Annotated in this window: 103 protein-coding genes and 2 pseudogenes (1 of these 105 running past the window's edge); 43 read left to right on the top strand and 62 right to left on the bottom strand. The window is 72.8% G+C overall.

The features are described 5' to 3' along the window. Positions 1-341, bottom strand: the start of a protein-coding gene (locus ACWC94_RS01420) for an outer membrane protein assembly factor BamB family protein (RefSeq protein ID WP_450794290.1). It extends 2,017 nt beyond the left edge of the window; the window shows 341 of its 2,358 coding nt (coding positions 1-341); its start codon is at positions 339-341; the stop codon falls past the left edge of the window. A gap of 178 nt (positions 342-519) precedes the next feature. Continuing rightward, positions 520-1,272, bottom strand: coding sequence for a VOC family protein (locus tag ACWC94_RS01415; protein WP_450794289.1), 753 nt, complete (start codon positions 1,270-1,272; stop codon positions 520-522). Between the two features lie 134 nt (positions 1,273-1,406). On the opposite strand from ACWC94_RS01415, the gene ACWC94_RS01410 reads away from it, so the two are divergent. Next, a complete protein-coding gene (locus ACWC94_RS01410) occupies positions 1,407-2,042 on the top strand; it encodes a TetR family transcriptional regulator (RefSeq protein ID WP_450794597.1) in 636 nt (211 codons plus the stop codon). Between the two features lie 102 nt (positions 2,043-2,144). Here the strand turns inward: ACWC94_RS01410 and ACWC94_RS01405 are convergent, their stop codons facing one another. Then, positions 2,145-2,597: an Lrp/AsnC family transcriptional regulator gene (locus tag ACWC94_RS01405; protein ID WP_351206276.1), complete on the bottom strand. Its 453-nt coding sequence runs from the start codon at positions 2,595-2,597 to the stop codon at positions 2,145-2,147. Positions 2,598-2,679: 82 nt separating this feature from the next. Here ACWC94_RS01405 and ACWC94_RS01400 point away from each other — a divergent pair, with 82 nt between their 5' ends. Next, positions 2,680-3,297, top strand: a complete 618-nt coding sequence (locus ACWC94_RS01400; RefSeq protein WP_450794288.1) for a LysE family translocator — start codon at positions 2,680-2,682, stop codon at positions 3,295-3,297. A gap of 67 nt (positions 3,298-3,364) precedes the next feature. On the opposite strand, the gene ACWC94_RS01395 is transcribed toward ACWC94_RS01400, so the two are convergent. After that, positions 3,365-3,841, bottom strand: coding sequence for a nitroreductase family deazaflavin-dependent oxidoreductase (locus ACWC94_RS01395; protein WP_450794287.1), 477 nt, complete (start codon positions 3,839-3,841; stop codon positions 3,365-3,367). Further along, the gene (locus tag ACWC94_RS01390; RefSeq protein WP_450794286.1) at positions 3,841-5,025 is read right to left on the bottom strand and encodes an acyl-CoA dehydrogenase family protein; all 1,185 of its coding nucleotides are present in this window, start codon (positions 5,023-5,025) and stop codon (positions 3,841-3,843) included. The genes ACWC94_RS01395 and ACWC94_RS01390 overlap by 1 nt, the downstream gene beginning before the upstream one ends. A gap of 76 nt (positions 5,026-5,101) precedes the next feature. On the opposite strand from ACWC94_RS01390, the gene ACWC94_RS01385 reads away from it, so the two are divergent. Together ACWC94_RS01385 and ACWC94_RS01380 are read left to right on the top strand one after the other, a co-directional pair. Then, on the top strand, positions 5,102-6,274 hold the full coding sequence (locus tag ACWC94_RS01385; RefSeq protein ID WP_450794284.1) for a thiolase C-terminal domain-containing protein: 1,173 nt from the start codon (positions 5,102-5,104) through the stop codon (positions 6,272-6,274). 25 nt (positions 6,275-6,299) lie between these two features. Continuing rightward, positions 6,300-6,968: a pyridoxine/pyridoxamine 5'-phosphate oxidase gene (locus tag ACWC94_RS01380; protein ID WP_450794283.1), complete on the top strand. Its 669-nt coding sequence runs from the start codon at positions 6,300-6,302 to the stop codon at positions 6,966-6,968. 39 nt (positions 6,969-7,007) lie between these two features. On the opposite strand, the gene ACWC94_RS01375 is transcribed toward ACWC94_RS01380, so the two are convergent. The 4 genes from ACWC94_RS01375 to ACWC94_RS01360 all read right to left on the bottom strand — a co-directional run bounded on the left by ACWC94_RS01375 (position 7,008) and on the right by ACWC94_RS01360 (position 9,687). Then, positions 7,008-7,853, bottom strand: a complete 846-nt coding sequence (locus tag ACWC94_RS01375; RefSeq protein WP_450794282.1) for an SDR family oxidoreductase — start codon at positions 7,851-7,853, stop codon at positions 7,008-7,010. A 64-nt stretch (positions 7,854-7,917) separates the two neighbouring features. Beyond that, complete coding sequence (locus ACWC94_RS01370) at positions 7,918-8,787, bottom strand: GNAT family N-acetyltransferase (protein WP_450794281.1); 870 nt, start codon at positions 8,785-8,787, stop codon at positions 7,918-7,920. A 55-nt stretch (positions 8,788-8,842) separates the two neighbouring features. Then, positions 8,843-9,238: a Zn-ribbon domain-containing OB-fold protein gene (locus tag ACWC94_RS01365; protein ID WP_450794280.1), complete on the bottom strand. Its 396-nt coding sequence runs from the start codon at positions 9,236-9,238 to the stop codon at positions 8,843-8,845. Then, positions 9,235-9,687 (bottom strand): DoxX family membrane protein, encoded by a 453-nt coding sequence (locus tag ACWC94_RS01360; protein WP_450794279.1) that lies wholly within the window; start codon positions 9,685-9,687, stop codon positions 9,235-9,237. Before ACWC94_RS01360 ends, ACWC94_RS01365 begins: the two co-directional genes overlap by 4 nt. A 188-nt stretch (positions 9,688-9,875) precedes the next feature. Here ACWC94_RS01360 and ACWC94_RS01355 point away from each other — a divergent pair, with 188 nt between their 5' ends. The 3 genes from ACWC94_RS01355 to ACWC94_RS01345 all read left to right on the top strand — a co-directional run bounded on the left by ACWC94_RS01355 (position 9,876) and on the right by ACWC94_RS01345 (position 14,185). Then, entirely contained in the window at positions 9,876-11,072 is a 1,197-nt protein-coding gene (locus tag ACWC94_RS01355; RefSeq protein ID WP_450794278.1) for a flavin-containing monooxygenase, read from the top strand. A gap of 111 nt (positions 11,073-11,183) precedes the next feature. Then, the gene (locus ACWC94_RS01350) at positions 11,184-13,403 is read left to right on the top strand and encodes an acetate--CoA ligase family protein (protein WP_450794277.1); all 2,220 of its coding nucleotides are present in this window, start codon (positions 11,184-11,186) and stop codon (positions 13,401-13,403) included. Further along, the gene (locus ACWC94_RS01345) at positions 13,400-14,185 is read left to right on the top strand and encodes an enoyl-CoA hydratase/isomerase family protein (protein WP_450794276.1); all 786 of its coding nucleotides are present in this window, start codon (positions 13,400-13,402) and stop codon (positions 14,183-14,185) included. Before ACWC94_RS01350 ends, ACWC94_RS01345 begins: the two co-directional genes overlap by 4 nt. A 271-nt stretch (positions 14,186-14,456) precedes the next feature. On the opposite strand, the gene ACWC94_RS01340 is transcribed toward ACWC94_RS01345, so the two are convergent. Continuing rightward, complete coding sequence (locus ACWC94_RS01340) at positions 14,457-15,017, bottom strand: hypothetical protein (RefSeq protein WP_450794275.1); 561 nt, start codon at positions 15,015-15,017, stop codon at positions 14,457-14,459. An 81-nt stretch (positions 15,018-15,098) separates the two neighbouring features. Here ACWC94_RS01340 and ACWC94_RS01335 point away from each other — a divergent pair, with 81 nt between their 5' ends. Next, positions 15,099-15,701 (top strand): flavin reductase family protein, encoded by a 603-nt coding sequence (locus tag ACWC94_RS01335; RefSeq protein ID WP_450794596.1) that lies wholly within the window; start codon positions 15,099-15,101, stop codon positions 15,699-15,701. A gap of 20 nt (positions 15,702-15,721) precedes the next feature. Here the strand turns inward: ACWC94_RS01335 and ACWC94_RS01330 are convergent, their stop codons facing one another. Continuing rightward, on the bottom strand, positions 15,722-16,570 hold the full coding sequence (locus ACWC94_RS01330; RefSeq protein WP_450794274.1) for a helix-turn-helix domain-containing protein: 849 nt from the start codon (positions 16,568-16,570) through the stop codon (positions 15,722-15,724). Between the two features lie 18 nt (positions 16,571-16,588). After that, a complete protein-coding gene (locus ACWC94_RS01325) occupies positions 16,589-17,341 on the bottom strand; it encodes a DUF6879 family protein (RefSeq protein WP_450794273.1) in 753 nt (250 codons plus the stop codon). Positions 17,342-17,525: 184 nt separating this feature from the next. On the opposite strand from ACWC94_RS01325, the gene ACWC94_RS01320 reads away from it, so the two are divergent. Beyond that, positions 17,526-17,729, top strand: a complete 204-nt coding sequence (locus ACWC94_RS01320; protein ID WP_450794272.1) for a hypothetical protein — start codon at positions 17,526-17,528, stop codon at positions 17,727-17,729. A gap of 31 nt (positions 17,730-17,760) precedes the next feature. On the opposite strand, the gene ACWC94_RS01315 is transcribed toward ACWC94_RS01320, so the two are convergent. Beyond that, positions 17,761-18,891 carry a methyltransferase gene (locus tag ACWC94_RS01315; RefSeq protein ID WP_450794271.1) on the bottom strand — a complete coding sequence of 377 codons (1,131 nt, stop codon included), beginning with the start codon at positions 18,889-18,891 and terminating at the stop codon, positions 17,761-17,763. Positions 18,892-18,993: 102 nt separating this feature from the next. Next, positions 18,994-20,298 (bottom strand): MFS transporter, encoded by a 1,305-nt coding sequence (locus tag ACWC94_RS01310; RefSeq protein WP_450794270.1) that lies wholly within the window; start codon positions 20,296-20,298, stop codon positions 18,994-18,996. A 71-nt stretch (positions 20,299-20,369) separates the two neighbouring features. Here ACWC94_RS01310 and ACWC94_RS01305 point away from each other — a divergent pair, with 71 nt between their 5' ends. After that, positions 20,370-21,365 (top strand): GlxA family transcriptional regulator, encoded by a 996-nt coding sequence (locus tag ACWC94_RS01305; RefSeq protein WP_450794269.1) that lies wholly within the window; start codon positions 20,370-20,372, stop codon positions 21,363-21,365. Here the strand turns inward: ACWC94_RS01305 and ACWC94_RS01300 are convergent. The 3 genes from ACWC94_RS01300 to ACWC94_RS01290 all read right to left on the bottom strand — a co-directional run bounded on the left by ACWC94_RS01300 (position 21,355) and on the right by ACWC94_RS01290 (position 24,616). After that, complete coding sequence (locus ACWC94_RS01300; protein WP_450794268.1) at positions 21,355-22,404, bottom strand: Zn-dependent alcohol dehydrogenase; 1,050 nt, start codon at positions 22,402-22,404, stop codon at positions 21,355-21,357. The genes ACWC94_RS01305 and ACWC94_RS01300 overlap by 11 nt on opposite strands. Then, entirely contained in the window at positions 22,404-23,552 is a 1,149-nt protein-coding gene (locus ACWC94_RS01295; RefSeq protein WP_450794267.1) for an acyl-CoA dehydrogenase family protein, read from the bottom strand. The genes ACWC94_RS01300 and ACWC94_RS01295 overlap by 1 nt, the downstream gene beginning before the upstream one ends. A 149-nt stretch (positions 23,553-23,701) precedes the next feature. After that, complete coding sequence (locus ACWC94_RS01290; protein ID WP_450794266.1) at positions 23,702-24,616, bottom strand: SDR family NAD(P)-dependent oxidoreductase; 915 nt, start codon at positions 24,614-24,616, stop codon at positions 23,702-23,704. Positions 24,617-24,700: 84 nt separating this feature from the next. Between ACWC94_RS01290 and ACWC94_RS01285 the strand changes: the two genes are divergently transcribed. Next, on the top strand, positions 24,701-25,627 hold the full coding sequence (locus ACWC94_RS01285; protein ID WP_450794264.1) for a cyclase family protein: 927 nt from the start codon (positions 24,701-24,703) through the stop codon (positions 25,625-25,627). 261 nt (positions 25,628-25,888) lie between these two features. Here the strand turns inward: ACWC94_RS01285 and ACWC94_RS01280 are convergent, their stop codons facing one another. From ACWC94_RS01280 to ACWC94_RS01260, 5 genes and pseudogenes are all read right to left on the bottom strand, one after another. Further along, on the bottom strand, positions 25,889-26,338 hold the full coding sequence (locus tag ACWC94_RS01280; protein WP_450794595.1) for an ATP-binding protein: 450 nt from the start codon (positions 26,336-26,338) through the stop codon (positions 25,889-25,891). Further along, positions 26,318-26,524, bottom strand: a pseudogene (locus ACWC94_RS01275) (ATP-binding protein); the annotation flags it as partial. The gene ACWC94_RS01280 and the pseudogene ACWC94_RS01275, both read right to left, overlap by 21 nt. A 550-nt stretch (positions 26,525-27,074) precedes the next feature. Further along, the gene (locus ACWC94_RS01270; protein WP_450794594.1) at positions 27,075-27,998 is read right to left on the bottom strand and encodes an acyl-CoA dehydrogenase family protein; all 924 of its coding nucleotides are present in this window, start codon (positions 27,996-27,998) and stop codon (positions 27,075-27,077) included. A gap of 2 nt (positions 27,999-28,000) precedes the next feature. Next, complete coding sequence (locus ACWC94_RS01265; RefSeq protein WP_450794263.1) at positions 28,001-29,164, bottom strand: acyl-CoA dehydrogenase; 1,164 nt, start codon at positions 29,162-29,164, stop codon at positions 28,001-28,003. Further along, on the bottom strand, positions 29,164-30,357 hold the full coding sequence (locus ACWC94_RS01260; RefSeq protein WP_450794262.1) for an amidohydrolase family protein: 1,194 nt from the start codon (positions 30,355-30,357) through the stop codon (positions 29,164-29,166). Before ACWC94_RS01260 ends, ACWC94_RS01265 begins: the two co-directional genes overlap by 1 nt. A gap of 114 nt (positions 30,358-30,471) precedes the next feature. On the opposite strand from ACWC94_RS01260, the gene ACWC94_RS01255 reads away from it, so the two are divergent. After that, positions 30,472-32,007 (top strand): class I adenylate-forming enzyme family protein, encoded by a 1,536-nt coding sequence (locus ACWC94_RS01255; protein WP_450794261.1) that lies wholly within the window; start codon positions 30,472-30,474, stop codon positions 32,005-32,007. Positions 32,008-32,275: 268 nt separating this feature from the next. On the opposite strand, the gene ACWC94_RS01250 is transcribed toward ACWC94_RS01255, so the two are convergent. Together ACWC94_RS01250 and ACWC94_RS01245 are read right to left on the bottom strand one after the other, a co-directional pair. After that, the gene (locus ACWC94_RS01250; RefSeq protein WP_450794260.1) at positions 32,276-33,649 is read right to left on the bottom strand and encodes a zf-HC2 domain-containing protein; all 1,374 of its coding nucleotides are present in this window, start codon (positions 33,647-33,649) and stop codon (positions 32,276-32,278) included. Continuing rightward, positions 33,646-34,215 carry a sigma-70 family RNA polymerase sigma factor gene (locus ACWC94_RS01245; RefSeq protein ID WP_450794259.1) on the bottom strand — a complete coding sequence of 190 codons (570 nt, stop codon included), beginning with the start codon at positions 34,213-34,215 and terminating at the stop codon, positions 33,646-33,648. The genes ACWC94_RS01250 and ACWC94_RS01245 overlap by 4 nt, the downstream gene beginning before the upstream one ends. A 342-nt stretch (positions 34,216-34,557) precedes the next feature. On the opposite strand from ACWC94_RS01245, the gene ACWC94_RS01240 reads away from it, so the two are divergent. Both ACWC94_RS01240 and ACWC94_RS01235 read left to right on the top strand, forming a co-directional pair. Further along, positions 34,558-34,932, top strand: coding sequence for an STAS domain-containing protein (locus ACWC94_RS01240; protein WP_450794258.1), 375 nt, complete (start codon positions 34,558-34,560; stop codon positions 34,930-34,932). Between the two features lie 202 nt (positions 34,933-35,134). Beyond that, entirely contained in the window at positions 35,135-35,647 is a 513-nt protein-coding gene (locus ACWC94_RS01235) for an EF-hand domain-containing protein (protein WP_450794257.1), read from the top strand. Between the two features lie 114 nt (positions 35,648-35,761). On the opposite strand, the gene purU is transcribed toward ACWC94_RS01235, so the two are convergent. Next, a complete protein-coding gene (gene purU / locus ACWC94_RS01230) occupies positions 35,762-36,643 on the bottom strand; it encodes a formyltetrahydrofolate deformylase (RefSeq protein WP_450794256.1) in 882 nt (293 codons plus the stop codon). Between the two features lie 111 nt (positions 36,644-36,754). Then, a complete protein-coding gene (locus ACWC94_RS01225; protein WP_450794255.1) occupies positions 36,755-37,255 on the bottom strand; it encodes an SCO4402 family protein in 501 nt (166 codons plus the stop codon). A gap of 117 nt (positions 37,256-37,372) precedes the next feature. Between ACWC94_RS01225 and ACWC94_RS01220 the strand changes: the two genes are divergently transcribed. After that, positions 37,373-38,698, top strand: coding sequence for an ABC transporter substrate-binding protein (locus ACWC94_RS01220; RefSeq protein ID WP_450794254.1), 1,326 nt, complete (start codon positions 37,373-37,375; stop codon positions 38,696-38,698). Between the two features lie 52 nt (positions 38,699-38,750). Here ACWC94_RS01220 and ACWC94_RS01215 read toward each other — a convergent pair whose 3' ends face one another. Further along, positions 38,751-40,415: a hypothetical protein gene (locus tag ACWC94_RS01215; protein ID WP_450794253.1), complete on the bottom strand. Its 1,665-nt coding sequence runs from the start codon at positions 40,413-40,415 to the stop codon at positions 38,751-38,753. Between the two features lie 211 nt (positions 40,416-40,626). After that, positions 40,627-42,012, bottom strand: a complete 1,386-nt coding sequence (locus ACWC94_RS01210) for a transcriptional regulator (RefSeq protein ID WP_450794252.1) — start codon at positions 42,010-42,012, stop codon at positions 40,627-40,629. Positions 42,013-42,276: 264 nt separating this feature from the next. Between ACWC94_RS01210 and ACWC94_RS01205 the strand changes: the two genes are divergently transcribed. The 3 genes from ACWC94_RS01205 to ACWC94_RS01195 are packed head-to-tail and all read left to right on the top strand — an operon-like array spanning position 42,277 to position 45,356. Then, positions 42,277-42,942 (top strand): bifunctional DNA primase/polymerase, encoded by a 666-nt coding sequence (locus tag ACWC94_RS01205; RefSeq protein ID WP_450794251.1) that lies wholly within the window; start codon positions 42,277-42,279, stop codon positions 42,940-42,942. Positions 42,943-42,996: 54 nt separating this feature from the next. Then, a complete protein-coding gene (locus tag ACWC94_RS01200; protein ID WP_450794250.1) occupies positions 42,997-43,773 on the top strand; it encodes an ABC transporter ATP-binding protein in 777 nt (258 codons plus the stop codon). Next, complete coding sequence (locus ACWC94_RS01195) at positions 43,770-45,356, top strand: transporter (protein WP_450794249.1); 1,587 nt, start codon at positions 43,770-43,772, stop codon at positions 45,354-45,356. Before ACWC94_RS01200 ends, ACWC94_RS01195 begins: the two co-directional genes overlap by 4 nt. A 59-nt stretch (positions 45,357-45,415) precedes the next feature. Here ACWC94_RS01195 and ACWC94_RS01190 read toward each other — a convergent pair whose 3' ends face one another. Together ACWC94_RS01190 and ACWC94_RS01185 are read right to left on the bottom strand one after the other, a co-directional pair. After that, positions 45,416-46,312 carry an alpha/beta fold hydrolase gene (locus ACWC94_RS01190; RefSeq protein ID WP_450794248.1) on the bottom strand — a complete coding sequence of 299 codons (897 nt, stop codon included), beginning with the start codon at positions 46,310-46,312 and terminating at the stop codon, positions 45,416-45,418. 314 nt (positions 46,313-46,626) lie between these two features. After that, positions 46,627-47,319 carry a metal-dependent transcriptional regulator gene (locus ACWC94_RS01185; protein ID WP_031169316.1) on the bottom strand — a complete coding sequence of 231 codons (693 nt, stop codon included), beginning with the start codon at positions 47,317-47,319 and terminating at the stop codon, positions 46,627-46,629. A gap of 202 nt (positions 47,320-47,521) precedes the next feature. Between ACWC94_RS01185 and ACWC94_RS01180 the strand changes: the two genes are divergently transcribed. Next, a complete protein-coding gene (locus ACWC94_RS01180) occupies positions 47,522-48,277 on the top strand; it encodes an SIS domain-containing protein (protein ID WP_450794247.1) in 756 nt (251 codons plus the stop codon). A gap of 406 nt (positions 48,278-48,683) precedes the next feature. After that, positions 48,684-50,069, top strand: coding sequence for a PAS domain-containing protein (locus tag ACWC94_RS01175; protein ID WP_450794246.1), 1,386 nt, complete (start codon positions 48,684-48,686; stop codon positions 50,067-50,069). 18 nt (positions 50,070-50,087) lie between these two features. Here ACWC94_RS01175 and pdxH read toward each other — a convergent pair whose 3' ends face one another. Further along, positions 50,088-50,774 (bottom strand): pyridoxamine 5'-phosphate oxidase, encoded by a 687-nt coding sequence (gene pdxH, locus ACWC94_RS01170; protein ID WP_450794245.1) that lies wholly within the window; start codon positions 50,772-50,774, stop codon positions 50,088-50,090. A 193-nt stretch (positions 50,775-50,967) separates the two neighbouring features. Here pdxH and ACWC94_RS01165 point away from each other — a divergent pair, with 193 nt between their 5' ends. After that, a complete protein-coding gene (locus ACWC94_RS01165; RefSeq protein ID WP_450794244.1) occupies positions 50,968-52,068 on the top strand; it encodes a citrate synthase 2 in 1,101 nt (366 codons plus the stop codon). A gap of 120 nt (positions 52,069-52,188) precedes the next feature. Here ACWC94_RS01165 and ACWC94_RS01160 read toward each other — a convergent pair whose 3' ends face one another. The 15 genes and pseudogenes from ACWC94_RS01160 to ACWC94_RS01090 all read right to left on the bottom strand — a co-directional run bounded on the left by ACWC94_RS01160 (position 52,189) and on the right by ACWC94_RS01090 (position 71,901). Beyond that, positions 52,189-53,223 (bottom strand): isopenicillin N synthase family dioxygenase, encoded by a 1,035-nt coding sequence (locus tag ACWC94_RS01160; protein WP_450794243.1) that lies wholly within the window; start codon positions 53,221-53,223, stop codon positions 52,189-52,191. 245 nt (positions 53,224-53,468) lie between these two features. Next, positions 53,469-54,068: a TetR/AcrR family transcriptional regulator gene (locus ACWC94_RS01155; protein WP_450794242.1), complete on the bottom strand. Its 600-nt coding sequence runs from the start codon at positions 54,066-54,068 to the stop codon at positions 53,469-53,471. A gap of 4 nt (positions 54,069-54,072) precedes the next feature. Then, entirely contained in the window at positions 54,073-54,810 is a 738-nt protein-coding gene (locus ACWC94_RS01150; protein ID WP_450794241.1) for an enoyl-CoA hydratase family protein, read from the bottom strand. After that, entirely contained in the window at positions 54,807-56,375 is a 1,569-nt protein-coding gene (locus ACWC94_RS01145) for a 4-coumarate--CoA ligase family protein (RefSeq protein ID WP_450794240.1), read from the bottom strand. Before ACWC94_RS01145 ends, ACWC94_RS01150 begins: the two co-directional genes overlap by 4 nt. Positions 56,376-56,401: 26 nt before the next feature. After that, the gene (locus ACWC94_RS01140; protein WP_450794239.1) at positions 56,402-57,592 is read right to left on the bottom strand and encodes an acyl-CoA dehydrogenase family protein; all 1,191 of its coding nucleotides are present in this window, start codon (positions 57,590-57,592) and stop codon (positions 56,402-56,404) included. A 7-nt stretch (positions 57,593-57,599) separates the two neighbouring features. After that, positions 57,600-59,444, bottom strand: a complete 1,845-nt coding sequence (locus ACWC94_RS01135; protein ID WP_450794238.1) for an ATP-binding protein — start codon at positions 59,442-59,444, stop codon at positions 57,600-57,602. 5 nt (positions 59,445-59,449) lie between these two features. Further along, a complete protein-coding gene (locus tag ACWC94_RS01130; RefSeq protein WP_450794237.1) occupies positions 59,450-61,048 on the bottom strand; it encodes an acyl-CoA carboxylase subunit beta in 1,599 nt (532 codons plus the stop codon). Further along, positions 61,045-62,721, bottom strand: coding sequence for an acyclic terpene utilization AtuA family protein (locus tag ACWC94_RS01125; protein ID WP_450794236.1), 1,677 nt, complete (start codon positions 62,719-62,721; stop codon positions 61,045-61,047). The genes ACWC94_RS01130 and ACWC94_RS01125 overlap by 4 nt, the downstream gene beginning before the upstream one ends. Beyond that, positions 62,718-63,512: a TIGR03084 family metal-binding protein gene (locus ACWC94_RS01120; RefSeq protein WP_450794235.1), complete on the bottom strand. Its 795-nt coding sequence runs from the start codon at positions 63,510-63,512 to the stop codon at positions 62,718-62,720. The genes ACWC94_RS01125 and ACWC94_RS01120 overlap by 4 nt, the downstream gene beginning before the upstream one ends. Before the next feature lie 490 nt (positions 63,513-64,002). Beyond that, entirely contained in the window at positions 64,003-64,248 is a 246-nt protein-coding gene (locus tag ACWC94_RS01115; protein ID WP_450794234.1) for a hypothetical protein, read from the bottom strand. A 248-nt stretch (positions 64,249-64,496) separates the two neighbouring features. Beyond that, positions 64,497-65,486 (bottom strand): hypothetical protein, encoded by a 990-nt coding sequence (locus ACWC94_RS01110; RefSeq protein ID WP_450794233.1) that lies wholly within the window; start codon positions 65,484-65,486, stop codon positions 64,497-64,499. A 273-nt stretch (positions 65,487-65,759) separates the two neighbouring features. Continuing rightward, entirely contained in the window at positions 65,760-66,725 is a 966-nt protein-coding gene (locus ACWC94_RS01105) for an EamA family transporter (protein ID WP_450794232.1), read from the bottom strand. Positions 66,726-66,816: 91 nt separating this feature from the next. Then, positions 66,817-68,052: pseudogene (locus tag ACWC94_RS01100) on the bottom strand (ABC transporter ATP-binding protein); the annotation flags it as partial. 13 nt (positions 68,053-68,065) lie between these two features. Further along, positions 68,066-68,827 (bottom strand): metallophosphoesterase family protein, encoded by a 762-nt coding sequence (locus ACWC94_RS01095; protein ID WP_450794231.1) that lies wholly within the window; start codon positions 68,825-68,827, stop codon positions 68,066-68,068. Continuing rightward, positions 68,824-71,901: an FAD-binding and (Fe-S)-binding domain-containing protein gene (locus tag ACWC94_RS01090; protein WP_450794229.1), complete on the bottom strand. Its 3,078-nt coding sequence runs from the start codon at positions 71,899-71,901 to the stop codon at positions 68,824-68,826. The genes ACWC94_RS01095 and ACWC94_RS01090 overlap by 4 nt, the downstream gene beginning before the upstream one ends. Before the next feature lie 156 nt (positions 71,902-72,057). Here ACWC94_RS01090 and serC point away from each other — a divergent pair, with 156 nt between their 5' ends. Beyond that, entirely contained in the window at positions 72,058-73,176 is a 1,119-nt protein-coding gene (serC, locus tag ACWC94_RS01085; protein ID WP_450794228.1) for a phosphoserine transaminase, read from the top strand. Positions 73,177-73,240: 64 nt separating this feature from the next. On the opposite strand, the gene ACWC94_RS01080 is transcribed toward serC, so the two are convergent. Both ACWC94_RS01080 and ACWC94_RS01075 read right to left on the bottom strand, forming a co-directional pair. Beyond that, positions 73,241-74,209 (bottom strand): alpha/beta fold hydrolase, encoded by a 969-nt coding sequence (locus ACWC94_RS01080; RefSeq protein ID WP_450794227.1) that lies wholly within the window; start codon positions 74,207-74,209, stop codon positions 73,241-73,243. A gap of 100 nt (positions 74,210-74,309) precedes the next feature. Further along, the gene (locus ACWC94_RS01075; protein WP_450794226.1) at positions 74,310-75,308 is read right to left on the bottom strand and encodes a WD40 repeat domain-containing protein; all 999 of its coding nucleotides are present in this window, start codon (positions 75,306-75,308) and stop codon (positions 74,310-74,312) included. Positions 75,309-75,421: 113 nt separating this feature from the next. Between ACWC94_RS01075 and ACWC94_RS01070 the strand changes: the two genes are divergently transcribed. The 3 genes from ACWC94_RS01070 (at position 75,422) to ACWC94_RS01060 (ending at position 77,835) form a co-directional block, all read left to right on the top strand. Then, positions 75,422-76,105 carry a GDSL-type esterase/lipase family protein gene (locus tag ACWC94_RS01070; protein WP_450794225.1) on the top strand — a complete coding sequence of 228 codons (684 nt, stop codon included), beginning with the start codon at positions 75,422-75,424 and terminating at the stop codon, positions 76,103-76,105. A 115-nt stretch (positions 76,106-76,220) separates the two neighbouring features. Next, positions 76,221-76,778 carry a Uma2 family endonuclease gene (locus ACWC94_RS01065; RefSeq protein ID WP_450794224.1) on the top strand — a complete coding sequence of 186 codons (558 nt, stop codon included), beginning with the start codon at positions 76,221-76,223 and terminating at the stop codon, positions 76,776-76,778. A gap of 52 nt (positions 76,779-76,830) precedes the next feature. Beyond that, entirely contained in the window at positions 76,831-77,835 is a 1,005-nt protein-coding gene (locus ACWC94_RS01060) for an aldo/keto reductase (RefSeq protein ID WP_450794223.1), read from the top strand. 217 nt (positions 77,836-78,052) lie between these two features. Here the strand turns inward: ACWC94_RS01060 and thpR are convergent, their stop codons facing one another. Further along, positions 78,053-78,625, bottom strand: coding sequence for an RNA 2',3'-cyclic phosphodiesterase (gene thpR / locus ACWC94_RS01055; protein WP_450794222.1), 573 nt, complete (start codon positions 78,623-78,625; stop codon positions 78,053-78,055). Between the two features lie 39 nt (positions 78,626-78,664). Here thpR and ACWC94_RS01050 point away from each other — a divergent pair, with 39 nt between their 5' ends. Continuing rightward, a complete protein-coding gene (locus ACWC94_RS01050; protein ID WP_450794221.1) occupies positions 78,665-79,180 on the top strand; it encodes a GNAT family N-acetyltransferase in 516 nt (171 codons plus the stop codon). Positions 79,181-79,308: 128 nt separating this feature from the next. Here the strand turns inward: ACWC94_RS01050 and ACWC94_RS01045 are convergent, their stop codons facing one another. Beyond that, positions 79,309-80,580 carry an MFS transporter gene (locus ACWC94_RS01045; protein WP_450794220.1) on the bottom strand — a complete coding sequence of 424 codons (1,272 nt, stop codon included), beginning with the start codon at positions 80,578-80,580 and terminating at the stop codon, positions 79,309-79,311. A gap of 99 nt (positions 80,581-80,679) precedes the next feature. Further along, positions 80,680-81,117, bottom strand: coding sequence for a MarR family winged helix-turn-helix transcriptional regulator (locus ACWC94_RS01040; protein WP_076087155.1), 438 nt, complete (start codon positions 81,115-81,117; stop codon positions 80,680-80,682). A gap of 154 nt (positions 81,118-81,271) precedes the next feature. Between ACWC94_RS01040 and ACWC94_RS01035 the strand changes: the two genes are divergently transcribed. Beyond that, positions 81,272-81,454: a ribbon-helix-helix protein, CopG family gene (locus ACWC94_RS01035; protein WP_450794219.1), complete on the top strand. Its 183-nt coding sequence runs from the start codon at positions 81,272-81,274 to the stop codon at positions 81,452-81,454. Positions 81,455-81,473: 19 nt separating this feature from the next. Here ACWC94_RS01035 and ACWC94_RS01030 read toward each other — a convergent pair whose 3' ends face one another. Next, on the bottom strand, positions 81,474-82,925 hold the full coding sequence (locus ACWC94_RS01030) for an NCS2 family permease (RefSeq protein ID WP_450794218.1): 1,452 nt from the start codon (positions 82,923-82,925) through the stop codon (positions 81,474-81,476). Between the two features lie 171 nt (positions 82,926-83,096). Between ACWC94_RS01030 and ACWC94_RS01025 the strand changes: the two genes are divergently transcribed. After that, positions 83,097-83,363, top strand: a complete 267-nt coding sequence (locus tag ACWC94_RS01025; protein WP_450794217.1) for a DUF2530 domain-containing protein — start codon at positions 83,097-83,099, stop codon at positions 83,361-83,363. Between the two features lie 46 nt (positions 83,364-83,409). Beyond that, positions 83,410-85,806, top strand: a complete 2,397-nt coding sequence (locus ACWC94_RS01020) for a cation-translocating P-type ATPase (RefSeq protein WP_450794216.1) — start codon at positions 83,410-83,412, stop codon at positions 85,804-85,806. A gap of 3 nt (positions 85,807-85,809) precedes the next feature. Here the strand turns inward: ACWC94_RS01020 and ACWC94_RS01015 are convergent, their stop codons facing one another. From ACWC94_RS01015 to ACWC94_RS01000, 4 genes are all read right to left on the bottom strand, one after another. Next, positions 85,810-86,640, bottom strand: a complete 831-nt coding sequence (locus ACWC94_RS01015; RefSeq protein ID WP_450794215.1) for a hypothetical protein — start codon at positions 86,638-86,640, stop codon at positions 85,810-85,812. Positions 86,641-86,801: 161 nt separating this feature from the next. Next, positions 86,802-89,939, bottom strand: coding sequence for a sacsin N-terminal ATP-binding-like domain-containing protein (locus tag ACWC94_RS01010; RefSeq protein ID WP_450794213.1), 3,138 nt, complete (start codon positions 89,937-89,939; stop codon positions 86,802-86,804). A 70-nt stretch (positions 89,940-90,009) separates the two neighbouring features. Continuing rightward, entirely contained in the window at positions 90,010-91,011 is a 1,002-nt protein-coding gene (locus tag ACWC94_RS01005; RefSeq protein ID WP_450794212.1) for an esterase/lipase family protein, read from the bottom strand. Positions 91,012-91,161: 150 nt separating this feature from the next. Further along, entirely contained in the window at positions 91,162-92,088 is a 927-nt protein-coding gene (locus tag ACWC94_RS01000; RefSeq protein WP_450794211.1) for a DUF3027 domain-containing protein, read from the bottom strand. Positions 92,089-92,396: 308 nt separating this feature from the next. Here ACWC94_RS01000 and ACWC94_RS00995 point away from each other — a divergent pair, with 308 nt between their 5' ends. The 4 genes from ACWC94_RS00995 (at position 92,397) to ACWC94_RS00980 (ending at position 95,995) form a co-directional block, all read left to right on the top strand. Further along, positions 92,397-93,803, top strand: a complete 1,407-nt coding sequence (locus tag ACWC94_RS00995; protein ID WP_450794210.1) for an MFS transporter — start codon at positions 92,397-92,399, stop codon at positions 93,801-93,803. 143 nt (positions 93,804-93,946) lie between these two features. Then, positions 93,947-94,420, top strand: a complete 474-nt coding sequence (locus ACWC94_RS00990; RefSeq protein WP_450794209.1) for a DUF2771 domain-containing protein — start codon at positions 93,947-93,949, stop codon at positions 94,418-94,420. Next, complete coding sequence (locus tag ACWC94_RS00985) at positions 94,393-95,148, top strand: futalosine hydrolase (RefSeq protein ID WP_450794208.1); 756 nt, start codon at positions 94,393-94,395, stop codon at positions 95,146-95,148. The genes ACWC94_RS00990 and ACWC94_RS00985 overlap by 28 nt, the downstream gene beginning before the upstream one ends. Next, positions 95,129-95,995 (top strand): 1,4-dihydroxy-6-naphthoate synthase, encoded by an 867-nt coding sequence (locus tag ACWC94_RS00980; protein ID WP_450794207.1) that lies wholly within the window; start codon positions 95,129-95,131, stop codon positions 95,993-95,995. Before ACWC94_RS00985 ends, ACWC94_RS00980 begins: the two co-directional genes overlap by 20 nt. A 29-nt stretch (positions 95,996-96,024) precedes the next feature. Here ACWC94_RS00980 and ACWC94_RS00975 read toward each other — a convergent pair whose 3' ends face one another. Next, positions 96,025-96,408 carry a cold-shock protein gene (locus tag ACWC94_RS00975; protein ID WP_023549364.1) on the bottom strand — a complete coding sequence of 128 codons (384 nt, stop codon included), beginning with the start codon at positions 96,406-96,408 and terminating at the stop codon, positions 96,025-96,027. 171 nt (positions 96,409-96,579) lie between these two features. On the opposite strand from ACWC94_RS00975, the gene ACWC94_RS00970 reads away from it, so the two are divergent. Beyond that, positions 96,580-96,849 carry a hypothetical protein gene (locus tag ACWC94_RS00970; protein ID WP_450794206.1) on the top strand — a complete coding sequence of 90 codons (270 nt, stop codon included), beginning with the start codon at positions 96,580-96,582 and terminating at the stop codon, positions 96,847-96,849. Here the strand turns inward: ACWC94_RS00970 and ACWC94_RS00965 are convergent. Together ACWC94_RS00965 and ACWC94_RS00960 are read right to left on the bottom strand one after the other, a co-directional pair. After that, positions 96,807-97,442, bottom strand: a complete 636-nt coding sequence (locus tag ACWC94_RS00965; protein WP_450794205.1) for an HAD family hydrolase — start codon at positions 97,440-97,442, stop codon at positions 96,807-96,809. The two genes, ACWC94_RS00970 and ACWC94_RS00965, sit on opposite strands and share 43 nt — an antisense overlap. An 89-nt stretch (positions 97,443-97,531) precedes the next feature. Continuing rightward, a complete protein-coding gene (locus ACWC94_RS00960) occupies positions 97,532-98,599 on the bottom strand; it encodes a hypothetical protein (RefSeq protein ID WP_450794204.1) in 1,068 nt (355 codons plus the stop codon). 126 nt (positions 98,600-98,725) lie between these two features. Between ACWC94_RS00960 and ACWC94_RS00955 the strand changes: the two genes are divergently transcribed. Both ACWC94_RS00955 and ACWC94_RS00950 read left to right on the top strand, forming a co-directional pair. Beyond that, positions 98,726-101,452: a helicase-associated domain-containing protein gene (locus tag ACWC94_RS00955; protein WP_450794203.1), complete on the top strand. Its 2,727-nt coding sequence runs from the start codon at positions 98,726-98,728 to the stop codon at positions 101,450-101,452. Positions 101,453-101,514: 62 nt separating this feature from the next. Continuing rightward, positions 101,515-103,167 carry a DNA repair helicase XPB gene (locus ACWC94_RS00950; protein WP_450794202.1) on the top strand — a complete coding sequence of 551 codons (1,653 nt, stop codon included), beginning with the start codon at positions 101,515-101,517 and terminating at the stop codon, positions 103,165-103,167. Here the strand turns inward: ACWC94_RS00950 and ACWC94_RS00945 are convergent. Both ACWC94_RS00945 and ACWC94_RS00940 read right to left on the bottom strand, forming a co-directional pair. Next, on the bottom strand, positions 103,116-104,261 hold the full coding sequence (locus tag ACWC94_RS00945; RefSeq protein ID WP_450794201.1) for a glycosyltransferase 87 family protein: 1,146 nt from the start codon (positions 104,259-104,261) through the stop codon (positions 103,116-103,118). The genes ACWC94_RS00950 and ACWC94_RS00945 overlap by 52 nt on opposite strands. A gap of 45 nt (positions 104,262-104,306) precedes the next feature. Then, complete coding sequence (locus ACWC94_RS00940; protein ID WP_450794200.1) at positions 104,307-104,489, bottom strand: hypothetical protein; 183 nt, start codon at positions 104,487-104,489, stop codon at positions 104,307-104,309. A gap of 437 nt (positions 104,490-104,926) precedes the next feature. Between ACWC94_RS00940 and ACWC94_RS00935 the strand changes: the two genes are divergently transcribed. The 7 genes from ACWC94_RS00935 to ACWC94_RS00905 all read left to right on the top strand — a co-directional run bounded on the left by ACWC94_RS00935 (position 104,927) and on the right by ACWC94_RS00905 (position 112,304). Further along, positions 104,927-105,037 (top strand): keywimysin-related RiPP, encoded by a 111-nt coding sequence (locus ACWC94_RS00935; protein ID WP_184966700.1) that lies wholly within the window; start codon positions 104,927-104,929, stop codon positions 105,035-105,037. A gap of 35 nt (positions 105,038-105,072) precedes the next feature. Next, entirely contained in the window at positions 105,073-106,920 is a 1,848-nt protein-coding gene (locus ACWC94_RS00930) for a lasso peptide isopeptide bond-forming cyclase (protein ID WP_450794199.1), read from the top strand. Positions 106,921-106,951: 31 nt separating this feature from the next. After that, positions 106,952-107,206, top strand: a complete 255-nt coding sequence (locus ACWC94_RS00925) for a lasso peptide biosynthesis PqqD family chaperone (protein WP_450794198.1) — start codon at positions 106,952-106,954, stop codon at positions 107,204-107,206. Continuing rightward, on the top strand, positions 107,203-107,628 hold the full coding sequence (locus tag ACWC94_RS00920) for a lasso peptide biosynthesis B2 protein (RefSeq protein WP_450794197.1): 426 nt from the start codon (positions 107,203-107,205) through the stop codon (positions 107,626-107,628). The genes ACWC94_RS00925 and ACWC94_RS00920 overlap by 4 nt, the downstream gene beginning before the upstream one ends. After that, a complete protein-coding gene (locus ACWC94_RS00915; protein ID WP_450794196.1) occupies positions 107,625-109,436 on the top strand; it encodes an ABC transporter ATP-binding protein in 1,812 nt (603 codons plus the stop codon). The genes ACWC94_RS00920 and ACWC94_RS00915 overlap by 4 nt, the downstream gene beginning before the upstream one ends. 127 nt (positions 109,437-109,563) lie before the next feature. Further along, a complete protein-coding gene (locus ACWC94_RS00910) occupies positions 109,564-111,666 on the top strand; it encodes a HelD family protein (protein WP_450794195.1) in 2,103 nt (700 codons plus the stop codon). A 50-nt stretch (positions 111,667-111,716) separates the two neighbouring features. Further along, a complete protein-coding gene (locus ACWC94_RS00905; protein ID WP_450794194.1) occupies positions 111,717-112,304 on the top strand; it encodes a hypothetical protein in 588 nt (195 codons plus the stop codon). 11 nt (positions 112,305-112,315) lie between these two features. Here the strand turns inward: ACWC94_RS00905 and ACWC94_RS00900 are convergent, their stop codons facing one another. Further along, complete coding sequence (locus ACWC94_RS00900) at positions 112,316-113,014, bottom strand: copper homeostasis protein CutC (protein ID WP_450794193.1); 699 nt, start codon at positions 113,012-113,014, stop codon at positions 112,316-112,318. Positions 113,015-113,074 lie beyond the last annotated feature (60 nt).

The raw sequence follows: 113,074 nt of genomic DNA, 5'->3' as shown, positions 1-113,074 counted from the left end.
GCCTGGGCCGGGAGCGGCCCGCAGTCGTTCACTATCTCCTCGAGGGAGGGCGCGGGGACGTACGCGGTCGCGAGCCAGGGCACGGCGGCGCGCGGGTCGGCGTCGACCACGGCCGCCGTGTAGAAGCCGGAGACCGCGCGGGCCGCCTCCACCTCACGGGTGAAGCGGACCCGGAACAGCTGGTCCTCGGCCAGCTCGGTGCGCACCGTCTTGATCGCCACGCGCCGACCGGACGCCGAGCGCGCGAGATAGACCAGCCCCATGCCGCCGGCGCCCAGCCGCCCCAGCACCTCGAACGGCCCGATCCGCCGCGGATCGTGCTGCGTCAGCTGATCCACCACTTGCCTGCCACCTCCCCGTACGAGCCGCGCCACCCACATATGTACGCGACCGAAGTGCAGCGTCTCACCACCGCACCGCCGTGGCGGCACGCACCCCGATTCTTCCTGGCCGGGCCGCTGGTTGCGAACCCGGTGAGAATAGGGGTGTCTCCCCACCAATCCGACCAAAGCGGACGGATCAGCGCTGCAGCAGTGCGAAGGACGCCCCCTGATTGTCGGTGACGACGGCCACACGTCCGTACGACGTCTCGAAGGGTGGCGCCTGCACCCGGCCGCCCAGCCGCTGTACGGCCCCGAGCGCGTCGCCGAGGTCCGCGACCCGGAAGTGGGTCAGGAAGTGCGGGGGCATCTCGGCCGGGAAGACCTCGGTGACGTCGGCGCGGCCGAAGTCGGGCTCGGCCCCGGCGCCGAAGAGGGCCTCGCGGAACAGGCCGCCGTAGAAGACGTTGGCGGCGGCGGTGTCCCGGGTGTACAGCTCGGCCCAGACGAAGGTGCCGGGCTCGTGCCGCCGCCCGAAGCCGCGGTGGCGGCCCGGCTGCCACAGCCCGAACACCGCGCCCTCGGGGTCGGCGGCGAGGGCGGCGACCCCGAGGTCGCCCACCGGGAACGGGGCCATGACCACCTGCCCGCCGGCCTCGGTGATCCGCCGGCCGAGGGCCGCGGCGTCGGGGGTGGCGAAGGAGACCGTCCAGACGGTGGGCATACGGCCGTCGATCTTGGGGGCCAGCGAGGCGACGGGCTCCCCCTCCAGCCGGGCCCACACCGAGGTGCCGTAGGCGTCCCCGAAGGACCACCCGAAGAGCTCACCGTAGAACCGCTTGCCGGCCTCGACGTCCGCGAGCTGGGCGTCCACCCAGCAGGGCACGCCCTCCCCGTACACCACTCCCGCCTCTTCCGCCGCTTCATTCCCGGATGCCCTGTTTTCGGCCATGCCGTCAAAGTAACCGGGTCACGCGCACCCCGCAGACCAGGCACACCACCCTCAGCGCAGCCGTGCACCCCATTTGCAGTCGGCCGAATCGCGCTCCGATCACCCGTCGGTAAGCTGACGGCATGACAGGACAAGTGCGTACCGTCGACGGCCGCGTGGCCGGCCGGCGTGGGCAGGCGACCCGGCAGAAGCTGCTCGACTGCCTCAGCGAGATGCTCAGCTCCTCCCCCTACCGGGACGTCAAGGTCATCGATGTCGCCCGGAAGGCGGGTACTTCGCCCGCGACCTTCTATCAGTACTTCCCGGACGTCGAAGGCGCCGTCCTGGAGATCGCCGAGCAAATGGCGGCCGAGGGCGCCGGATTGACAGAACTGCTCGAGGGCCGGTCCTGGGCCGGGAAGTCGGGATGGCAGACGGCGCAGGAACTCGTGGACGGCTTCCTGGAGTTCTGGCGCAGGAACGACGCGATCCTGCGGGTGGTCGACCTCGGCGCGGCCGAAGGGGACAAACGGTTCTACAAGATCCGCATGAAGATCCTGAACTCGGTGAACAACTCCCTGTCCGACTCCATCGCCGAGCTGCAGTCCAAGGGCAGGGTCGACAAGGACGTGAACCCGGCGGCGGTGGCCGGTTCGCTGGTCGCGATGCTCGCGGCGGTGGCGGCGCACCAGAAGGGTTTCTCGTCGTGGGGGGTGAAGCAGGCCGAACTCAAGCCGAACCTGGCCCTGTTGATCCACCTGGGCGTGACCGGAAAGAAGCCGAGCAGGTAGGGACCCGCCTGTTTCCGGTACCTCTTTTCCGCTTCCCAAGTCCTGTCTGTCAGGCGGTGGTTCACCCGCGGTGCCCTCGCGGGTGAACCACCGCCTGCTCTGCTATGCGGGCAGCGGCCGGTCCCGCACGACGTGCTTCATCACCAGCGTCGAGGTCAGCCGCTGCACCCCGGGCAGGGTCGCGAGCCGCTCGTCGTACAGCCGCTGGAAGGCCGCGAGGTCGGCGGTGGCGACCCGGAGCAGATAGTCGGGCTCGCCGAACAGCCGCTGGGCGTCCAGCACGTGTTCCAGCTCGCCGACCGCCCGCTCGAACTCGGCGACCGTGTCCCGGTCCTCCTGCCGCATGGACACGAACACCAGCGCCTCGAAGTTCAGGCCGAGCGCCCCCGCGTCCACGACCGCCCGGTAGCCCTGGATGGCTCCGGAACGCTCCAGCTCACGCAGCCGGCGGTGGCAGGGCGAGACACTGAGCCGCACCCGCGCGGCCAGCTCGGTCACGGTCAGCCGCCCGTCCTGCTGCAGCTCGGCAAGGATTTTCCGGTCCACGTCGTCCATGAGGCAAATCTTCCCTCACAGTACGAGAGGACGGGCAAACTTCGGGAACACTTTCGGGCCATTCCCGCCTAATGTCCCCACCATGGACTCGGGACTCCTCTTCTCCTTCCTCGCCGTGGACCTGCTGCTGGTGTGCGTACCGGGCGCCGACTGGGCGTACGTCATCGCGACCGCCCTGCGCGGCCGGCCGGTGCCGCGCGCGGTCGCCGGCCTGGTCTGCGGCTATGCCCTGCACACGGCCCTGGCGACGGCGGGCCTCGCGGTCCTGGTGGCGGGCTCGCCCCAGCTGCTGACGGCCCTGACGGTGGCGGGCGCCGGATACCTGCTGTGGCTGGGCTGGGGCGTCCTGCGCCGGCCGGCGGTACCGGGCGCGGACGGAACCTCACCGGCCGACGGCAGGCTCTTCCTCAGGGGTGCCACGATCAGCGGGCTGAACCCCAAGGGGCTGCTGCTCTACCTCTCCGTCCTGCCCCAGTTCCTCACCCTCCGCGGCACCCACCTGCCGGTCCCGGTCCAGACGGCGGCCCTGGGCCTCCTCCACATGGCGTGCTGCGCGGTGGTCTACCTCACGGTCGGCCTCCTGTCCCGCGCGCTGCTGGCGGCACGGCCGGCGGCGGCCCGGGCGGTGACCCGTACGTCAGGGGCGGCGATGCTGGGGATCGGGGCGTTCCTGCTGGTGGAGCGGCTGGCGACGATCTAGGTCCGCCGCCGTTCGTCCGCGGGTCGGACGTGGTTGCCCCCGCAGTTCCCCGTGCCCGTGACGGGGGCTACCGGACCGTGAGCCGAAAGACCCTGATCTCCCGGTCCACCCGCGCCTGGTACGTCGCGTACGGCGGCCAGAACGTCAGCAGCGCCCGCCAGACGTCCGCTCGCTCCTTCCCCGTGAGCAGACGGGACGTCACCGGGATGTCCCGCCCCTTCCAGCTGATCGACGCCTCGGGGTGGGCCAGGAGATTGTGGGTCCAAGCCGGGTGGCCGGTGCGGCCGAAGTTGGAACCGGCCAGGACCCAGCTCCTGCCGCCCTCGACCGGCATACAGGCCAGCGGAGTCCTGCGGGGCAACCCGCTGCGGGCGCCGGTGGAGGTGAGGATCACCCCGGGCAGCATCCGGGTGCTCAGGAGGAACCGGCCGCCGGTGAGCCGGTGCACGGTCCGGTCGAGGGCCGGGACCACATGCGGGGCGGCCTTCGCGAAGGCGCGGGTGGAGGACACCCGCTGCACGAGGCGGACACCGAGGCCGGCCATCACAGGGCCGCCCCGCCGTCCGCGAAGAGACCGGCGACCTCGGCGGCCCGGTCCCGCAGCCGGTGGACCGGACCGAACAGCAGCTCGTCCCCGGCCGCCCGCTTGAAGTACAGCTGCGCGTCGTGCTCCCAGGTGAACCCGATCCCGCCGTGCAGCTGGACACCTTCCGCGGCCGCACACCGCAGCGCCTCCAGCGCCTGAGCGAGGGCCGGTCCACCCGCCTTCTCCCCCCGCGCCGTCGCCCAGGCGGCGTAGTACGCCGCCGACCGGGCCGCCTGCACCCCCACGTACACATCCGCCAGCCGGTGCTTCACCGCCTGGAAGGACCCGACGGGCCGGCCGAACTGCTCGCGCTGTCCGACGTACTCCACGGTCCGCTCCAGCACCCGGTCGGCCGCCCCGACGGCCTCGCAGGCGAGCACGGCCGCGGCCGAGTCCCCGAGCGCGGCGAGGGCGGGCAGCACGTCCGTCTCCTCCCGGCCGAGCAACTCGGCCCGTACGTCCCTCAGTTGGATCCGTCCCTGAGGCCGGGTGGCGTCGAGCGCGGTCTGCCGGGTCCGTACGACACCGGGCGCGTCCCCCGCCACCAGGAACAGCAGGGTCCGGGACCGGGCGAACCCCCCGGTGTGCGCGGCGACCAGCAGCAGCCCGGCGCTGTGCCCGTCCAGTACCTGGTCGACCTGCCCGTACAGCCGCCAGTCGCCGTCGGCGCGCCGGGCCTGGACCCCGCCGGCCCGCCCGCCGCCGGCGCAGAAGGTGCCGTTGTCGCCGGTCAGGGCGAGGGCGGCGGTGAGGGCGGGGCCGGGGACGGCGAGGGCGCCGGTGCGGGTGCCGGCGGCCAGGCGGGGCAGCAGCTCGGCGCGCTGAGCCCCGGTTCCGAGGGCGAGGACCAGCGGGGCGGTCAGGACGGAGGTGGCCAGCAGCGGGGAGGGGGCGATGCGGCGGCCGGTCTCCTCGCAGGCGAGGGCCAGTTCGGTGACCGAGCAGCCGACACCGCCGTACCGCTCGGGCAGCGCGAGCCCCGGCAGCCCGAGCTGGTCGGCGAGGGCGGACCACAGGAGGGGGTCGTGGCCGGCCGGGCTGTCGACGGCGGTCCGCAGCTCCGCCGGGCCGCACCGCTTGTGCAGCAGCTCGCGCAGGGTGCGGCGGATCTCGTCCTGTTCGGCGGTGAGGCGCGTGTCCATGGCTCTTCCCTCCGCATCTGACGGGCCGTCATATTAGGAGTCCGGAAACGATATGCACAGGGGAAGGTGGGCTCTGATGACTCCGGGAAGCCGGAAAGTCGCCGTGGTGGGCGTCTCGCTCTCCGACTGCGGACGCGTGGACGACGCCACCCCCTACACGCTGCACGCGCAGGCGGCCCGCCGCGCCCTGGCCGACGCGGGCCTCGGCCGTGAGGTGGTGGACGGTTTCGCCTCCGCCGGGCTCGGCACCCTGGCCCCCGTGGAGGTCGCCGAGTACCTGGGCCTGCGCCCCACCTGGGTGGACTCCACCTCGGTCGGCGGCTCGACCTGGGAGGTCATGGCGGCGCACGCGGCGGACGCGATAGCGGCGGGCCACGCGAACGCCGTCCTCCTCGTCTACGGCTCGACGGCACGGGCGGACATCAAGGCGGGCAGGAGGACCGGCGACCTCTCCTTCGGCGCCCGCGGCCCGCTGCAGTTCGAGGCCCCCTACGGCCACACCCTGATCGCCAAGTACGCGATGGCCGCCCGCCGCCACATGATCGAGTACGGCACGACCGTCGAGCAGCTGGCCCAGGTGGCGGTCCAGGCCCGGGCCAACGCGGCACTGAACCCGGAGGCGATGTTCCGCGACCCGGTCACGGTCGACGACGTCCTCGCCGGTCCGATGGTCGCCGACCCCTTCACCAGGCTGCACTGCTGCCTGCGCTCGGACGGTGGCGCGGCGGTCCTGCTGGCGGCCGGGGAGTACGTACGGGACTGCCGTACGGCACCGGTGTGGATCCTCGGCACCGGTGAGCACGTCTCGCACGCGACGATGTCCGAGTGGGCGGACTTCACGGTGTCCCCGGCGGCGGTGAGCGGCCGCCTCGCCTTCGAGCGGGCCGGGGTGCGCCCCGCCGAGATCGACTTCGCGGAGATCTACGACGCCTTCACCTACATGACCCTGGTGACCCTGGAGGACCTGGGCTTCTGCGCGAAGGGCGAGGGCGGGGCGTTCGTGGAGAAGGGCCGGCTGCTGGTGCGGGGCGGAGAGCTGCCGGTGAACACCGACGGGGGCGGGCTGTCCGCCCAGCATCCCGGGATGCGTGGGCTGTTCCTGCTGGTGGAGGCGGTACGCCAGCTGCGCGGCGAGGGCGGGGAGCGTCAAGTCCGCGCCGCGGACGGGGCGTTGCCGCGGCTCGCGGTCGCCTCCGGGACCGGCGGGTGGTTCTGCTCGTCGGGGACGGTGGTGCTGGGCCGGGACTGAGGGGGCGCCGGGCGATACTCGCCCCATGGCACAACACGATCTCCACGCACTGCTCCGCTCGCTGCGCGTGTGGTCCCCCGAGGCGACGGAGCTGCGCCCCTTCGACCCGGACACGGCCCCGCCGACCCCGCTGGCGCTGTTCACGAGCTGGTTCGCGGACGCGGTGGCGGCGGGGCAGCCGGAGCCGCACACGATGTCGCTGGCCACGGTGGACGGGGAGGGGAATCCGGACGTACGGATCGTGATGCTGCACGGCGCCGACGCGGACGGCTGGTCCTTCGCCACGCACCGCTCCAGCCGCAAGGGCCGGGCCCTCGGCACCCACCCGTACGCGGCGCTGGCCTTCTACTGGCCGGTGCTGGGCCGCCAGGTACGGGTGCGCGGGCCGGTGACGGCGGCACCGGCCCGGGAGAGCCAGGCGGATCTGCACGCCCGCTCGACGGGGGCGCTGGCCGCGGCGCTCACCGGCCGGCAGAGCGAGGAGCTGCCCTCGCTGGAGGAGCTGCGGCGGGCGTCGGAGACGGCCTGGGAGCGGGCCCGCCAGAACCCGGCCGAGGCGTCCCCGACCTGGACGCTGTACCGGCTGCACCCCGAGACGGTGGAGTTCTTCCAGGGCGACCCCGACCGGCGCCATGTACGCCTGGAGTACCGCAGCACGGAGTTCGGCTGGAGCAGGACACTGCTGTGGCCGTGAGGCCCCCCGCCGACGACGCGCCCGCCGGACGGACCGTCGTCATGCGAAGACGTGGCGGTTCCGGCGTACGAACTCGGCGAAGCCGAGGGCCGCGGTGCCGGTGAGATCGGCGACGGTCGACGTGACGGTCCCGGCGCCGCCGTCGCGGTAGGCGCGGGCGACGCCGATCACGGCGTCGGCGTGGAACTCCGGTATGCCACGGCCGAGCAGGACCGCGCGCGCCCGGTCGTCGGACAGACCGACGTAGCGCACCGGCCTGCCGAGGACGCCGGAGAACTCCTCCGCGGCCTCGGCGTAGGTCAGCGCCCGCGGTCCGGTGAGGTCGTAGACGCGGCCGTCATGGCCCTCGGTGGTGAGAACCCGCGCGGCGACCCGGGCGATGTCGCCGGTGTCGACGAAGCTGATGGGCGCGGTGATCAGCGGCAGGGAGAACTCCCCGGCCTCGCGGATGGACGGCTGGCTCAGGAAGTTCTGCAGATAGAAGTTGGGCCGCAGGACGGTCCAGGGCAGTCCGGAGACGGCCAGTGACCGTTCGACGGGCCGGTGCAGCCGGGCGATCGGTGAGAGCTCCTCGTCGGCCCGCCAGACCGACAGCTTGACCACCCGGGCACCCACCGCACGGGCGGCTTCGACCATGTTGAGTTCGTGCGTGGTCTGGGCGGGGCTCGTCGCGCCGAGCAGGAACACGGTCCCGATGCCGTCGAGTGCCGGTCCGAGCGTGTCCGGCCTGGCCAGATCGAGCGTCACCGCCCGGCCGCCCGCCTCGCTCACCCGGGCCGTGGTCCGCGGGTCGCGGTACGCCGCCCGCACGGCCGCCCCCTCGGCCCGCAGGCATGCGAGGAGGGCCCGTCCGACCCTTCCGCTCGCGCCGGTCACCAGGATCACCGTCGTGTCCCCCCGCCGGTCGTCTCAAGGCCGCCGCTGCCGGCCGACGTACGCCTCCCCCGCCTCATCCCTCCGCACCCCCGAACCGCCACACCGTGAAGTCCGCCACCGGCCGGTACCCGATGCGCTGGTACAGGCCGTTGCTCGTCGGGTTGGCGAGGTCGGTGAAGAGGAGGACCTCCGTCGCGCCCGCCTGCCGCGCGGCCCGGCTCACCTCGGCCGTGGCCGCGCCCGCGTAGCCGCGGCCGCGCAGGTCCGCGGGGGTGTAGACGGGGGCGATCCGGACCTGGCCGGCCGTTCGGGGGGTGGCTCCGGCCATGGCGAGCGGGGCGCCGTCGGGGGTTTCCCAGAAGGTGACGCCGCCGTAGGAGATGCGGGCGTCGGCCCAGTTGCCCGCGTTCTGGCCGACGCCGCCGGTGATCTCCTCGAACTCCTGGAACCAGCGGATCAGCAGGTCCCGGTCGGCCGGCCCGGCGATCCGTGCCCGCCCCCGCGGCCGGGGCTCCGGTGCGGTCAACTCGCCCAGCCGGTACAGCCGTTGCCGCTTGTCGACGGCGACCGCCGCGCCGGTGCGCCGCTGCCAGGCCGCCGCGAAGGCCTCCGCCGTCTCCTGCGGCCCGGAGACTCCGGGGAGCGGGCGGCCCAGCTCCGCGTACCGCACGGCCAGGGCGTCGGCCTCCTGCGGGGTGAGCGCGGTGACGTGGACGGGGAAGGGCGGGGTGTGCAGCAGGGCGGCCCGTACCGTGCCGTCGTCCGCCGCCAGCAGGCCGAAGAGGGGGGCCTGTTCGCCGTAGAGGTGCAGGCCGCGGCGGCGCAGCGCGTCCACCACCGTCAGCGGGACCGTGTGCAGGGCGGGACGGGAACGCAGGAAGTCGCCGGCGCGGGCGAGGAACTCGTCCAGGTCTTCGGTGAGACACCAGTTGTCGGGGCGCATACCGCCCATGATCGGCGCGAACCTCCCGGGCAGGACACCGGTTTTCCCCAGGAGCTCAGTCCTCCGGGCGGAACACCGGCCTGCCCTCCACGAACGTCGCACGCAGCGGCAGCCCGGCCCGCAGGTCCTCCCCGGCACAGTCGACCACCTGCGTCATCATCCGCGGGCCCTCCGCCAGGTCGACCACCGCGGCCACGTACGGCGTCCGGTCGCCGAAGGGCGGCAGGTCGTTGCGGTGGACCGTGGACCAGGTGTAGAGCGCGGCCCGGCCGCTCGCCTCCTCCCAGGTCACCTCCTCGCTCCAGCAGTGCGGGCAGAACTCGCGGGGGTAGTGGTGGGCCCGGCCGCAGGCCCCGCAGCGGCGGATCAGCAGCCGGCCCCGCCCGGCCGCCTCCCAGTAGGGGCGGGTGAAGGCGTCGGGCTCGGGAAGGTCGTGGCGCACCGCACTCACCGGAACCAGCCCAGCCACGCGTCCAGCGACCACGCCTGCCACGACATGCCGAAGAAGCCGACGAGGGAGATCAGCGCCATCATCGAGTTCTGGCCCTGCTCGGCCCAGTCGTGGATCATCAGCGCGAAGTAGACCGCGTTCAGCAGCAGGCCGCCGATCAGGGCCACCGGGGTCAGGAAGCCGAGGACCAGGCCGAGCCCGAGGGAGAGTTCGGCGTACGCGACGACGTACGCCATCAGCTTCGGATGCGGTTTCACCACCGTCTCGAAGCCGGTCCGCACCGCCGCCCAGCGGTGCTCCGCCGCCACGTCCGCCGCCCAGGCGATACCGCTGCCGCGCTCGAACCAGGCCTTCTTGTCCTTGTGCCGCCAGCTCTCCAGCCACCACAGACCGAGGCCGATCCGCAGCACCGCCAGCCACTGAGCGCCGTCGAGCCATATCGAGTCCATGACATCTGACGGTACGTCAGATCCGTCGTGATGCCCACCCGTGAGGGACGGGGGCGATCGCCGTACGGCCACAACCAGATGTCCTACGTCACCGGCCCCACCCACTTCTCCTACACCCGTGATCAATCCGCAACCAATTCCGGTCTTGACCGAGACCCATCAACGAGGTGGGTGATTACGCTCCGAGCATGGCCGACTCCCGTTCCGCTTCCGTTCCGCTCTCCGCCACACCCGCCGACCGCCCGGTCTACGTGATAGGCGCCGGTCCGGGCGGCCTGGCCGCCGCCCACGCGCTGCGGGCCCGGGGCATACGGGCCGTGGTCCTGGAGAAGGCCGACCGGGTGGGCGCCTCCTGGCGCGGCCACTACGACCGCCTGCGCCTGCACACCACCCGACGGCTGTCTGCGCTGCCCGGCCTGAAGATCCCCCGGAAGTTCGGGCGCTGGGTGTCCCGCGACAACGTGGTGCGCTACCTGGAGAAGTACACCGAGCACCACGGGCTGGAGATCGTCACCGGTGTGGAGGTCTTCCGCGTCGAGCGGACCGGGGACGGCACCGGCTGGCTGCTGCACGCCTCCGGCGGACGTGAGCTGACCGGCAGCGCGGTGGTCGTCGCCACCGGCTACAACCACACCCCGCGCATCCCCGACTGGCCGGGCCTCGCGGAGTACGGCGGTCAGTTCCTGCACGCCGGCGCCTACCGCAACGCCGAGCCGTACGCCGGCCGGGACGTCCTGGTCGTCGGCGTCGGCAACACCGGCGCCGAGATCGCCGTGGACCTGGTCGAGGGCGGGGCCGCTCGGGTGCGGCTGGCCGTGCGCACGGTCCCGCACATCGTGCGCCGTACGACGCTCGGCTGGCCCGCTCAGTACTCGGGCGTGCTGGTACGGCGGCTGCCGGTACGGCTGGTGGACCGGCTCGCCAGGTCGGCGGCCCGGCTCGGCGTACCGGACCTGTCGGCCCATGGCCTGCCCCGCCCGGACACCGGGATGTACAGCAGGGTGAAGGAGGGCGCCGTCCCGGTGCAGGACGTCGGCCTGATCGACGCCGTGCGCCGGGGGAAGGTGGAGGTCGTGGCCGCCGTCGAGTCCTTCGAGGGCGGGAACCCCGGAAAGGTCGTCCTCGCCGACGGCAGCCGGATCGAGCCGGACGCCGTGATCGCGGCGACCGGGTACACGCGGGCGCTGGAGGGCCTGGTCGGGCATCTCGGCGTGCTGGACGGGCGCGGCAAGCCGGTCGTGCAGGGCGGCCGTACGCCCGCGCAGGCGCCGGGTCTGTACTTCACCGGTTACACCAACCCGATCAGCGGAATGTTCCGGGAGATGGCGCTCGACGCCGGGAAGATCGCGAAGGCGGTGGCCGGGCAGCTGCGCGCCGGACGGTGACCCCACCCGGCGGTAACTTTGCGGGTCCGACCCGTTCCTGACATTGCGTCAGTTCAGTAATCTGACAGAGCGTCAGTTTACTTTGCTGTCTCACAGGAGCGGGGCGGACCGATGCTTGGATCAACCCACGGCACCCTCACCACCGACTCCCGCCGGGCCCGGGTCATCGCCTGCGGCGAGCAGCGGCCCGGCCCCGCCGTCCACGACCGGGCCTGTGACCTCGACGTCAGCGGACGCCCCCTGTACGCGGACGTACCCGACCTGACCCGCTTCTTCCGGCCCGAGTCGGTCGCCGTGATCGGCGCCTCGGACGCACAGGGGCGGCCGAACACCGGGATCACCCGGCAGCTGCTGGCCTGGGCCGAACGCGTCGGCGCGCGCGTGTTTCCGGTGCATCCGACCCGCCCGTCCGTCTTCGGCATCCCCTGCGCCGCCTCCGTCGCCGAGCTGCCCGACCGTGTCGACCTGGCGGTGCTGCTGGTGGCCGACCCGCTGCCGGTGATCGGGGAACTGGCCGAGGCCAAGGTGCGGTTCGCGGTCGCCTTCGCCTCCGGGTTCGCCGAGACCGGCGAGGCGGGCGCCGAGGCGCAGCGGCGGCTCACGGACGCCGTACGCCGCTCGGGTCTGCGTCTGCTCGGCCCCAACACCAACCTCAACGCCTTCGAGCGCTTCCGCGACGACCTGACCGGCCCGGCGATCGCGCTCATCACCCAGTCCGGACACCAGGGCCGCCCCGTCTTCGCCCTGCAGGAGCTGGGCATCCGGCTGTCCCACTGGGCGCCCACCGGCAACGAGGCCGACCTGGAGACCGCCGACTTCGTCTCCTGGTTCGCCGAGCAGCCCGAGGTCGGCGCCATCGCCTGTTACGTGGAGGGCCTGAAGGACGGCCGTGCCTTCCTGCTGGCCGCCGACCGCGCCGCCCGCCGCCGGGTGCCGGTGGTCGCGGTGAAGGTCGGCCGCACGGAAACCGGCGCGCGCACCGCCGCCTCGCACACCGGCAAGCTCACGGGCGCGGACGACGTGGTGGACGCGGCGATGCGCCAGTTCGGGGTCGTACGGGTCGACGGCCTCGACGAACTCCAGGACACCGCGACCCTGCTGGCGCGGGCCCGGGCCCCGCTGGCGGACGGGGTCGCGGTGTACTCGATCTCCGGCGGCACCGGCGCCCACGCCGCCGACCTGGCCGCGGCGGCCGGGCTGCGGCTCCCCCGACTGTCCGAGGCCAAGCAGGCCGAGCTGCACCAGTGGATACCGGAGTACCTGAGCGTGGCCAACCCGGTGGACAACGGCGGGCACCCGGTCGGCGACCACCGCGGCCGGAAGATCATCGACGCGCTCCTCGCCGACCCGTCGATCGGGGCACTGATCTGCCCGGTCACCGGACCGTTCCCGCCGCTGAGCGACAGGCTCGTGACGGACCTGGTCGAGGCGGCGGAGGAGACGGACAAGCTGGTGTGCGTGGTGTGGGGTTCGCCGGTCGGCACGGAGGCGGCGTACCGCGAGGTCCTGCTCGGCTCCTCCCGCGTGGCGACCTTCCGCACGGTGGGCAACTGCCTGACCGCCGTCCGCGCCTGGCTGGACCACCACGCCTTCGTCAGCGACTACCGCTCCCCCTTCGACGAGGCCCCGCGCACCCCCTCGCCGTCGTACCGCAAGGCGGAGGCGCTGATGCGCCCGGGCCAGCAGCTGAGCGAACACGCGGCCAAACAACTGCTGCGCGCCTACGGCATCCGGGTGCCGCGCGAGCAGCTGGTGACCAGCGCGGCCGCGGCCGTACGCGCCGCGGCCCAGGTCGGGTACCCGGTGGTGATGAAGGCGTCCGGCGCCCAGATCGCCCACAAGACCGAACTGGGCCTCGTGAAGATCGGGTTGACGTCCGCCAGCCAGGTCCGGGACGCCTACCGCGAGCTGACCGACATCGCCCGCTACGAGGGCGTCTCGCTCGACGGGGTCCTGGTGTGCCAGATGGTCGAGCAGGGCGTGGAGATGGTCGTCGGGGTGACCCACGACGACCTGTTCGGCCCGACCGTGACGGCCGGACTGGGCGGGGTGCTGGTGGAGGTCCTGCACGACACCGCCGTCCGCGTCCCCCCGTTCGGCGAGGACCAGGCCCGCGCCATGCTCGCCGAACTGCGCGGCCGGGCCCTGCTGGACGGTGTCCGGGGTCGCCCGCCGGCCGACCGGGACGCACTGGTGGAGGTGATCCTGCGGGTGCAGCGCATGGCCCTGGAACTCGGCGAGCACCTGGCGGAGTTGGACGTCAACCCGCTGATGGTGCTGCCCCGGGGGCAGGGCGCGGTGGCACTGGACGCGCTGGTGGTGTGCCGATGAGCGAGCTGGAGACCGAGCGCGTCGGCCAGGTGGCGTACGTGGCGTTGAACCGCCCCGACGCCCTCAACGCCCTGACCCCGCAGCTGCGGGACCGGTTGATCGACGTGCTCGCCAAGGCGTCGGCCGACCCGGACGTCCGGGCGGTGGTGCTGACCGGCACGGGCCGCGGTTTCTGCGCGGGCGCGGACCTGCGGGGCGGCGCGGGGGGCGGCGACCGGCTGCCGGGCGACGTGGCCCGCGTCCTGCGCCTGGGCGCGCAACGCCTGGTCGCGGCCGTCCTGGACTGCGAGAAACCGGTGATCGCCGCCGTGAACGGCACGGCGGCGGGCCTCGGCGCACACCTGGCGTTCGCGTGCGACCTGGTCCTGGCCGCCGAGTCGGCCCGCTTCATCGAGGTGTTCGTACGCCGGGGCCTGGTACCGGACGCCGGCGGCGCCTACCTGCTCCCCCGCCTGCTGGGCCCCCACCGGACGAAGGAGCTGATGTTCCTCGGCGACGCGGTGCCCGCGGCGGACGCGGCACGCCTGGGCCTGGTCAACCGGGTCGTCCCCGACGCCGACCTGGAGAAGACAGCCCGCGCGTGGGCTGCGCGCCTGGCCTCCGGCCCCACCCGTGCCCTGGCCCTGACCAAGCACCTGGTGAACACCTCCCTGGAGTCGGACCGCGCCACCGCCTTCGCGGCGGAGGCCTGGGCCCAGGAGCTCAACATGACGACCGAGGACGCCCGGGAGGGACTGCGGGCCTTCGTGGAACGGCGGGGGGCGGAGTTCCAGGGGCGGTGAGGATCCGTCCTCGGTGCGGTCCAGGGGGCGCGAGCTGCCGTCATCGGGGTCGCCGGTCGCCCAGGAGGACAAACAGCCGGAGGAGGTCCTCGGGCCGGGGCCCGCGCGGATCACGCAGTTCTGGTGGTGCGGGGCCGTCCGGTCGTTGCGCGGGGGGCCGGTGGGAGTCGGCGGGCCTCGACCCGGCTTCCGGGCGCGCGACGCAGCCCGACGCCGTTCTCGCCGCGCCGGACTCCACTGAGCCGCACGGGGTCGGCTCGGGCGGCTCGTACTACTGGATCACGCCGGCCGCGGAGGCCGCGAGCCCGGCGCCGAACACCAGGGCGAAGAGGCCGGCACAGGCGAGTGCCGACCGCCACCACAGCCCCCACCGCGACCAGGCGCGCGTGCGGACGTAGGCGATGCCGAGCGCGGGCAGCAGGCCGAGGGCCATGAGGACCGAGGCCGTGGTGGCGAACGGCCAGCGGAAGAGTGCCGTCGTCACTGCGGCCCAGACGACGGCCGTGGCCGCTGCGGCGACCGTGCGGGAGGCCCACTCCGGCCCGCCGAACCACCGGAGCACCGGCCGGGCGACCACGCTCGCGGGCAGCGTCAGCACGACGGAGACGACCAGGCCCAGCAACGGCAGCAGCAGCGGTGCGAAGACCAGCAGACAGAAGATCCCGAAGGCACCGTCGTAACCGGTGCCGTACCGGTCCTGGCTCGCGCTCCGGATCCACCACAGCAACCCGGCCGCCGGCAGCTGTGCCGCGTTCACCGGGATCGCGGCGGCCAGGTCGCTCCGCACGGACCGGGTGGCCCGGAACCCCTCGCGCACTTTCTCCCACCCCATGCCCGCACCCTACGAAGTGCCTGTACGGAGCCCTTCACCGCACTTCCCATCTGACGTTCCGTCAGCTTCAATGGGTGCGTGATGGGACACGCAGGGGCGGCGGCCGCCGCCGTCCGCTATCTGGGGCCGAGGCCCGTTCGGCCGTTGCCACGCCCGGAGTTGCGGTGCGTGCGGGAGGACGAGCGGGCACCGGTGGAGCCGGCCGAGTTCCGGCGGGTGCTGGGCAGCTTCGCGAGCGGGGTAACCGTGATCACGGCACCGGCGGCGGACCCCTCGGGGCCGCCCGCCGGCTTCGCCTGCCAGTCCTTCGCCTCCCTCTCCCTCGAACCGCCCCTGGTCTGCTTCATGGTCGGCCGTACGTCCACCACCTGGCCGCGCATCGCCCGCGCGGGCGTCTTCTGCGTCAACGTCCTCGGCGCCCGCCAGGCCGGACTGTGCCGCACCTTCGCGGTGAGCGGCGCGGACAAGTTCGCCGGGGTGGGGTACGACCCGGCGCCCGCCTCCGGCTCCCCGCGCCTGACCGGTGCCGCCGCCTGGATCGACTGCACCGTCCACGCCGTGCACACCGGGGGCGACCACCTGATCGTCGTGGGCCGGGTGGACGCCCTAGGCACCACGGAGGAACCGAGCGACCCGCTGCTCTTCCACCGGGGGCGGTTCGCCCGGCTTGATCCCCAGGCGTGAGGATCAACGCGCCCCTGCCCTCAGACCCTGATGCTCCGGCGGACACGGGCGATCACCTGCTGGGCGTCCGCGCCGAAGACGGCTGACTCCGCGAAGGTGTCCCAGACGCGGCGGTAGAGAGCGATCGTTTCGGCGTCGTCCAGCCAGAGTGCCGCATGCCAGTCCTCCACGGTGACCAGCCGGCCGTCCAGGATCCAGAACCCGTTCGCCGGCGGCAGACGCAGCGCGGCGTCCCAGGGCACGATCCCGAGACGGACGGTGTCCATCCCCACCACTCCCAGCAACCGGTCCAGTTGAGCTGCCAGCACCTCCGGCGGACACACCTGGGCCCGCAGCGCACCCTCCCACATGAGCGTCCTCAACTGCCTGCCAGGCTGGTACAGCCATTCCTGCCGCTTCATGCGGGCTCGCACCGCGTCCTCCGCGTCCCGTGGGGAGCGTCGGAACTCCGCGTAGCGCTCAAACAGGTTCCGGGCGTAGTCAGCGGTCTGAAGCATGCCGTTGACGGCGAAGTTGTCCCACGTGTGCAAGGTCCGGGACTCCCCGACGAGAGTGTTCCACTCCTCTTGCACCGGTGCGTGCCCTGCCGCCAACCGGCGCCGCCAGGAGCGAATATGGCTCTCGAAGCCATTCAGACGGGCGCGCAGTTCGGTGAAGGCCGCAGGCTGCCCCACGGCCTCGACCCACGCCCGGAGGTCGTCGTCCGTGGGTGTCTGCCTGCCGTTCTCCAGCTTGCTGACCTTCGACTGCGGCCACCCGAGCCGTTGGGCCAGTTCCGTACCGGTGAGACGGCCATCGGAGCTCTCGACACGCAGTTCCCTGAGCCTGCGGCCCAGTTCCGCACGCGCCCTCTGGTAGTCCGTGCTCACCGGTACCCGCTCTTGCTCCTACGCGTCGCTGTGCATCTCCGCCGTGAACTGCTTCCACGGTACGGCGTGATGCCAAGCAGCATCCCGCACCATGCAGCAACGCACCACCTCTGCGGGTTCGGTGATCAGGTCGACGTGCGTGAGCTGATCGTCGTCATCGAACCTCAGGAGCGCGATGAGGCGGCTGTCGAACAGCCAGAAGTCCTCGGCAGGGAGCCTGAGTCCTTCCGCGTCGGTACGCCACAGGTTGCGGATGTCCTCACCCATGCCGCTGTTCCGCTTGGCGTTGTCGAGGAGATAGAGCTGGCCCGTGGTGGGCGGTTGGTCCACGATGCGCACGCGCTCGACGCGCTTGCCCAGGGCGGTCTGCTCACTGATCGTCTTGCAGTACGGATGGTCGAACGTCCAGTTGACTTGGCCGGTCTCCACGAACTGACGGTAGGTGTCGGTCGCTTCGTCACTCGCGTACCGCTGCCGTGTCTCCAGACGCCATGCGGTGTGCTCGAACTTGTTGAACAGACCGCTGAACTCGTCCAGCCCGATCGTCCGCACCTTCCTCGTCCGCTCCTTCGGGGCCCAGTCCACAAGAAGGTCCCGTGGCACCACCACGGCGACCTCCCCCTCCGAACGGTGCTGAAGTTGTGCGATGTCCGCCGGGTCGGTGAGAGGAGGACCGTGTACGACCACCTCCCCACTGTCCAAGTCCTCATGTACGGATGGACATCCGTCCTCACCGCTGCCCGTCCCGTTGAACCGCAACCTGCGCGCCATGTACGACGACCTCCTGGGTCTCGTCGTTGTTGTGCGCCCAGCATCTCGGTGTCTCTGAGTGAATGTCCATGCATCCAGAGTGACCGCGCGAGAATAACGAAGAATATTCTGCTCCTTGGTTCCCTCCGCCCACCTACGGTCATCTCCCGAAGCCACACCAACTCCGGGAGAGACGGTGACAGCCATGGCCAAGGCGGAGCAGAAGCGCTCGGCGCAGGTGCCCAGTGGGTACGACGTCTGGCTGTTGGACTGCGTACCGGCCACCGGTTGTGAGGTGTGCGCCGCGAACTGGCGGCAGCTCGTCGCCTGCAAGCAGTCCGGTGACATCGCGCGGGCCGCGCGCCACGCCACCGAGATCCGCGACCACACCTCGGGCGTGCACGGATAACTGTGATCCGCGCACCCGCGCCCACCTCGGGTCAGCGCACGGCCAGCCGCCACAGCGACGTCACCTCGGCCGCACGTGCCGCGTGCAGGGGGTCGCCCGGGTCGGTCGCGCGCGGGTGGCGGGGGCGGGTGTCCATACGGGCCAGCACCTTCAGGCCCGTCCTCTCGATCGCTTCGAGCAGCTCGGCGCGGGTGCGCAGGCCCAGGTGTTCGGCCAGGTCGGACAGGATCAGCCAGCCCTCGCCGCCGGGTTCCAGGTGCGCGGGCAGGCCCGCCAGGAAGGCGTGCAGCATGGCGCCGCCGGGGTCGTACACGCCCTGGTCGAGCGTGGAGGCGGGGCGGCCCGGGAGCCAGGGCGGGTTGCAGACGACCAGCGCGGCCCGGCCGGGCGGGTACAGCTCCGGGCCGGTGACCGTGACCCGGTCCGCGAGGCCGAGGCGGCCGAGGTTGTCCCTGGCGCAGGCGCGGGCCCGGGGACTGAGGTCGGTCGCGGTGACACGCCGCATGCCGCGCCGCACCAGCACGGCCGCCAGCACACCGGTGCCGGTGCCGAGGTCGAAGGCGGTGCCGTGCCCCGGTCCGTCGTGGACCGCGGGCAGCGGCGCCTCGGCGACCAGGTCGACGTACTCGCCGCGTACGGGAGCGAAGACGCCGTAGTGCGGGTGGATGCGGGCGTCGGCCAGGGCCGGTACGGGCACGCCCCTCTCGCGCCACTGATCGGCACCGATGGCGCCCAGGAGTTCCCGGAGCGGGACGAGGGTCGGGCCGACCGGTGGGCCGTAGGCGTCGGCGCAGGCGCGGCGGACGTCCGGGGCGCGGCGCAGGGCGAGGGTGTGGTCCGGTTCGAGGAGGACCAGGAGGCGGCTCAGTAGGCGGGCGCGGTGGGCTCGGAAGCGGCGCCCGCGGTGGAACGTCTCGGCCGCCGACGGGGCCGGCCCGGGCGCCTTGCGGTCGATGCGGCGGGACAGTGCGGACAGCAGCCGGCGGGCGCCGTGGTAGTCGCCCCGCCAGAGCAGGGCGGTGCCCTCGGCCATCAGGCGATGGGCGGTGGCGGCGCGGACGCGGTCGTCGGCGACGATCAGCCGGCGGGGCGGCGGGAATCCGCTCTCAGAGTGCCAGCGGGCGGACAGGGGGGCGTTCTCGGTCCAGCGGACCAGGGACACGGCATGCTCCTCGGGAAGGTGTTCCTACGTGGGCGGGCACGAGGAACGCGTCGCCGAGGACCATGCCGAGTGTCATCAACTTCCCCTTCCGGAAACCTGGGTTCAGGGTATCGCCGGCGCGAGCACGGGCTGGGGGCGGCGGATCACCAGGGACATCAGGGCCGCCGCCGCGCACAGCGTGCCGGAGGCGTACCAGACGAGGTCGTAGGAGCCGAAGACGTCCCGGGCGAGGCCGCCGAGATAGGCGACGAGGGCCGCGCCGACCTGGTGGGAGGCGAGCACCCAGCCGAAGACGATGGCGCTGTCCTCGCCGTACTGCTCCCGGCACAGGGCCAGGGTCGGCGGGACGGTCGCCACCCAGTCCAGGCCGTAGAAGACGATGAAGAACAGCATCGGGGGGTGGACCGCCGGACCCAGCAGCATCGGGAGGAAGACGAGGGAGATGCCGCGCAGGGCGTAGTAGACCGCCAGCAGGCGGCGCGGTTCGAAGCGGTCGGTGAACCAGCCGGAGGCGACGGTGCCCACCACGTCGAACACCCCGACGACCGCGAGCAGCGAGGCCGCCGTCGTGACGGGCATGCCGTGGTCGTGCTCGGCGGGCACGAAGTGGGTCTGGATCAGACCGTTGGTGGAGGCGCCGCAGATCGCGAAGGTGCCGGCCAGCAGCCAGAAGGTGCCGGTGCCGACGGAGGTCGTCAGGACCTTCAGGGTGCGGCGGGCGGCGCCCGTCACCGGGGGCGGCTTCGGTACGAACTCCCGGGCGCCGTACGGGGACATGCGCACGTCCGCCGGGTGGTCGTGGAGAAGGAGCCAGACGAACGGGACGACGGCCAGGGCGGCGAGGGCGACCGTCACGGCGGCCGGGCGCCAGCCGTGGTGCTCGGTCAGCCAGGACAGCACCGGCAGGAAGATCAGCTGGCCGGAGGCGGACGCGGCCGTGAGGATGCCGCTGACCAGGCCGCGCCGCTCGGTGAACCAGCGGTTGGTGACCGTGGCGGCGAAGGCCAGGGCCATCGAGCCGCTGCCGAGGCCGACCAGCAGGCCCCAGCACAGCCACAGCTGCCAGGCCGCCGTCATCCACACGGTCAGGCCGGAGCCGGCCGCGATCACGGTCAGCGCGGCGGCGACCACCCGGCGGATGCCGAAGCGGTCCATCAGCGCGGCGGCGAACGGCGCGGTGAGGCCGTAGAGCGCGAGGTTGAGGGAGACGGCCGCCCCGATCGTGCCGCGCGACCAGCCGAACTCCCGGTTCAGCGGGTCGATGAGCAGGCCGGGCAGGGAACGGAAGGCGGCGGCGCCGATGATCGTGACGAAGGTGACGGCGGCGACGAACCAGGCGCGGTGCACACGGCGGCGCCGTCCGGGCGGGGCCTGGACGGGGGCTGCGGCGGGACTTGTCTGAGTCACGTCATAGAGCGTCCTGCCTCCATGAGCGCTCATCGAGTGGCCCGCAGGACAGCATTCGCTAGGATCGGGCCATGAGTGGTTCCGGGGAGTTCCGTCCGCACCGGGTCGTCGTCCTCGCCCTCGACGGCCTGCTGCCCTTCGAGCTGGGCATCCCGCACCGCATCTTCGGCCGCCCGAAGGACGGGCGGGGCCGGCCTCTGTACGAGGTGGTGACCTGCTCGGTACGGCCGCCCGGCCCGGTCGAGACGGACGCCGACTTCGCCATCCACGTCGCCCACGGACCGGAGGCGCTCGCCGAGGCCGACACGGTCATCGTCCCGGCGTCGTACGAGCTGGGCCCGGTCTTCGAGGAGGGCCGGCTCACCGACGAACTGGCCGCCGCCCTCGCCCGCATCCGCCCCGGCACCCGGCTCGCCTCCATCTGCACCGGCGTCTACGTCCTCGCCGCCGCCGGACACCTCGACGGCCGCCCGGCGACCACGCACTGGGCCGACGCCGAGCGTTTCCAGCGGCTCTTCCCGAGGATCAGGGTCGACGCGGACGTGCTGTTCATCGACGACGGTGATGTCCTGACCTCGGCGGGCGTGGCCGCCGGGATCGACCTGTGCCTGCACATGGTGCGCCGCGACTTCGGTGCGGCGGTCGCCAACGACGTCGCCCGGCGCACGGTCGTACCGCCGCACCGCGACGGCGGCCAGGCCCAGTACATCGAACGTCCGGTGCCCGACCCGCAGCTGGCCACGACCACGGCCGCCCGCGCCTGGGCGCTGGGCCGGCTGCACGAGCCGATCCAGCTGCGGGACATGGCCGAGCAGGAGGCCATGTCGGTGCGCACCTTCACCCGCCGGTTCCGTGAGGAGGCCGGGGTCAGTCCCGGCCAGTGGCTCACCCGGCAGCGCGTCGAGCGTGCCCGGCACCTGCTGGAGACCACCGACCTGTCCATCGACCAGGTGGCCCGCGAGGCGGGCTTCGGCACGGCCCAGTCGATGCGCCAGCACCTGCAGCACGCCCTCGGGGTGACACCGACCGCCTATCGCAGGACGTTCCGTACCGGCGTCAGAAGGTGAGCACCGCGCGGGCCACCCGCCCGGCCTCCGCGTCCGCGCGGGCCTTGTCGAAGTCCTCCACCGGGTAGAGGGCCGTCACCAGCTCGTCGAGCAGCAGGCGCCCCTGCCGGTACAGCTCGGCGTAGCGGGCGATGTCCCGCTGCGGGCGCGAGGAGCCGTAGCGGCAGCCGAGGACCGACTTGTCCAGGTAGAGGGAGGAGACGAGGAAGGACGCCTCGGCCGTCGCCGGGGGCACCCCCAGGAGGACCGCCTGCCCGTGCCGGTCGAGGAGGTCGATCGCCTGCCGGATCAGCTCCACCCGGCCGACGCACTCGAAGGCGTGGTCGGCGCCCGTGGGCAGGAGGTCCCGCACGCCCTGCGCCGAGGTCAGGAAGTCGGTGGCGCCGAACCGCCGGGCCATCCCCTCCTTGGCCGGATCGGCGTCCACGGCGACGATCCTGAGCGCTCCCGCGAGCCGCGCGCCCTGCAGCACGTTCAGCCCGATGCCGCCGGCCCCGATGACGACGACGCTGTCCCCGTGGTCCACCCGCGCCCGGTTCAGCACCGCCCCCACGCCCGTGAGCACCCCGCACCCGATCAGCGCGGCGGACTCCAGGGGGATGTCCTTCGGGATCCGTACCGCCTGCACGGCCTTGACGAGCGTGCGCTCGGCGAAGGCCGAGTTGGCGGCGAACTGGTGGACAGGCGAGTTCCCGCGGGTGAACGGCTTCCCGGGGCGCCCGATCGCCTGCCGGCACATCGTCGGCCGGCCCCGGTCGCACTCCGGGCAGGTGCCGCAGTTGGCGAGCGTGGACAGCGCCACGTGGTCGCCGGGCGCGACATGGGTGACGCCGGCACCGACCGCTTCCACGACTCCCGCGCCCTCGTGCCCCAGCACCACCGGCACCGGAAAGGGGATGGTGCCGTCCACCACGGACAGATCGCTGTGGCACAGCCCGGCCGCCGCGACCGCCACCAGCACCTCACCGGCCCCCGGCTCGCGCACCGCGAGGTCGTCGACCACCCGCACCCGCCTGCCGTCGAACACCACACCACGCATCACACGGCCCCCTTGGGCTCTCTGGGCAGACCGAGCACACGCTCGGCGATGATCGTGCGCTGGACCTGGTCCGAGCCGCCGTAGATCGTGTCGGCCCGGGAGAAGAGGAACAGGTGCTGGTCGGCGCCGAGTTCGTACGGCGCCGAGGGCGACCAGTCGGCGGGTCCGACGGCGGCGCGTGCCCCGCGCACCTGTACGGCGAGCTCACCCAGCCGCTGGTGCCAGCCGCCCCACAGCAGTTTGGCCACGCTGGGTGCGCCGGGACCGGCCGAACCGCCGAGGGTGCGCAGGGCGTGCCGGCGCATCGTCCCCAGCTCGGCCCACTGCCGTACCAGGCGCGCCCGTACGACGGGGTCACGGACCGCTCCGCTGTCCTCGGCCGCACGGACCACGGCCCCCAGCTCCTCGGCGAACCCGATCTGCTGGGCGAGCATGGAGACCCCCCGCTCGAAGCCCAGCAGGCTCATGGCCACCTCCCATCCGTGTCCCTCTCCCCCGACGACGTGCTCCACGCGCGCGTACGCCCCGTCGAAGAAGACCTCGTTGAAGTCGCCGGCGCCGGTCATCTGCCGGATGGGGCGGACCTCGATCCGGCCGGGCTGGTCCATGGGGACGAGCAGGAAACCGAGGCCGTGGTGGCGCCTGGACTCCGGGTCGGTGCGGGCCAGCACGAAGCACCAGTCGGCCTCGTGGGCGAGCGAGGTCCAGATCTTCTGCCCGCTGACCCGGTAACGGTCCCCGTCCCGTACGGCAGCCGTCCGCACTCCCGCCAGATCCGACCCGGCACCGGGCTCGCTGTACCCCTGGCACCACAGCTCCTCACCGGCCGCGACCGGGGGCAGGAAGCGGGACTTCTGTTCCTCGGTGCCGTGGGCGATGAGGGTGGGGGCGAGCAGGTTCTCACCGATGTGCCCGCAGCGGGGCGGTGCGGGTGACCGGGCGTATTCCTCGGCCCAGACGACCTGCTGGGTGAGGGTGGCGGTCCGGTTGCCGTGTCCCGACTCCGCCCAGCCGAGGCCGATCCAGCCGTCCGCGCCGAGGGTGCGTTCCCAGGTGCGGCGGTCTGTCGAGGGGATGGAGTTCGCCGCAAGCCAGGCGCGAGCCTCCACGCGGAACGTCTCGTCCTCTCGACTGAACCCGAAATCCATGAAGACCCCCTTGGGTGGAGTGCCGCAAAGGCGCGGGGCTGTACCGATGTGCGGCTCCGCCGCGTGGGCGCGAGCGACCACAGCGCAGCCGCAACCGCGACCGCAACCGCAACCGCGACCGCAACCGCCGAACCACAACGCGCCCCGGGCTACGAGGCGTTCGGCCGGGACCCACTCCGCGCCGCCTCTTCCATCGCCGCCAACCGCACCAGCATCGGCATCGGATCCACCCCCACCGCCCCGGGCAGGAGCTCGGCGATCCGCTCCGGCGTCCAGGACCCCTCCGCGTACACCGAACGGAGTTCACGCGGCTGGGCCCACACCGCGATCTTCGGCCCCGCGACGGTGTACACCTGCCCGGTGATGCCCTGCGCGGCGGCCCCGTCGGACAGCAGGTACACCACCAGCGCGGCCACGTCCTCCGGCTCGCCGATCTCCGTCAGCTCCATGGGGACGTTGGCGGACATGCGTGTACGAGCCACCGGCGCCACCGCGTTCGCGGTCACCCCGTACTTGTGCAGGCCGAGAGCCGCGCTGCGGACGAGCGAGATGATCCCGCCCTTGGCCGCGCTGTAGTTGGCCTGGGACACCGATCCCTGGTGGTTGCCGCTGGTGAAGCCGATCAGCGTGCCGGACCGCTGCTTGCGCATCACCGCGGACGCCGCCCGGAACACCGTGAACGTGCCCTTCAGATGGGTGGCGACCACGGGGTCCCACTCCTCCTCGGTCATGTTGAACAGCATGCGTTCGCGCAGGATCCCGGCCACGCACACGACCCCGTCCAGCCGGCCGTACGCCGCCGACGCGACGTCCACCACCCGCTGCCCGCCCGCCATCGTGGAGATGTCGTCGGCGACCGCGACCGCCTCGCCGCCCGCCGCCTCGATCTCCTTGACGACCGCCTCGGCGACCTCGCTCGTGGGCGAGGCCCCGTCCACGGAGACGCCGTAGTCGTTGACGACGACCTTCGCCCCCTCGGCGGCGGCGGCCAGCGCGACCGCCCGGCCGATCCCGCGTCCGGCGCCCGTCACGGCGACGACCTTCCCTGCCAAGAAGTTCCCCACGGCCGGCCCCTTCCCGCTGTTTCTGACGGACCGTTAGATTTTATGACCCGTCAGACAGTCGGAGACAAGCCCCGGGGAGGGCCGATGTCGCTGCCCGCCGAGTTCCATGAGATCGCCGAACGCGTGAACAACTGGGGGCGCTGGGGGGCGGATGACGAGATCGGGACCCTGAACCTGATCACGGACGAGGTGGTGCGGCGGGCCGCCGCCGGTATCCGCACCGGCCGCCGCGTCCCCCTCGCGCTCCCGCTCCAGCAGGACGGGGTGCAGACCGGCGTGATCCCGGGCCGTGTCAATCCGCTGCACGCGATGGTGCAGATCAACCAGGAGCTGTTCGGGCCGGGCACGGTGGCGTGCAGTGACGACACGGTGACCATGGGCCTGCAGGCGGGCACCCACTGGGACGCCCTCGCCCATGTCTCGTACTCCGGGAAGCTCTACAACGGCCGCCCGGCGCACACGGTCACCGCGCACGGCGGTGCCGAGTTCAGCGGGATCGACAAGGCGCGGCACGTCGTCTCGCGCGGGGTGCTGCTGGACGTGGCGCGCGCGCGGGGTGTGGAGCGACTGGAGGGGGGTCACGCGGTCACGCCGGAGGATCTGGAGGCGGCGGAGGAGTTCGGCGCGGTGCGCGTCCGGGCGGGGGACGTCGTACTCGTCCGCACCGGGCAGGTCCAGCTGTATCTGGCCGGGGACAAGCACGGGTACGGCTATCCGTCACCGGGCTTGTCCCTGCGCACGCCGGAGTGGTTCCACGCGCGCGATGTGGCGGCGGTCGCGAACGACACGCTCACTTTTGAGATATTTCCGCCCGAGACGGAGAATCTGTGGCTGCCCGTGCACGCCCTGGATCTGGTGGAGATGGGGATGCTCCAGGGCCAGAACTGGAATCTCGAAGAGTTGTCCACAGCCTGTGGAGAAGCGGGGCGGTACGCGTTCCTGCTGTCGGCGACGCCCGAGCCGTTCGTCGGCGCGACGGGGACACCGGTGGCACCCGTGGCCGTCCTCTGAGAAACCCGTGGCCCTGCCCGGACCGGCCGGCGGCGCGCCTCCCCCCACGGTCGCGCGCACGCGCCGCCCACCGGGTGCGACCCACACTCGACGAGGACCGCCGTCGCCCGGGCCCTCGCCGTCCCCTCGCGGCGAATCGTCGCCCACCAGCGTGATCAGGTCGTCACGGGTCGTCAACGCCGGTACGGGGATGTGTTGCGTAAGCCCTGTTCGCGGCACCCCGCGCACGGATGCATCCCCGGCGCACCACCGCGCCGGGTACTACACCGCCTCGAAGGCGAGACCCTCGTACGCGGACGCTCCGCCCTCGTACGCCATCGCTGCGCTCTCCGCAGACTGCGAACAGCGGTCCAGCTCGCACCAGATGCTCTTGCCGGCGCCTTCCGGGCTCCAGCCCCAGCGGTCGGCCAGGCAGTCCACGAGGGCCAGGCCACGGCCGCCGGTGGCGTCACCGCCGACGCAGCGCGGCACGGGGGCGCGGGAGGAACGGTCGGCCACCTCGACCCGCACCGTGGCCACCGCGGGCGGCTCGCCGGCGTCCGCGGCCCCGGCGGAACGCATCGCCCCGGCGGCGTCGGCGGCAACGGGCGGACCGGTCGCCACGGCGGGTTCGGCGGTCGCGGCGGGCTCAGGGGCCGCGACCGGACCGGGGGTCCCGTCGGGATCGGCGGTCACGGCCGGATCGGTCGTGCCGGCCGCCGTGCCGGGCAGGGAGAGCCGTAGTACGGCCGTGTGACCGGTGTGCACCACGGCGTTGGTCACCAGCTCGGAGACCAGCAGGATCAGGGTCTCGGCCAGCGGCTCGTCGGCAGCTATTCCCAGCCCCGCGAGCCGTGAGCGGGCCCATCTCCGCGCCCGTCCCACCTCCGTGGGGTCGGGCCGGATCTCCAGCTGCACTTGAAGCACCTGCACCGCTCACACCATCCGAACCGGCGGACACATGACCCCACGCCGACCGGCCGCCACGGCCGGGGCCGCGGCGACGATCACGAGGGCCACGATCGTAGCCATTTTCTGCATGGCCAGGACAACGGCCAGAGCAAGGGTCACGGAACGTGAGTCCCTTACGCGACAGCATGGTTGACGTACAGTCACCCCAACAAGCGCTTCGGGCATATTCCAGCGCGAAGGAGTACGCCTGCGGCATACTGTGCGACGCTCGTCCCGGGGAGTCGAACAGGCGGCGGCCGAAGCGGCAACCGCCCCGCGAGCAGCGGCGCGCACCGTGCGATACGGCATCGCCCCAGAGGCTTTGCCGGTCCGGCTCGTACTCACAGCCACTCGCATCCCACACAAGGTACCGGAGCGGACCCCCGACTCCGGGTCGTGACGAGTCCCATGAAGGACACAACCCGGTATCGACGCTCCGTGATATCGGCATGCCACGATCCGCGACATCTTGGGCCAAGGCTTTGGTGCGGGTGCAGTCCAGAGCGCTGCCAACCCTTCAGGCCGTCAGGCCGGCGGCGAGCAACTCCTCACTCTCCGTGCTCCCCCCGCCACGGCGGGCCCGGACCCAGGCCCGTTTCAGGTGCAGATGGACGTCCGCCTCCCAGGTGAACCCCATGCCGCCGTGCACCTGGAGGCAGTCGCGGGCGCCGCGTACGGCGGCCTCGTCGGCGAGCAGGCGGGCGGCGGCGACGTCCGCCGGGTCGGCGGTGACGGCGGCGGCGTAGACGGCGACGCGGGCGGTTTCGGTACGCACCAGGAGGTCCGCGCACAGGTGCTTGACGGCCTGGAAGGCGCCGATGGGGTGGCCGAACTGCTCGCGGGTGCGGGCGTGCTGGACGGCGAGCTCGGTCACGCGCGTGGCTGTGCCGAGTTGTTCCGCCGCGGTGAGGAGACCGGCTACGAGGTTGTGGGTGCCGGTGCCGGCGGACGTGCCGGTGCCGGCCGCGGGCCGGTTCGCTCGCCCGGGCCGGCGGCCCGCGGCCACGCGGTGCAGGGGCGTCAGCGGGTCCACCGAGCGCAGCGCGGTCGCCCCGGCCGCGTCGCCCCGCACCACGTCCGCCGTCTCCAGCCACTCCACCAGTTCCCCGTCCACGGCTGTCACGACCGTCTCGCCGGTGGCCGCGCCCGGGACGGTACCGGCCGCCAGGTGGGTGGCGACGAGGGGGCCGGGCAGGAGCGCCCGGCCCGCCTCCTCGAAGGCCAGTACCGCCTCCGGCAGGCCCAGTCCGACCCCGCCGTCCGCCTCGGGCAGCCGCAGGGCGAAGAACCCCGCGTCCCCGAGCGCCCGCCACAGCCGCCGGTCCAGCCGCCCCGGCGCGTCGACGGCCGCACGCAACGCCTCCCGCCCGAACCGCCGGTCCAGCAACTGGCGTACGCCGGCCTGCAACGCGCGCTGGTCACCGCTCAGTTGGAAACGCACGCTCATCTCCCCTCCGGACGGCCCGGGGACCCGCTCGGCCCCTTCGGCAGACCGAGGATCCGTTCCGCCACGATGGTGCGCTGGATCTGTGAGGTGCCGGCGGCGATCGTGTACGCCAGGGACGACAGGCGGTCGAGAGTCCAGGGGCGGTCCAGGTCGAGGCCGTCCGGGCCGAGTACGTCGGCCGCGGTGTCGTACAGCTCCTGGCGGGCGTGTGAGTAGCGGAGCTTGAAGACCGAGCCGCCGGCGCCCGGCACTCGGCCGCTCGCCTCCGCCTCGCTCACGTTCCACTGGGTCAGCCGCCACAACGCCCGGAACTCCGCCTCCAGCCGCCCGAGCCGGCGGCGCAGTACGGCGTCGTCCCAGCGGCCGTTGTCCCGTGCGGTCCGGGCGAGTTCGCGCAGGACCCGGCGGCAGGCGACGACCTCGCCGGCGAAGGCCGTGCCACGCTCGAAGGACAGGGTCACCATGGTCACGCGCCAGCCGTCGTTCTCCGCTCCCACCCGGTGGGCCACCGGCACCCGGACCTCGTCCAGGAACACCTCGGCGAACTCCGCCGACCCGGCCAGCGTGCGCAGCGGCCGTACGGTGATGCCCGGCGCGTCCATGGGCATCGCGAGCCAGGTGATCCCCTTGTGCCTGGGCGCGTCCGGATCGGTGCGGACCAGCAGTTCGCACCAGTCGGCGACCTCGGCGTGGGAGGTCCAGATCTTGGACCCGGTGACCACGTAGTCGTCGCCGTCGCGCCACGCGCGCGTGCGCAGCGCGGCGAGGTCGGAGCCGGCGTCCGGTTCGCTGAACCCCTGGCACCACACCTCCTCGCCGCGCAGGATCGGCGGCAGCCAGCGCGCCCGCTGCCCGGGAGTGCCCTCGGCGGCGATCGTCGGGCCGGCGTGCAGCAGTCCGACGAAACCGGCCCCCACATAGGGCGCGCCCGCCCTCTCGGTCTCCTCCAGGAAGATCAGCCGGGTGGTCGGCGAGGCGTCCCAGTGGACGTCGGCGTACCCGGCGTCGTACAGCATCCGCTGCCAGCCGAGGTCGTACGCCCTGCGCGCGGGCCAGTCGTCCGGGGACGGCTTGGCGGGGAGGGTGGGGAGCACCTTGGCGAGCCACTCCCGCAGCCGGCCCCGGAACTCCTCCTCCTCGGGCGTGTAGGAGAGGTCCACTAGCGGTCCAGGTCGAGGTCCAGCATGCGGATGGCGTTGCCCCGCATCAGCTTGTGGACCGTCTCGTCGTCAAGGCCCTTCACATGGTCGAGGGCGACCTCCTTGGTGTGCGGGAAGGTCGAGTCGACGTGCGGGTAGTCGGTCTCGAAGGTGGCGTTGTCCCTGCCGACCACATCCAGCGACGCGACCCCGTGCTTGTCGCGGAAGAAGCAGCAGAAGATCTGCCGGTAGTAGTACGTCGACGGCGGTTCCGGGATCAGGTCCCTGACCCCGCCCCAGGCACGGTGTTCCTCCCAGACGTCGTCGGCGCGTTCCAGGGCGTACGGGATCCAGCCCATCTGCCCCTCGGAGTAGGCGAGTTTGAGGGACGGGAACTTCACCAGGACCCCGCTGAAGAGGTAGTCCGTCATCGAGGCCATCGCGTTGTTGAAGCTGAGCGAGGCCTGGACGGCGGGCGGGGCGTCCGGGGAGGCGGCCGGCATCTGCGAGCTGCTGCCGATGTGCATGTTGACGACCGTGCCCGTCTCCTGGCAGGCCGCGAAGAACGGGTCCCAGTAGCCGGAGTGGATGGAGGGCAGCCCCAGGTGGGTGGGGATCTCGGAGAAGGTCACCGCCCGCACCCCGCGCGCGGCGTTGCGCCGGATCTCGGCGACGGCCAGCGTCACGTCCCACAGCGGGATCAGGCACAGCGGGATGAGCCGGCCGCCGCTGTCCCCGCACCACTCCTCCACCATCCAGTCGTTGTAGGCGCGCACGCAGGCGAGGGCGACCTCCTTGTCGTGCGCCTCGGCGAAGGTCTGTCCGCAGAAGCGGGGGAAGGTCGGGAAGCAGAGGCTGGCCTCGACGTGGTTGAGGTCCATGTCCGCGAGGCGGGCCTTCGGGTCCCAGCACCCGCGCCGCATCTGCTCCCTCGTGATCCCCTCCAGCGTCATCTCGTCCCGGTCGAAGCCGACGGCGGCGATGTTGCGCTTGTACGGGAACTTCAGGTCCTCGTAGATCCACCAGTCCGTCGGCTGGCCCGCCGGGTCCATGGTGATCCGGTAGGTGCCGCCGACGTAGGCCAGCTCCCCGATTCCGGCGGTCAGCGGTTTGGGCCCCCGGTCCCGGTACCTGGACGGCAGCCAGGTCTCGAAGAGGTGGGCGGGTTCGATCACATGGTCGTCGACGCTGATGATGCGGGGCAGTTCGGTCATGGTTCCCCTCGCGTTCCCCTCCGTCGGACAGCAGCCGGACGGCTACTTATCTGATGACCCGTCAGATAGCATGACAGCTGACGGTGCGTCAGCCAAGACAGTCAGGGGGCATCCGTGAACGAGACCCCGCACTCCCTGGGTTCCGCCCGCACTCTGTGGGACCTGGTCGTCCGCCGCGCGGCCCTCACCCCCGACCGCCCGGTGCTGCTCCAGGAGGACCGCTCCCTCACCTTCGGCGAGCTGCGCACGCGTGCCGAGCGGGTGGCGGCCGGCCTGTACGGCATGGGCGTGCGCCCCGGCACGGTGGTCGCCTGGCAGCTGCCCACCCGCATCGAGACCGCCCTGCTGTCCTTCGCGCTGGCCCGCCTGGGCGCCGTGCAGTCCCCCGTGATCCCCTTCTACCGGGACCGGGAGGTCGGTTTCGCGCTGAGGGAGTCGAAGGCGGAGTTCTTCGCGGTCCCGGGTGTGTGGCGGGGGCACGACCACACCGACGCGGCCCGCCGGCTGGGGGCGAGGGGGATCTTCGAGGCGTACGACACCCTCCCCGACGGCGACCCGTCCGTGCTGCCCGCCCCGCCCGCGGAGGGCACCTCGGTCCGCTGGATCTACTGGACCTCGGGCACCACCTCCGACCCCAAGGGCGTGCTGCACTGCGACCGCTCCCTGATCGCCGGGGGTTCCTGCCTCGCCCACGCCCTGCGCCTGAGGCCGGACGACGTCGGCTCGATGGCCTTCCCGTACGCCCACATAGCGGGCCCCGACTACACGGTGATGCTACTGCTGTACGGCTTCCCGGCGGTGATGTTCGAGCACTTCGCGCTGCCGGAGGCACTGGCGCAGTACCGGCGGCACCAGGTGACGGTGGCCGGCGGCTCCACGGCCTTCTACTCCATGTTCCTGGCCGAACAGCGCAAACAGCCGGGCGAGAAGCTCATCCCGTCCCTGCGCCTGCTCGCGGGCGGCGGCGCACCGAAGCCCCCCGAGGTCTACCACTGCGTGGTCCGCGAGATGGGCGTCCAGCTCACCCACGGCTACGGCATGACCGAGGTCCCGATGATCACCATGGGCGATCCGCGGGACACCCCGGAGAACCTGGCCACCACCGAGGGGCGTCCCCCGGCCGGCATGGAGATCCGGATCGTCGACGGCGAGGTCCGGCTGCGCGGCGAGGCCGTCTGCCAGGGCTATCTGGATCCCGCGCAGACGGCCGCCGCCTTCGACGCCGACGGCTTCCTGCGCACCGGGGACCTGGGCCGTGTCACGGACTCGGGCCATCTGGTCCTCACCGGCCGCCTCAAGGACGTGATCATCCGCAAGGGCGAGAACATCTCGGCCAAGGAGATCGAGGACCTGCTCGCCGCGCATCCGTCGGTGGCCGACGCGGCCGTGATCGGCCTGCCGGACGCGGAACGGGGGGAACTGGTCTGCGCGGTGGTGGAACAGCCGCCCGACGCCGACGGGTTGACCCTGCCGGACGTCGTCTCGTACCTGCGCTCGGCGGGCCTGTCCGTGCACAAGCTGCCCGAGCGGCTGGAGGTGGTCCAGGCGCTGCCGCGCAACGAGACCCTGCGCAAGGTGCTGAAGTACAAGCTGCGGGAGCGGTTTTCCCGGCCGCTCGCCCAAGGGGTGCCCGACGGCTCGCGGGACTGAGCCGCACGGGTTCCGTTCCGGCCGGTGCGGGCCCGGGTGATCCGTCCGACCGGAAGTGGACCCGGCTCGCACGGCACTTGCCGCGCAGCCTCCTCTCCCGCGCGCCGCCAGCCGGCCGCCCGCCCTACGGGACATGCCGGGTCATGCCCGACGGTTCGGGACGGCTCTTGCGCCCGGTCACACCGGGCGGCCGTGCCGGTCGTCCGCTGAACCGCCGGTGGTCGGTGGCAGGTCTGAGCCGCGGCCTCGCCTTCGGAGCGACCGGCCCCTACATCCGGCTCAGGTTCGCGGCGGCGAACAGCACATCCCTGATCGCCTCCCGGTCCCCGACCTGACCCGCCGCTGCCTCCTCCGGAGGAATGTGGCCCGCCGCCAGCCGGCAGAACTCCGTGCCGTCGAGCGCCACATGGGCCACCTCCAGGTCCGCGGAGCCCAGTGCCGCCGGTGAGTCCAGGGGGATCAGCCACTCGCCGCCGCCCGAGCCCTCGATCTCCAGGCGCAGGCTGCGGCCGGGTTCACCGGCGAGGCCCAGGTGCCGTCCCCGGGCGGGCGAGGCCAGCCCCTGCTGACGGCGTTCCGCGAGCGCGGCGGGCAGCATGCGGGCCGCGAGGTCGATCATCCTGTTCAGGTGACGGGGCGCGGGCGGCTCGTACGGGTAGTCCACCGCCTCCGCGATGTCCTCGGCGTGGATCCAGCACTCGAAGGCCCGGTCCAGCATCGCGTCGTGCAGCGGCAGTTCGAAGTCGCCGTACGACACCGCGAATCCGTCCGCGTGGCCGCCCGTGAAGGACACCGTCCGGACCAGGCCGTGGCTCTGCTCCCGCCAGGGCCCGCGCACCGAGCCGGTGGGCGGGAAGCGGGAGGTCCGCCAGTACGCCTCGGTACGCGCGACCGGGCCCGACGCGTGCCGTGCCGCCGCCCCGGCGGCCTCGGTCAGCGGGTCCTCCAGGCCGAGTGCGACGGCGATCAGCCCGTCCACGGACAGCAGGTGCGCGATCACCCCGGCCACGGTCGTACGACGGCTCTGCGCCGCGTCGGCCGCGAACCACCGCAGCCGTACCGGCGCGTGCCACTCCGCGTACCCGAAGTCCTGCAGCAGGGCGTCCAGCCGGGCGGTCTCGGCGTCGTACGGCGCCGCCCACTCCGGCAGAGGTATCCGCGGCGGGCGGCGCTCCAGGCAGCTCTCCAGAACGCGGGCGCGCAGCCCGGGGTCCAGGTCGAGGCTCTCCGGCTGGTGCAGCAGGCCGACCGCCTCGCGCAGCCGGCGGGCCTCGTCGGCGCAGCCGCCGCACGAGCCCAGGTGGTCCTCGACGGCCGCGGTCTCCGCTGCCGAGCAGGCGGCCAGCGCCCAGGCGCCGAGGAGCGATTTCAGGACGTCGTGCGGCAGGTCGAGCGGCACGGGGGCGGGGTCGGGCAGCGGCAGCCCGCTGTCCTCGACGGAGGCGCGGGGCGTCGGTATGCGCGCGGGCCGGTCCGGGTCGGGCCCGCCGGTGCCGTCCGGGTCCCGTCCCGAGCCACCGGTGCCGTCACCGGTGTGTCCCTTGTCACCCCGGCCGTCGGCGCCCTCGCACCCCTCGCGCGGCTTGTCCTCCCCCTGTCCGCCGTGCTCGTCGGGTGCCTCGAACCCTCCCGCTCCGCTCACACCGCACCTCCGTGTCCCGGCGGCGTCCCGGCGTCGTGGGCGGTGGAGAGCAGTTGCAGGCCGAGGCGGAGCCGGCGGCGGGCCTCGTCCTCGGTGACACCGAGGTCGGCGGCGGTCTGGCGGTAGTCGCGGCGCTGGAAGTAGGCCAGGTCGAGGGCGCGGCGCAGCGGGGCGGGCATGGAGTGGACGATGTAGTCGGCGCGGGCGGCGACCGAGGCGCGGCGCACCTTGCGCTCCAGCTCCGCCACGGAGCCGCCGTCCCGCGGCAGCGCCGCGGTCTCGCTGTCGCGCAGCCGCTGCACGGCGAGCCGGTGGGTCACCCCGGCGACCCAGGTGCGCAGCGGCCCCTTCCGGGGGTCGTAGGTCTCGGGGTGTTCCCACAGGTGCGCGAAGACCTCGCGGGTGAGGGTGTCGGCGGCCTTCTCGTCACCGAGGACGCGGTGGGCGAGGCCGTGCACGAGCGAGGCGAACCGGTCGTACATCTCACCCAGGGCGGCTGCCTCGCCGCGGGCGAGCCGCTGCTGCATCTTGCGGTCCCCGCGGGGCGGTACGTCCTTCGTGGCCATGCGGTCCCCTCCCCTCACCCGTGTCCGGCCCGTCCAGCCTGTCGGCACCGTCTTCCCGAATGTAGTCGGCACCTCTGACAGGGCACGCCCCTTTGTGTCAATGCGCGCCCCCCGAAGCGCCGCTGGTGATAGTGCCCTTTTCACACAACCTTCACACAAACCGTGTGCATGCCTGATCGAACAGGATCGGTAGTGACCGAAATAAGACCCTTGTTGATCGCGTCCGGTTTGCTGCTCGACGTTTCAGGGAACGGCCGCTGGGCAGCCGCGCGGAAGCAAGCGTAGGAACTGCTTCCGTTTCCGGGCGGTTCCGGGAGTTCCGGCGAGCGGAGGGGCAGGGACGTGGCATTCAACGTGACCGGCGTCGAACAGGGCGAGTGGGCCGTGCTCCGGGTGTCCGGGGAACTGGACCTGATGACCTCGCCGGTGCTGCGCCAACGGGTGCACGACGTCGTCGCTGAGGGGCATCACAGCCTGGTCGTGGACCTCTCCGACGTGTTCTTCTGCGACTCCAGCGGGGTCGGCGTCCTCATCGCCGCCCGCAGGCTCATCCGCTCCTGCCAAGGCAGCCTCAGGCTCATCCTGCCCGACCGGGGCGCCGACGACGGCTCGCACGTCAACCGGGTCCTCGGCGCACTCGGGGTCCGCCGCCTCTTCGACGTCCGGCCCGATCTGGAGGCCGCGACGACCGACGAGGCGGACCCGCTGTCCGCATGAGAGCCACCGGAGTCCTCGCGACAAGACCACACTGTTGTCGCGGAATTCCCCCGGTCTTGGCACAACCGCCGGATTCCCGCCGTCCGGCGGCCGTCTCCGTCATACGCTCCCGCCAGGTCCGTCACGCACCCGCGCGACGCACCCCTTGGACGACCCGTACGACGTATCCGTACGACGCACACGTAAGGCGGCCCGAACAGACATGGTCAGCACCGAGTACGAACGCAGGATCGCCGCCCGGTTCGCCACCTTCGACCAGGACGGCAACGGCTGGATCGACCGCGAGGACTTCAGTTCGGCGGCCAAGGCGCTGCTCGCCGAGTTCTCCGTCACCGCCCGCTCCGACAAGGGACAGGCGCTGTACGCCGGCGCGGAGGCGTTCTGGCAGGGCATGGCCGGGATCGCGGACCGGGACGGCGACCAGCGCATCACCCGCGAGGAGTTCGTCACCGGCGCGGTCAAGCGCCTGCGCGACAACCCCGAACGCTTCGCCGAGATCGCCCGCCCGTTCCTGCACGCGGCCCTGGCCGTCGCGGACACCGACGACGACGGCCGGGCCACGGTCGAGGAGACCGTACGCGTGCTGCGGGTCTTCCATGTGCCGCAGGAGATCGCCCGGACGGTCGCCGCCGCACTGGACACCGACGGCGACGGCCTGGTGGGCGAGCCGGAGATCGTCCCGGCGTTCGCCCACTACTTCACCGTCCCGGCATAGCCGTCACCGGGCGCCGTGGGCAACGGCGGTACGAAGGCGGCGGTTTCCGCGGCGCCGATCGGTCCTCCCGGACACGGCCGCGACGGACCCGCGCCACCCCGCGACCGAAACCCCCTAGGCGAACACCACCGTACGGCGCCCGTTCAGCAGGATCCTGCGCTCCGCGTGCCACTTCACGGCCCGCGCCAGCGCCTGGCACTCCACGTCCCGCCCGATCGCGACCAGCTGGTCCGGTGTGACGTCATGCCCCACCCGCTCGACCTCCTGCTCGATGATCGGCCCCTCGTCCAGGTCGGCGGTCACGTAGTGCGCGGTCGCCCCGATGAGCTTGACCCCCCTGGCGTGCGCCTGGTGGTACGGCTTCGCGCCCTTGAAGCTCGGCAGGAAGGAGTGGTGGATGTTGATGATCCGGCCGCTGAGCTGCTTGCACAGGTCGTCGGAGAGGACCTGCATGTAGCGGGCGAGGACGACCAGTTCGACACCCTGCTCGCGCACGATGCCCAGCAGCTTCGCCTCAGCCTCCGCCTTGGTGTCCTTGGTGACCGGAATGTGGTGGAAGGGAATGTTGTAAGACCCCACCAGCTCTTCGAAATCGGTGTGGTTGGAGACCACGCCCACGATCTCCACCGGCAGCGCACCGGTCCGGGCCCGGAACAGCAGGTCGTTCAGGCAGTGCCCGAACTTGCTGACCATCAGCAGGATGCGCGTCTTCGCGTCGGCCCGGTTGATCTGCCAGTCCATGTGGAAGGAGTCACCGATCGCCGCGAAGCTCGCCCGCAGCTTCTCCACCGTCACCGGCGCCTCCGCCGAGAAGTGGACACGCATGAAGAACAGACCCGTGTCACGGTCGCCGAACTGCTGGCTGTCCTCGATGTTGCAGCCGGTCATGAACAGATAGCTCGACACGGCGTGCACGATGCCCTGCTTGTCCGGGCAGGAGAGGGTGAGGACGTACTGGTCGGCCGGTGCGGCGACGGACGCGGACTGCTCGTTCATGCCCTACAGGTTCTCACGCCGGCCGCCCGCCGTGGGCAGTCGTCCCGCAGGACGGGACGGGCGGGCACAGCCCCCGGCGCCGGACGCCGGCCCGAGATGCTCGACCCCCGCCTAAGCGGTCCTCGTCATGATCCGCAGCACCTCGAGGCTCCGGGGAGGGGTGTCGGGATCGTCCCCGTCGCTCGCCGCGAGGCGCAGGTGCGCGTCCCGCGCCGCCCGCACCGCCTCCGGCCACCCCTGGTGGTCGAGATAGGCGGCGACCGGCGCGTCCGGCCCGACCTGGTGCATGATCCGCAGCACCCGCAGCACGGCGGTGTCGACGAGTGCCGCCTCCTGCGAGTCCCGGAATATCGTGCCGACGTATTTCTCCGCGGACCAGTTGTCCAGCCAGGTGTCCTCCACCAGTCGGTAGACGGCGTCGGTGACGTCGCCGTACCCGTCCACGCCGGCCAGCCAGACGTCGCGCTGGAACACCGGGTCGGAGAGCATGTGCAGCGCCGAGCGCACATTGCTGCGCCAGCGCCACCACGGCATGTCGCTTAGGGGCATGCCGCCCATGGTGGAGGAGCGACGGCCGCGACGGGAAGAGTTCTCCGAACCTTGCACGGTCATCGATCGTACGTTCCCCGTCACACCAGCCTCACCACCCCCCGCAATTCACCTGGGTGTCACCCTTCGTTGACCTGGGATCACTCTCCGGTTAGCGGTGTGAGGGAATCGTGCGTGTACATGACCGGCAGGCGACGCACCGCTAGTACGTTCCTCCACTCGACCCTCCGCCCCGGCAGAGCCACCGTGCTGTCCGCCGGCGCTGTGGCCCTGTGTGCGTCGCTCACCGCCGGGTGCGGGGTCGTCCCCGGCGTCACGGGGGGCGTCGGGGACGACCCGGTCAAGGTCATGACCTGGGCCCCGCAGGACACCGACGCCACGAACAAGCCGGGCATGCCCGCGATGGCCCTCGCCTACGCCCGGTGGATCAACGCGCACGGCGGCATCAACGGCCACAAACTGCAGGTCCTGACCTGCAACGACAACAACGACAGCGTCGGCGCCGCCAAGTGCGCCCGGCGCGCGGCCCACGAGAAGGTGGTCGCGGTCGTCGGCTCCTACAGCCAGTTCGGCGACTCCTACCTCGCCCCGCTGGAAGGCGCCGGCATCCCCTACATCGGCGGCTACGGCGTCACCAACGACGAGTTCACCGGCCAGATGTCGTACCCGGTCAACGGCGGCCAGCCCGCCCTGCTCGCCGGGCTCGGCAGGGCCCTCGCCGACACCTGCGGCAACGTCGCCCTGGTCCGCCCGGACAGCATCGCCGGCGACGAGCTGCCCGTACTGCTCGACTCCGGCCTGAAGGAGGGCAGACACGCGAACGCGGGCGACCACCTCGCCGCCGAGGACGCCACCGAGTACGGCGACCAGGCCGATCAGGCGCTGCGGTACGCCACCAAGGACGTACTGAGGAAGGGCTGCGTGGTGCCCGCGCTCGGCGACCGCACCGACACCTTCATGGACTCCTTCCGGCGGGCACGCGAGAACTACCCCGGGGTACGGCTCGGGACCGTGCTCGGCAGCGTCGACCAGACCGTGATCAACGCCACGGGGGGTGCGTCGGGGCCGTACGAGGGGGCGTACATCACCGGCTGGTATCCGCCGGCGTCCGACGCCCGGTGGGACCCGATGAAGAAGGTGATCAACGAGGAGGCCTTCGGCGACAACCGCATCGACCCCGCGGACGCCGGAGTGCAGACCACCTGGATCGCCTACACCGTGCTGAAGGCCGTACTGGACAAGATCGGGGACGGCGAGATGAGTTCCGACAGCGTGCGGCGCACCCTCAACGACGGCCTGCGGGTCTCCACCGGCGGTCTCACCCCGACCCTGAGCTGGCCCTACGAGGGAAAGCTCGCCTCGGTCGGCTTCCCGCGGCTGGTCAACGCCGACGTCACCCTCCAGGTGGTCCACAACGGCAGCCTGGTCGAGGCCCGCAAGGGCATCGGCGGCCGGGGCGGGACCACCGACATGACGCAGACGCTGGAGAACGCCGACGTGCAGTGACGCCCGCCGGCGCGTCCCTCGGGGCCGGGTCGCGGCCCGGCCCACGGCCCGGTCACAGCTGGGTGGGCTGGCGCTGGGTCAGGCCGTACTTCCGCGCGATCGCGTTCCACAGCGCCGCCGCCTTCACCTTCTGCGCGCTGGCGGTGCCGCTCTGCCGGTTGCCGGCCCGGGTCTCGTCCGTGACGCGGGCGTGGCCCTTGCGGCAGACCTTGCGCCCCTTGGCCTGACCGGCCCAGGCCGCGTAGTGGTTGTCGGCCGCGGCGGACGCCTGCCAGGCCTTGGTCAGCGCGGCCGTCAGGTCGCCGTTGGCCGGCAGCTTGTCGACGCTCAGCTTGCCGAGCCGGGTGACCAGTCCGCTGCGCTGCCCGGCCGCGGCGCGCAGGTCGGAGGCGGCCTGGTCGAGGTTGTCGCAGTTCTTCACGTCGGCCACCGCCCCGATCACCGAGGCGCGGCTGCTGCCGCTGTCGGCGAGCAGCTTGTCCAGCTCGACCGCCTGCTGGCGGGCCGGGTCGGCGGCGGGCGCGGAGGAGCCCTGGCCGGGGGCCGGGGAGGCGGCCGCGACCGTCTTGCCGTCGTTGCCCTGGTCCTTGCCGCCACCGCCGCTGAGCAGCACGCCGGCGCCCACACCGATGACGACGATGCCGACACCGACGGCGGCGATCAGCGGCACCCGCGAGCGGCCGCGGGGCCGGTCGTCGTCGTAGTCGCCCTCGTACGACGGCTGGGGGGCGCCGTACGAGGGCTGCTGCGAGCCGTACGACGGCTGCGCCGGGCCGGGGTGGGCGTCCGGCTGCTGGACGCGCGGAAGCTGCTGGGTGGCCCCGGCCGGGCCGTCACCGCCCGCCGGGCCGCCGCGGAAGAGGCTGTCGAACTCGGCCGGCGGCTGCCGGTCCACACCCTGCGCCTGCGCGGCGTACGGCGGGATGTACTGGGTGGCCTCCGCGTCGGACGGCACGGGCGCCGGCGCCTGCCGCGGCGGGACCTGGCCGAGATACCGCGTCTCCTCGCCGGCCGACTCGGGCGGCAGCGCTCCGGAGGCCACCGGCGGGATGTACTGGGTCGCACCCTCGTCCGCCGCGGCCGGAACCGGCGGCAGGTACTGGGTGGCACCCTCGGCGTGGGCCGCCGGTACGGGCGGTATGTACTGCGTCGCGCCCTCGTCGGCGGGAGCGGCCTGGACCGGCGGGATGTACTGGGTGGCGCCGTCGGCCGCCGGGGGCAGCGGGGCACCGGCGGCCGGATAGGCCCCCGGGACGGCCGGCGGAAGCGGCGCGGCGGCGGCAGGCGGCTGCGGGTGCTGCTGGTTCTGGTGCTGCTGCTGGTACGGCGCCGGGGTGCCGTACCCGGGCTGCTGGCCGGCGCCGTAGCCGCCGCCCTGGGCGCCGGGGTGGTCGTACGACGGCGTCGGGCCGCCGTACGACGGGGCCGGGGCGCCCTCCGGGGGGAGCGGGCCGGGGTTCCCGGCCGGGAGCTGCTGGTCCGGGGCGTCCTGGGTGTGCCACTGCTGGGCCGCCGCCGGGGGCCAGCCCTGCCCCTGCTGGGGCGCCTGCTGCCCGGGCCCCCAGGAGCCGCCCCAGGCCTGGCCGCCGGCCGGGGCGGCGGGGGCGGGCGCGCCGGTCATGCCGGGCAGCAAGGGCTCGCCTCCGTCGGAGGGCAGCACGATGCCTTCGCGCGCGGGCTGCGCCGAGGGCTCCTCGCCCCGTCCACTCTGCGTCACCGGGACTCCTACCAATGGGGGACCTTGTGAATCGGGCTCACGCTACCGGGTCCCCCGAGCCGGGTGCCACGCAGCTCAAGGCGCGATCTTCTTCCCTGTGACAGCGGTAACACATCCGCCCCGCGGCGCGCTGCACATGGCACGTCACGCGGCACCGCGTACGGCGCCGGATGCCGTTCGCCGTGCGTTCACGCCACCGCGGGGCCGGCGTTCACGCTGCCTGCTGGAGATCGAGGCGCGCCCCGAACTCCCGTACCACCGCCTCCTCCCGGAAGGGTTCCAGGCGCTGCTGCAGATCCTCCAGATACTCCGCGCCCCGGTTGGAACGCAGCGACTCCAGCAGCTCCACCGCCTTCAGGCCCGTGCTGCAGGCCTGTTCGATCTCGCGCTGCTGCACCTGGGCCGTGGCCAGTAGCACATGACCGATGGCACGCCGGCGGACCCGGGTCTCGGGGTGCCCGGCCAGCGACTGCTCGGCGTACCGGGCCGCCTGCTCGGCCTGCCCGAGGTCGCGGTGGCAGTGCGCCAGTTCGTCGGCCAGATACGCCTCGTCGAAGTGCCGGATCCACACCGGGTCGTCGTCACGCGAGTCGTCGGCCTGCTCCATGGCCGTCACCGCCCGCGCGATGGACGCCTGCGCCGCGCGGGCGTCACCGAGCAGGGCGTGCCCGCGCGCCTCGGCCGCGTGGAACATCGCCTCCACGCGCGGGGTCACGTGCCCCCGCGCCCCCTCCTGCGCGGCCCGCGCCAGCTGGGAGATCTCGCGCGGGTTCCCGAGCTGCGCGGCGAGGTGACTCATGGACGCGGCCAGGACGTAACCGCCGTACCCGCGGTCCCCGGCGGCCTGCGCGAGCCGCAGCGACTGGATGTAGTACCGCTGGGCCAGCCCCGGCTGCCCGGTGTCCACCGCCATGTAGCCCGCCAGCTCGGTCAGCCGGGACACGGCCGCGAACAGGTCCCGGCCGACCGTCTCCCGGTACGAGCCCGCGAGCAGCCCGGAGACGACGCTGTTGAGGTAGTGCACGACGACCGGGCGGACATGCCCGCTGCCGTACTGGTGGTCGAGGTCGGTCAGCGCCTGGGTCATGGACCGTACGGCCGCCACGTCGGCCTGCCCCACCCGCGGTCCGGCCTGCCGGGCCACCTGGGCGTCCGGCGCCGAGATCAGCCAGTCGCGGCTGGGCTCGACCAGCGCGGAGGCGGCGACGGAGGAGCCGGACAGGAAGTCCCGGCGCCCCACGTCGCTGCGCCACAGCTCGCAGACCTGCTCGATGGCCCCCAGTACCGTCGGCGAGAACTGGAGACCGACCCCCGAGGCGAGGTTCTTGCCGTTGGCCATGCCGATCTCGTCGATCGTGACCGTACGGCCGAGCTTGCGCCCGAGCGCCTCCGCGATGATCGCCGGGGCCCGGCCCCGCGGCTGCTGACCGCGCAGCCAGCGGGCCACGGACGTCTTGTCGTAGCGCAGGTCGAGGCCGTGCTCGGCACCGCACATGTTGACCCGCCGGGCCAGCCCGGCGTTCGAGCACCCCGCTTCCTGGATGAGCGCCTGCAGCCGTTCGTTCGGCTGCCTCGCCACGAGAGGCCTTGCGGCCATGTACTACCCCCTGCGTTGCGATCCCCTGGACGTGACCGGTTCCGGAAAGATCACTGCCCAGCTGACATACCGTCAATGCGCGACATGTGCGGTTTGCCGGGGTAACGACGGCCGCCAACCCCATCCCTGGCTACCCAGCCCACCCCGTGCTTCCTCCCGCGCGCCCCCACCCGTGCACCCATGCGCCCCGACTGCGGAACCGATGCTCCACCCCCGCGCGCACCGCAGCCGTAACTCCAGGTGGACGCGGGAGTTGAGAGGGGCGTGGAAGAGACGATCGCGGGCGCCCAGAACACTCAGATTGCCGGTCAGATTCCGCAGCAACGCGGGGAATCGCTGCTGGAGACCGCCGTACGCTACGCCGAGGAACGGCACTGGGACGTGTTCCCGGGCACCTGGCTGGAAGCGGTCGCCGGCCAGCAGCGCTGCTCGTGCAGCGACGCTTCCTGCCCTGCGCCGGGTGCGCACCCCGCGCGCCCCGACTGGGCGACCCAGGCGACCGGCAGCGCGACCGTCGCCCGCCGGATGTGGCAGCGGCAGCCGACGGCGTCGATCCTGCTGCCGACGGGGCGGACGTTCGACGCGTTGTCCGTCCCGGAGAGCGCGGGATTTCTGGCTCTCGCCCGGATGGAGCGGATGGAGCTGACCCTGGGACCGGTCACGCTGAGCCCGGACCGGCGGATGAACTTCTTCGTACTGCCCGGGGCGTCGGCGAAGGTCCCGGACCTGGTGCGGAAGTTGGGGTGGTCGCTTCCGTCCCTGGATCTGGTCGCCCTGGGCGAGGGGGCCTATGTGGCCGCGCCGCCCACCCGGTTCGGGTCCCGTGGGGCGGTGCAGTGGGCCTGCCGGCCCACCCCGGCGAACCGGTGGTTGCCGGACGCGGAGGAGTTGATCTCACCCCTCGCGTATGCGTGCGGCCGGGACCGGTGACGTGCGCGGTTCCCCGCGCCCCCGGGAACCCGCGGCCACCCGTACTGTGCATGCATGACCGAAGCCGCAGTACGCGTTCGAGGGCTCTGGAAGCAGTTCGGGCAGCAAGTCGCCGTCGGCGGGATCGATCTCGATCTGCCCGCAGGGAAGTTCATCGGGCTGGTCGGGCCCAACGGGGCCGGGAAGACCACGACGCTGTCCATGGTGACGGGGTTGCTGCGCCCCGATGCCGGGACCGTCGAGGTCGTCGGTCATGACGTGTGGCGGGATCCGGTGGCCGTCAAGGCGCGGATCGGGGTCCTCCCCGAGGGGCTGCGGCTGTTCGAGCGGCTGTCGGGGCGGGAGTTGCTCGGGTACGCGGGGCGGCTGCGCGGGATGCCGGGGGCCGAGGTCGACAAGCGGGCCACCCAGCTGCTGGACGTCCTCGACCTGGCCGGCGCCCAGCACAAGCTCGTCGTCGACTACTCGACCGGCATGCGCAAGAAGATCGGACTCGCCGCCGCCCTCCTGCACAATCCCGACGTGCTCTTCCTCGACGAGCCGTTCGAGGGCGTCGACCCGGTGTCCGCGCAGACCATCCGGGGCGTCCTCGAGCGGTACACGGCATCCGGAGCCACCGTCGTCTTCTCCTCCCACGTCATGGAGCTGGTCGAGTCGCTGTGCGACTGGGTGGCCGTGTTGGCGGCCGGGCGGATCCGCGCGACCGGCCCGCTGACCGAGGTGCGCGGCGCGCATCCCACGCTCCAGGGGGCGTTCCTGGAGCTGGTCGGGGCGAGCGGCCGGGACACCGGATCCGATCTGGACTGGCTGGGCGGCGGGGCGGCCCGATGACGGGCCTCACCTCCACCCTCGTCCGGCTGAAACTGTCGCTGCTGCGGGGCGGGCTGCGGCAGTCCGGGGGCCGGCGGGCCGCGTTCGTCGCCTCGGCGGTCGTCGCGGTCCTGTTCGCGCTGCTGCAACTGCTGGGACTGCTGGCGCTGCGCGGGCACCCGCACGCCGACGCCGTCGCCGTACCGGGAACAGCCGTACTGGCGCTGGGCTGGGCGGTGCTGCCGCTGTTCTTCCCGACCGGCGACGAGACGCTGGACCCGACCCGGCTGGTGATGCTTCCGCTGCGCCCCCGGCCGCTGGTCCGGGCGCTGCTCGCGGCCTCCCTGGTCGGCACCGGTCCGCTGTTCACCCTGCTGGTCCTCGCGGGCTGCGCGCTGTCCCTGGCGCACGGCGCGGCGGGCCTTCTCTGCGCCGTCGTCGCCGTCGGCCTCTCCCTGCTGGTCTGCGTGGCGCTGGCCCGGGCCGTCGCCACGGCCAACGTACGGCTGCTGACCAGCAGGAAGGGCCGCGATCTCGCCGTACTGAGCGGGCTGGTGATCGCGGTCGGGGCGCAGCTGGTCAACTTCGGCGCCCAGCACCTGGGTTCGGCCGGGCTGCGGCCTCTGCAGCCGGTCGCGGACGTGCTGTCCTGGGTGCCGCCCGCGTCGGCGGTGGCGGCGGTGCGCGCGGCGAGCGAGGGGTCGTACGGCATCGCGCTCGCCCAGCTCGCCGTCGCGGCGGCCGGGCTGGCGGCACTGATCACCGGGTGGGCACGGAGCCTCACCCGGCTGATGACCGCGCCCGACGCGTCCACGCTGCAGCCGGCCGATGCCGGGGGCAGCCGCCGCTCGGCCACCGGGCTCGCACGGCTGCTGCCGCGGGGCCGCACGGGTACGGTCATGGAACGCAGCCTGCGCTACCTCTGGCGGGATCCGAAGACCAAGGCCGCCTGGGTCACCGCGCTGGCGATCGGGCTGATCGTGCCGGTGTTCAACGCCGTGCAGGGCACCGGATCGGTCTACTTCGCGTGCTTCGCGGCCGGGATGCTGGGCATCCAGATGTACAACCAGTTCGGGCAGGACACCTCCGCTTTCTGGATGGTCGCCACGACCATCTCCTCACCCCGGGACGCCTACGCCGAGCTGCGCGGCCGTGCCCTCGCCCTGCTGCTGGTCACCCTGCCCTACGCGGCGCTCGTGACGGTCCTGACGACAGCGCTGCTGGGCGCCTGGGCGCGGCTGCCGGAGGTCCTGGGCCTGTCCTTCGCGCTGCTCGGGGCGATGCTCGCGACCGGCGCCTGGACCTCGGCCCGCTTCCCCTACTCCATCCCCCAGGAGGGCCACAAGAACGTCGCCCCGGGCCAGGCGGGCCTCGCCTGGATCTCCATCTTCGGCGGCATGGTCGCGGCGGCCCTGCTGTGCTCCCCCGTCATCGCCCTCACCATCTGGCTGAACGTGAGCGCGGACGGCAAGGGCTGGGTGTGGGTGCTCCTGCCCGTCGGGGCGGCGTACGGCGCGGGGGTGACCCTCATGGGCCTGCGCCTGGCAGCTCCGAGAACGGCAGCCCGCCTGCCGGAGATCCTGACGGCTGTCAGCAAGGGGTAGGGGGGCGAGAACCACCCACGGGGTCGCAGCCGCCGACGCGACACCGACCCGTCGGACTCTCACGCGCTCACGTTCCCGAGCATCCGGTCAAGAAACGGTTGGACGGCCGACCGCCAAGCCGACGGCAGTTCATAGTGCGCGAGGTGCCCGGCGTCGGAAACCTCCGCGTACTGCCCGGCCGGAAGCACCCGCACCATCTCCTGCGCCTCGGCCCGCCCCAGCTCCCCGTCCACCCCCCGCACCACCAGCGTCGGGCACCGCACCTGCGCCAGTTCCTCCCAGTGCGCGTCGTACACCCAGCTCTCCCGGGTGCGCAGCATCTGCTCCGGCTCGAACACGGGGCGCCAGCCGTCGGCGGACTCGTGCATGACCTCGGCGTAGAAGGCGCCGCGGGCAGGGCTCGGCCGCTCCACCCACGGATCGTCCGCACCGAACCACTTGCGTACGTCGGCGAGCGTGGCGAAGGGCACGGGCCAGGCCCTGAACCAGTCCGCCCACTCCCGCTGCGAGGCGGCCCCCAACGCGGAGGCCCGCATGTCGCAGATGATCAGACCCCGGACCAGATCCGGCCGCTTCGCGGCGAGCTGCCAGGCGGTCAGCGCGCCCATGGCGTGGCCGATGAGGAGGGCGGGGGCGAGACCGAGCTGTTCGATCGCGGCCTCGGCGTCCTCGACATAGGCCTCGCGGGTGTAGGCCGCCTGCGGGGGCTTCTCGCTCTGGCCGTGACCGCGCTGGTCGAGGGCGACGGCGCGGTGGCGGGCGGCGAGCCAGCGGGCGGTCGAGGCCCAGTGGGAGGCCCGGCCCATCAGGCCGTGAAGTAACAGCACGCCCGGACCGCCGGGCTCGGGGTCCGGCCGGCCGTCCGCCGCGTCGGGTCCCGTCTTGGGAGGGTCGGCGAACTCCCAGGCGGCCAGGCGCACACCGCCCGCTCCCGTCACGTCCATGCGCCGCGCCATGGGCCTGGCACCCCCCAGCTCCGCCTGCCTCGTACCGGTGTACTGCCGTACTCGTACTCGCTGCTGTCGCTGTCGAACTGCCGCCGCAGACTATCGAATGCTCATTCGAAAAATCTGTCTCTGCGGACAACACCCCTCATTCGAGTGACACCCCTCAAGGAATGATCGCCGCCGCCCAGGGGATCTTTTCTGGCGGGAGGCGGACCGCTCGGGGAAAAACGGTCCGAGGGGGATGACCCTGAGAGCTCGGGGCTCCGGGTCAGCACAGGGGAGGACAGGCCCCGGCGCCGCGAGGCGCCGGGGCCCTCCCCTGCTCAGCGCTTGGCGACGAACACATGCGAGGCCACGTCCGCCTCCAGCTCGGCCGCCTCGCCTCCACTGCCCACCAGCACACCGCCGGCCGACTCGGTCACGCTCACCACGGAGCCGGGCTGCACGCCCGCGCGCCGCAGCGTGTACATCAGCTGCGCGTCCGTCTGGATCGGCTCGCCGATACGGCGGACGACGACCGTCTTGCCGTCCGTGCCCGGATCCAGGTCGGCCAGCGAGACCATGCTCTCGTCCAGGAACGGGTCGGCGCCGTCCTTCTCGCCCAGCTCCTCCAGGCCCGGGATCGGGTTGCCGTACGGCGACTCGGTCGGGTGCCGCAGCAGCTCCAGCACCCGCCGCTCGACGGCCTCGCTCATCACGTGCTCCCAGCGGCAGGCCTCCGCGTGCACCTGCTCCCACTCCAGGCCGATCACGTCGACGAGGAGACACTCGGCCAGCCGGTGCTTGCGCATCACGCGCGTGGCGAGCCTTCTGCCCTCGTCGGTCAGCTCCAGATGACGGTCGCTGGCCACCGAGACCAGGCCGTCGCGCTCCATGCGCGCCACCGTCTGGCTCACCGTCGGCCCGCTCTGGTCGAGCCGCTCCGCGATGCGGGCGCGCATGGGGACGACGCCTTCCTCTTCGAGTTCGAGGATGGTGCGGAGATACATCTCCGTGGTGTCGATCAGTCCGGACATACGTGCCCCTCGATTACCTCTGCCGGCAGCCCGGCGCGTGCGCTGGCCCTGGCACCAATTCTGCCGGATCCCACTGACATCCGGGGGCCGCCGGGGAAACGGCCGGGGTTACCGTCCCGTCGGCCGCGCGGCGCCGTATTGACACCGCGCTGGTCCAGACCGCACGGTGATCCGCGACACAGACGCTGCGAAGGGGCACCGCATGAGCGACGGCACGCCTGCCGACCTGTTCTTCGACGCCGCCGTCACCCTGCTGCAACGGGTCCGCGAAGAGGAGGCCGAGTCGATCGCCGCGGCGGCCGCCCTCCTCGCCGACACCGTCGCCGCCGGCGGCCGCCTGTTCGCCTTCGGCGCCGGCCACTCCTCGCTGGCCGCCCAGGACGTCGTCTACCGCGCCGGCGGCCTCGCCCTGATGAACCTGCTCACCGTCCCCGGCGTCGTCGGCGTCGACGTCACCCCGGCCACCCTCGGCTCCGCCCTCGAACGCGTCGACGGCCTCGCGAGCGCCGTCCTCGACACCTCACCGCTCCGCTCCGGCGACGCCCTGGTGATCATCTCCCTCTCCGGGCGCAACGCCCTGCCCGTGGAGATGGCCACCGGCGCCCGCGCCCTCGGCGTGAAGGTGATCGGCGTCACCTCGGTCGCCTACGCCACGCAGACCACGTCCCGGCACGCCTCCGGCACCTTCCTCAAGGACCACTGCGATGTCGTCCTGGACTCGAAGATCGCGGTCGGCGACGCGGAACTCACCCTCGACACCATCCCGGCACCCTTCGCCCCCGCCTCCACGGTCGTCACCACCGCCCTGATACAGGCGGTCATGGCGACCACCGCCGCCACCCTCGCCGGCCGCGGCATCGAGCCCCCGCTCCTGCGCTCCGGCAACGTCGACGGCGGCCACGAGTGGAACGGCCGCGTGATGCGGGAGTACGGCGACCGGATCTTCTACCGGCGCTGAGACCGGCCCCGCGCACCGGTGGCGGGACCCGCGCAAACGCAGACGACCCGCGAGCTCGGGTCCTCCGCCTGTCGGCGGAGAAGCCGGCCGGACGTACCGGCGAGCTCGCGGGTCGGGTGGACTGCTTGGGATTGGGCCGGCTGCACGCCTGTCACGTGCTGGTCCGGCACCGCACTGGATGTGGTGGCGGACCGCTAGCCCGCAGCCACCTCACGCGTCCGGTTCTCATACATCTGCCGAACCACCTCCCTTCTCGTGTACCCCACACCCTAGGAAGCCGGCCGGAGACGCTCAACCCCTTTTTTGGCGCGCATTGACTCCCTCAATCTTGCGGGAACAGGATGTGGGCTGGGTCACGTTCCAGTTGAATGAAGGCCGGATGTAACGCAGCCTCCAGGGGGTCCAGGTGAGTGCTTCCCGGCGGAGTGGGACCACCGATGAGCTGGGGCCGGACGAGCCCGGTGAGTCCGGGGGCTCCGATCTGCTCGCCGCGCTGCTCGACGGCATGGACGCGGCACTGTGCGCCTTCGACGCGGACGGGGTCGTCACGCACTGGAACCGCGAGGCCGAGCGGATCCTCGGCTGGACGGCCGCCGAGGCGGTCGGGCGGCACGGGTTCGCCGGGTGGGCGGTGCGCCGTGCCGACGCCGAGGAGGTGCAGGCCCGGCTGATGTCGGCGATGCACGCGCCCGGGCGGCAGGTGCATGAGTTCGCGCTGGTGACGAAGGACGGCGGGCGGGTCCTCGTACGGACCCAGTCCGCCGCCGTGCGCGGGCCCGAGGGGAAGCCGGCCGGGGTGTACTGCGCGTTCAGCGAGGTGCACGCGCAGATCGATCTGGAGCGGTCGATCGCGCTGAGCGAGGCGCTGTTCGAGGACGCGGCGTGGGGGGTCGTACTGATCGACGCCGATCTGCGGCCGGCCGTCGTCAACGCGCACGCGGCCCGTGCCCTCGGGATCGGGCGTACGTCCGCGCTGGGCAGGCCGCTCGGCGAGCTGCTCGCGCAGGGCGTGGAGGAGCTGGAGGCCGCGCTCACCCATGTGCTGGCCGAGGGTGCGCCGCCCGCGCCCGCCGAGATGTGGGTGACCGTGCGCACCACGGAGGGCGAGCGGCGCTGCTGGCGGAACGGGTTCGTGCGGCTGGCCTCGCCGCTCGCGGAGGAACCGGTGCCCCTGGGTGTCGGCTGGCTGTTCCAGGACGTCACGGAGGCCAAGCAGGGTGAGCAGGAGGCGGCCCTGCTGCGGTTCCGTACGAACCAGTTGCACCGGGCCGCCCGCGCCGCCGCCGAGTGCGAGGACCCGGCCGAGGCGGCCGTCGTCCACCTGGACTTCGCCCTCGCCGGCTTCGCCGATCACGCGTTGATCGACCGTACGGCGCCCGCCCCGCACCCGGAGGGCGAGGAGCCGGCCGTACGGCTGGTGCGGCTCGCCGCGACACCCGCCGGAGCGCCGGGGCCGAGCGTGCTCACGGGCGCGGCCGGGCTGCCCGTGCGCTACGAGGCGGGTCATCCGGCGCTGCAGTGCGTGGAGCGGGCCGGGGCCGTGCGGGCGGACGCCGGGTCGGTCCCGGCGGAGCGGGCGCGGGAGTGGGCGCTGGCCCGGCAGTGGCCCGGGGACGCGGTGCACGCCCTGTGCGTGGTGCTGCGCAGCCGGGGGCGGACGCTGGGGGTGGTGACCTTCCTGCGCGGCTCGGGCCGCAGCCGCTTCGAGCGGTCCGACACGGCCTATGCGGAGGATGTGGCGGTCCGTATCGCGGCGGCGCTGGATCTGGCGGAGGCGCTGCGGGACACGTAGGCCTGCGGGTGGCTCGGGTCAGGGGCTGAGGCGTTCCACTGCCCAGTGGCCGTCGGCCTGAAGGACGTACCGCAGCCGGTCGTGGAGGCGGTTCTCGCGGCCCTGCCAGTACTCGAAGGTTTCCGGGGTGATGCGGTAGCCGCCCCAGTGCGGGGGGACGGGGACCTGTTCGCCTTCGGGGTAGCGGGCCTCCAGGTCGGCGTAGGCGGTGTCCAGTTCGGTGCGGGAGGCGATCACCGAGGACTGGGCACTGGCCCAGGCGCCCAGCTGGGAGCCGTGCGGGCGGCTGCGGAAGTAGGCGGCGGTCTCGTCGCGGCCGGTGCGGTGGGCGGTGCCGGTGACGATGACCTGGCGGGCGAGCGGGTGCCAGGGGAAGAGCAGGCAGATGTGCGGGTTCTCGGCGAGGTCGCGGGCCTTGCGGGAGTCGTAGTTGGTGTAGAAGACGAAGCCCTCGGTGTCGAACTGCTTCATCAGGACCGTGCGCGAGGTGGGGCGGCCCGCCGCGTCCGCCGTGGAGACGACCATCGCGTTGGGTTCGTAGACCGTGCCGTGCAGGGCCGCCCGGGCGGCGTCCTCGAACCAGCGGGCGAACTGGTCCATGGGGTGCGTGGCGAGGTCCTGTTCGGCGAGGCCCTCCGCCCGGTACTGCTTGCGCATGGCGGCGGGGTCGAGGACGGGGTCCAGGAGGGGTTCGCGGTCGGTCACGCGGTCATCTTGCCGTACGTGCGGTGCGTGCCGTCCAGACGTATCGGACGGGTCTGGCACTGAGTGTCGCGTGGGCTCCCCAAGTGTGACACTGGGGGTTATCGTGCTGGTTCCCTTGCGGTTTGGGTGACCACCGGCCGATCGGGGCATCACCGGGGTGACCGCCGCCGACCACATCACGAGGAGCCGCCTGATGTCCGATTTCGTACCCGGACTCGAGGGAGTCGTCGCGTTCGAGACGGAGATCGCCGAACCGGACAAGGAGGGCGGCGCCCTGCGCTACCGGGGCGTCGACATCGAGGACCTGGTGGGGCACGTCTCGTTCGGGAACGTGTGGGGGCTGCTGGTCGACGGCGCCTTCAACCCGGGTCTGCCGCCCGCCGAGCCGTTCCCGATCCCGGTGCACTCCGGGGACATCCGGGTGGACGTGCAGTCGGCGCTCGCCATGCTGGCGCCGGTGTGGGGACTGAAGCCGCTCCTCGACATCGACGAGCGGCAGGCGCGGGAGGACCTGGCCCGGGCCGCCGTCATGGCGCTGTCCTACGTCGCCCAGTCCGCGCGGGGGCAGACGCAGCCGATGGTGCCGCAGCGGGAGATCGACAAGGCGAAGTCGGTCGTGGAGCGGTTCATGATCCGCTGGCGGGGCGAGCCGGACCCCAAGCACGTCGCGGCCGTGGACGCGTACTGGACGTCCGCCGCGGAGCACGGCATGAACGCGTCCACGTTCACGGCGCGGGTGATCGCGTCGACGGGTGCCGATGTCGCCGCCGCGCTGTCGGGGGCGGTGGGCGCCATGTCCGGACCGCTGCACGGGGGTGCGCCGTCACGGGTGCTCGGGATGATCGAGGAGATCGAGCGGACCGGGGACGCGGAGGCGTACGTCAGGCAGGCCCTCGACCGGGGTGAGCGGCTGATGGGGTTCGGGCACCGGGTGTACCGGGCGGAGGACCCGCGGGCGCGGGTGCTGCGGCGTACGGCGCGGGAGCTGGGCGCACCGCGGTTCGAGGTCGCCGAGGCGTTGGAGAAGGCGGCGCTGGAGGAACTCCACAACCGGCGGCCGGACCGGGTGCTGGCCACCAACGTGGAGTTCTGGGCCGCGATCACGCTGGACTTCGCCGAGGTGCCGGCCCACATGTTCACGTCGATGTTCACGTGCGCGAGGACCGCCGGGTGGTCGGCGCACGTCCTGGAGCAGAAGCGGACGGGGAGGCTTGTGCGGCCGTCCGCGCGGTATGTGGGGCCCGGTCCGCGTCGGCCGGAGGACATCGAGGGGTACGGAGAGATCACCCGCTGAGAGGGGTGCCCGGGGCGCGGTGGCGGCTGCGGGCGCGTCGTGGATTCGCGCGCCCGCGCGGCGGAGTCGCAGGTCGATACGGCCCCGCGCCCCTGAGGACGGGCCCTGCGGGCCCGTCTTTCATACGGCGGTCAGCAACTGCGCGTGATGCCTCTCCGCCACCAGCGGGTGCGCCCTCAGTTTCCCTTTCAGCTCGTTGTAGCCGTACTCGGCGTACAGGGGGTTCGTCGGGTCCGTGGTGATGCCCGGGGCCTTCGACGCGTGCGGGAAGGGCAGGGGCTCGACCCTCGCGTCCAGGCGGGGGTTGTAGAAGAACGGGACCGAGAAGCGTTCCGTGGCTCCCGGTGGGCTCACCACGCGGTGGTTGGTGGCGAGGAGGTAGCCGTTGGTGGCGACCTCCAGGAGTTCGCCGAGGTTGACGACGAAGGCGCCGTCGATGGGCGGGACGTCGTGGAAACGGCCGTCCTCGCGCTGGACCTGGAGGCCGCCGACCGTGTCCTGCAGGAGCAGGGTCAGGAAGCCGTAGTCCTTGTGGGCGCCGACCCCCTGGTCGGTGCCGTCGCCCGCGCTGCCGGGGTAGCGGACGAGCTTGAGGTGCGGGTGGGCGTGGTCGCCGAAGACCGGGTCGTAGAAGTCGGCCGGGGCGCCGATGGCCGTGAGGAGTTCGTGCAGGAGGCGCTGGGCTACTGTGCTCAGCTTGTCGATCCAGGCCAGGGCCGCCGTGCGGAGTTCGGGCAGGGCCGCGGGCCACTGGTTGGGGCCCTGCAGCCACCAGTACGCGGGCTCCTGGGCGGCGGGGGCGCGGGCGGGGCGTTCGGCGCCTATGTCGAGCTGGTCGCGCCAGTCACGGGCGCCGGCGGTGCGTTCGTCGCCGGTGCGGGTGTAGCCGCGGAAATGGGGCGAGTTGATGTTGTCCAGGGCGAGGCGGTCGGCCTCGGGGAGGGCGAAGAAGGCGCGCATGGCGGTGAGCAGCGCGTCGGTCTCGGCCGGAGTCACGCCGTGTCCGACGAGTTGGAAGAAGCCGACGTCGTGCGCGGCGCTGTGCAGCTGGGCGTGGAGCAGTGCGCGGGCCTGGGGGCCGCGGTCGGCGGCCGACAGGTCGATCACGGGGAGCTGGTCGTACGACGAGGTCGTCGCCGGGGTGTGCGTCGTCATGGGTGCGTCCACAGGGGTGTGTGGGCCACGGGCAGGCCGCCGAGGGTAAGGGGCGGCGCCCAGGATGCCGTAAGAAGAGGAAGAAAAAAGGGGCTGAATCAGGCCGAATGGCGACAGCCCATGCTCGTGACGCGCACGTAGTCCACGTGGCGGCGTCGAACGAGCATCGGAAGCATGCGGCAAGGGTACTGCCCCCTGCCGGATACGGGTGTGGCCCACTTCACTGGCTCGGCACCGGCAGGGACTCAGCCCAGGGCCCGGTCCAGCAGGTCGGCCCACTGGGCGACGACGCGTTCCCGGCGGGCGGTGTCGTCGGTGAGGAGGTTGGCGAGGCCCAGGCCGCGGGCCATGTCGAGCAGGCCCTGGACGGTCTCGCGGACGCCGGGACGGGACTCGTCGGCGCCGAGGAGGTCGACGGCGATGCGGTGGGTCTCGCGGCCGACGCGGGCCTCCAGCTCGGTCACGCGCGTGCGCAGCTGGTCCTCGTCGGAGGCGGCGACCCACAGGTGAAGGGCGGCGCGGAAGAGGGGGCCGGTGTAGAGGTCGACCAGGGCCGAGACCACGGCACGGCGGTCGGCGGGGCCGGCCGGGAAGAGGGCCCGCAGGGCGGTGGAGCGCTCCTCGGCGACGTACTCGACGGCGGCCGTGAACAGGTCCTCGCGGGTCGGGAAGTGGTGCTGGGCGGCGCCGCGGGAGACGCCGGCGCGTTCGGCGACGACGGCCACGGTCGAGCCCGCCCAGCCGTAGTCGGCCAGGCAGGCCACGGCGGCCTCCAGGAGCCGCTGCCGGGTGGCCCGGCTGCGGTCCTGCTTGGGTACGCGGTCGCGTTCCACCGTCGTGCTCATGTGGTCACACCACCCATGCCGCATCCCGTCTTTCCAGGAAGGCCGTCATCCCCTCCTGGGCCTGCGCGGAGGAGAACAGCCGGGCCGAGAGCGCGGTCAGTTCCGCCGCGTCCCGGTCGAACGTTTCCAGCACCCTAGCCGTGAGCAGCCTTTTCGTCTCGGCCAGGGCCTCGGGGGAGGAGCGGCGCAGGCCGTCCAGGACGGGTGCGAGTGCCGCGTCGACGTCGTCGGCGGTCGTCGTGAGCAGGCCTGCGCGCACGGCCTCGACGGGGCCGAAGCGTTCGCCGGTGAGGTAGTAGCGCGCCAGGGCGCGGGGGTCGGCGCGGGGGACGACCGGCAGGGAGATCACCGCGGGAGCCACGCCGATGCGGACCTCGGTGAAGGCGAAGGTGGCCCGGGGCGAGGCGGCGGCGATGTCGCAGGCCGCCAGGAGGCCGAGGCCGCCGGCGCGGACGTGTCCGGTGACCCGGGCGACGACGGGTTTGGGCAGCTCGATGACCTGCCGCAGCAGGGCGACCAGCGCGTCCGGGTGGGGTGGGTCGCGCAGGTCGGCGCCGGCGCAGAAGGTGGTCCCGGTGTGCGTGAGGACGACGGCGCGGACGTCGGGGTCCTTGCCGCAGTCGGTGAGGGCGTTCGCGAGGCCGCCGACGAGTGCCGCGGAGAGCGCGTTACGGGTCTCGGTGGCGTCCAGGCTGAGGATTTCGACGGCACGCGCGCGCGTGCGGCCGATCGGTGCGCTCATGTGTGCTCCCTGAGCTGTCGGCGCAGGATCTTTCCGGAGGCGGCGCGGGGCACGGCGTGCAGGAAGGTGATCCGGCGCACGCGCTTGTACGGGGCGACGCGTTCGGCGACGTACAGCATGATCTCGTTCTCGGTCAGGTCCTCGGCGGCCTCGGCCCGGACGACGAAGGCGTGCGGGACCTCGTTGCCGTCGTCGTTGCGGGAGCCGATGACGGCGGCGTCGGCGATGCCGGGGTGGGTGAGCAGCAGGGCCTCCAGTTCGGCGGGGGCCACCTGGAAGCCCTTGTACTTGATGAGTTCCTTCACGCGGTCGACGACGAAGAGCCAGCCGTCCTCGTCCGCGTGGCCGACGTCGCCGGTGTGCAGCCAGCCGTCGGCGTCGATCATCTGGGCGGTGGCGTCGGGGCGGCCGAGGTAGCCCTTCATCACCTGGGGGCCGCGGATCAGGATCTCGCCGGCCTCGCCGGTGCCGAGGTCCTTGCCGGGGTCGTCGAGGGAGACGATCCGCATCTCGGTGCCGGCGATGAGCCTGCCGACGGTGCCCGCGGGGGCGTCGTGCAGCCGGTCGAGGGGGACGACGTGGGTGCCGGGGGACAGTTCCGTCATGCCGTAGGCCTGGCCGATCGGGGGCAGGCCGAGCCGCTGCGCGCAGGCGCGGGCGAGGGCGGCGTCCAGCGGGGCGGCGGCGCTCATGACGTACGTGAGGGAGGAGAGGTCGTAGCGGGTGACCGCGGGGTGCTTGGCGAGGGCGAGGACGATCGGCGGGGCGACGTACAGGCCGGTGATGCGGTGCTTCTCGATCGCGGCGAGGAAGGTCTCGAGGTCGAAGCGGGGCAGGACGACGACCGTGGCGCCCTTCCTCAGGGGCGCGTTCATCAGGGCGGTGAGGCCGTAGATGTGGAAGAGCGGCAGGACGGCGAGGATGCGCTCGTCCGGTCCGGTCGGGACGGCCGGCTCCAGCTGGGCGAGGTTGGTGGCGATCTGCCGGTGCGTGAGCATCACCCCCTTGGGGACGCCGGTGGTGCCGGAGGAGTACGGCAGCGCGGCGATGTCCTCGGCCGGGTCGATGGTGACGTGCGGTTCGGGGGCGGTGGTGGCGAGCATGTCGATCAGGGAGCGGTGCCCGGGCGCGCTGTCGCAGACGAAGATCTCCCGTACCCCGCCCGCGAGTTCGGCGGCGCGGCGGGCCGTCTCCAGCAGGGGTGAGACGGTGACGATCCAGCCGGCGCGGCTGTCGTGGAGCTGTTTGGCGAACTCCTCGGGCGTGGCGAGCGGGTGCACGGTGGTGACGGAGGCACCCGCGCGCGTGGCGGCGTAGAAGGCGGTCGGGAAGACGATGGTGTTGGGGCTGTGCAGGGCGAGGACGTCGCCCTTGCGGACGCCGGCGTCGGCGAGTGAGGCGGCGAGACGCCGGTGGAACCGGTCCACCTGCTCGTACGTGAGGGTGGTGCCGTCCGTGCCGTCGATGAGGGCGGGGCGGGCGCCGAAGCCGGCGGCGTGGCCCAGGACGGCGTCGTGGATGGGGAGCGCTACGGGCGGAACGTCTGCGTACTCGCTGCGGAACACGGTTCCTCCTCGTACGGCGGGGGAGATCAGTACGACTTGGGCAGGCCCAAGGTCTGATGGGAGACGTAGTTGAGAATCATCTCCCGGCTCACCGGAGCAATACGAGCCACGCGTGCGGCCGTTATCAACGAGGCGAGCCCGAATTCCCGTGTGAGCCCGTTGCCGCCGAGGGTGTGCACGGCCTGGTCGACGGCCTTCACACAGGCCTCCCCGGCCGCGTACTTGGCCATGTTGGCGGCCTCGCCCGCGCCGAGGTCGTCGCCGGTGTCGTAGAGGTGGGCCGCCTTCTGCATCATCAGCCGGGCCAGTTCCAGCTCGATGTGCGCCTGCGCCAGGGGGTGGGCGATCGCCTGGTGGGCGCCGATGGGCGTCTTCCAGACGGTGCGGTCGCGGGCGTACTCGACGGCCCTGGCGAGCGCGTACCGGCCCATTCCGACGGCGAAGGCCGCCGTCATGATGCGCTCGGGGTTGAGTCCGGCGAAGAGCTGCAGCAGCCCGGAGTCCTCTCCCCCGCTGCCGAAAGCGTGGGAGGTGTCCCCACCGACGAGCGCGTCCGCCGGCAGCCGTACGTCGTCCAGGACCAGCTCGAACTGCTTTTCCGCGGCGCCCAGTTCCATGTCGATCGGGCGTTTCTGGAAGCCCTCGGCGTCCGTGGGGACGATGAACAGGCAGGGTTTGAGGCGTCCGGTGCGGGCGTCTTCGGTGCGGCCGACGATGAGGACGGCGTCCGCCATGTCGACACCGGAGATGAAGACTTTGCGGCCGGTCAGGAGCCAGTCGGTGCCGTCGCGGCGGGCGGTGGTGGTGATGCGGTGGCTGTTGGAGCCGGCGTCGGGTTCGGTGATGCCGAAGGCCATGAGGCGGGTGCCGTCGGCGATCCCGGGGAGCCATGTCCGCTTCTGGGCCTGTGTGCCGAAGCGGGAGATGACCGTTCCGCAGATGGCCGGGGAGACGACGAGCATGAGGAGGGGGGAGCCCGCGGCACCCAGCTCCTCCAGGACTATGGCGAGTTCGGCGATGCCCGCTCCGCCGCCTCCGTATTCCACCGGGAGGTTGACGCCCAGGTAGCCGAGCTTTCCCGCCTCGGACCAGAGTGCGGCGGGGGGTTTGCCTTCGGCGACGGCCCGTACCAGGTAGGCCCGGCCATAGCGTTTGCCGAGGGCGGCCACCGCGGCGCGGAGGGCTTGGTGTTCTTCGGATTCGATGACGGACGTCATGGGGCTCCTAGGAAGAGAGTTCCTCGACTACGGCCAGCAGCGTTCCTGGCTCCACTTGCTGTCCGACGGCCACCGGCAGGGCCGTCAGCGTCCCCGTGACCGGTGCCGAGATCTGGTGCTGCATCTTCATCGCCTCCAGCCATATGAGGCCTTGGCCGGCCCGGACCGTTGCCCCTTGCGTCAGGCCCTCGGCGATGCGTACGACCGTGCCCGGCATGGGGGCCAGGAGAGAGCCGGGGGCGTGCTGGGCGGTGGGGTCGGGGAAGCGGGGCAGGACGGTCAGGCGGGTGGAGTTGACGTACACCTCGTCGCCGTACGCGGACACCTGGTACCGGCGCCGCACACCATCGGCTTCGAGGACGACCAGGTCCTTCCCGGTGTGCACGACCCGCACCCCGTCCGCCGCCGGACCCTGCCGGGTGTGCCGGTAGCGGACCTCGTGCTCCTGCCCCGCCATCCGGTACCGCTTGACCTGCGGCTGCGAGGGAACGTTGCGCCAGCCGCCGAAACGGGAGCGGCCGTGGGCGTCGGCGAGGGCGGCGGCCAGGGGGGCGTACGGGTCGGGGGCGGGCTCGGTGAGGTCGGCGAGGTGGCGGTCGTAGAAGCCGGTGTCCATCCGGCCACTCGTGAACTCCCGGTGGCGCAGCGAGCGCACCAGCAGGTCCCGGTTGGTGACCGGACCGTGGATCACCGCGCGCTCCAGGGCGCCCGCGAGTCTGCGGATGGCCTCCGCGCGCGTGGGGGCGTGTGCGACGGCCTTCGCGAGCAGGGGGTCGTAGTGGACGCCGATGTCGTCTCCGTCGCCGTAGCCGGTGTCGAGGCGGACGTCGGGGACCGTCAGGCGGTGCAGGGTGCCGGTCTGCGGGGCCCAGCCGTTCGCCGGGTCCTCGGCGTAGAGGCGGGCCTCGACGGCGTGGCCACGCGCGCGTGGAGGGTCGGTGGCGAGGGGGTGGCCCTCCGCGACGCGGATCTGTTCGGCGACCAGGTCGAGGCCGAACACGGCTTCCGTGACGGGGTGTTCGACCTGGAGGCGGGTGTTCATCTCCAGGAAGTGGGCCCTTCCGTCGGCCACCAGGAACTCCACCGTGCCCGCGCCGACGTACGCGACGGCGCGCGCGGCGCGTACGGCCAGCGCGCGCAGCTCCTCCTCGAGCTCCGCCGAGAGCCCGGGCGCCGGGGCCTCCTCGACGACCTTCTGGTGGCGGCGCTGGAGGGAGCAGTCGCGGGTGCCCAGCGCCCACACCGTGCCGTGCGCGTCGGCGAGCACCTGCACCTCGACGTGCCGGCCGTTCTCGACGTACGGCTCGACGAACACCTCGCCGTCGCCGAAGGCGCTCGCGGCCTCGGCGCGCGCGCCCTCCAGCGCGGCGCCCAGATCCTCCAGGCGGCGCACGACTCGCATCCCGCGCCCCCCGCCCCCGGCGGCCGCCTTCACCAGCACCGGCAGGTCGGACTCCCCCACCTCGGCCAGGGGCGCGAGCCCCATCAGCTTCTTCGCCCGCGTCTTGGACGCCATCGCCTCGATCGCCTCCGGGGGCGGGCCGATCCAGGTCAGACCGGCGTCGAGGACGGCGCGGGCGAAGTCGGGGTTCTCGGAGAGGAAGCCGTAGCCGGGGTGCACGGCGTCCGCGCCGGCGGCCAGGGCCGCCTTCACGACCAGGTCGCCGCGCAGATACGTCTCGGCGGGCGTCGCGCCCGGCAGCCGTACCGCGGTGTCGGCCACGCGCGCGTGGAGCGCGTTCTCGTCCGCGTCCGAGTGCACGGCGACCGTCCGGATCCCCCACTCACCACAGGTGCGGAAGATCCGGCAGGCGATCTCGCCGCGATTGGCGACCAACAGGGTCTGGATCATGGACCTCACATCCGGAAGACGCCGAAGCCGCCGCGCGCGCCCGCGTAGGGCGCGGTGTGGACGGCGGACAGGCACAGGCCGAGGACGGTGCGGGTGTCGCGCGGGTCGATGACGCCGTCGTCGTACAGCCGCCCGGACAGGAACATCGGCAGCGACTCGGACTCGATCTGCTGCTCCACCAGCGCGCGCAGGGCGGCGTCCGCGTCCTCGTCGTACGGCTGCCCCTTCGCCTCGGCCGACTGCCGGGCGACGATCGACAGCACGCCGGCGAGCTGCTGCGGGCCCATGACGGCGGACTTGGCGCTGGGCCAGGCGAACAGGAACCGGGGGTCGTAGGCGCGTCCGCACATGCCGTAGTGGCCGGCACCGTACGACGCCCCCATGAGGACGGACAGGTGCGGGACCCTGCTGTTGCTGACCGCGTTGATCATCATCGCGCCGTGCTTGATGATCCCGCCCTGCTCGTACTCCTTGCCGACCATGTAGCCGGTGGTGTTGTGCAGGAAGAGCAGCGGGATGTCGCGCTGGTTGGCGAGCTGGATGAACTGGGCGGCCTTCTGCGACTCCGCGCTGAACAGGACACCCTGCGCGTTGGCGAGGATCCCGACCGGGTAGCCGTGCAGGCTCGCCCAGCCGGTCACCAGACTGGTCCCGTACAGCGGCTTGAACTCGTCGAAGTCGGAGGCGTCGACGATCCGGGCGATGACCTCGCGCGGGTCGAAGGGGATCTTGAGGTCACCGGGGACGATGCCGAGGAGTTCGTCCGGGTCGTACCGGGGCGGCTCGGCCGGTCCGGGGTCCGGGTACGCCTTGCGGTGGTGGAGGCGGGCGACCACGCGCCGCGCCTGCCGCAGCGCGTCCGGCTCGTCCACGGCGAAGTAGTCGGCGAGGCCGGACACGCGCGCGTGCATCTCCGCGCCGCCCAGGGACTCGTCGTCGCTCTCCTCGCCGGTGGCCATCTTCACCAGCGGGGGCCCGCCGAGGAAGACCTTCGCCCGCTCCTTGACCATGATCACGTGGTCGGACATGCCGGGGATGTAGGCGCCCCCGGCGGTGGAGTTCCCGAAGACGACCGCGATCGTCGGGATCCCGGCCGCCGACAGCCGGGTGAGGTCGCGGAAGATCGCGCCGCCCGGGATGAAGATCTCCTTCTGCGACGGCAGGTCCGCCCCTCCGGACTCCACCAGGCTGATGCAGGGCAGCCGGTTGGCGAGGGCGATGTCGTTGGCGCGCAGGGCCTTCTTCAGGCTCCACGGATTGCTCGCGCCGCCGCGCACGGTGGGGTCGTTGGCGGTGATCAGGCACTCCACACCCTCGACCACGCCGATGCCGGTGACCAGCGAGGCGCCCACCGTGTAGTCGCTCCCCCAGGCGGCGAGCGGGGACAGTTCCAGGAACGGCGTGTCCGGGTCGAGCAGCAGCTCGATCCGCTCCCGTGCGAGCAACTTGCCGCGTGTGCGGTGCCTTTGCAGGTACTTCTCGCCGCCGCCCGCGAGCGCCTTGGCGTGTTCGGCGTCGAGTTCGGCGAGCTTGGCGAGCATGGCCTCGCGGTGGGCCCGGTGGTCGGGACCGCCCGGGTCCAGGGCCGAGGTCAGGGTGGTCACAGCAGGGCCTCCGGGATGTCCAGGTGGCGGGAGCGCAGCCATTCGCCGAGCGCCTTGGCCTGGGGGTCGAAGCGGTGCCGGGCGGCGACGCCCGCGCCGAGGATGCCCTCGACGACGAAGTTGACGGCGCGCAGGTGCGGCAGCACATGCCGGGTGACGGGCAGGTCCCGGCTCTCGGGGATCAGCTGCCGGAACCTTTCGGCGGTCAGCTCGTGCGCGAGCCACCGCCAGGCGTCCTCGGTACGGGCCCACACGCCGACGTTGGCGTTGCCGCCCTTGTCCCCGCTGCGGGCGCCGGCGACCAGCCCGAGCGGCGCGCGCCGGGTCGGACCGGCCGGCAGCGGCTCGGGCAGGGGCGGGGGCGGTACGTCGTCCAGGGCCTGCGTCTTGTGGGGCGGCGGCACGGGGACACGGCGGCCGTCGTGGAGAACAGCCCTATGGTCCACGGCACCATGGGGGACGTACGCATCCTCGAAGACCCCATAGGGGTCGCCCTTTCCGGGTGGGGACAGCACATGGAAGCCCGGGTAGCTGGCGAGCGCCAGCTCCACGGCGGCCCCGCTCAGCGCCCGCCCGACGACCCGCTCGTCCGGATCCCTTACGACGAGCCGCAGCAGGGCGCTCGCGGTCTCCTCGGTGTCGGCGTCGGCCCGGTCGGTGCGGACCAGGTCCCATCTCACCTCGGCCGGAGGCGACTCGGCGAGCGCGTCGGTGAGCTGCTCGCGCACCAGGTCCGCCTTCGCCTCGATGCCGAGCCCGGTGAGGACGAAGACGACCTCGTTGCGGAAGCCGCCGAGCCGGTTGAGGCCGACCTTGAGGGTCGGCGGCGGCGCCTCCCCGCGCACACCCTCGATCCGCACCCGGTCCCGGCCGACCTGGCTCAGCCGTACGGTGTCCAGCCGGGCGGTGACGTCCGGCCCGGCGTACCGGCCGCCACCGGTCTCGTACAGCAGCTGGGCGGTGACCGTGCCGACGTCGACCAGGCCCCCGGTGCCGGGGTGCTTGGTGATGACACTGCTGCCGTCGGCGTGGATCTCGGCGAGCGGGAAGCCGGGCCGGCGCATGTCGGCCTCCCGGAAGAACGCGTAGTTCCCGCCGGTGGCCTGCGTCCCGCACTCCAGTACGTGCCCGGCGACGACGGCGCCCGCGAGCCGGTCGTACTCCCCGGGCCGCCAGCCGAAGTGGGCGGCGGCGGGTCCGGTGACGAGGGCCGCGTCGGTCACGCGCCCGGTGACGACGATGTCCGCTCCGGCGCGCAGGCACTCGGCGATGCCGAAGCCGCCGAGGTAGGCGTGGGCGGCGAGGGCGCCGGGGTGGCGGGCGGTGAGGTCGTCCCCCTCGACATGCGCGACCCGGACGGGGATGCCGATCCGGTCGGCCGACTCCCGTACGGCGTCGGCGAGTCCGGCCGGGTTGAGTCCGCCCGCGTTGGTGACGATCTTCACGCCGCGCTCCCGGGCAAGGCCGAGGCAGTCCTCCAGCTGGCGCAGGAAGGTGCGGGCGTATCCGGCGGAGGGGTTTTTCAGACGGTCGCGGGCGAGGATCAGCATGGTGAGTTCGGCGAGGTAGTCGCCGGTGAGGACGTCCACCTCGCCACCGGTGAGCATCTCGCGCAGGGCGCCCGCCCGATCGCCGTAGAAGCCGGAGAAGTTGCCGATGCGCAGCACCGTCACGCCGGGGCCCCCTTCGGGGGGCGGCCGGTGCCGGGCGGGCCCGCGAAGGCCTGCGCGATGTCCAGCCAGCGGTCGGCTTCCGGGCCGACGGCGGTCAGGGCGAGGTCGGTGCGGTGGGCGCGCTGGGTGACGAGGAGGCAGAAGTCGAGGGCGGGGCCGGTGACGCGCTGCGGGGCGTCTTCCGGACCGTACGTCCAGACCTCTTGGGAGGGGGCGACGAGTTCGACGCGGAACGCGTCGGCCGGCGGGGTGAGCCCGTGGACGGTGTGGGCGAAGTCGCGGGTCCGCACCCCGAGCCGGGCCACATGCCTGAGCCGATCGGTGGGTGGGCGGACCACACCCAGCGCGTCGGCGATGTCCAGCCCATGGGCCCAGGTCTCCATAAGACGGGCCGTGGCCATTGAGGCGGCCGACATGGGAGGGCCGTACCAGGGGAAACGGGCGCCGGGTGGGGCGGCGCGCAGCGCCCGGTCGAGCGCGTCACGTCCTGCCCGCCACTCGGCCAGCAGCTCGGCGGGCGGGAGACGGGCGCCGTCCCGCGCACCCTGGTCCACGAACGAGTCGGGGGCGGTGAGCGCCTTCCCGACCAGCGCCCGGAAGGCGTCGGCGTCGGTGACGGCCAGCAGCGCCGAGCGGTCGGTCCAGGCGAGGTGGGCGATCTGGTGGGCGAGGGTCCAGCCCGGCGCGGGAGTGGGGAGCGTCCACTGTCCGGGGCTCAACCCGGCGGTGAGCCGGTCGAGTTCCTCGCTCTCCGCGCGCAGGTCGTCGATGACGGGCGTGGGGTCGGCCATGGGGGGAGCATGGCAGCGACCCCAGAAACAATCAAGCACGCTTGCATGAAAATGAGCGGCGGGGGTTCCGCCGCGGCGACGCTGTGCGGCGTACGTCGCAGAAGCCGGCGCCGGGGCGTTCCTCCGTGTCGGTGCGGGGTGGCGTCGCCGAGGAGCCGGCCCGGCACCGCGCAGGACGTCGTGCGCCCGGGACCGCCGCACGGCGGGTAGGTGCCCGGCATCACGTGCCCGCGGCCCGCGGCGTGCCGCCCCCCTCCTCCCTCGAGGTGCCCTGCGTTTCCCCGGCTCGCACGGGCGGTGGGCACACCGGTGCACGGAGTGCCGCCGCGTCGGGGCCGGATCCGGGGGCGAGCGGTTTTCGGTTGCGGTCGGCAGGGCGGTCAGGCAGAGGGATCCTGTCCCTGTTCCTGACCGCCCTGGGAATGGGTGGGTTGACTACTCTCATGTGCGGTTGTTCGGTTGGCGGAGGGGAACTACCGCCGGTTGTCGGTCAGTTGCAGAAGTTGAGCAGGTCGAGGAGGCCGTTGCCGCACTGGAAGTGCTCCCCGTCTCCGCCTCCGCCGCCGTGGCCGTAGGCTGGGGCGGCTTTCGTGGCGACGTGCGTGGCGGGCGTCGCGGCCACGGCGGATGTGGCGGTTGCCACCCCCGCCGCACAGGCGATGCCCACGGCGGCAGTCACCGCGAATACTCGCGGAATCCGGGAAACGACCTTCTTGGAGCGAGGTGTAGTGTTCATGAACTCACCATGCACACCCTCGCAACCAGTCGCTCGCCGAGCGCATCCGAGCGGGTGAGCCACCGTCAGGGACGGATCGGGCGCGTTTCCTGAGACCCGCCGGCCGCGCTACGCGGCACATCCCCCAGCGGGCCTCCTCCACCTTGTGCGCGCAGGGTGAGAGCTGGTCAGCGGAGTTGAACTGGCCGTGGCGGGACGTGGGTTGCCGTACGCCCCGCACCCGCGGCCCCGCACCAGGGACACCCCCGTCACTGGCCGACCAGCCGGACCGGGTGGTGCGGGTCACGCGGGCATACGGCGATGACCAGGCGGCCACGCCCCGGCGAGACCTCCGTGGGGCAGTACGCCCGTCCGGTGTCCGCGTCCCGTTGGTCCTCGTACGGGATCCAGCTCGTCGTGCCGGAGTCCCACTCATGGGACGCCACTGTGAGGAGCGGGAAGAGCTCCGTGCCACAAGCGGGGCAGTTCAGGGCCGCCGGGCCGGTGAGGTTCCAGGCGATGTGACCGCCGACCTTCCAGCCGGGGGCCGTGGAGAGGTCGCAGACATACCCCTCGCCTTCGTCCTCCGGTCCCGCCCACTCGGCGACACGGTCCTGCAGGGAGACGTCGAGGTCCTCGAACCAGGGAAGTTCGGTGATCTCCTCGGGGTGCAACACGCAGGGCGCCGGGACGAGTTCGGGACGGCCGACGACCTCGGGGACCGGCTGCCGGGCCGGAACCGCGCCGACGTCCTGCGAGTGGCGCCACCGCAGCTCCACATGGACCTCGTGGCGGCTGTCGCCGTGCCGTTCGTAGCCGCACCAGAACACCTGGAGCAGGTCTCCCAGCCCCAGGTCGGGCAGGCCGGGGACGTCCCGCCGGTACAGCTGGGCCACCGCGACCAGCGGGACGGGATCCGTGTCGGCGAGATGCGGGGCGTGCCGGCCGCGCTTGAACCCGGCCAGTTCCAGAGCTTCTTCGGGCGTGAACCCTGGTTCGTCACGCCGCTGGGCCCGCTCCTGGATCTCCCGCTCGCGCAGCACATCGGCGTACCGGTAGCCGCTGTGGCGCTGGTGCGCGACCGTGCACACCGGCCAGGGCTCGTCGGCGGGCCACAGCATCGGGCCGCCCGCCGAACTGTCGCCGGCCGTCGGGGTTCCGCGCCGGGGGTGCAGCCGTGTGGCCGGCCGCCGGGTCGCGGCGAGTTCGGGGAAGACCGCCTCGATGTCATGGGGGCGGGGCGGGGTGGTACGCGGCACGGTGGCGGTCCTCGTCAGCGGATGTCGTGGTCGGGGTGTTCCTCACGCCCGCAGGGGTGGAGGCCGGCGGGAGTGGGGGTTGGCTGTGCGGGGGTGACATGGAACTGCCTTCTCGTGGCGGCTGATCGTGCCGTCAAGGATCAAGCGTAGTCACCGATTGCGTGCCCCCGTGCGGGTGAGGGATCCGCGGGTGGCCGGCCCGCGGAGCCTCCCGGACCGACGCGCCCCGGTGGACCCGGCCGCCATTCGGCCGCGGGGTGCCGGGTCGGTGCGTCAGGCCTCCGGGGCCGGTTCCACTCTCGCCCCGCCCCGGCCCACCTGGGTGCGGACCGCTCCGATGCTCGCTGCGATGACCAGGGCGATGGCGCCCGCCTCCGCCAGGGACAGGGACTGGCCCAGGACGAGGAAGCCGGCCGTCGCCGCGAGAGCCGGTTCGAGGCTCATCAGGATCGCGAAGGTCGAGGCGGGCAGGCGGCGCAGGGCCAGGAGTTCGAGGGTGTAGGGGAGGACCGAGGAGAGCAGGGCCACCGCGGAGCCGAGGGCCAAGGTGGTGGGGTTCAGCAGGCGGGGGCCTGCCGCGGCCATGCCGATCGGGAGGAAGAGGAGGGCCGCGACCGCCATGGCCAGGGCCAGGCCGTCCGCCTGGGGGAAGCGGCGGCCCGTACGGGCGCTGAAGAGGATGTAGACCGCCCACATGGCTCCGGCGCCCAGGGCGAACGCGACACCGGTGGGGTCGAGGTTGCTGAAGCCTCCGCCGCCCAGCAGGAAGACGCCGAGCAGAGCCAGTCCCGCCCAGAGCGCGTTGATCGCGCGGCGGGAGGCCAGGACCGAGAGGGTCAGGGGGCCGAGGACCTCCAGGGTGACCGCCGGGCCCAGCGGGATACGGGCCACCGCCTCGTAGAAGAGGCCGTTCATCGCGCCCATGGCGACGCCGAACGCGATGACCGTGCCCCAGTCGGCGCGGGAGTGGCCGCGCAGCCGGGGGCGGCAGACCAGCAGGAGGACGACGGCCGCCGCGAGCAGGCGCAGGGTGACGACACCCGGTGCGCCGGCCCGGGGTATCAGCGTCACCGCGAGGGCGCCGCCGAACTGGACGGAGATACCGCCGGACAGGACCAGTCCGACCGGGCCGAGCGAGCCGAAGCGGCGCGGCCCTCGGACAGGGGTGACCGGGGTCTGCGTGGTGGTGCTGGAGGTGACGGTCACGGGCGGTCCTGGTGCTTGATCGGGTTCGTTCATCGCGATGTACTGCCAAGTCCAGGGTAGTGGACTTCGACAGGAGCGTGAACCCTTTACGGCACTGTCCCGGATGGTGGGACTCCAGCGGCTGTCAGATCCCGGGCCAGGGCTGCTCGTCGCGGAACAGGGGGCGGCCGTCGGGAAGGTGCGAGGGGGTGTTCCCGTGGTTCCCGTACTGCTCGTAGGCAGGGTGCGTCCAGTGACCCGCGGGGGCGTAGGTCACGTAGTCGTGGGCCGGCCGCGGCGCCTGCCCCTCCTCCCACAGCGGCATGCGCAGCTCACCGGTGTCCATCGTCGCGTTGTTCTGCGAGCGGTGCAGCCGTGCGTACGCCCCGCCCCGGGCGAGGAGTTCGTCATGGCGGCCGGCCTCCACGATCCGCCCCCGGTCGACGACGAGGATGCGGTCGGCGTCGGGGGCGAGGTTGAGATCGTGGGTGATCATGATCGTCGTACGGCCGGTCGTCAGGCGGCGCAGGGGCCTCACGACGCGGCGGGCGGCCATCGCGTCCAGGCCGGTCGTCGGCTCGTCCAGGACCAGGACGGGGGCGTCGCGCAGGATGGCGCGGGCGATGGCCAGACGCTGCAGCTGGCCGCCGGACAGACGGGCCGAGTGGGGGTCCACCTGCGTGTCGTAACCGTCGGGCAGCCGCACGATGAAGTCGTGGGCGTCCGCCGCCCGCGCCGCCTCCTCGATCGCCTGGTCGCTGGCGCCGGGCCGGCCGCAGGCTATGTTGGCGCGCACCGTGTCGTGCAGCACCAGGGTCTCCTGGGGGAGCAGTGTGACGTACTCACGCAGGCGTGCCAGGGGGAAGTCGCGGAGCGGTACGCCGTCGAGCAGGACGTCGCCCGCGTCCGGGTCGTAGAAGCGGAGCAGGAGCTTGGACACCGTGGACTTGCCCGCGCCGCTCGGGCCGGTGACGATCACCAGCTCGCCGGGGCGGACCGAGAAGGACAGCCCTTCGAGGGCGCTTGCTTCCGCACCCGGGTAGCGGAAGGTCACGTCCCGGACCTCGACGGTTCCGTCCGGGCGGCCCGTGTCCGAAGGGTGCCGCGGGTCGGCGACCGACGGACGGACGTCCAGGATCTCGATGAGCCGCTCGGCACCCGCCGTGGCTGCCGTGACGGTCAGACCCAGCTGGGCGAGGCCGCGTACCGGCGGATAGAGGTAGCCGAGGAAGGCGGCGAAGGCGAGGAGCCGGCCGAGGGTCATCCGGCCCGTGGAGATCTCCCAGGCGCCGATGCCGATCACGGCGAGCACGCACACCGTCTCGATGACCTGGACGAGCTGTTCGTAGGCCTCGTTCAGCCGGGTGGAACGCACCGACGAACCGAGTGCCGCCTTATGAACTCCCGGCCTTCGGCCCCCACGCGGCCAGCACCTCCGTGTCCGTCGCGCGGGCGTGGAGGAAGTAGTCGGCCCACTCGGCGATGTCCGGGTAGGCGCACTCCGCGGTGAGCCGGGCGACGGCCGCCGGTATGTCGTACGGCGTCACGCGCAGGTCGGCACCGGAGCCGAGGAGGCACCAGTGGGCGCCGGGACGGCCGTAGGGCATGCCGACGCTGCCGGGGTTGACCACCAGACGGCCGTGCGCGAGGCGGACGTAGGGCATGTGGGTGTGGCCGCAGACGACCGTGCCGACGTCCGGCGACAGGCCGGTGAAGACCTCCGACCAGCGGGCCGGCCGGGAGTCCACCAGGACCAGTTCCTCGTCGTCGCGCGGGGTGGCATGGCAGAACAGGACCGTGCCGAGGCCGCGGACGCGCAGGGTGAGGGTCTTGGGGAGGGCGGCGAGGAAATCGATCTGGTCCGCGCGGAGCGCCTGCGCGGCGAAGACACCTATGGGGTCCGGGATTTCGGTGCGTGCGCCACGGCGGTACTCCACCAGCTCCCGGTCGGCGTTCCCGGCCAGCCACAGCACCCGCTCGCCCTGTTCCCGCAGCAGGTCCAGCACCTCGGCCGGCTGCGGGCCCGCCGTGATGTCCCCGGTGAGGACGATGCGGTCGGCCGCGGCCACCTCGGGCTCGGCCAGGACGGCTTCCAGGGCGGGCAGTACCCCGTGGATGTCGGAGAGGACCGCCAACCTGCCGTACTCGTGCGTCACTTGTTCCTCCTCGTGTTCTCGTCCAGTGCCTGGGCCAGCACCTCCGCCAGATGCAGGCCCCGCACCCCGGCCAGCTGTTCCAGTTGGGTGCGGCAGGAGAAGCCGTCGGCCAGGATCACCGTCCGCTCGGGCGCTTCGCGGACAGAGGGCAGGAGTTGCTCCTCCGCGCAGGCTCTCGACACCTCGAAGTGGCCCTTCTCGAAGCCGAAGTCGCCCGCGAGGCCGCAGCAGCCGCCGCTGAGCTCGCCGGTGAGGCCCGCGGACTCGCGCAGCCGGCGGTCGGGGGCGTCGCCGAGCACCGCGTGCTGGTGGCAGTGGGTCTGGCCGGCGACCGGGCGGCCGACGGCGGGAGGGGTCCAGTGCCCGGCGTGCCGTTCCAGGGTCTCGGCGAACGTCTCGACGAGCGAGGCGAGTCGGGCCGCCCGGGGATCCTCGGACAGCAGCTCGGGCAGGTCGGTGCGCAGGGCGGCGGCGCAGCTCGGTTCCAGGACGACGACCGACACGCCGGCTCGCAGCACCGGTTCCATGAGGTCGAGCGTGCGGCGCAGCACCCTGCGGGCGTGGTCGAGTTGGCCGGTGGAGATGTAGGTGAGGCCGCAGCAGACCCGGGCCCGGCGGGCGGTGAGGAGTGCGGTGGCGGCCCGGGTGCGGCCGTCCCCGATCGCTCCCCGGCGGGGCCGGAGGGCGGGCGGGAGGGTCACGCGCAGGCCGGCGGCCTCCAGCACCCGGACGGCGGCCCGGCCGACGGACGGGGACAGATGCTCGGTGAAGGTGTCCGGCCAGAGGACGACCAGATCGCCCACACCGAAGCCACCGGCCCCCGCCCCAGAAGCGCCCGCCCCCGGCACAGCACCACCCGTCCCCGGCAGCGCACCACCCACACCCGGCACAGCACCACCCGACCCCGGCAGCGCACCACCCGTCCCCGGCGCCGAAACACCCGCCCCCGCCCCAGAAGCGCCCGCCCCCGGCACCGAACCACCCACACCCGGTACCGACCCCCGTGCCGGTTTCCTCCGGCGCCACCAGCCGGTGAATGTCTGCGTCGCCAGCCGGGGGATCTGCCGCTCGGCCGCGATCCCGGCCAGCCGCTTCCCGGCGCGGGCCAGCGGCCCCACCGAGGCCAGGGCGTTGAGCAGCGGGGCCGTGCGGGTGGCGGCCACCCAGCGCAGCCACTGCGGCAGGCGGCCCATGCTGAGGTGGGCCGCGGGGCGGCGGCGGCCGGCGTAGTGGTGGTGCAGGAACTCCGCCTTGTAGGTGGCCATGTCCACGCCGACCGGACAGTCGGAGCGGCAGCCCTTGCAGGACAGACACAGGTCCAGGGCGTCACGGACCTCCGTGGACCGCCAGCCGTCGCCGACCAGTTCACCCGCGAGCATCTCGTGCAGCAGCCGGGCCCGGCCGCGCGTGGAGTGCTCCTCCTCGCCGGTCGCCCGGAAGGACGGGCACATCACGGCGGGGCCGGCCGCCGTGGTCGTACGGCACTTGGCGACGCCGACGCAGCGGCGGACCGCCGCGCGGAAGTCGCCGCCGTCGGCCGGGTAGCCGAAGGCCACGTCGACCGGCCCTCGCGGCAGCACCGAGAAGCGGAGGTTGGTGTCGAGCGGGGCGGGGCGGACCAGCATGCCGGGGTTGAGCAGGTCGTCGGGGTCCCAGAGCGCCTTGGCCCGCTCGAAGAGCAGGACCGTCTCGGCGCCGTACATGCGCGGCAGCAGCTCCGCGCGGGCCTGCCCGTCCCCGTGCTCCCCGGACAGCGAGCCGCCGTGTTCCACCACCAGGTCGGCCAGTTCCTCGGAGAAGCGGCGGAAGCGGCGGATGCCGGCCTCGGTGAGCAGGTCGAAGTCGATACGGACGTGGATGCAGCCGTCACCGAAGTGGCCGTACGGCGTGCCGCGCAGGCCGTGCGCCGACAGCAGGGCGCGGAAGTCCCGCAGATAGGCGCCGAGCCGGGCGGGCGGCACCGCGCAGTCCTCCCAGCCGGGCCAGGCCTCCCCGCCGTCCGGCATCCGCGTGGCCGTGCCGCTCGCGTCCTCGCGGATGCGCCACAGGGCACCCTGGGCGGCCGGGTCGGTCACCACCAGGGAGTCGGTCACGTCGGCCGCGCGGACGACGGCCTGCGCACGCGCGCGTGCCTCGGCCGGTGACTCGCCGCCGGTCTCCACGAACAGCCAGGCGCCCCCCTCGGGCAGTCCGGCCGGTGAACGCACGAGGTCGGCCGCCATGCCCTCCACCGTCAGGGGGCCGAGCGGCAGCAGCCCGGCGGCGGCCTCGGCGGCGGCGCTCTCGTCGCCGTACGCCAGCACGGCCAGGGCACGCGCGCGTGGGGCCCGCACCAGGTGGACGACCGCTTCGGTGAGGATGCCGAGGGTGCCCTCCGAGCCGCAGAAGGAGCGGGCGACGTCCGCGCCCCTCTCGGGCAGCAGCGCGTCCAGCGCGTATCCGGAGATGCGGCGGGGCAGGTCGGGGAAGCCGGTGCGCAGCCGGGCCAGTTCGCCCTGGGCCAGCTCGCGCAGCCCTTCCGGTGCGCCCGCCCAGTCCCGTGCGAGCCGCAGCCGGCGTCCCCGCGCGGTGATGACGGACAGCTCGCGCACGCTGTCCGCGGTCGTCCCCCAGGCCACCGAGTGCGAGCCGCAGGAGTTGTTGCCGATCATTCCGCCGAGCGTGCAGCGGCTGTGTGTGGAGGGATCCGGGCCGAAGCGCAGGCCGTGCGGGGCGGCGGCCTCCTGGAGCCGGTCGAGGACGAGCCCCGGCTGTACGACGGCCGTGCGGGTGCCCGGGTCCAGCTCCAGCAGGCCGTTCATGTGCCGGGTGAAGTCCAGGACCACGCCGGTGCCGGTCGCCTGTCCGGCGATCGACGTGCCCCCGCCGCGTGCCACCACGGGCACCCCGCGCGCCCGGCAGACCTCCAGCACGGCGGCCACGTCGTCGGCGCCGGTGGGGGCTACCACGCCCAGCGGGACACGCCGGTAGTTGGAGGCGTCCATGGTGACCAGCGCCCGGGAGGTGGTGTCGAAACCGACCTCGCCCCGGACGGCGCCGCGCAGCTCCGCTTCGAGACCCGAGTGATCCGTCATGCGTCCAGGATGCATCCGCTCACGGACAGTCACCGAAGGTTTTCACAGCCCCGCGCAGATCGTCGTACTACTTCACAAGTCCACGGTTCGGTGATCTCGTCTCATCCGACGGACGCCGTTGCGCCCGGTTTCGCCCAGCGGGATACCCTCCGACTCGTGGCCGACATCCAGATCCCCGCTGACATCAAGCCCGCCGACGGACGTTTCGGCGCGGGCCCCTCCAAGGTGCGCACCGAGGCGCTGGACGCCCTCGCCGCCACCGGCACGTCCCTGCTGGGCACCTCCCACCGCCAGGCCCCCGTCAAGAACCTGGTGGGCCAGGTCCGTGAGGGCATCAGCTCCCTGTTCTCCCTCCCCGAGGGCTACGAGGTGGTCCTCGGCAACGGTGGCTCCACCGCCTTCTGGGACATCGCCACCCACGGTCTGATCGAGAACAAGTCCCAGCACCTGAGCTTCGGCGAGTTCTCCTCCAAGTTCGCGAAGGCCGCCAAGCTGGCGCCCTGGCTGGCCGAGCCGACCGTCGTCGCCGCCGACCCCGGCACCCACCCCGAGGCGCGGGCCGAGGCGGGCGTCGACGTCTACGCCTTCACTCACAACGAGACCTCGACCGGCGTCGCCATGCCGATCAAGCGGGTCGAAGGGGCCGACGAGGGCGCGCTCGTCCTCGTGGACGCGACGAGCGGCGCGGGCGGCCTCCCGGTCGACGTCGCCGAGACCGACGTCTACTACTTCGCCCCGCAGAAGTCCTTCGCCTCCGACGGCGGCCTGTGGATCGGCGTCTTCTCCCCGGCCGCGATCGAGCGCGCCGAGCGCGTCCACGCGTCCGGCCGGCACGTCCCGGAGTTCTTCTCGCTGCCGACCGCGATCGACAACTCCCGCAAGAACCAGACGTACAACACCCCGGCGCTGGCCACCCTCTTCCTGCTGAACCAGCAGCTGGAGTGGCTCAACGGCCAGGGTGGTCTGGCCTGGTCCACGGCCCGCACCAAGGACTCCTCCAGCCGCCTGTACTCCTGGGCGGAGGAGTCCAAGTACGCCACCCCGTTCGTCGCCGACCCGGCCAAGCGGTCGCAGGTCATCGGCACGATCGACTTCTCCGACGAGATCGACGCGGCCGCCGTCGCCAAGGTGCTGCGCGCCAACGGCATCGTGGACACCGAGCCGTACCGCAAGCTCGGCCGCAACCAGCTGCGCATCGCGATGTTCCCGGCGATCGACCCGGCGGACGTCGAGGCGCTGACGAAGTGCGTCGACTACGTGATCGAGAAGCTGTAGCGGCTACGACGGCGAAGGGCACCCGGTGCACACCGGGCGCCCTTCTCTCATGTCACGGGCGGCCTCAGCCCCGCAGCTCCGTCAGGAACCCGATCAGCGCGGCGTTCACTTCCCCGGGCCGCTCCTGCTGCGTCCAGTGGCCGCAGCCCGGCAGCACGACGGGCTCGCGGCGCAGGTCGGGCATCAGCCGGGGCAGCTCGGCGATGAGTTCCGGGGTGCCCGGGAACGCCGGGACGAGATCACGGTCGCCGTACAGGTACAGCGCGGGCGCGCTGACGACCGCGTCGTGCCAGGCCGCGGTCAGCTCCCAGTTGCGGTCCAGGTTGCGGTACCAGTTCAGGGCGCCGGTGAAGCCCCTGGCGTAGCTCTCGGTGAGCGCGTCCAGGTCCTGTTCGGTGAGCCAGTCCGGCAGCACCTCCGGATCGGTCATGTCCGCCAGCCAGCCCCGCTCCGGGTCGGCCACCAGGGCCTGGTCGGGGCGGCCGGCGCCGGGGGCGTCACCGGAGGCGGAGTAGAACAGCTTGCGCAGGGCGGTGCGGGTGTCCTTGGCGAACTCGGCGTCGGCGACCCCGGGCCGGTTGAAGTAGTTCCAGTAGAACCGCCCGCCGAACCGCTCCTGCATGGCGGCGAGCGGCGGCCGTTCCCCGCGGAACGGCGGCGGCACGCTCAGCCCCGCGACCCCGCGCACCACGTCGGGCCGCAGCAGCGCGGTGTGCCAGGCCACCGGCGCGCCCCAGTCGTGCCCGACGACGAACGCCTGCTTCTCCCCCAGGGCGTGGATCAGCCCGATCACGTCCCCGACGAGATGGAGGATGCTGTACGCGTCCACGTCCTGCGGGTGGTCGCTGCGACCGTATCCGCGCTGGTCGGGGGCGACCACCCGGAACCCGGCGGCGGCCAGGGGGCCGAACTGGTGGCGCCAGGAGTGCCAGGACTCGGGGAAGCCGTGCAGCAGCACGACGAGCGGGCCCTCGCCCTCCTCCGCGATGTGCAGCCGGATGCCGTTCACGTCGATCATGCGGTGCTGAACCATGGCGCGAGCATACGCCTGCACCGTACACGCATTTATTGACGCAACGCGGTACGGGGCTGCGGCTCCCGATGTGACGTCCCGGGCGTCTTCGCCCGGGGCCTCACCGGCGCCGCCGCAGCCCCCGCATTCCGATGAGGACGAGCGCTCCGACCGCGACGACGACGGCACCGACCTTCAGACTCCCGGCGCCGCCGGTCCCGAACCCGGTGCCGATCCCGGTCCCGCCCCCGGCCGTGGTGGAGCCGCCGCTCGCGGAAGGCGACTTGGCGGCGGAGCGGCCCGGCGCGCCCTTCGCGACGACCTCACTGCCCGCGCCCTCGCTGCTGTACAGCAGCCTGGCCCCGTCGACGGAGTACGTGACGCCCTCCCCCTGTCCCTGCAGGGGCACGTCGAGTTGGCCGGCGCGCTTGATGCGACCGCCGTTCCAGTCGTAGTAGACCCCGCCGAAGTACCCGCGCACGGCGAGCTGTCGCCCGTCCGGCGAGAAGGCCGCGTCCGTGGCCCAGAGGTCGACGGGGGCGATCGGCCTGAAGATGTTCGCGCCGGAGGTGGAGAGGGCGGACGGGCCCTCGTACAGGTGCCCGCCGTCCTCCTTCTTGTCGATGATGTAGACCCGCCCGGTCTTCGGGTGGACGATCAGCGACTCGGCGTCCCGCGGCCCGTTCGCGTACTTCACGACGTACTGCGTCGCGGTGACCGTCTGGTCCTTCAGCTGCTTCGGCTCGGGCAGCCGGTAGATCCACACGTACGGCCACTTGCCGCCGAGGTTGTCACCGATGTCGCCCAGGTAGATCTCGTTGTGCGGCCCGATGGAGACGGCCTCGACGTCCCGCGGGGAGCCGATGCCGCGCAGGGTGACCCGGGCGACGGTCTTCCCGGTCCGGCTGTCCACGGCGTAGAGGTACGGTCCGTCGTCGCTGTCGTTGTGCGTCCAGTAGACGCCGGGGTGCAGGTGCGAGGCGGCGAGCCCGCTGGACTCGGTGATCCGCGGGTCCTTGAGGGTGAAGCCCTGGTCCCCGCCCCCGTCGGCGGCGGAGGCGGGCAGCGCGCAGGCGCCGGCGAGCAGCACCCCGGCGAGAACGGCGAACGATCGACGCATGCCCCAAGCGTGCCATTCCCCCCGGGGGTTCACCGGGCGGGTCCCCGCGGGGGTCCGTCGTACGTGGTGGGCCTCACACCCCATCGGTGCGCGTGATCGTCCATCATGAGCGGATGCTCAGGTTCATGCCCGTAGGTGACTCCATGACGATCGGGAGCGCCGGCGAGCACACATGGCGTTACCGCCTGTGGCGCCATCTGCGCGACGCGTACGACGGCCCGTTCACCTTCGTCGGCCCGCGCGAGGAGCTGTACGACAAGTCGGCCGACGCCCCCACCTCGTACGCCTACGCCGACCCCGGCTTCCCGCGCCACCACCTGGCGGGCTGGGGCGAGGGCTGGCTGCACATGGCTCCGCTGATCGGCGAGGCGGTGCGGGCCCACCGGGCGGACGTGCTGCTGGTCTCCCTCGGCCTGATCGACCTGGGCTTCTACACGAACGCCGAGCAGACGGCCCAGAACGTGCGCGCCTTCGTCACCGGCGCCCGCGCGGCCGACCCGCGTATCCGCATGGTCCTGCTCCCGGTCATCCCGAACATCCGGGCCGAGGCGGACGCCCCCTTCGCCGCGCAGGTGGACCTCTTCAACGTCCTGCTCGCGAAGACGGTCGCCGACCTGGACGAGCCCCGCTCACCGATCCTGCTGGCCTCACCGCCCGAGGCGTACGACATCCACACCGACACCTACGACGGGACGCATCCCAACGCGAGCGGGGAACACCGGATCGCGGCGGCCTTCGCGGGGGCGATGTGGGAGGCGTGGGGAGTCGGACAGGCGTACGCGGCTGGAACAGGTTGACCTGATTCCGGCGTGCCCCGGTCACCGTGCGTATCGTTGAACCGCGCGGTTGCACTCGTGCGTGGGGCAGCCGGGGAGGAGCGCCACGATAACCGTCCTTGAAGACAGGATCGAGATGGCCGAGGAGAGCGGCGAGCTGACTCTGGACGACCTGTTCGAGTCGCTCGAGCGGACCACCCCCGAGGGATACAAGGTCGACATCGTCGAGGGGGCCATCTTCATGTCGCCGCAGCGGGACACCCACTGGGAGATCATCGCCAACATCTACGACCAGTTGCGCACCAAGTACCCGCGCAGGCGCGTCAAGTCGGACGTCCGGATCGACTACCCGGGCCACCTCAACGGCTTCTGCTCCGACGTCACGCTCGTGACCGATGGTGCCGAGAGGACACCCAACGGCCTGTGGCAGTGCAAGGACGTCGAGTTCGTCGCGGAGGTCATCTCGAAGGGCACGGGACACAACGACTACGGCCCCAAGAAGACGGCCTACGCCACCGCCGAGGTGGCCGTCTACCTCGTCGCCGATCCCTACCAGGGCAAGTGCCACCTCTACAGCCAGCCGAAGGGCGGCGAGTACCTCAGCGAACTGACGGTCGCCTTCGGAGCGGACGTCGACATGACCACGACCCCCCTCGGCCTCACCCTCAAAACCGACGAGTTCCCCCGCGACTGACCGCCGGTGGGCCCTTGCTTCGAGCGCACTTCAAGCCGTTGGCTGGAGGACCATGGAGTACACGCAGCTAGGACGCACGGGACTCAAGGTCAGCCGACTGGTCCTCGGAACCATGAACTTCGGCCCGCAGACCGACGAGGCCGACAGCCACGCCATCATGGACGCGGCGTTGGACGCGGGCATCAACTTCTTCGACACCGCCAACGTGTACGGGTGGGGGGAGAACAAGGGCCGGACCGAGACCATCATCGGCAACTGGTTCGCCAAGGGCGGCGACCGCCGCGACAAGGTCGTCCTCGCCACCAAGGTCTACGGCAACATGGCCCCCGACGCCCAGCCCGGTCAGCCCGCCTGGCCCAACCACGACAAGCTCTCCGCGCTGAACATCCGCCGGGCCGTTGACGCCAGCCTCAAGCGGCTGCAGACCGACCGCATCGACCTCTACCAGTTCCACCACATCGACCGGAACACGCCGTTCGAGGAGATCTGGCAGGCGATCGACACCCTGGTCCAGCAGGGCAAGATCCTCTACGCCGGCTCCTCCAACTTCCCCGGCTACAAGATCGCCCAGGCCAACGAGACCGCCGCCCGGCGCGGCGGCACCATCGGGCTGGTCAGCGAGCAGTGCCTGTACAACCTCGCCGAGCGGCGCGCCGAGATGGAGGTCATCCCGGCCGCGCGGGAGTACGGCCTCGGGGTCATCCCGTGGTCGCCGCTGCACGGCGGACTGCTCGGCGGGGTCATCAAGAAGGAGGTCGAGGGCGGTCGCCGTGCTTCCGGCCGGGCCGCCGACACCCTCAAGAACCCCGCCGCCCGCGCCCAGGTCCAGGCGTACGAGGACCTGGTCGACAAGCACGGCCTGGAGCCCGGCGAGGTGGCCCTGGCCTGGCTGCTGACCCGCCCCGGCGTCACCGGCCCGATCGTCGGCCCGCGCACCGCGGAGCAGCTGGAGTCGGCGGTCAGGGCCTCGGAGCTGGAGCTGGGCCAGGACCTGCTGGCCGGCCTGGACGAGGTCTTCCCGGGCCCGGGTCCCTCCCCGGAGGCCTTCGCCTGGTGATGCGGTTCACAGCTCCGTGAGGGCAGCGCCCCGAAAGGGGTGCGGGGAAACTGCGACCGGCCGCGACGGGCCCGCACCCGGCGAACCGGCCGCAGTTCCCGCCGCTCCACCGGCGCACGGCTACTTGACGGCCGCCGCCACGGCGACCACCACGAACATCAGCACAAGCACACCGGCCATGATCCGGTTCCGGGTTTTCGGGTCCACGTGACCGAGCCTAACCGGCCCCGCCGAGCTGCCAGCGGGCAACCGCCTCATACCGCGGCTGCTCCCCCGCCACCCCGGACGTCGGCAGGTTGCTGCGGACCAGGACCAGCTGGTCCACCGTCCAGGTACGGCTGCCGAAGGCACGCAGCGCCTCCACGTACGGCCGCACGTCCACCGAGTCCCGGCCCCGCGCCACCGTCAGGTGGGCCTTGTACCGCCGGTGCTCCCCCATCGGCACGCCCGCCTTCCGCGCCGCCGCCTCCGCCCGGTCGGCCAGCAGCCGCAGCGCCTCCACCTCGCCGGCGGCACCCGTCCACAGGGCCTTGCCGTGCCCGAACTGGCCGCCGCCGGAGAGTGCCAGGGCGAAGGGGGCGGTGCGGTGGGCCGCGCGGGCCAGGCGGTCCGAGAGATCCGGTACGAGGTCGTCGGCGACCTCGCCGTAGAAGGCGAGGGTGAAGTGCCAGCCGGGGCGGCCCGTCCAGCGCAGCCGTTCCGCGCCGGGCAGCCTCTTCAACTGGTCGACTTCGACGGCGAGTTCATGGACGACGTGCTCCGGAGGGAGCACCGCGGCGAAGAGTCTCATTCCTTCACCTTCGCAGACGCGGATCGGCATGATGAGCCCATGACGATCACCCTGCGCACAGGCGGCCCCCACGACGCGCCCCTGATCCTCGGCATGCTCGACAGTGCCGTGGAGTGGCTGGTCTCACAGGGCCGTACCGGCCAGTGGGGCACCGAGCCCTGGTCGACGAACGAGCGGGCCGTGGAACTGGTGCACCGGATCACCGCCGCGGGCACGCCGTACATAGCCGAGGTGGACGGCGTCCCGGCGGCCACGCTCACCCTCAGCAAGGGCCCCGGCCCGTACCTGGAGCCCGCCGACGAGCCCGAGCGGTACATCCACCTCTTCGCCACCGACCACCGGTTCAAGGGCCTCGGCGCCGGTGCCGCGCTGCTCGCGCACGCGGCCGAGGAGACACGGCGGGCCGGGATCTCGCTGCTGCGGGTGGACTGCTACGCGGGCGACGACGGCAAGCTGGTCGCGTACTACGAGAGCCAGGGGTTCACCCGGGTCGAGCCCTTCACCGTCGGCGAGGACAAGTGGCCGGGGATGCTGCTGGCCCGAAGGGTGCTGTAGCGCCCCGGCGGGGCGCGGGGCCGCATCGGTGTGCGGCCCCGCCGCGTGGGCGCGAGCACCACCCCGGACGCGCACCCGGCGCACAGCGGTCGCCCCTGCGGCGCTGACCCGAACGGCCCCCGGCCGTCCTACGCCGCCGTCGCCAGCTCCTCCCGCTCCCGTGGCACGAAACGGACCCGTGGGTGGCCGCGGTGCCAGCCCACCGCGAGCCGCAGGCCGCCGACGCGGGCCAGGACCAGGCCGATCACCCCGGCCGCGGTGGCCGATACGACGCCGCCGGCGACGAAGCCGACCCGCGCGCCGTAGGTGTCGGTGATCCAGCCGACGACCGGCGCGCCCAGCGGCGTGCCGCCCATGAACACCATCATGAACAGGGCCATCACCCGGCCGCGCATGGCCGGGTCGGTGGCCATCTGGACCGCGGTGTTGGCGGTGACGTTGACCGTGAGCCCGAAGACGCCGATCGGGACCATCAGCAGCGCGAACAGCCAGTACGACGGTGCCAGCGCGGCCACCACCTCCAGCGTGCCGAAGGCCAGCGCTGCGGCGATCAGGACGCGCAGGCGGGCCGTGCCGCGCCGGGCGGCCAGCAGGGCGCCGACCAGGGAGCCGACGGCCATCAGGGTGTTGAAGAGGCTGTAGGAGCCGGCACCGGACTGGAAGACGTCGTCCGCGTAGGCGGACAGCCACACCGGGAAGTTGAAGCCGAAGGTGCCGATGAAGCCGACCAGGACGATCGGCCAGATCAGCTCCGGCCGCTTGGCCACGTACCGCAGGCCCTCGCGCAGCTGGCCACTGCCCCGCGGCGCGCGCTCGACGACGTGCAGGTCACGGGCGCGCATCAGCAGCAGTGCGGTGACGGGCGCGGCGAAGGACAGGCCGTTGGCGAGGAACGCCCAGCCGGTGCCCACCCCGGTGATCATGAGGCCGGCGACGGCGGGGCCGACCAGGCGGGCGGACTGGAAGTTCGCGGAGTTCAGGCTGACCGCGTTCTGCAGCTGCTCGGGGCCGACCATCTCGGAGACGAAGGACTGCCGGGCCGGGTTGTCGACGACCGTGGCGAGACCGACGGCGAAGGCGGCGACGTAGACGTGCCAGACCTGGACGTGGCCGGAGAGGGTGAGGAAGGCCAGCGCGAGACCCGTGACGGCCATCGAGGCCTGCGTGACCAGCAGCGTGGGGCGCTTGGGGAGGCGGTCCACGAGGACACCGCCGTACAGGCCGAACAGGAGCATCGGCAGGAACTGGAGGGCCGTCGTGATGCCCACGGCCGCGGAGGATCCGGTGAGGCCGAGGACGAGCCAGTCCTGGGCGATGCGCTGCATCCAGGTGCCGGTGTTCGAGACGACCTGGCCGACGAAGAAGAGGCGGTAGTTCCTGATCTTCAGCGAGCTGAACATCGAGGACGTGCGGGGGGTGGGGGTAGGAGTGGTCGGTGCGGGGGCGGAATCTTTTCCGGATCCCGTACTCAAAGGGGTTCGCCTCCTTGCGTTACGTCCTTACAGATGGGCGAGCTTCTCCAGCACGGGGGCGGCGGCGCGCAGGGCGGCCCACTCGTCCTCGTCGAGGCCCTCGACCAGGCCGGCCAGGAACGCGTTGCGCTTGCGGCGGCTCTCCTCGAGCATCGCCTCGGCCTGCTCGGTCTGGGTGACGACCTTCTGGCGCCGGTCCTCGGGGTGCGGCTCCAGCCGGACCAGCCCCTTGGCCTCGAGCAGCGCGACGATGCGGGTCATCGACGGCGGCTGGACGTGCTCCTTGCGGGCCAGCTCGCCCGGCGTGGCCGAGCCGCAGCGGAAGAGGGTGCCGAGCACCGACATCTCGGTGGGGCTCAGCGACTCGTCGACCCGCTGGTGCTTGAGCCGACGGGACAGCCGCATCACGGCGGAGCGGAGGGAGTTCACGGCGGCCGCGTCGTCGCCATGGGTGAGGTCCGGCATGTTCTTTAGAGTAACTCATTACTCTCGCTAAAGACCACCACGACACACCCGATACCGCGTGATACCCGCCACTGACGCCGACGATCACCCATATGAGTGAGTCGGTTCAGGAAAGTGACGCGCCGGATGGCCGGATGTGGCGACCCTCGTACGCATGGGGACCAGTGTGCTCAGCCTGCGGTTGGACGGGGAGCTGCTCGAACGGCTCCGGCAACACGCGGCGAAAAGAGGAATGAGCGTGCAGGACTATGTGGTCCGCACGCTCATCCGGGGTGACTTCGACGAGCGGTTCCAGGCCGCCGTCGAGGAGACGGAGAGGTTCTACGGCGTCACCTGACGCCGTAGAGGGCCATGGCTCAGGTCAGGCCCAGGGCCGGCATCAGGTAGTAGAAGGCGAACACCGCCGAGACCACGTACATCGCGACCGGGATGTCCCGGAACCGGCCGGCGGCCAGGCGCAGGACGGTGAAGGTGATGAAGCCCATGCCGATGCCGTTGGTGATCGAGTAGGTGAACGGCATCATCAGCATCGTCACGAACGCCGGGATCGCGATGGTGTAGTCCGCCCAGTCGATCTCCTTGATCGAGTTCGACAGGATCAGGAAGCCGACCGCGACCAGCGCCGGGGTGGCCGCCTGGGACGGGACCATCGTGGCGATCGGGGTGAGGAACAGCGCCACGGCGAACAGGCCGCCGGTGACGACGTTCGCCAGGCCCGTGCGGGCGCCCTCGCCGACCCCGGCCGTGGACTCCACGAACGCCGTGGTGGCCGACGAGGAGCTGGCGCCGCCCGCCGCGACCGCGAGGCCGTCGACGAAGAGGACCTTGTTGATGCCCGGCATGTAGCCCTCGGCGTCGGTCAGCTTGGCCTCGTCGCTGACCCCCATGATCGTGCCCATCGCGTCGAAGAAGCACGACAGCAGGACCGTGAAGACGAACAGGACGCCGGTCAGCACGCCGACCTTGGAGAAGCCGCCGAACAGGCTGACCTGGCCGACCAGGCCGAAGTCGGGGGTGGAGACCGGGTTGCCCGGCCACTTCGGGACCGTCAGGCCCCAGGACGGGATCGTGGTGACCGCGTTGAGGATCACCGCGAGGACGGTCATGCCGACGATCGAGATCAGGATCGCGCCCGGCGTCTTGCGGACGATCAGCGCGAAGGTGAGCAGCGCGCCCAGGATGAAGACCAGCACCGGCCAGCCGTGCAGGTGGCCGCCCACACCGAGCTGCAACGGGACGGTGGTCTGGGCGGCGTCCGGCATACGGGTGACGAAGCCGGAGTCGACCAGGCCGATGAGCATGATGAACAGGCCGATACCGATCGAGATCGCCTTGCGCAGACCGAACGGCACGGCGTTCATCACGCGCTCGCGCAGTCCCGTGGCGACCAGCAGCATGACCACGATCCCCGCGAGGACGACCATGCCCATGGCGTCCGGCCAGGACATGCGGGGCGCGAGCTGGAGGGCGACGACCGAGTTCACCCCGAGGCCGGCGGCGAGCGCGATCGGCACGTTGCCGACGACGCCCATCAGCAGGGTGGTGAACGCGGCCGTGAGCGCGGTCGCCGTCACCAGCTGGCCGTTGTCCAGGTGATGCCCGTACATGTCCTTCGCGCTGCCGAGGATGATCGGGTTCAGCACGATGATGTACGCCATCGCGAAGAAGGTGGCGAAACCGCCGCGGATCTCGCGGGCGACGGAGCTGCCGCGCTCGGAGATCCTGAAGTAGCGGTCGAGGGCTCCGAAGGCGGGCGCGCCGCCCGGCTTCTCGGGGGTGGGCGCCTTGGCGGGTGCCGAGGTGGACATGCGAGACCTCATCTCCGACCGGGTTCCCCCGAGCCCTGTTGGAGTTTCATACGAACGGAAGTGGTCAAAGGCAAACGGTTTCAGTATGAACGTATGACCGGGTTATCGCTATCTCCGCGCGTAGACCAGCGGGGCAGGGGGTGGTGGAGGGGCGGCGCTTAAGCTGTGCGCATGGCCAAGTGGACCCCCAAGCACGAGGCGCCGGAGCCCCTGGAGGGGCCCGTGGTCGCCACCATCACCGGCGGCACGATCGTGTGGTTCGTGCTCTTCCTGGTCCAGCTGCCCTTCTACGGCTGGATCGACGACCACGGGCACCTGTGGTGGCTGTGGACCTGCCTGGCCGGGGGCGGCCTGGGGCTGATCGGCATCTGGTACGTCCGCAAGCGGGACGCGGCGATCAAGAGGACGGCCGGCACGCGGGCGACGCCGGTCGAGTGACCCGTAAAGCGGGCAAGGGGGCAAATCCGCACGTACCGTCGATGGCATGAGCCACATAGACGCGGGCGCCGAACTCGACCCTGTGCACCCCGTGGCCCCGCCGGAGAGACCCTCGGACGGGCTGACCGGCGCCGAGGTCGCGGACCGCGTCCACCGCGGCCTCGTCAACGACGTGCCGGTGCGCAGCAGCCGGTCACTCGGGGAGATCGTCCGGGCCAACGTCTTCACCCGGTTCAACGCGATCATCGGCGTGCTCTGGCTGATCATGCTGTTCGTCGCACCGATCCAGGACAGCCTGTTCGGCTTCGTGATCCTCGCCAACACCGGCATCGGCATCGTCCAGGAGTGGCGGGCCAAGCAGACGCTCGACTCGCTCGCGGTGATCGGGGAGGCCCGGCCGACCGTACGCCGGGACGGCAGAGCCACCGAGGTCGCCACCGACGAGATCGTGCTGGACGATCTGATCGAGATCGGGCCCGGCGACAAGGCCGTGGTCGACGGGGTGTGCGCGGAGGCCGACGGGCTGGAGATCGACGAGTCGCTGCTCACCGGCGAGGCCGACCCCGTCGTCAAACGCCCCGGCGACCCCGTCCTGTCCGGCAGCTTCGTGGTCGCGGGCGGCGGCGCCTTCCGGGCGACCAGGGTGGGCCGCGAAGCCTACGCGGCCCGGCTCGGCGAGGAGGCCTCCCGCTTCACCCTGGTCCACTCCGAGCTGCGCACCGGCATCTCCACCATCCTCAAGTACGTCACCTGGATGATGGTCCCGGCGGCGATCGGACTCATCGTCACCCAGCTCGTCGTCAAGAGCACCGGCTTGAAGGACTCCGTCGCCCGCACCGTCGGCGGCATCGTCCCGATGGTCCCGGAGGGGCTGGTGCTGCTCACCTCCGTCGCCTTCGCGATCGGCGTCATCCGGCTCGGGCGCAGGCAGTGCCTGGTGCAGGAGCTGCCGGCGATCGAGGGCCTGGCCCGCGTCGACACCGTCTGCCTGGACAAGACCGGCACCCTCACCGAGGGCGGCATGGACGTCTCCGAGCTGCGGCCGCTCGACGGGGCCGACGAGGGGTACGTACGCAGGGTGCTCGGCGCGCTCGGCGAGTCCGACCCGCGCCCCAACGCCTCCCTGCAGGCGATCATCGACACCTACCCGGACAGCGAGGACTGGCGGTGCGTGGAGTCGCTGCCCTTCTCCTCGGCCCGCAAGTACAGCGGGGCCGCGTTCAGCGAGGCCGACGGCGAGACCAGCACCTGGTTGCTCGGCGCGCCGGACGTCCTGCTCTCCGACGGCGACCCGGCACTGGCCGCCACCGAGCGCCTGAACGAGCAGGGGCTGCGGGTGCTGCTGCTGGCCCGCGCGAGCCGTGACCTGGACGACCCCGAGCCGGCCCACGGCGCCCGCCCCACCGCCCTGGTCGTCCTGGAACAGCGGCTGCGGCCCGACGCGGCCGACACCCTGCGCTACTTCGCGGACCAGGACGTCCGCGCCAAGGTCATCTCCGGCGACAACGCGGTGTCGGTCGGCGCGGTCGCCACCAAGCTGGGCCTGGCGGGTACGACGGTGGACGCGCGGCAGCTGCCGGCCGACCGGCCCGGTATGGCCGCGGCGCTGGACGAGGGGACCGTCTTCGGGCGGGTCACCCCGCGGCAGAAGCGGGACATGGTCGGTGCGCTCCAGGCGCACGGGCACACCGTCGCGATGACCGGCGACGGCGTGAACGACGTGCTGGCCCTGAAGGACGCCGACATCGGGGTCGCCATGGGCTCCGGCTCGGAGGCGACGCGGGCGGTGGCGCAGATCGTGCTGCTGGACAACAGCTTCGCGAGCCTGCCGTCGGTGGTGGGCGAGGGCCGCCGGGTGATCGGCAACATCACCCGCGTGGCGACGCTGTTCCTGGTGAAGACCGTCTACTCGGTGCTGCTGGCGGTTCTGGTGGTGTGCTGGCAGGTGGAGTATCCGTTCCTGCCCCGGCATCTGACCCTGCTCTCCACCCTCACCATCGGTGTCCCGGCGTTCTTCCTGGCCCTGGCGCCCAACAAGGAGCGCGCGAAACCGCATTTCGTACGGCGGGTGATGCGGTACTCGGTCCCGGGCGGGGTGGTGGCCGGGGTGGCGACCTTCGCGACGTACCTGATCGCCCGTTCCTCCTACACCGGGCCGGGCCGGCTGGACGCGCAGACCAGCGCGGCCACCCTGACGCTGTTCCTCGTCTCCCTGTGGATCCTGGCGATCATCGCCCGCCCCTACACCTGGTGGCGGGTGACCCTGGTGGCCGCGATGGGTGTGGCGTTCCTGCTGGTCCTGGCCGTGCCGGGGCTGCAGGACTTCTTCGCGCTGAAGCTGGTCGGCCTGGCGATGCCGTGGACCGCCGTCGGTATCGCCGTGGTCGCGGCGGTCGCCCTGGAGTTCCTGTGGAAGTGGGTCGACCGCCGCTTTCCCGACTGAGGGTTACTTCACGCCGACGTACACACCCGTGGCGCTGACCGCCGGGGTCGTCGAGGTGCCGGCGAAGCTGTAGCGCCAGTAGCCGCTGTAGTTCGCGGTCGCGGACGTCTTCAGGTTGCCGTAGGAGTCGGTGTACACCGTCTTGACCGTGGTGTACGTGCTCGTGCCCGACTTGCGGAACTGGAGCTTGACCGGCTGGTTGGCGTAGCCGTGGTACAGGTTGTCGTCCCAGTCGGCGCGGGAGAGCTTGCCGGACGCCGTGAAGGTCGTGCCCTTGGAGACGGACGTCGAGCTGACGGTGGTCGTCAGCTTCGAGTAGCGCTGGACCAGGGTGGTGCCCAGGCCGCTCTGGTCCTTGTAGCCGACCTTGCTCATGTCGGGGTTGTTCTGGTCCTGGCCGTTGAAGGCGACGGCCTCGGCGGCCACGTTCCAGGTACCGGCGTCGGCGATCTTCGGGTCGGCGTCGGTCGGGTAGATGTCGACCGTGCCCGTGCAGGTGGCGGTGGTGGACGAGGTGGCGGTGCAGGTCGCCGGGTTGTCGCCGTACAGCTCCGGGGCCGTGTCGCTGTAGGTCCCGTGGTACAGGAAGGCGTCCGTGTAGAAGTCGCTCGCGGTGATGTCCACGTCCGAGCCGTGGGTCAGCGTGTACGAGTACGTCGTACTGACCTTGTTGGTGCTGCCGACCTTGATCGCCTTGGCGATCGTGACGTTCGAGAAACTGACGTTCAGGGTGTACGGCGTGCCCGAGTCGGTGACGGCCTGCGCGGCCGGGACTGCGAGGGCGGTGAGGGCCAGGGCGCCGGTGACGGCGGCCACGGTGGCACGTATGCGCATGTGCGTTCCCCTGGAGGGAGAAGTGATCGTGGAGTCGGTCGACTCGCACGATCAGATCCGTGACCCCGGGGACGGGTTGTACGGCAACAGCGCAATCCAGCCAGATTTTATGGCCGGATTGCGCTTCCATGACGGGATGTTTACTCCAGCGAACTGCGTGGTCAGTCGAACCAGCGGTCCCTGGCCAGTTCCTCCGTCCGGGACGGGTCCTCCAGCAGGGCCGCCACCTCGAAGCGCCGCGGCCACTGCCCCGCCGCCCAGGCCAGGCCCGCCGCGACGCCCTCCAGCGTGGCCGCGTGCAGCACCCCGTCGTCGGTGAGCCGCCAGTCGATCTCCACGCCGTCCACGACCAGCTCCCCGTGCTCGACGTACGTCCGCGGCGTACGCGTCCCGAGCAGCAGCCGCACCGGCTCCGGCACCTCGTGCTCGGTGCCCTCGGAGTGCACCTCGCCGGTGACGGACTCGCTCAGCCGCCGCACCTGGAACAGCTCCGCCAGCTCCGCGGCCCGGACCGGCCGGACGGGCAGCAGCGGCACCCCCGAGGTGAAGGGCAGCAGGTCGGGCGAGTCGACCACGACGGCCTCGGTGGCGTCCACGACCTCCACGCGTCCGTCGGTCACGGCCCGCAGCTCGTCCGGCAGGGTCACCTGATCCGGATCCAGCTCCGCCAACGCCCCGTACAGGCCGTGCAGTTGGGCCGGCGTGACCGGCCGCCGCGGGTCGGCCAGCCGGTCCAGCAGCTCGGCGGCGCCGCCGGGCTCGTCCAGCAGGGCCGCGACGGACGTGCGCACACCCAGCGCCCGCAGCACCTGCTCGTCCTCGAACCCGGTGGCGTCGGCCTCGTCGTACAGCCCGTGCAGCAGCGGGTCCCCGCCGGCCGCGAGCAGACCGGCCGGGCGACGGCCGTCCAGCACGGGATGACCGCGCAGCCACCACGCGGTGTACGGCCGTACGATCTCGTGCGTGCCGTCGTGCAGCAGGATGCGGACCGGCTGGGTGAGGGCGTCCCGCAGCGGCGGCTGGGCCAGCAGCGCGAGGGCCTCGGGCCAGTGCTCGTCGTCCACCAGGTCCAGATCGCGTACGGCGACCAGCTCGGTGGCGACCGGGGGCACCGGGCTGTCCGGGAAGCGGTCGAGGATGTCCTCGCACCACACGTCGACGGCGTCCAGCAGCCCGGCGTCGTCGGGCTCGGCGAAGTCGCTCTCGCGGGGCTCCAGTTCGTCCGGGTCGAGGACGACGTCGGCGGCGCGGACCAGCGCGAAGTTCGCGAGCACCCCACAGGCGGCCAGCGGCTGTTCGCCCCACTTCCCGGCCAGGTCGTGGTCCACGGCGGCCAGTTCCCCTTCGCGGATCACCCGGGCGAACGGACTGCCGGGCAGGACGAGTTCACCGGCGGGGGCGAGCTCCCCGTCCTCGTCGGGCAGCGCGAGGGCACCCAGCCAGGGCTCGTCCCCGGGCTCCAGGCCCGCGTCGCGCACCAGCCCGAGCACGGTGTCGGCCAGCTCCTCGGCATCCGGAGCGTTCTCCTCCCAGCCCCCGGCCCCGCCCTCCTCGTCCAGCGAGGCGGCGACGGCGGCCCGCACCTGAGGGGTGGTGAGCACCGCGCGCGCGGTGGCGGGCAGCGCGCCCAGCTTCTCCAGCAGCGGGTGCACGGCGTCCTCGTGGGCGACCTTCAGACCGAGCCGTCCGAGGACGTCCGCGTCGATCCGGGCGCCGTCCGGGGTGGGCAGCAGCACCTGCCGGGGCCCGATCGTCGTCCGCCTGTCCGCCAACGGCACGGGCAGTCCGGACAGCCGGTCGGGGTCGACCCCGGCGAGGCTGTCGTAGAGCCGCCACCACCAGCCCGGGTCCTTCTCCAGCCCGGCGAGCCGGTCGACGGCGTCGGCGAGCGGCAGCCGGGCGACGCCGAGGGTGCGCAGCTCGACCCGGCGTTCCAGACCGGCGGGCAGCAGCGTGGGCAGCACCTCGGCGAGCACCCGCACGGTGTCCGCCCCGGCGCCCTCCACGACCTCCGCGTCACGGGGCCGCAGCGCCTCGGGAAGCTCGTCGCCCTCCTCCTTCGCCGTGACGGCGGGCGGCAGAAAGGCGGTGCGCGGCAGCCGCTCCAGGACGGCCTGCCGGAGCGCCCCGTCCAGCGCGCCCTTGCCGAGCGGCCCGGGCACGAGGTCGATGATCCCGTCCGTCACCGGCCGCCAGTGGGCGAGGAGTTCGGCGTAGACGTCGGCCGCGCGCTGCACCAGGAAGTCGGTGAGCGGGCCGGGCGCGGGGTGCCGGCGGGTGGTGTCGAGGGGGAAGGAGGCGATGAGGAGGGCGGGGACGCCGAGGGGTTCGTCGCTGGGGGTGGGCGCGTGCACGACGGGGGTCGTCCGGGGGCGCACCGGACGCCCGGCCTCGTCCTCGGGCACGGCCCAGGTCACCGACCAGTGGGGCCGCAGCCGCTCCTCCACGGGCCGGTCGGCGAGCAGGTCGGGGGTGAGCGGGCCGTGGGCGGCGGCGGTACGCCACCGCGTGGTCCCCTCCCGGGAGTCCTCCACGACGGTGACGGTGCCCTCGGTGCGCCGGCGCAGGACGCGCGGTGCCTGGTCGCCGGCCTCCACGACGACCTCCTCCAGGCCCGGCAGGGCGAGGAGCAGGGCATCGTCGACGGCGTTCAGCAGCCGCTCGGCGAGATCGGCGGCGGCCGCGTCGCGCAGGGGCAGGATCACGGCGGTGTCGTACGGCTCCGGAGCGGTGCCCTCGGCGGCGAAGGGCAGCCGCAGCAGCGGTACGTGTCCGTCACGGCGCCGGACCTCGTCCCCGAGCCCCGGACTGTGCCGGGCGATGTCGGCGGCCAGTCCCCGCGCCTCGGCCAGGGACCACCGGACCCCGCCGTGCCGTCCGACGATCGCGGGCTCGTCGGTCACCGACAGCACGGCGGCGAACCCGACCCCGAACCGGCCGACGGCACCGTGGGTGACCTCGGCGTCCCGCTTCGCCGAGGCGCGCAGCGTGGACAGCGACTCGACACCGGCCGCGTCCAGCGGGGCACCGGTGTTGGCGGCGACGAGAACCCCGTCCCGGAGCGTGAGCCGCAGCCGGCCGGACGTGCGCGCACGGGCGGCGGCGTCGGCCGCGTTCTGCGCCAGCTCGACCACGAGGCGGTCCCGGTAGCCGCCCAGGACCAGGTCCTCCTCGGCGTTGGCGTCCTCGCGGAACCGGGCGGGGCTGGTGGCCCAGGCGTCGAGAACACCGCGGCGCAGCCGGGCCGTCCCGAACGGATCGGCCCCCTCGGCCGCCGGCCGCACGTACTTGCTGCTCACGTTCACCCTCTCCTCGTCTACGTGAGCACGAAGGTACAGCGCGCCCGGGGCGGCCGGGTCCCGGGTGCGGTCAGCCGCCGAGCACGGGCAGGGAGAGGCCGCAGCCGACGGACTGGGCGTGGGCGGGGTCGAGGGCGTTGCGCACGAGTTGCGCGGCGTTGGAGTCGTACACGATCGAGACGTGCTCGGAGAGGTCCCGGGGGCAGATGTCCTGGATCGTGATGTTCTTGACGGTCGCGCCCGGTCCGGCGGTCAGGAACTGCTGCGTGTAGGGGGTGACGACCTCGTCGTGCCTGGTGGCGATGACGGTGTAGTCGACCCCTGGCCGGGTGTCCCCGCCCCGGTCCAGCTCCGTGTTCACCTCGGAGCCGACCATCTGGTCCGCGTACGCCTGCCCGACGACGGCGGACACGGTCGGGTCGAGTCCCAGCCTGGTGGTCAGGGTGCCGAGGCCGGAGGCGGTCGTGCCGTGGTTGGACGGCGCCAGGCCGATGAGGCTGTGCACCTTGTTCCGTTCCGGGTGCGCGGAATCCGTGCCGCCGTCGAACCGCAGATACCAGCGGGGGGTCACACCGCCGCCCTGGGAGTGCCCCACCAGGTCGACCTGGTGGGCACCGGTGGCCTCCAGTACGCGGTCGACATAGCCGGCGATCTCCCGGGCGGAGTCCGGGACGTGAGCGGTGCCCTTGATCGCGGAGCCGGGCGGCGCGCCGTAGTTTGCCGCGAAGACGCAGTAGCCCAGCTGCTTCAGGTACGGGGACATCAGGCCCCAGTCGTCATGGGCGTTCGCGAAGGTCCCGTGCAGCAGGACGACCGGACGCGGATGCTCGCGCGAGGGCTTGCAGCTCCAGTCGTCGGCACCGGCCGGCGGCGCGTCCGGGTGCACGAGTCCCCCGGCCATCGCCACCGGGGCGGAGAGGATCTTCCCCCGCGGTACCGGAGGCGCGGGGCTGCCCGCCGCGGCCGCCGCGCCCTGCCCCACACCCAGCGCGAGGGCGAGGCCCGCACACACCGCGGCCCACCCGCCACGCCGCCGGTTCCACCGCGTCCGGGACACACGCCGATCCGCCATCGGACCACTCCTCGCCTCGGTGCCGGCCGTGCGCCGACCCCGGCGATGTTCAAGGAGTGGGGTCCCTGCGGGGCTGAACGACCGCGCGGGGCGCCTCCTATGGAGCAGCCCGGTTCACCCGACCAGCCCGTGCGGCGCCCGGCCGCCCGGCTACGAGTGACCCAGTTCCGCCGTCTCCTCGTCGCCCGTCTCCGGGACGGAACCCGAGTCGCGGGCGGGGCGCAGGGGGAAGGGGTCGACCCTCGTCTCGTCGATGACCGGCGGAGCCGGCTGCGGGGGCTTGGGCATGACCGCGGCCTCCGAGTGGCCGCCGCAGCCGTAGGCGAAGGAGACCACGCGGCCGTCGGCCGGGGAGAACTCGTTGGCGCAGACACCGAAGGCCTGGCCGAGCAAGCCGCCGATGGGGGTCAGGAAGCCGCAGCTCATACACGTGGCCGGGGCCGCCTGGGCCATCGCGGTCTTCGGGCCGTAGGACTCCTCCCAGCGGTCGGCCGCGACGTGCAGGCCGTAGCGCGACAGGACGCGGGCCCGGCGCATGCCCAGTTCCTCGGCGACCGCGGCGATCGAGCCCCGCGAGGGTGCCGTCGGCTGGACGGCGGGCGCGCCCGGCGTCACGTCGGCGTCCTCGGCCTCCGCCAGCTCCGCCATCTCCTCGGACACCGCCGCGCTCGGCAGCGGCTCGTCCTCGCCCGTGTAGCCCGGTTCCAGGCGCAGGTCGTCCTGGTCGGTGGGGAGCAGGTCGCCGGGGCCGAGGTCGCCGGGGCGCAGACGCTCGCTCCACGGGACCCACTCGGGGGCGAGGAGGGCGTCGGGGCCGGGGAGGAGGACCACCTCGTCGAGGGTGACGACCTTGGCGCGGGAGGCGCGGGCCACGGTCACGGCCCAGCGCCAGCCGCGGTAGCCCAGCTCCTTGCACTCGAAGAAGTGCGTGACCACACGGTCACCCTCGGACAGCAGGCCGGCGTGCTCGCCGACCACGCCGGGCGCGGCGGCCTCCTCGGCGGCACCGCGGGCGAGGTCGACGGCCTCGGCGCACAAGCGGTCGGGGGTGCGGCTTCGCGTGGTCGCTGCGCTCACAGGTATCGCTTCTCTCCTACGCCGTCTCGTCGAGTGCGGCTGCCTCCGGCGGGCCTGCCGACGGAGCGGACCGGGGGACCGCATCGACGTCTGCATCCGCGCGCTCGGGCGCACCTCTGCCATCCATTCTGCGTTATGGCTGAGATACGCACGCTACACCGAACAGGATTGGTCGCCGCCACGCGGCAGGATTTCCGACCCGCTCACCCGCCCCGCTCGTGCCGTTGCGCCCGGAAGTCTCCGGATCAGCGGCACGGTTGGCCGCCGTGCGCGCCGTACCGCACTATCCGTCGCCTTCTCGGGGCACTATGAAGCACGTGGCGACCGCGGACAGGCGTGGTGTTCGGGGTGGCGGCGCGAGCCGGGTCGGTGGCGCCGTCCGTTCTGTCGGGCGTGCCCTGCACTTCCCGGTCACCGGCGCCGCGCGGGGCATCCGCAAGGCCACGCACGCGCACGGCGCGGGCGAGTCGGGGCTGGGGAAGCTGATCGAGCTGCACGCGGTGAACGGCGCCGGCGATGTCATGATCACCGTGGCGCTCGCCTCCACGGTGTTCTTCTCCGTGCCGACCGCCGAGGCGCGGGGGCGGGTCGCGCTGTACCTCGCCATCACGATGGCGCCCTTCACCGTCCTCGCCCCGGTCATCGGACCCCTCCTCGACCGGCTGCCGCACGGGCGGCGCGCCGCGATGGCCGGGGCCATGCTGGCCCGTGCGCTGCTCGCGCTGGTCATCTCGGGGGCGGTGGCGAGCGGGAGCCTGCAGCTGTATCCCGCGGCGCTGGGTGTGCTGGTCGCGTCCAAGGCCTACGGAGTGGTGCGCAGTGCGGTCGTACCGCGGCTGCTGCCGCCGCGGTTCTCGCTGGTGAAGGCCAATTCGCGGGTCACCCTCGCCGGGCTGCTGGCCACCGGTGTCGCCGCCCCGGTCGCGGCGGGGCTGCACAGGGCCGGGGATCCCTGGCCCCTCTACGGCGCCTTCGCCATCTTCGTCGGGGGAACGTTCCTGTCGTTCTCACTGCCGCCCAAGGTGGACTCGGCCAAGGGCGAGGACGTGGCCCTGCTCGCGGCCGACGAGCAGCATCTGCACGGGCCGCAGCACAGGAGGGACCAGGTGAAACGGCCGGGGCTGCGGACCGTGGGCCCCGCCGTCACGCACGCGCTCGGCGCCAACGCCGCCCTGCGCTGCCTGTCCGGCTTCCTGATCTTCTTCCTCGCCTTCCTGCTGCGCGAGCATCCGCTGACCGGTGAGAGCGCGGCGGTCTCGCTGGGGATAGTCGGGGTGGCCGCCGGTGCGGGCAACGCGCTGGGCACGGCCGTCGGGGCCTGGCTGAAGTCACGTGCGCCGGAGGTCATCATCGTGACCGTCGTCGCGGTGGTGCTGGGCACGGCGATCGTGGCCGGCCTGTTCTTCGGGGCGTTCCTGGTGGCCTGCCTCGCCGCCGTCGCCGGGTTCGCCCAGGCACTGGCCAAGCTGGCCCTGGACGCGCTGATCCAGCGGGACGTGCCGGAGCTGGTGCGCACCTCGGCGTTCGCCCGCTCGGAGACGCTGCTGCAGATGGCGTGGGTGTTCGGCGGCGCCGTCGGTATCGTGCTGCCGCTCGACGGGACCGTCGGCCTGCTGATCGGCGCGGCGTTCGTCGCGGTCGGCTGGCTGGCCACCCTGAAGGGGCTGCTCGCCTCGGCCCGGCACGGCGGCCGGCCCCGGCCCCGCGTGGCCTGACCTCCCGCGGCCCGCGTTCCGGGCCGCTTCCGGCATAACGAACCGGACACGGTGTCCGACCCGCAGGACCGGCTGGCGTAACGAACCGGGCACGCCGCACCCCGCGTGGGCGGAGGGCTCGGGGCGCCCGATAGCCTTCGGGCATGACCACGCTGCAATCCGCTGTGCGACGCCGCCGCGCCGTCGCTGTCGCCGGCGCCGTTTCCGCCGGACTGCTCGCCCTGTCGGCCTGCGACAAGCCGTCTCCCGTCTCGACGGTCACCGTCGGCAAGGACTCGGTCAACTCCGAGGCCACCTGCTACAACGACGGCAAGGCGCTGGACGCCAAGTCGCTGGCGCAGTGCGTCAAGAACGTCGACAAGGCCGAGTCGATCAAGGTCGACCAGGACGAGACCGTCCGCTTCGGCGTCGACCCGAAGATCGCGGACGCCGGCTGGATCATCCTGGTCAACGGCCAGCAGTTCACCGACGTCAGCAAGAAGACCTACCGCGCCATCCCGGGCAGCGCGTTCTTCAACCAGCAGTACGGCACCCAGGGCGACACCAACACGGTCACGATCCGGATGGGCGACAAGTCCAACCTCGGCATGTGGTCGTTCAAGCTGAAGAAGGCCTGATCACGGCCTCCGTAAGGGTTCTCGTCGCCACCGCGGTCCCGGTCGAGCGGGACGCGGTGGCACGGGCGTTCCCCGGGGCCGTGACCGAGGTGCGGCTCCCCGGCGCGCTCCTGTGCCGTACCGCCGCCGGCTGGGATCTGCTCGCCGCCGGGGTCGGTCCGGCCCTCGCCGCCGCGTCCACCGCCGCCGCCCTGACCGCGGCCGCCCTCGAAGGCACCCCGTACGACCTGGTCGTCTCGGCCGGGATCGGCGGCGGCTTCCCGCCCGGGGCGCCCGTCGGCTCGCTCGTCGTCGCCGACGCGATCACCGTGGCCGACCTGGGCGCGGAGACCGCCGACGGCTTCCTTCCGGTCACCGAGCTGGGCTTCGGGACCATCACCCACCGCCCGCCGCACTCCGCCGTCCGTGCCGTGTCCGAGGCCACCGGCGCCCGCCCCGGCACGATCCTCACCGTCTCCACCGTCACCGGCACCGCCGCCCGCGCCGCCGCCCTGCACGGGAGGCACCCCGGCGCGCTCGCCGAGGGCATGGAGGGCTTCGGGGTGGCGGAGGCCGCCGCCGCGCACGGGGTGCCGGTGCTGGAGATCCGCGCGGTCTCCAACCCGGTCGGCCCGCGCGACCGCGCCGCCTGGCGCATCGGCGACGCCCTCGCCGCGCTCACCGAGGCGTTCGGGAAGTGCGCACCCGCACTGGAGAGTTGGACAGCACATGAGCCCACTGAGCCCTGACAGCCGAGCGCTGCAGATCGCGTACTCCCCCTGCCCCAACGACACCTTCGTCTTCGACGCCCTCGCCCACGGCCGCGTCCCGGGCGCCCCCGCCCTGGACGTGACCTTCGCCGACATCGACATCACCAACGGCATGGCCGAGCGCGGCGAGTTCGACGTACTGAAGGTGTCGTACGCCGTCCTGCCGTACGTCCTCGGCGCGTACGCGCTGCTGCCGTGCGGCGGCGCGCTGGGGCGGGGCTGCGGGCCGCTGGTGCTCACGCGGGAGCAAGACGTCGATCTGACGGGCCGTACGGTCGCGGTGCCCAGCGAGAAGTCGACGGCGTATCTGCTGTTCCGCCTGTGGGCGGCGGACACACTGCCCACGGGCGGGGTCGGCGAGATCGTCGTCCTGCCGTTCCACGAGATCATGCCGGCCGTGCGGGACGGCAAGGTGGACGCCGGTCTGGTCATCCACGAGGCCCGGTTCACCTACCGGGACTACGGGCTGCACAAGCTCGCCGACATGGGCGAGCACTGGGAGCGGACCACCGGGCTGCCGATCCCGCTCGGCGCGATCATCGCCAAGCGCTCACTGGGCGCCGACGCGCTGTCCCGGCTCGCCGACTCCATCCGCGCCTCCGTGCGGGCCGCCTGGGACGACCCCGAGGCGTCCCGGCCGTACGTCATGGCACACGCCCAGGAGATGGACCCGGCCGTGGCGGACCAGCACATCGGGCTGTACGTCAACGAGTTCACCGCCGGCCTCGGCGAGGACGGCTACGCCGCGATCCGTGGCCTGCTCACACGCGCGGCGGCCGAGGGGCTGGTGCCGCCCCTCGGCCCGGATGCGCTCGCGTTCCCGTAAGGGAAGACGGGTTCTTCTTCTGCGCCGGCTCAGACGTCCAGCTGGTCGGCGACCGCCCGCAGCAGGCCGGCGATCTTCTTGCCGGACGCCTTGTCCGGGTAGCGGCCCTTCTCGAGCATCGGCGTGATGTTCTCGAGGAGGGTCGTCAAATCCTGCACGATCGAGGCGAGCTCGTCGGGCTTCTTGCGCTGGGCGGCGGCGACGGACGGCGCCGGCTCCAGCACGGTCACCGACAGCGCCTGGTCACCGCGCTGACCGGCGACGACGCCGAACTCCACGCGCTGTCCCGGCTTGAGTGCATCGACTCCGGCGGGGAGAACCGAGGAATGGACGAAGACGTCACCGCCGTCGTCGCGGGAGAGAAAGCCGAAGCCCTTCTCGCTGTTGAACCATTTGACACGCCCGGTCGGCACCGTCTGTCCTCGTCCTCGTACTCGTTGGGAAAACTGCCACTGCTGCGAAAGTGCTCTTGATAGCAGTAGAGCGGGTCGACCTTGACCCGCCGCTCACAAGGCTAATGGTCTTGGGGCGGGTGACAAGACGTCCCCCGGTTGTTCTCTCGCGCTGGGAACTACCCTGGTCCGGTGCGTGACAAAACCCAAACGAATTCCGCCGCGCCCGGTGACGGGCTGATCCGCGCCGGGGCGATCGTCTTCTTCATCGGTGCCGTGGCCACTCTGGTCACGGTGGCGCCGCTGTTCCTCGGCGCAAAACCTTTCCCGACCTACATGTTCGGTCTGAGCATGCTCATGGCGGTCGGTTTCCTGGTCGCCGGTGCGGGCGTCCTGCGGTCCGTCACCGCCGCCCGGCGTCAGACGCGCGGCGCCTCCCACTCCGGATCCGCGCTGCGGTAGCCCGTCAGCCACGCGGGGAAGACGGACAGGTCGTCGAGGACGACGTCCGCGCCGGCGGCGAGCAGCTCGTCGGCGGAACAGGGCCCGGTCGCCACGCCGACCGCCACCGCCTTCGCCGTACGGGCCCCGCGCACGTCCCCGACGTGATCGCCGACGTACACGCCCGCGCCGTACGCGCGCAGCGCCTCCGCCTTCTGCTCGGCCCACAGGTCGCCCACGACCACGTCCGGCTCGATGCCGAGGTGGGACAGGTGCAGCTTGGCGTTGGGCTCGTACTTCGCCGTGACCACGAGTGTCCGGCCACCGGCCGCGCGCACCCGGTCCACGGCCTCCGCGGCGCCCTCCATGGCGGGCGTCGCGGCGATGGCGATCGACGGGTACATCTCCCGGTACAGGTCGGCCATGGCGCCGATCCGCTCCTCGGGGAACCAGTTGGCCAGTTCCTCCACGAGCGGCGGGCCGAGCCGGGTCACCGCCAGATCGGCGTCGATGTACGTCCCGGTCCGCTCCGCCAGGGCCACGTAGCACGCACGGATGCCCGGCCGGGAGTCGATGAGGGTCATGTCGAGGTCGAAGCCGACGGTGAAGGTCATATGGGCCATTGTGTCAGCGGCGTTGGGGCGCCCGGGGTCCGCCGGGTGCGGAGGCGGGTGCGGGTGAGCGGCGGGCCGGTCGTCCCCGCTCAGCCCCGGGTGCGTTGGGAGCGCCAGACCAGGTACAGCGCCGACGCCACCGCCGCGCCACGCACCACCCAGGGCCACGTCCCGGCGATCGCGGCGTTCATGTGGCCCTGTGCGATCGGCTCGCCCCAGCGCCCGCTGTCCCTGCCCCACAGCCACGCCAACCCCGCCGCGACCGCCGCACCCGGCAGGACCATCACGGCCCACCTGGTCTCCGCGGGGGTCAGCCGCCGGGAGCCGTAGGCGATCGCCCATCCCAGGATCAGGGCGAACCAGTTCCCGAGCACCGCACCGGCGACCAGCGCGGCGGCGGCCAGCAGCAGGAGGGGGTTGGTCCAGCCGGCCGCGGGGCGGGGGAGCAGACGGCGGCGCGGGGCGGGCTCGGCCCCGGTGGCCTCCGGTGCCGCCGCCACGGTGTCCGGGGCCGCCGTTTCCGGCGTCTCCTCCGCCGGCTTCGGCGGCCGTTTGAGCAGCTCCGGGATCTCCACACCGCCGACGAACCCCGGCACCGAGTCGGTCTCGGCGGCCGGCCGGCCGGCGCCGCCGGGGCCGCCGAAGGGACTGCCGCCCACCCGCCACCAGTCGGGCCGCACGGCGCTGTCGCCGAGTTCGTGCGCGGGGGCCAGGTGCGGTGGTGACGGCGCGTCGGGCGGGGTGGAGGGCCCGGGTTCGGCCGGCCGCGGCCGGGGGACGACCCGGCGCAGGCCCCTGCGCCGTTCCCCGTCCGCCGGCTCCGGCTTCCGCGCGCCCGGCGCGGGCTGTACCGGCACGGCGGCGGGCGGCTGCGCGACCCGCCCGGCACCGAATCCACCGGACCCACTCGGCCCACCGGACGCGCCGGCCGTGCCCCCCGCCGCCTCGACGACCTCGTCCGGGGTGCCCAGACGGTCCAGGATGCGGCGGACCGCGGCGGGGCTGTCGACGGTCGCCCTGGCCCGGTCCCGGTCGATCTCGTTGCGCAGCTCCGACACCAGCCGCATCCGCGTGGCCGACGGCAGCTGCCGCTGCTGAGCGATGTCTCCGACACGGCTCAGGTACTCGTAGACGACCTGGTCGCTCTCGATCCCCAACGGAACCCCTCCGGGGTGACGGCGATGAGTCCCCGTGAGGACGTTAGCGCAGAGTCGATGCGCCGAGCCCGCCCCCCGGGACTGGGGGAGCCCCCCTCGACACCGGCAACCGCTACCGTGGGTCAGATGAGCCAAGCGGCCCACCCAGCCCCTCGTTCCCTCGCGGAGGCGCTCCGCGCGCGGGACGACGTCTCCCTGGCCGCGCTGCTGCGCAGCCGCCCCGACCTCATCACGCCCGTCCCGACCGACATCACCCAGCTGGCCACCCGCGCCGGTACCCGCGCCTCGGTGCTGCGGGCACTGGAGCGGCTGGACCGGTTCGCGCTGCAGACGGCGGAGGCGCTGGCCGTGGCCCCGGACCCGGCGTCCTACGACACGCTGCTCGAGCTGATGGCGGGGTACGGCGCGGACGCCACGGTCGCCGCCGCGCTGCCGCACGCCCTCGCCACCCTGCGCGAACAGGCGCTGGTGTGGGGCGACGACGAACGGCTGCGGCTGGTGCGGACCGCCCGCGAGCTGCTCGCCCCCTCCCCCCAGCACCCCTCCCCGACCGGTCTCGGCCCGACCGTGCAGGAGGCCTCCTCGGGGATGTCGCCGGGGCGGATCCAGGAGATCGTCGCGGCGGCCGGGCTGCCCTCGACGCACGACTCGGTGTCCGCCGTGGCCGCGCTCACCGCGCTGTTCGCCGACCGGAAGAAGATGGCCGGGCTGCTCGCCGACGCCCCGGAGGCGGCCCGCGAGGTGCTGTCGCGGCTGGTGTGGGGGCCGCCGTACGGGCAGGTCACCCCGGATCCGGCCGCGCATGTGCGCTGGCTGCTCGACCGCGGTCTGCTGCTGCCCTCCACGCCCGGCACGGTCGTACTGCCCCGCGAGGTGGCCCTGCATCTGCGGGAGGGCCGCGCCCACCGGGCGCCGGAGCCGCTGCCGCCCGCCGTGGAGCCGGCCGCGACCCACGGTCCGCAGGTGGTGGACGCGACGGCGGCCGGGCAGGCGTACACCGCTCTCGCCACCGTCGAGGAACTGCTGAAGGACTGGGACGAGGGCGGCCCGGCCGTGCTGCGGGCCGGCGGCCTGAGCGTCCGGGACCTGAAGCGGACCGCCGTCGCCCTGGACGTGTCCGAGCCGGTCGCCGCGTTCTGGGTGGAGCTGGCGTACGCGGCGGGCATGGTCGCCTCCGACGGCGAGGCCGACGAGCGGTACGCGGCCACACCCGCCTACGACGAGTGGCTGGAGCGCCCCGCCGCCGAGCGCTGGGCCACTCTCGCCGAGGCCTGGCTGGCGGCCACCCGGACGCCGGGGCTGGTCGGCGGACGGGACGCGAAGGACCGTACGCTCGCCGCGCTCGGGCCGGGTCTGGACCGCTCGGCCGCGCCCGAGGTACGGCACCGGGTGCTGACCCTGCTGGCCGGTCTGCCGGCGGGCGCGGCCCCGGACCCCGGGTCGGTGCTGGCCCGGCTGCGCTGGGAACGGCCGCCGCGCGGACCCCAGCGGCCGGACGGTGAGGAGGACCTGCGCTCCCGGCTGGCCCGCTGGACCCTGTCCGAGGCCGAACTGCTGGGCGTCACCGGGCGCGGCGCCCTGTCGGCACACGGCCGTGCGCTGCTGGGCGGCCCGGCGGCGACGGGCTCGCGGGGCGGGCCGGGCGCCCCGGGTGCGGCCGGCTCCGCGGCCTTTGGCCCGTCCTCCGGTGCCGCCGTACCGCCCGGCGCCCCCGGTTCCTCCGCCGGCCCGTCCGCCGGTACCCGTGTCTCCGCCCGTTCGGCCAAGCCGACCGGGGCGGCCCAACCGGCCGGATCCGCCGAGCCCGCGGGTCCCGGTGACAAGCTGCCCGTTCACCATCACCACCGGCCGGCGGGCGCCCCCGCCCCGCTCTCCCCCGCCGAGCAGGCCGTGGCGACGGCCGCCGCCGCCCGCCTCCTCGCACCGCTCCTGCCCGAACCGCTGGACCACGTGCTGCTCCAGGCCGACCTGACGGCGGTGGCGCCCGGTCCGCTGCGGCGTCCGCTCGCCGACCTGCTGGGGGTGCTCGCGGACGTCGAGTCCAAGGGCGGCGCGACCGTGTACCGGTTCACCCCGGCCTCGGTGCGGCGTGCCCTGGACGCCGGCCGCAGCGCCGCCGATCTGCACGCCTTCCTCACCCAGCACTCGCGCACCCCGGTCCCGCAGCCGCTCGCCTACCTGATCGACGACGTGGCCCGCAAACACGGCCATCTGCGGGTCGGCGCGGCCTCGGCGTACGTGCGCTGCGACGACGACACCCTGCTGAACGAGATCCTGGCCGACCGGCGCGCCGCGGCCCTGCGGCTGCGCCGCCTCGCCCCGACCGTGCTGGCCGCCCCGTGCGATCCGGCGACGCTGCTGGAGGGCCTGCGCGCGATGGGCTACGCACCGGCCGCCGAGTCCGCCGAGGGGGACGTCCTGATCGCCCGCGCCCACGCCCACCGCACCCCGCCGCGCACCGCCCCCGAACCGGTCCCGGACGGACCGCCGACGCCCGACACCACGCTCCTCGCGGCGGCGATCCGCGCGATCCGGGCGGGTGACCTGGCCGCCACCACCCCGCGCAAGCCGGTCGGCGAGTCCGGCGGCTCATCGGGCGGCGCGCCCCTGGCGGGCGGCGAACTGCCCCGCACGTCCTCGGCCGAGACCCTCGCCACCATGCAGGCCGCCGTCCTGACCGGCGACTCCGTCTGGATCGGCTACGTCAACGCCGAGGGCACCGCCAGCCAGCGCGTCATCGCCCCGGTCCGCGTCGAGGGCGGCTTCGTCACGGCGTACGACCACACGGCGGACGAGGTGCGCACCTATCCGCTGCACCGGATCACGGGGGTGGCGGAGCTGGCGGACGACTGACCCTGATCGTCCGCCCATAGGGCACACTGGACGTTTGGCCGTAGGGAAAGGGTGTACCGAGCGTGAATGGTCCACTGATCGTCCAGTCCGACAAGACCCTGCTCCTGGAAGTCGACCACGAGCGGGCCGACGACTGCCGTCGGGCCATCGCGCCGTTCGCCGAGCTGGAGCGGGCGCCCGAGCACATCCACACCTACCGGGTCACGCCGCTCGGGCTGTGGAACGCGCGCGCCGCCGGACATGACGCCGAGCAGGTCGTGGACGCGCTGGTGCAGTACAGCCGGTATCCGGTGCCGCACGCGCTGCTCGTGGACATCGCCGAGACGATGGACCGCTACGGACGGCTGACGCTCAGCAAGCACCCCGCGCACGGGCTGGTGCTGACCACCACCGACCGGCCGGTGCTGGAGGAGGTGCTGAAGTCCAAGCGGATCAGCCCGCTGGTCGGGGCGCGGATCGACCCGGACTCGGTCGTCGTGCACCCCTCCGAGCGCGGGCAGATCAAGCAGGTGCTGCTGAAGCTGGGCTGGCCGGCCGAGGACCTCGCCGGGTACGTCGACGGTGAGGCGCATCCGATCGAGCTGCTGGAGGAAGGCTGGGCGCTGCGGCCGTACCAGAAGCAGGCCGTGGAGAACTTCTGGCACGGTGGCAGCGGGGTGGTGGTGCTGCCCTGCGGCGCCGGTAAGACGCTGGTCGGGGCCGGGTCCATGGCGCAGGCCAAGTCGACCACGCTCATCCTCGTCACGAACACCGTCTCCGCCCGGCAGTGGAAGCACGAGCTGGTGAAGCGGACCTCGCTGACCGAGGACGAGATCGGTGAGTACAGCGGGACCCGCAAGGAGATCCGCCCGGTCACCATCGCCACCTACCAGGTGCTGACCACCAGGCGGAAGGGTGTCTATCCCCACCTGGAGCTGTTCGACTCCCGGGACTGGGGGCTGATCGTCTACGACGAGGTGCATCTGCTGCCGGCTCCCGTGTTCAAGTTCACCGCCGATCTGCAGGCGCGGCGGCGGCTCGGTCTGACGGCCACCCTCGTGCGCGAGGACGGCCGCGAGTCGGACGTGTTCTCCCTGATCGGGCCGAAGCGGTTCGACGCGCCCTGGAAGGAGATCGAGGCGCAGGGGTACATCGCGCCGGCCGACTGCGTCGAGGTCCGGGTGAATCTGACGGACTCCGAGCGGCTGGCGTACGCGACGGCCGAGACGGAGGAGAAGTACCGCTTCTGCGCGACGACGGACACGAAGCGGAAGGTGACGGAGGCGATCGTCCGCCGCTTCACCGGCCAGCAGATCCTGGTGATCGGCCAGTACATCGACCAACTGGACGAGCTGGGCGAGCACTTGAACGCGCCCGTCATCAAGGGCGAGACCTCCAACGCCCAGCGCGAGAAGCTCTTCGACGCCTTCCGTGAGGGCGAGATCAGCGTGCTCGTCGTCTCCAAGGTCGCGAACTTCTCCATCGACCTGCCCGAGGCCACCGTCGCCATCCAGGTGTCCGGCACCTTCGGCTCCCGCCAGGAGGAGGCCCAGCGGCTCGGCCGGGTCCTGCGCCCGAAGGCCGACGGCCACCAGGCGCACTTCTACTCGGTCGTCGCCCGCGACACCATCGACCAGGACTTCGCCGCCCACCGCCAGCGCTTCCTGGCCGAACAGGGCTACGCCTACCGGATCATGGACGCGGACGAGATCCTGACCGAGGACAGCACCGGCTGAGCCGCCCGCAGCGCCGCCGCCGCGATCAGCGCCAGCCCCAGCAGGGGGTACGGCGAGGCCAGTGGCTGTTGCCACCAGGGCAGGTGCAGGTCGTGGTCGCCCTCGTGCGGGACCAGCCAGAGGGTGCGGGCCGTGAAGGCCGTGGCGGTGACCGCCGCGAGCCGGATGCGGCCCTCGGCGAGCAGGACCGCGAGGAGCGGGACGCACCACACCCAGTGGTGGGACCAGCTGATCGGTGAGATCAGCAGGGCTGTGAACGCGGTGAGCAGGACCCCGTGCCGCTCCTCGCGGACGCGTGCCGCCAGGCACAGGCCCGCCGCACCCACCGCCACCGCGGGCAGCACCCAGGCGAGGCCCGGCGCCGGGGTGCCGAGCGCTCTCGCGATCAGGCCCTGCAGGGACTGGTTGTCCACGATCCACGCCTTGCCGACCCGGCTCGTCTCGTACAGCCGCCGGGTCCAGAAGTCGGCGCTCGCCGCCGGGAGCAGCAGGGCGCCGAGCAGGACCGTGCCGGTGCAGGAGACGACCGCCGTCCACGCCTCCCTTCGCCGGCCCCTGAGGAACAGGTACGCCACGAACACCGCCGGGGTGAGCTTGGTCCCGGCCGCGAGGCCCACGGCCACGCCCTTGCCGCGGGCGCCCGGGGGCCGGGTGAGGTCCCAGAGCACCAGGCCGGCGACGGCCAGGTTGATCTGCCCGAACAGGACCGTCTGGAAGACCGGTTCGAGCCACAGGGAGACGGCGGTCGCCGCGCAGAGCAGGGATGCGGAGACCCGTCGGCCGGCCAGGCGGGCCGAGAGGGCGGCCAGGGCCGCGAGCAGGAGCGCGTTGCCCGCCAGGCAGGCCGCCTTCAGGGACGGGAGGGGGAGCCAGGTGGTGGGGACGAACAGGACCGCCGCGAAGGGCGGGTAGGTCGCGGGGAGCCGCCACCGGGTGACGGTGAAGCCGTACAGATCGGTGCCGTGGACCACGGCCGCGCCCTCGGCCCGGTAGACGAGCAGGTCGGCCATGGGTGCGTGCTGCCGCAGGACGCACAGGGTGACGAAGAGGGCCGGGGAGACGGGAGCGAAGAACGCCAGGAGAAGCGTCGGCATCCGTTTCCGCACCGTCTGCTGGGGCACGGACGCGACCCTATGCGGTTACTTGTGGCGTATGCCTGCTTCCTCGCCGTACTCGCCGAGGATGACCACGCTGAACGCGGCCTCGGCGAAGACCTTGAGGGCGCGCAGGGCGTTGCCGAGCAGGTGGTGATGCGGGCCGTCCACGGCGGTGGCGCCGGTCGGCGGGTGGACAGGGCCCGGATGGATGGTTGCTGCGCTCATGCCTTCATGGTCGCTCTCGAACGGCCCGGCCGGCATCGGTCCGCAGAGCCAATCTCCCCGTTCTTCGCGTACGCCCCTGGAGGGAGCGCTCCCCCTACGCCGGTCGGCCTCGCCCCCTAGGGGTCCGCATTCCGATTCACGGCCCGGACCCGGAGTGCGCCCGCGCGAACCCCTCCGGCGCCCGTTCCGGTCCGGGCCTGCGGGCCGCGCTCCGGTCCACGTGAAAACGTTCCTCCGGCACACGCCGACGGCATCTGCGGCGCAGGGGCGCCGGCCGGCCGCGGACCCGTTCAGCACTCGAACACACCCTGAACGGACAGAATATTCAGACAATCCGACTCTTCTCCTTCATCTTGTCGGACCGCCCCGCTCCCCGGCTAGCTGGTAGCAGGCCGCCCTCGGGGGGCGGAAAGACGACCCGTAAGGAGAAACAGGTCATGAAGAAGGCCTACGAAGCACCGACCCTCGTCCGACTCGGTTCCTTCCGCAAGGAGACCGGACTCCTGCAGCGCTCGGGCAACGACCGGCTCATCCTGAGCAAGAACTGAACAGGTCGACGAGCGAAGGTCTCTGACCTGACGTCATGACTGATCTGCACGCAAGTGCGGGGACGGGCCACGGCGACGCGCACTTCGCGGTCTTCGCAGACCGCGCGGACGCGGCCGCCGCGGCCCGCTCCTTCGCCCGCCCCGGCACCCGCAGCCTCGATCACGCCTCGGGCCGGCCCTGGCTCGTGGGCCACTGGCAGGACCAGGAGATCGTCAGCGCCCGTGTCGGCCCCGCCGCCCTCGCCCTCGTCGGCTGCGTCCCCGTCGGCCAAGCGGAACTGGAGCGGGTCGCCGGCTCGCTGCGCGACCTGGCCGCACTCGACGGGTGGGCCCGTTCGCTGCCCGGCAGCTGCCACCTCGTCGCCGCCCTCGACGGACGGATCCGGGTGCAGGGCACGGCCTCCGGTCTCCGTCTCGTCTTCCACGCCGCGGTGCACGGCACCCGGGTGGCCGCGACCCGGGCCGACGTCCTGGCCGCCGCGCTCGGCGTGGAACCGGCGCCGGAACGCCTGGCCGTACGGCTGCTGTGGCCCGTTCCGCACCCCCTGCTCGACGAACCGCTGTGGCCCGAGGTCACCGCCGTCGCGCCGCACGAGGCGCTGGTCCTCGCGCCGGACGGGCAGGGCGCACGCCACACCCGCTGGTGGACACCCCCGGAACCGGTCGTCCCGCTGCGCACGGGCGCCCCCCTGGTCCGCGAGGCCCTCGCCGAGGCCGTCCGCGCCCGCACCCGGCACGGCGGCACGGTCAGCTGCGACCTGTCCGGCGGCCTCGACTCCACCTCCGTCTGCTTCCTCGCCGACCGCTCACCGGTCCGTGTCGTCGCCTCCACCTGGCCGGGGCGCGACCCCGCCGACACCGACCTGCACTGGGCGAAGCGGGCCGCCGCCGCCCTCCCGGACGTCGAGCACGTCATCTGGGACGCCGACGCCTCCCCCCTCGTCTACGACGGACTGCTCACCATCGACGACGTACTGGACGAGCCCACCATCGGCGTCATGGACCGCGCGCGTGTCCTGCACCACCTGCCGGCCATGGCCGAACGGGGCAGCCAGGTGCATCTGACCGGCATCGGCGGCGACCACATCGCCTGGTGCTCCGAGGCGTACTACCACCGGCTGGCGCGGCGCCGCCCGCTGTTCGCGCTCCGGCAGCTGCGCGGCTTCAGGGCGCTGTGGCAGTGGCCGCTCGGCCCCTTGCTCGGCGCCCTGGCCGACTCCCGGTCCTACGGCACCTGGCTGGCGGACGCGGAGCACCGGCTGCGCGACCCGCTGGCCCCGACGGTCGCCACCAGCCTCGGCTGGGGCATGAGCCCGCGCCTGTTCGAGTGGGTGACCCCCGAGGCGGAGCACCTGGCCCGTACGGCGCTGCGCACGGCCGCCCGGCAGGCCCGGCCCCTGCACCCCGACCGGGGACTCCACGCAGACCTGGAACAGATCCGCAACTGCACCCGCATCATCCGGCAGTGGGACCACATGGCGGCCCGCTGCGGACTGCCCATGGCCTCGCCGTTCCTCGACGACCGGGTCATCGAGGCCGCCCTCGCCGTCCGCCCCGACGAACGCGTCTCGCCCTGGCGGTACAAGCCGCTCCTGACCACGGCCATGCGCGGCATCGTGCCCGAGGAGTGCCTGCGCCGCACCAACAAGGCCACCGCGGCGAGGGACGCGGCCGACGGGCTGCGCGAGCACCGCGCCGATCTGCGGACCCTGTGGGACGACTCCCACCTGGAGCGGCTCGGGCTGGTGGACGGCGAGATGCTGCGCCGCCTGGCCGAGCGGCCCGCCACCCGGAACCTCAGGGAGGCCGTCCTGTACTCGACCATCTCGGTCGAGGTGTGGCTGCGGGCGCTCGACCGGACGCGGCACGACGCAGCGAAGTGACCCAGGACCCGACAGACAAAGGAGAGCCTTCATGGCATTGCGGTTCGGTGCCGACATCTGCACCGCGAAGACCGACTACGGCACCGTCCTCCTCGACCAGCGCTCCGGCGAGTACTGGGAGCTGAACCCGACCGCGACCCTGGTGGTCGACACACTCATGGCGGGTGGTGACGAGGCGGCCGCGACGGAGGCGGTCACGAAGGCGTTCGACGTCGATCCCGGCCGCGCACGGGCCGACGTCACCGCCCTGGTGGAGCAGCTGCGCGCCGACGGGCTGGCCGAATGACCACACCCAGCGCCCTGGAGCGGCCGTACGGGGTTCCCCTCGGCCGCCGGCTCGCCGCCCGGGTGGTCCTCGTACCGGCCGTGGTCCTCTCGCTGCTGCCACCGCGCCGTATCCGCGCGGTCCTCGGCCTGCTGCGCCGCGGCGCCGCCCCCGCGACCGCGGCACAGGCCCTGCGGGCCCGCGACGCCGTGTGCGCGGTGAGCCTGCGCTGCACCGGGCCCAAGGGCTGCCTGCCCCGCTCCCTCGGGGCCGCCCTGCTGTGCCGGCTCGGCGGCACCTGGCCGACCTGGTGCACGGGGGTCCGCGTCGTACCGCCGTTCACCGCGCACGCCTGGGTCGAGGCCGAGGGCCGGCCGGTGGGCGAGGACGCACCCGAGGGCTATTTCGCCCGCCTGATGGCCGTCGGCCCGGTACGGCGATGACGGCCGATGAGCAGGACGCCCGCGGCGAGGGGGACACCGACCGGTCCACGCGTGCCGCGATCCGCGCCGTCTACCGGCTCACCGCCCGCCACCGCGGCGCGATCGTCCTGGCCACCACGCTGACCCTCGTCGCGTCCGCGCTGGGGCTCGCCCAGCCGTTGCTGGCCAAGCGGGTGGTGGACGCGAGCGGCGGGCAGCAGCCCCTCTGGCCGCCGCTGCTGTTGCTCACCGCCCTGTTCGCCGCCGAGGCCGCCACCGGCTCCGCCGGCCGGTTCCTGCTGGAGCGGATGGGCGAAGGCGTCGTACGGACACTGCGCCACACCCTGGTGGGGCGGCTGCTGCGCCTGGAGATGCGGGAGTACGACCGGCAGCGCCGCGGTGACCTGATCGCACGGGTGACCGCCGACACCACCCTGCTGCGCGAGGTGGTCGCCCAGGCACTGGTGGACCTGGTCACCGGGGCCGTGGTCGCCGTCGGCGCGCTGGCCCTGATGGCCTGGCTGGACCCGCTGCTGCTGGTCCTCGTCACGGCGACCGTGGCGACCGCGGCGGCCGTGGTCGCCCTGCTGCTCCGGGGCATCCGCACCGCCTCCGAGCACATGCAGTCGGCCGTCGGTGCCCTCGCCGCCGACCTGGAACGCGCCCTGGGCGCGCTGTCCATGGTCCGGGTGTACCGCGCCGAGCAGCGGGAGGCGGCCCGCATCGGCGCCCGCGTCGACGAGGCCTGCGACGCCGGGGTGCGGACCGCGAAGTACGCCGCGGTGATGAGCTCGGCCGTGGAACTCGCCGTCCAGGGCTCCTTCCTCCTGGTCCTCGTCGTCGGAGGCCTGCGCACACACGGCCGGGGCCACTCCGTGGGCGACCTGGTCGCGTTCCTGCTGTACGCCTCCTACCTCGTCGTCCCCCTGTCCTCGGTGTTCCGCGCGGCCGGTCTGATCCAGCGGGGCATGGGCGCCCACCTGCGGATCGAGCAGACCCTGAACCTGCCCGCCGAGCCCCCCGGCCCCGCGGCCCCGCCCGTCCGGCAGGCCCCCGCGCACGCACCGGCCCTGGCACTGGAGGACGTCCACTTCTCCTACCGGCCGGGGCGGCCGGTGCTGCGCGGGGTCTCCTTCACGGTGCCGCAGCGCCAGCAGGTCGCTCTGGTCGGACTCTCCGGGGCGGGCAAGAGCACCGTGTTCGCGCTGATCGCCCGGTTCTACGAACCCGACGAGGGCCGGCTCCGCTTCCACGGGCGCCCCGCCGAGGACATCGGCCGCGACGCCAGCCGGGCCGGACTGGCCATCGTGGACCAGAGCAGCCACGTCGTGCGCGGCACGCTCCGCGACAACATCGTCTACGGCCGCCCGGACGCGACGGAGGACGAGGTGCGCCGAGCCCTCCGGCTGGCCCGCCTCGAGCAGGTGGCCGAGCGGCTGCCCGGCGGACTGCACGGCGCGGTCGGGGAACACGGCGCCACCCTGTCGGGCGGCGAGCGCCAGCGCGTCGCCCTGGCCCGCGCCCTGCTCACCCGCCCGGCTCTGCTGCTCCTCGACGAACCCACCTCCCACCTCGACGCCCTCAACGAGGCCGCGCTCACCGCGGCGCTGAAGGACATCACCCGGGAGTGCGCGGTCCTCGTCATCGCGCACCGGCTCTCCACCGTTCAGCACGCGGACCGGATCGTCGTCCTGGACGAGGGCCGGGTCAGCGCCTGCGGACGCCATGAGGAACTGCTGACCGCCAGTCCGGTGTACCGGCGGCTGGCGGCGGCACAGATGGTCCGGCCGGCGGGTGCGGCCGGGAACAATTCACTGGCCCGCCCCTGAGCGCCTCCCTTAGAATCTCCGCTCTTGCCCGCCTCCCTCTCGCGGAGTGCCGCCGCCCGGACGGAAACCGGGCGGTCCGAAGTCGGAAGACGACAGTCCCGCAAGACGGAGATCCGGAGGCACCCCGTTGTCCGCGCCCGCCCACGACCCGCTCGACGACCCCCTCGCCCGAGAGCGCTCCCACCTCGCCGCGTCCCGTTCCGCCCTGCGTGCCATGCGCGAGGACGTCGAGGCGCTGGACATCCGCGACGTCACCGCGAACTGGGTCAACGCCGAAGTGCTGTCCCGCCAGATCGACGAGCGGATCAAGGCACTGGCCGACCTCAGTGACACCCCGCTGTTCTTCGGCCGGCTCGACTACCTGCACGCACCCGGCGCGGACCAGGCAGAAGGAGCGGAGCAATCAAAGGGGCGCGAAGCGCCTTCCTCGCAAGGGCGGCGGTGGGAGACGGGCGGGCGTTTCTACATCGGGCGGCGGCATGTCCACGACGCCGACGGCGACCCCATGGTCATCGACTGGCGTGCCCCGGTCTCGCAGCCGTTCTACCGGGCGTCCAAGAAGGACCCGATGGACGTCGGGCTGCGCCGCCGCTTCGGCTACACCGGCGGCGACCTGACCGCGTACGAGGACGAGCACCTGTCCGACCCCGCCGAGGCGGCGGCCACCAGCAAGCTGCTCCAGCAGGAGATCGAACGGCCGCGCGTCGGCCCCATGCGGGACATCGTCGCCACCATCCAGCCCGAGCAGGACGAGATCGTCCGCTCCGGTCTGTCCGGCACGGTCTGCGTCCAGGGCGGCCCCGGCACCGGAAAGACCGCCGTCGGCCTGCACCGGGTCGCCTACCTCCTGTACGCCCACCGGGAGCGGCTCGCCCGCACCGGCACCCTCGTCATCGGCCCGAACCGCTCCTTCCTCCACTACATCGAGCAGGTCCTCCCGGCCCTGGGCGAGTTGGCGGTGCGGCAGGCCACCGTGGACGACCTGGTCGCGCAGGTGGAAGTGCGCGGCACGGACGAGCCGGCCGCGGCGGTGGTCAAGGGGGACGCCCGGTTGGCCGAGGTGCTGCGCCGGGCCCTGTACTCCCACGTGAGCCTGCCGACGGAGCCGGTCGTGGTGGTGCGCGGCTCGCGGCGCTGGCGGGTTCCGGCGTACGAACTGGAGGACATGGTCCGTGAGTTGCTGCAGCGGGACATCCGGTACGGCGCCGCCCGCGAGGCGTTGCCGCAGCGGATCGCGCACGCGGTGCTGGTGCAGATGGAGCGGTCCGGGGAGGCGCCGGACGACCGGGTGCAGGACGCCGTCGCGCGCAACAGCGCGGTGAAGGCGGCCGTGAAGGAGATCTGGCCGGCCGTGGACCCGGCGAAGCTGGTCCTGCGGCTGCTGACCGACGCGGACTTCCTCGCCGAGCACGCCGCCGGGGTCCTGGACGAGGACGAGCAGAAGACGATCCTGTGGGCCAAACCGGTACGCAGCGTGAAGTCGGCGAAGTGGTCGCCGGCGGACGCCGTGCTGATCGACGAGGCGGCGGACCTGATCCAGCGCACGCACTCGCTGGGCCACGTGGTCCTCGACGAGGCGCAGGACCTCTCCCCCATGCAGTACCGGGCCGTCGGCCGCCGCTGCACCACGGGCAGCGCGACGGTGCTGGGCGACCTGGCGCAGGGTACGACCCCCTGGGCGACCCGCAGCTGGGACGAGGCCCTCGCCCACCTCGGCAAGACGGAGGGCGTCATCGAGGAGCTGACGGCGGGTTTCCGCGTCCCCACGGACGTCATCGCCTACGCCTCCCGCCTGCTCCCGCACATCGCCCCGGGTCTCACCCCGGTCGCCTCGGTCCGTGAGAACCCGGGCTTCTTCGAGGTCCGTACGGCGAAGGAGACCTCCGAAGTCGTCGCGGCCTGCGAGGAGTTGCTGCGCAACGAGGGCTCGACGGGCCTGATCGCCGCCGACGTCCGGATCCCGGCGCTGGCCGAGGCCCTGACGGCGGCGGGGATCTCGTACCTGGCCCCCGGCGAGGAGACCACCCGCGAAACCCGCCTCACCCTCGTCCCGGCCTCCCTGGCCAAGGGCCTGGAGTACGACTACGTGGTCCTGGACGAACCCCAGGCGGTGGTGGACGGCGAGCCGGACGAACGCACCGGCCTGCGGCGGCTGTACGTGGCGCTGACGCGTGCGGTGTCGGGTCTGATCGTGACGCACTCGGCCCCGCTACCGGCTCAGTTGGCGTGACGGCCTAGGGTGCTCTGCGGTCCCGTCACGTCCCCACGGAAAGGCCTCCGTTGAGCACTCCACCGCCTCCGCACCCCGCGTACCAGCAGAACCCGTACCAGCAGAACCCCTACCAGCAGGCCCCGGCGGGCTACGGGCAGGCTCCGGGGCCGTACCAGCAGGCCCCGGGCGGGTACGGGCAGGCCCCGGCGGGCTACGGGCAGGCCGGGTACCAGCAAGCCCCCGGCCCGTACCCGTCCCCTGCGGGCATCGGGTGCGAGGTGTGCGGTGCGTCGCCGGCGGCGCCGGTGACGGTCCGCGGCCACCAGGGCATGCTGGTGGTCATGCGGCAGCTGCGGCGGCAGGGCACCTTCTGTCACACCTGCGCGCTCGCCGTCTTCCGCAAGATGCAGTCGGACACGCTGGCGCAGGGGTGGTGGGGCCCGATGTCGCTGTTCATCACGCCCATCACCCTGCTGATCAACCTCTTCGCCCTGTCCAAGATCCGCAAGCTCCCCGCACCGGTCGCCCCCCAGGGCCCCGGACTGGACCCGGGCCGTCCGGTGTTCGCACGCCCGATGGGGCTGGTGGGCCTCGTCCCGCTCCTCGGCTTCGTCTCGTTCATGCTGCTCGTGTTCGTCGGGATGGCGGCCGGCTGACGCCAGGACCGCTAGGGGGTTTCCCCGTCCAACACCCTCCGCCACTCGGCCACGGCCCCCTCGGAGACCGGCCCCTCCCACCCGGAGGGCCGCGCCGCCCCACCGATGTGGAAGGCGTCGACACCGGCGCTCCGCAGCCGCGGGACGTGGTCCAGGCGCAGGCCGCCGCCGACCAGGAGCTGCTGGCCGTACCCCGGCTCACCCCGCCGGCCCGCCTCCGCGACCAGGGTCGGCAGCCCCTCGTCCACCCCGCCCGCTGCGCCCGCGGTGAGGTAGGTGTCGAGGCCGGGCAGCTCGGCGAGCTGTTTGCGCAGGGCGTTGCGGTCGGCGGCGTGGTCGATCGCCCGGTGGAAGGTCCACGCGCAGCCGTCCAGCGCGTGGACCACCCGCTCCACCGCCGCCAGGTCGACCGCGCCGTGCGCGTCGAGGAAGCCGAGGACGAACTGGTCGGCGCCGGCCGCGCGCAGCTCGCCGGCGACCCGGACCAGAGGGTCCACGTCACCGGCCGCGAACCCGTCCGCGAGGCGGAGCATCACGCGCAGGTCGATGTCGACGGCGGCCCGGATCCCGGCGACGGCGGCGGGCGCGGGGCTCAGCCCGTCGGCCGCCATGTCGGTGACCAGCTCCAGGCGGTCCGCGCCTCCGGCCTGGGCGGCGACCGCGTCCGCCACGTCGAGCGCGATCACCTCCAGGACTGCACGCTTGCTCATGGCACCCCATTCGTCCGTCGGCCGCTACAGGTCTAGTCCAATTCCAAGACTACGCGAGCA

The organism is Streptomyces sp. NPDC001135, from assembly GCF_053598395.1.
Note: the sequence above shows the minus strand (reverse complement) of the source record. Positions and strands in the feature narration are given on the sequence as shown.

Excerpts from the sequence above, each read along its gene's own strand:
- ACWC94_RS01415 (WP_450794289.1), bottom strand. The coding sequence starts at position 1,272 with ATGGCCGAAAACAGGGCATCCGGGAATGAAGCGGCGGAAGAGGCGGGA.
- ACWC94_RS01405 (WP_351206276.1), bottom strand. The coding sequence starts at position 2,597 with ATGGACGACGTGGACCGGAAAATCCTTGCCGAGCTGCAGCAGGACGGG.
- ACWC94_RS01400 (WP_450794288.1), top strand. The coding sequence starts at position 2,680 with ATGGACTCGGGACTCCTCTTCTCCTTCCTCGCCGTGGACCTGCTGCTG.
- ACWC94_RS01395 (WP_450794287.1), bottom strand. The coding sequence starts at position 3,841 with ATGGCCGGCCTCGGTGTCCGCCTCGTGCAGCGGGTGTCCTCCACCCGC.
- ACWC94_RS01390 (WP_450794286.1), bottom strand. The coding sequence starts at position 5,025 with ATGGACACGCGCCTCACCGCCGAACAGGACGAGATCCGCCGCACCCTG.
- ACWC94_RS01385 (WP_450794284.1), top strand. The coding sequence starts at position 5,102 with ATGACTCCGGGAAGCCGGAAAGTCGCCGTGGTGGGCGTCTCGCTCTCC.
- ACWC94_RS01380 (WP_450794283.1), top strand. The coding sequence starts at position 6,300 with ATGGCACAACACGATCTCCACGCACTGCTCCGCTCGCTGCGCGTGTGG.
- ACWC94_RS01370 (WP_450794281.1), bottom strand. The coding sequence starts at position 8,787 with ATGCGCCCCGACAACTGGTGTCTCACCGAAGACCTGGACGAGTTCCTC.
- ACWC94_RS01360 (WP_450794279.1), bottom strand. The coding sequence starts at position 9,687 with ATGGACTCGATATGGCTCGACGGCGCTCAGTGGCTGGCGGTGCTGCGG.
- ACWC94_RS01355 (WP_450794278.1), top strand. The coding sequence starts at position 9,876 with ATGGCCGACTCCCGTTCCGCTTCCGTTCCGCTCTCCGCCACACCCGCC.
- ACWC94_RS01350 (WP_450794277.1), top strand. The coding sequence starts at position 11,184 with ATGCTTGGATCAACCCACGGCACCCTCACCACCGACTCCCGCCGGGCC.
- ACWC94_RS01345 (WP_450794276.1), top strand. The coding sequence starts at position 13,400 with ATGAGCGAGCTGGAGACCGAGCGCGTCGGCCAGGTGGCGTACGTGGCG.
- ACWC94_RS01340 (WP_450794275.1), bottom strand. The coding sequence starts at position 15,017 with ATGGGGTGGGAGAAAGTGCGCGAGGGGTTCCGGGCCACCCGGTCCGTG.
- ACWC94_RS01335 (WP_450794596.1), top strand. The coding sequence starts at position 15,099 with ATGGGACACGCAGGGGCGGCGGCCGCCGCCGTCCGCTATCTGGGGCCG.
- ACWC94_RS01325 (WP_450794273.1), bottom strand. The coding sequence starts at position 17,341 with ATGGCGCGCAGGTTGCGGTTCAACGGGACGGGCAGCGGTGAGGACGGA.
- ACWC94_RS01320 (WP_450794272.1), top strand. The coding sequence starts at position 17,526 with ATGGCCAAGGCGGAGCAGAAGCGCTCGGCGCAGGTGCCCAGTGGGTAC.
- ACWC94_RS01305 (WP_450794269.1), top strand. The coding sequence starts at position 20,370 with ATGAGTGGTTCCGGGGAGTTCCGTCCGCACCGGGTCGTCGTCCTCGCC.
- ACWC94_RS01300 (WP_450794268.1), bottom strand. The coding sequence starts at position 22,404 with ATGCGTGGTGTGGTGTTCGACGGCAGGCGGGTGCGGGTGGTCGACGAC.
- ACWC94_RS01295 (WP_450794267.1), bottom strand. The coding sequence starts at position 23,552 with ATGGATTTCGGGTTCAGTCGAGAGGACGAGACGTTCCGCGTGGAGGCT.
- ACWC94_RS01285 (WP_450794264.1), top strand. The coding sequence starts at position 24,701 with ATGTCGCTGCCCGCCGAGTTCCATGAGATCGCCGAACGCGTGAACAAC.
- ACWC94_RS01260 (WP_450794262.1), bottom strand. The coding sequence starts at position 30,357 with ATGACCGAACTGCCCCGCATCATCAGCGTCGACGACCATGTGATCGAA.
- ACWC94_RS01245 (WP_450794259.1), bottom strand. The coding sequence starts at position 34,215 with ATGGCCACGAAGGACGTACCGCCCCGCGGGGACCGCAAGATGCAGCAG.
- ACWC94_RS01235 (WP_450794257.1), top strand. The coding sequence starts at position 35,135 with ATGGTCAGCACCGAGTACGAACGCAGGATCGCCGCCCGGTTCGCCACC.
- purU (WP_450794256.1), bottom strand. The coding sequence starts at position 36,643 with ATGAACGAGCAGTCCGCGTCCGTCGCCGCACCGGCCGACCAGTACGTC.
- ACWC94_RS01225 (WP_450794255.1), bottom strand. The coding sequence starts at position 37,255 with ATGACCGTGCAAGGTTCGGAGAACTCTTCCCGTCGCGGCCGTCGCTCC.
- ACWC94_RS01220 (WP_450794254.1), top strand. The coding sequence starts at position 37,373 with ATGACCGGCAGGCGACGCACCGCTAGTACGTTCCTCCACTCGACCCTC.
- ACWC94_RS01210 (WP_450794252.1), bottom strand. The coding sequence starts at position 42,012 with ATGGCCGCAAGGCCTCTCGTGGCGAGGCAGCCGAACGAACGGCTGCAG.
- ACWC94_RS01200 (WP_450794250.1), top strand. The coding sequence starts at position 42,997 with ATGACCGAAGCCGCAGTACGCGTTCGAGGGCTCTGGAAGCAGTTCGGG.
- ACWC94_RS01195 (WP_450794249.1), top strand. The coding sequence starts at position 43,770 with ATGACGGGCCTCACCTCCACCCTCGTCCGGCTGAAACTGTCGCTGCTG.
- ACWC94_RS01190 (WP_450794248.1), bottom strand. The coding sequence starts at position 46,312 with ATGGCGCGGCGCATGGACGTGACGGGAGCGGGCGGTGTGCGCCTGGCC.
- ACWC94_RS01185 (WP_031169316.1), bottom strand. The coding sequence starts at position 47,319 with ATGTCCGGACTGATCGACACCACGGAGATGTATCTCCGCACCATCCTC.
- ACWC94_RS01180 (WP_450794247.1), top strand. The coding sequence starts at position 47,522 with ATGAGCGACGGCACGCCTGCCGACCTGTTCTTCGACGCCGCCGTCACC.
- ACWC94_RS01165 (WP_450794244.1), top strand. The coding sequence starts at position 50,968 with ATGTCCGATTTCGTACCCGGACTCGAGGGAGTCGTCGCGTTCGAGACG.
- ACWC94_RS01160 (WP_450794243.1), bottom strand. The coding sequence starts at position 53,223 with ATGACGACGCACACCCCGGCGACGACCTCGTCGTACGACCAGCTCCCC.
- ACWC94_RS01155 (WP_450794242.1), bottom strand. The coding sequence starts at position 54,068 with ATGAGCACGACGGTGGAACGCGACCGCGTACCCAAGCAGGACCGCAGC.
- ACWC94_RS01150 (WP_450794241.1), bottom strand. The coding sequence starts at position 54,810 with ATGAGCGCACCGATCGGCCGCACGCGCGCGCGTGCCGTCGAAATCCTC.
- ACWC94_RS01140 (WP_450794239.1), bottom strand. The coding sequence starts at position 57,592 with ATGACGTCCGTCATCGAATCCGAAGAACACCAAGCCCTCCGCGCCGCG.
- ACWC94_RS01135 (WP_450794238.1), bottom strand. The coding sequence starts at position 59,444 with ATGATCCAGACCCTGTTGGTCGCCAATCGCGGCGAGATCGCCTGCCGG.
- ACWC94_RS01120 (WP_450794235.1), bottom strand. The coding sequence starts at position 63,512 with ATGGCCGACCCCACGCCCGTCATCGACGACCTGCGCGCGGAGAGCGAG.
- ACWC94_RS01115 (WP_450794234.1), bottom strand. The coding sequence starts at position 64,248 with ATGAACACTACACCTCGCTCCAAGAAGGTCGTTTCCCGGATTCCGCGA.
- ACWC94_RS01105 (WP_450794232.1), bottom strand. The coding sequence starts at position 66,725 with ATGAACGAACCCGATCAAGCACCAGGACCGCCCGTGACCGTCACCTCC.
- ACWC94_RS01090 (WP_450794229.1), bottom strand. The coding sequence starts at position 71,901 with ATGACGGATCACTCGGGTCTCGAAGCGGAGCTGCGCGGCGCCGTCCGG.
- ACWC94_RS01080 (WP_450794227.1), bottom strand. The coding sequence starts at position 74,209 with ATGGTTCAGCACCGCATGATCGACGTGAACGGCATCCGGCTGCACATC.
- ACWC94_RS01075 (WP_450794226.1), bottom strand. The coding sequence starts at position 75,308 with ATGCGTCGATCGTTCGCCGTTCTCGCCGGGGTGCTGCTCGCCGGCGCC.
- ACWC94_RS01070 (WP_450794225.1), top strand. The coding sequence starts at position 75,422 with ATGCTCAGGTTCATGCCCGTAGGTGACTCCATGACGATCGGGAGCGCC.
- ACWC94_RS01065 (WP_450794224.1), top strand. The coding sequence starts at position 76,221 with ATGGCCGAGGAGAGCGGCGAGCTGACTCTGGACGACCTGTTCGAGTCG.
- ACWC94_RS01060 (WP_450794223.1), top strand. The coding sequence starts at position 76,831 with ATGGAGTACACGCAGCTAGGACGCACGGGACTCAAGGTCAGCCGACTG.
- thpR (WP_450794222.1), bottom strand. The coding sequence starts at position 78,625 with ATGAGACTCTTCGCCGCGGTGCTCCCTCCGGAGCACGTCGTCCATGAA.
- ACWC94_RS01050 (WP_450794221.1), top strand. The coding sequence starts at position 78,665 with ATGACGATCACCCTGCGCACAGGCGGCCCCCACGACGCGCCCCTGATC.
- ACWC94_RS01045 (WP_450794220.1), bottom strand. The coding sequence starts at position 80,580 with ATGTTCAGCTCGCTGAAGATCAGGAACTACCGCCTCTTCTTCGTCGGC.
- ACWC94_RS01040 (WP_076087155.1), bottom strand. The coding sequence starts at position 81,117 with ATGCCGGACCTCACCCATGGCGACGACGCGGCCGCCGTGAACTCCCTC.
- ACWC94_RS01035 (WP_450794219.1), top strand. The coding sequence starts at position 81,272 with ATGGGGACCAGTGTGCTCAGCCTGCGGTTGGACGGGGAGCTGCTCGAA.
- ACWC94_RS01030 (WP_450794218.1), bottom strand. The coding sequence starts at position 82,925 with ATGTCCACCTCGGCACCCGCCAAGGCGCCCACCCCCGAGAAGCCGGGC.
- ACWC94_RS01025 (WP_450794217.1), top strand. The coding sequence starts at position 83,097 with ATGGCCAAGTGGACCCCCAAGCACGAGGCGCCGGAGCCCCTGGAGGGG.
- ACWC94_RS01020 (WP_450794216.1), top strand. The coding sequence starts at position 83,410 with ATGAGCCACATAGACGCGGGCGCCGAACTCGACCCTGTGCACCCCGTG.
- ACWC94_RS01015 (WP_450794215.1), bottom strand. The coding sequence starts at position 86,640 with ATGCGCATACGTGCCACCGTGGCCGCCGTCACCGGCGCCCTGGCCCTC.
- ACWC94_RS01005 (WP_450794212.1), bottom strand. The coding sequence starts at position 91,011 with ATGGCGGATCGGCGTGTGTCCCGGACGCGGTGGAACCGGCGGCGTGGC.
- ACWC94_RS00995 (WP_450794210.1), top strand. The coding sequence starts at position 92,397 with ATGAAGCACGTGGCGACCGCGGACAGGCGTGGTGTTCGGGGTGGCGGC.
- ACWC94_RS00990 (WP_450794209.1), top strand. The coding sequence starts at position 93,947 with ATGACCACGCTGCAATCCGCTGTGCGACGCCGCCGCGCCGTCGCTGTC.
- ACWC94_RS00980 (WP_450794207.1), top strand. The coding sequence starts at position 95,129 with ATGAGCCCACTGAGCCCTGACAGCCGAGCGCTGCAGATCGCGTACTCC.
- ACWC94_RS00965 (WP_450794205.1), bottom strand. The coding sequence starts at position 97,442 with ATGACCTTCACCGTCGGCTTCGACCTCGACATGACCCTCATCGACTCC.
- ACWC94_RS00955 (WP_450794203.1), top strand. The coding sequence starts at position 98,726 with ATGAGCCAAGCGGCCCACCCAGCCCCTCGTTCCCTCGCGGAGGCGCTC.
- ACWC94_RS00945 (WP_450794201.1), bottom strand. The coding sequence starts at position 104,261 with ATGCCGACGCTTCTCCTGGCGTTCTTCGCTCCCGTCTCCCCGGCCCTC.
- ACWC94_RS00940 (WP_450794200.1), bottom strand. The coding sequence starts at position 104,489 with ATGAGCGCAGCAACCATCCATCCGGGCCCTGTCCACCCGCCGACCGGC.
- ACWC94_RS00935 (WP_184966700.1), top strand. The coding sequence starts at position 104,927 with ATGAAGAAGGCCTACGAAGCACCGACCCTCGTCCGACTCGGTTCCTTC.
- ACWC94_RS00930 (WP_450794199.1), top strand. The coding sequence starts at position 105,073 with ATGACTGATCTGCACGCAAGTGCGGGGACGGGCCACGGCGACGCGCAC.
- ACWC94_RS00925 (WP_450794198.1), top strand. The coding sequence starts at position 106,952 with ATGGCATTGCGGTTCGGTGCCGACATCTGCACCGCGAAGACCGACTAC.
- ACWC94_RS00920 (WP_450794197.1), top strand. The coding sequence starts at position 107,203 with ATGACCACACCCAGCGCCCTGGAGCGGCCGTACGGGGTTCCCCTCGGC.
- ACWC94_RS00915 (WP_450794196.1), top strand. The coding sequence starts at position 107,625 with ATGACGGCCGATGAGCAGGACGCCCGCGGCGAGGGGGACACCGACCGG.
- ACWC94_RS00900 (WP_450794193.1), bottom strand. The coding sequence starts at position 113,014 with ATGAGCAAGCGTGCAGTCCTGGAGGTGATCGCGCTCGACGTGGCGGAC.